The 88,622-nt window shown below is 63.0% G+C and carries 77 protein-coding genes and 5 pseudogenes; 31 read left to right on the top strand and 51 right to left on the bottom strand.

Going from position 1 to position 88,622, the window contains the following annotated elements:
- Window positions 1–168: 168 nt before the first annotated feature.
- Genes fcl through LRA89_RS17590 form a run of 3 tightly spaced genes read right to left on the bottom strand, consistent with a single transcriptional unit; the run spans window position 169 to window position 3,468 of the window.
- Complete coding sequence (fcl, locus tag LRA89_RS17600; protein WP_230772279.1) at window positions 169–1,122, bottom strand: GDP-L-fucose synthase; 954 nt, start codon at window positions 1,120–1,122, stop codon at window positions 169–171.
- Window positions 1,123–1,132: 10 nt separating this feature from the next.
- Window positions 1,133–2,260, bottom strand: a complete 1,128-nt coding sequence (gene gmd, locus LRA89_RS17595; RefSeq protein WP_230772278.1) for a GDP-mannose 4,6-dehydratase — start codon at window positions 2,258–2,260, stop codon at window positions 1,133–1,135.
- A gap of 41 nt (window positions 2,261–2,301) precedes the next feature.
- Window positions 2,302–3,468, bottom strand: a complete 1,167-nt coding sequence (locus LRA89_RS17590) for a nucleotide sugar dehydrogenase (RefSeq protein ID WP_230772277.1) — start codon at window positions 3,466–3,468, stop codon at window positions 2,302–2,304.
- A 657-nt stretch (window positions 3,469–4,125) separates the two neighbouring features.
- Here LRA89_RS17590 and LRA89_RS17585 point away from each other — a divergent pair.
- Window positions 4,126–4,907 (top strand): IS5 family transposase gene (locus LRA89_RS17585; RefSeq protein ID WP_230772276.1). Its coding sequence is split into 2 segments (ribosomal slippage): window positions 4,126–4,465 and window positions 4,465–4,907, totalling 783 coding nucleotides; the frame shifts between segments, so codons are not numbered across the junction.
- A 90-nt stretch (window positions 4,908–4,997) separates the two neighbouring features.
- On the opposite strand, the gene mobF is transcribed toward LRA89_RS17585, so the two are convergent.
- The 3 genes from mobF to LRA89_RS17570 all read right to left on the bottom strand — a co-directional run bounded on the left by mobF (window position 4,998) and on the right by LRA89_RS17570 (window position 10,233).
- The gene (gene mobF / locus LRA89_RS17580; RefSeq protein WP_230772275.1) at window positions 4,998–7,775 is read right to left on the bottom strand and encodes a MobF family relaxase; all 2,778 of its coding nucleotides are present in this window, start codon (window positions 7,773–7,775) and stop codon (window positions 4,998–5,000) included.
- Window positions 7,776–9,596 (bottom strand): type IV secretion system DNA-binding domain-containing protein, encoded by a 1,821-nt coding sequence (locus LRA89_RS17575; protein ID WP_230772274.1) that lies wholly within the window; start codon window positions 9,594–9,596, stop codon window positions 7,776–7,778. It lies immediately after the preceding gene.
- A 265-nt stretch (window positions 9,597–9,861) separates the two neighbouring features.
- Complete coding sequence (locus LRA89_RS17570) at window positions 9,862–10,233, bottom strand: hypothetical protein (RefSeq protein ID WP_230772272.1); 372 nt, start codon at window positions 10,231–10,233, stop codon at window positions 9,862–9,864.
- Between the two features lie 247 nt (window positions 10,234–10,480).
- Between LRA89_RS17570 and LRA89_RS17565 the strand changes: the two genes are divergently transcribed.
- The 3 genes from LRA89_RS17565 to LRA89_RS17555 are packed head-to-tail and all read left to right on the top strand — an operon-like array spanning window position 10,481 to window position 12,281.
- Window positions 10,481–10,822: a hypothetical protein gene (locus LRA89_RS17565; RefSeq protein WP_230772271.1), complete on the top strand. Its 342-nt coding sequence runs from the start codon at window positions 10,481–10,483 to the stop codon at window positions 10,820–10,822.
- The gene (locus tag LRA89_RS17560) at window positions 10,819–11,826 is read left to right on the top strand and encodes a hypothetical protein (protein ID WP_230772270.1); all 1,008 of its coding nucleotides are present in this window, start codon (window positions 10,819–10,821) and stop codon (window positions 11,824–11,826) included. Before LRA89_RS17565 ends, LRA89_RS17560 begins: the two co-directional genes overlap by 4 nt.
- Complete coding sequence (locus LRA89_RS17555; protein ID WP_230772269.1) at window positions 11,823–12,281, top strand: hypothetical protein; 459 nt, start codon at window positions 11,823–11,825, stop codon at window positions 12,279–12,281. Before LRA89_RS17560 ends, LRA89_RS17555 begins: the two co-directional genes overlap by 4 nt.
- Window positions 12,282–12,301: 20 nt before the next feature.
- On the opposite strand, the gene LRA89_RS17550 is transcribed toward LRA89_RS17555, so the two are convergent.
- Both LRA89_RS17550 and LRA89_RS17545 read right to left on the bottom strand, forming a co-directional pair.
- The gene (locus tag LRA89_RS17550; protein ID WP_230772268.1) at window positions 12,302–12,520 is read right to left on the bottom strand and encodes a hypothetical protein; all 219 of its coding nucleotides are present in this window, start codon (window positions 12,518–12,520) and stop codon (window positions 12,302–12,304) included.
- Window positions 12,521–12,535: 15 nt separating this feature from the next.
- The gene (locus LRA89_RS17545; protein ID WP_230772267.1) at window positions 12,536–12,841 is read right to left on the bottom strand and encodes a hypothetical protein; all 306 of its coding nucleotides are present in this window, start codon (window positions 12,839–12,841) and stop codon (window positions 12,536–12,538) included.
- 1,911 nt (window positions 12,842–14,752) lie between these two features.
- On the opposite strand from LRA89_RS17545, the gene LRA89_RS17540 reads away from it, so the two are divergent.
- Together LRA89_RS17540 and LRA89_RS17535 are read left to right on the top strand one after the other, a co-directional pair.
- Complete coding sequence (locus tag LRA89_RS17540) at window positions 14,753–15,322, top strand: hypothetical protein (RefSeq protein ID WP_230772265.1); 570 nt, start codon at window positions 14,753–14,755, stop codon at window positions 15,320–15,322.
- A gap of 187 nt (window positions 15,323–15,509) precedes the next feature.
- Window positions 15,510–15,926, top strand: a complete 417-nt coding sequence (locus tag LRA89_RS17535) for a hypothetical protein (RefSeq protein WP_230772263.1) — start codon at window positions 15,510–15,512, stop codon at window positions 15,924–15,926.
- A gap of 417 nt (window positions 15,927–16,343) precedes the next feature.
- Here the strand turns inward: LRA89_RS17535 and LRA89_RS17530 are convergent, their stop codons facing one another.
- Window positions 16,344–17,039, bottom strand: coding sequence for a recombinase family protein (locus LRA89_RS17530; RefSeq protein WP_443025009.1), 696 nt, complete (start codon window positions 17,037–17,039; stop codon window positions 16,344–16,346).
- A gap of 295 nt (window positions 17,040–17,334) precedes the next feature.
- A complete protein-coding gene (locus LRA89_RS17525; protein ID WP_230772262.1) occupies window positions 17,335–18,732 on the bottom strand; it encodes an NAD-dependent succinate-semialdehyde dehydrogenase in 1,398 nt (465 codons plus the stop codon).
- Between the two features lie 271 nt (window positions 18,733–19,003).
- Here LRA89_RS17525 and LRA89_RS17520 point away from each other — a divergent pair, with 271 nt between their 5' ends.
- Together LRA89_RS17520 and LRA89_RS17515 are read left to right on the top strand one after the other, a co-directional pair.
- On the top strand, window positions 19,004–19,300 hold the full coding sequence (locus LRA89_RS17520) for a hypothetical protein (RefSeq protein WP_230772261.1): 297 nt from the start codon (window positions 19,004–19,006) through the stop codon (window positions 19,298–19,300).
- 105 nt (window positions 19,301–19,405) lie between these two features.
- Window positions 19,406–19,711, top strand: coding sequence for a hypothetical protein (locus tag LRA89_RS17515; RefSeq protein WP_230772260.1), 306 nt, complete (start codon window positions 19,406–19,408; stop codon window positions 19,709–19,711).
- Here LRA89_RS17515 and LRA89_RS17510 read toward each other — a convergent pair.
- The 11 genes from LRA89_RS17510 to LRA89_RS17460 form a co-directional block, all read right to left on the bottom strand.
- Window positions 19,699–19,857, bottom strand: a complete 159-nt coding sequence (locus LRA89_RS17510) for a hypothetical protein (protein ID WP_230772259.1) — start codon at window positions 19,855–19,857, stop codon at window positions 19,699–19,701. The genes LRA89_RS17515 and LRA89_RS17510 overlap by 13 nt on opposite strands.
- A gap of 199 nt (window positions 19,858–20,056) precedes the next feature.
- Window positions 20,057–20,902, bottom strand: a complete 846-nt coding sequence (locus tag LRA89_RS17505) for a hypothetical protein (RefSeq protein ID WP_230772258.1) — start codon at window positions 20,900–20,902, stop codon at window positions 20,057–20,059.
- Window positions 20,899–21,378 carry a hypothetical protein gene (locus tag LRA89_RS17500; protein WP_230772256.1) on the bottom strand — a complete coding sequence of 160 codons (480 nt, stop codon included), beginning with the start codon at window positions 21,376–21,378 and terminating at the stop codon, window positions 20,899–20,901. Before LRA89_RS17500 ends, LRA89_RS17505 begins: the two co-directional genes overlap by 4 nt.
- Window positions 21,375–22,784, bottom strand: coding sequence for a hypothetical protein (locus LRA89_RS17495; RefSeq protein ID WP_230772255.1), 1,410 nt, complete (start codon window positions 22,782–22,784; stop codon window positions 21,375–21,377). Before LRA89_RS17495 ends, LRA89_RS17500 begins: the two co-directional genes overlap by 4 nt.
- Before the next feature lie 25 nt (window positions 22,785–22,809).
- On the bottom strand, window positions 22,810–23,574 hold the full coding sequence (locus LRA89_RS17490) for a penicillin-binding protein activator LpoB (RefSeq protein ID WP_230772254.1): 765 nt from the start codon (window positions 23,572–23,574) through the stop codon (window positions 22,810–22,812).
- Entirely contained in the window at window positions 23,571–24,239 is a 669-nt protein-coding gene (locus LRA89_RS17485; protein ID WP_230772253.1) for a helix-turn-helix transcriptional regulator, read from the bottom strand. Before LRA89_RS17485 ends, LRA89_RS17490 begins: the two co-directional genes overlap by 4 nt.
- 103 nt (window positions 24,240–24,342) lie before the next feature.
- Window positions 24,343–25,704, bottom strand: coding sequence for a hypothetical protein (locus LRA89_RS17480; protein WP_230772252.1), 1,362 nt, complete (start codon window positions 25,702–25,704; stop codon window positions 24,343–24,345).
- A gap of 164 nt (window positions 25,705–25,868) precedes the next feature.
- The gene (locus tag LRA89_RS17475) at window positions 25,869–26,132 is read right to left on the bottom strand and encodes a ribbon-helix-helix domain-containing protein (protein WP_230772251.1); all 264 of its coding nucleotides are present in this window, start codon (window positions 26,130–26,132) and stop codon (window positions 25,869–25,871) included.
- Window positions 26,129–26,782, bottom strand: a complete 654-nt coding sequence (gene parA, locus LRA89_RS17470) for a ParA family partition ATPase (protein ID WP_230772250.1) — start codon at window positions 26,780–26,782, stop codon at window positions 26,129–26,131. The genes LRA89_RS17475 and parA overlap by 4 nt, the downstream gene beginning before the upstream one ends.
- 66 nt (window positions 26,783–26,848) lie before the next feature.
- Entirely contained in the window at window positions 26,849–27,742 is an 894-nt protein-coding gene (locus LRA89_RS17465) for a helix-turn-helix domain-containing protein (RefSeq protein ID WP_230772249.1), read from the bottom strand.
- 409 nt (window positions 27,743–28,151) lie between these two features.
- Complete coding sequence (locus tag LRA89_RS17460; protein WP_230772247.1) at window positions 28,152–29,084, bottom strand: replication initiator protein A; 933 nt, start codon at window positions 29,082–29,084, stop codon at window positions 28,152–28,154.
- A 319-nt stretch (window positions 29,085–29,403) separates the two neighbouring features.
- On the opposite strand from LRA89_RS17460, the gene galU reads away from it, so the two are divergent.
- Window positions 29,404–30,270 carry a UTP--glucose-1-phosphate uridylyltransferase GalU gene (gene galU / locus LRA89_RS17455; RefSeq protein ID WP_230772246.1) on the top strand — a complete coding sequence of 289 codons (867 nt, stop codon included), beginning with the start codon at window positions 29,404–29,406 and terminating at the stop codon, window positions 30,268–30,270.
- Window positions 30,271–30,383: 113 nt separating this feature from the next.
- Here the strand turns inward: galU and LRA89_RS17450 are convergent, their stop codons facing one another.
- Window positions 30,384–31,802 carry a hypothetical protein gene (locus LRA89_RS17450; protein ID WP_230772244.1) on the bottom strand — a complete coding sequence of 473 codons (1,419 nt, stop codon included), beginning with the start codon at window positions 31,800–31,802 and terminating at the stop codon, window positions 30,384–30,386.
- Window positions 31,803–32,243: 441 nt separating this feature from the next.
- Between LRA89_RS17450 and LRA89_RS17445 the strand changes: the two genes are divergently transcribed.
- Together LRA89_RS17445 and LRA89_RS17440 are read left to right on the top strand one after the other, a co-directional pair.
- On the top strand, window positions 32,244–33,317 hold the full coding sequence (locus LRA89_RS17445; RefSeq protein ID WP_329958525.1) for a DegT/DnrJ/EryC1/StrS family aminotransferase: 1,074 nt from the start codon (window positions 32,244–32,246) through the stop codon (window positions 33,315–33,317).
- On the top strand, window positions 33,314–33,931 hold the full coding sequence (locus tag LRA89_RS17440; RefSeq protein WP_230772242.1) for a PglD-related sugar-binding protein: 618 nt from the start codon (window positions 33,314–33,316) through the stop codon (window positions 33,929–33,931). Before LRA89_RS17445 ends, LRA89_RS17440 begins: the two co-directional genes overlap by 4 nt.
- A 9-nt stretch (window positions 33,932–33,940) precedes the next feature.
- Here LRA89_RS17440 and LRA89_RS17435 read toward each other — a convergent pair whose 3' ends face one another.
- Genes LRA89_RS17435 through rfbC form a run of 6 tightly spaced genes read right to left on the bottom strand, consistent with a single transcriptional unit; the run spans window position 33,941 to window position 39,775 of the window.
- On the bottom strand, window positions 33,941–35,395 hold the full coding sequence (locus LRA89_RS17435) for a lipopolysaccharide biosynthesis protein (protein ID WP_230772241.1): 1,455 nt from the start codon (window positions 35,393–35,395) through the stop codon (window positions 33,941–33,943).
- Window positions 35,396–35,401: 6 nt separating this feature from the next.
- The gene (locus tag LRA89_RS17430; protein ID WP_230772240.1) at window positions 35,402–36,307 is read right to left on the bottom strand and encodes a hypothetical protein; all 906 of its coding nucleotides are present in this window, start codon (window positions 36,305–36,307) and stop codon (window positions 35,402–35,404) included.
- A gap of 40 nt (window positions 36,308–36,347) precedes the next feature.
- Entirely contained in the window at window positions 36,348–37,220 is an 873-nt protein-coding gene (rfbA, locus tag LRA89_RS17425) for a glucose-1-phosphate thymidylyltransferase RfbA (protein WP_230772239.1), read from the bottom strand.
- A complete protein-coding gene (gene rfbD / locus LRA89_RS17420; protein WP_230772238.1) occupies window positions 37,217–38,107 on the bottom strand; it encodes a dTDP-4-dehydrorhamnose reductase in 891 nt (296 codons plus the stop codon). Before rfbD ends, rfbA begins: the two co-directional genes overlap by 4 nt.
- Before the next feature lie 33 nt (window positions 38,108–38,140).
- Window positions 38,141–39,193: a dTDP-glucose 4,6-dehydratase gene (gene rfbB, locus LRA89_RS17415; RefSeq protein ID WP_230772237.1), complete on the bottom strand. Its 1,053-nt coding sequence runs from the start codon at window positions 39,191–39,193 to the stop codon at window positions 38,141–38,143.
- Window positions 39,194–39,205: 12 nt separating this feature from the next.
- Entirely contained in the window at window positions 39,206–39,775 is a 570-nt protein-coding gene (rfbC, locus tag LRA89_RS17410; RefSeq protein WP_230772236.1) for a dTDP-4-dehydrorhamnose 3,5-epimerase, read from the bottom strand.
- A 202-nt stretch (window positions 39,776–39,977) separates the two neighbouring features.
- On the opposite strand from rfbC, the gene LRA89_RS17405 reads away from it, so the two are divergent.
- Entirely contained in the window at window positions 39,978–41,261 is a 1,284-nt protein-coding gene (locus LRA89_RS17405) for a right-handed parallel beta-helix repeat-containing protein (protein WP_230772235.1), read from the top strand.
- Between the two features lie 9 nt (window positions 41,262–41,270).
- Here LRA89_RS17405 and LRA89_RS17400 read toward each other — a convergent pair whose 3' ends face one another.
- From LRA89_RS17400 to LRA89_RS17380, 5 genes are read right to left on the bottom strand one after another with little or no spacing between them, the layout of a single operon-like run.
- Window positions 41,271–41,981, bottom strand: a complete 711-nt coding sequence (locus LRA89_RS17400) for an acyltransferase (RefSeq protein WP_230772234.1) — start codon at window positions 41,979–41,981, stop codon at window positions 41,271–41,273.
- On the bottom strand, window positions 41,978–43,186 hold the full coding sequence (locus LRA89_RS17395; RefSeq protein ID WP_230772233.1) for a glycosyltransferase family 4 protein: 1,209 nt from the start codon (window positions 43,184–43,186) through the stop codon (window positions 41,978–41,980). The genes LRA89_RS17400 and LRA89_RS17395 overlap by 4 nt, the downstream gene beginning before the upstream one ends.
- Window positions 43,187–43,209: 23 nt before the next feature.
- Window positions 43,210–44,235 (bottom strand): glycosyltransferase, encoded by a 1,026-nt coding sequence (locus tag LRA89_RS17390; RefSeq protein ID WP_230772232.1) that lies wholly within the window; start codon window positions 44,233–44,235, stop codon window positions 43,210–43,212.
- An 11-nt stretch (window positions 44,236–44,246) separates the two neighbouring features.
- Window positions 44,247–45,488 carry a hypothetical protein gene (locus LRA89_RS17385; protein ID WP_230772231.1) on the bottom strand — a complete coding sequence of 414 codons (1,242 nt, stop codon included), beginning with the start codon at window positions 45,486–45,488 and terminating at the stop codon, window positions 44,247–44,249.
- On the bottom strand, window positions 45,485–46,762 hold the full coding sequence (locus tag LRA89_RS17380) for a glycosyltransferase family 4 protein (protein WP_230772230.1): 1,278 nt from the start codon (window positions 46,760–46,762) through the stop codon (window positions 45,485–45,487). The genes LRA89_RS17385 and LRA89_RS17380 overlap by 4 nt, the downstream gene beginning before the upstream one ends.
- A 42-nt stretch (window positions 46,763–46,804) precedes the next feature.
- Here LRA89_RS17380 and LRA89_RS17375 point away from each other — a divergent pair, with 42 nt between their 5' ends.
- The 4 genes from LRA89_RS17375 (at window position 46,805) to LRA89_RS17360 (ending at window position 52,368) form a co-directional block, all read left to right on the top strand.
- A complete protein-coding gene (locus LRA89_RS17375; RefSeq protein WP_230772229.1) occupies window positions 46,805–48,160 on the top strand; it encodes an O-antigen ligase family protein in 1,356 nt (451 codons plus the stop codon).
- An 18-nt stretch (window positions 48,161–48,178) separates the two neighbouring features.
- The gene (locus LRA89_RS17370; RefSeq protein WP_230772228.1) at window positions 48,179–48,880 is read left to right on the top strand and encodes a polysaccharide biosynthesis/export family protein; all 702 of its coding nucleotides are present in this window, start codon (window positions 48,179–48,181) and stop codon (window positions 48,878–48,880) included.
- 40 nt (window positions 48,881–48,920) lie between these two features.
- Window positions 48,921–51,131, top strand: a complete 2,211-nt coding sequence (locus LRA89_RS17365; protein WP_230772227.1) for a GumC family protein — start codon at window positions 48,921–48,923, stop codon at window positions 51,129–51,131.
- A 91-nt stretch (window positions 51,132–51,222) separates the two neighbouring features.
- A complete protein-coding gene (locus tag LRA89_RS17360; protein WP_230772226.1) occupies window positions 51,223–52,368 on the top strand; it encodes a hypothetical protein in 1,146 nt (381 codons plus the stop codon).
- A gap of 63 nt (window positions 52,369–52,431) precedes the next feature.
- On the opposite strand, the gene LRA89_RS17355 is transcribed toward LRA89_RS17360, so the two are convergent.
- The 4 genes from LRA89_RS17355 to LRA89_RS17340 all read right to left on the bottom strand — a co-directional run bounded on the left by LRA89_RS17355 (window position 52,432) and on the right by LRA89_RS17340 (window position 56,974).
- The gene (locus tag LRA89_RS17355; protein ID WP_230772225.1) at window positions 52,432–53,379 is read right to left on the bottom strand and encodes a glycosyltransferase family 2 protein; all 948 of its coding nucleotides are present in this window, start codon (window positions 53,377–53,379) and stop codon (window positions 52,432–52,434) included.
- Between the two features lie 40 nt (window positions 53,380–53,419).
- A complete protein-coding gene (locus tag LRA89_RS17350) occupies window positions 53,420–54,844 on the bottom strand; it encodes a sugar transferase (protein WP_230772224.1) in 1,425 nt (474 codons plus the stop codon).
- Between the two features lie 171 nt (window positions 54,845–55,015).
- A complete protein-coding gene (locus LRA89_RS17345; RefSeq protein WP_230772222.1) occupies window positions 55,016–55,903 on the bottom strand; it encodes a rhamnan synthesis F family protein in 888 nt (295 codons plus the stop codon).
- Window positions 55,904–55,996: 93 nt separating this feature from the next.
- A complete protein-coding gene (locus LRA89_RS17340) occupies window positions 55,997–56,974 on the bottom strand; it encodes an NAD-dependent epimerase/dehydratase family protein (protein ID WP_230772221.1) in 978 nt (325 codons plus the stop codon).
- Window positions 56,975–57,240: 266 nt separating this feature from the next.
- Here LRA89_RS17340 and LRA89_RS17335 point away from each other — a divergent pair, with 266 nt between their 5' ends.
- Entirely contained in the window at window positions 57,241–58,305 is a 1,065-nt protein-coding gene (locus LRA89_RS17335; protein ID WP_230772219.1) for a hypothetical protein, read from the top strand.
- A gap of 497 nt (window positions 58,306–58,802) precedes the next feature.
- Here LRA89_RS17335 and LRA89_RS17330 read toward each other — a convergent pair whose 3' ends face one another.
- The 5 genes from LRA89_RS17330 to LRA89_RS17310 form a co-directional block, all read right to left on the bottom strand.
- Window positions 58,803–59,006 (bottom strand): hypothetical protein, encoded by a 204-nt coding sequence (locus tag LRA89_RS17330; protein ID WP_230772217.1) that lies wholly within the window; start codon window positions 59,004–59,006, stop codon window positions 58,803–58,805.
- Window positions 59,007–59,079: 73 nt separating this feature from the next.
- Window positions 59,080–60,249: a glycosyltransferase family 4 protein gene (locus LRA89_RS17325; protein ID WP_230772215.1), complete on the bottom strand. Its 1,170-nt coding sequence runs from the start codon at window positions 60,247–60,249 to the stop codon at window positions 59,080–59,082.
- Window positions 60,246–61,610, bottom strand: a complete 1,365-nt coding sequence (locus LRA89_RS17320) for an oligosaccharide flippase family protein (RefSeq protein WP_230772213.1) — start codon at window positions 61,608–61,610, stop codon at window positions 60,246–60,248. The genes LRA89_RS17325 and LRA89_RS17320 overlap by 4 nt, the downstream gene beginning before the upstream one ends.
- Window positions 61,611–61,710: 100 nt before the next feature.
- Complete coding sequence (locus tag LRA89_RS17315; RefSeq protein ID WP_230772211.1) at window positions 61,711–62,949, bottom strand: type II toxin-antitoxin system HipA family toxin; 1,239 nt, start codon at window positions 62,947–62,949, stop codon at window positions 61,711–61,713.
- Window positions 62,946–63,224: a helix-turn-helix domain-containing protein gene (locus LRA89_RS17310; protein ID WP_230772209.1), complete on the bottom strand. Its 279-nt coding sequence runs from the start codon at window positions 63,222–63,224 to the stop codon at window positions 62,946–62,948. Before LRA89_RS17310 ends, LRA89_RS17315 begins: the two co-directional genes overlap by 4 nt.
- 138 nt (window positions 63,225–63,362) lie before the next feature.
- Between LRA89_RS17310 and LRA89_RS17305 the strand changes: the two genes are divergently transcribed.
- Together LRA89_RS17305 and LRA89_RS17300 are read left to right on the top strand one after the other, a co-directional pair.
- The gene (locus LRA89_RS17305) at window positions 63,363–63,986 is read left to right on the top strand and encodes an OB-fold-containig protein (RefSeq protein ID WP_230772208.1); all 624 of its coding nucleotides are present in this window, start codon (window positions 63,363–63,365) and stop codon (window positions 63,984–63,986) included.
- 31 nt (window positions 63,987–64,017) lie between these two features.
- Window positions 64,018–65,748, top strand: coding sequence for a flotillin family protein (locus LRA89_RS17300; protein ID WP_230772207.1), 1,731 nt, complete (start codon window positions 64,018–64,020; stop codon window positions 65,746–65,748).
- Between the two features lie 163 nt (window positions 65,749–65,911).
- Here the strand turns inward: LRA89_RS17300 and LRA89_RS17295 are convergent, their stop codons facing one another.
- Together LRA89_RS17295 and LRA89_RS20655 are read right to left on the bottom strand one after the other, a co-directional pair.
- On the bottom strand, window positions 65,912–66,376 hold the full coding sequence (locus tag LRA89_RS17295) for a recombinase family protein (protein ID WP_443025008.1): 465 nt from the start codon (window positions 66,374–66,376) through the stop codon (window positions 65,912–65,914).
- Window positions 66,377–66,563: 187 nt separating this feature from the next.
- A pseudogene (locus LRA89_RS20655) lies at window positions 66,564–66,839 on the bottom strand (DUF2779 domain-containing protein); the annotation flags it as partial.
- A gap of 3 nt (window positions 66,840–66,842) precedes the next feature.
- Between LRA89_RS20655 and LRA89_RS20650 the strand changes: the two are divergent.
- Window positions 66,843–66,980 (top strand): hypothetical protein, encoded by a 138-nt coding sequence (locus LRA89_RS20650; protein WP_443025007.1) that lies wholly within the window; start codon window positions 66,843–66,845, stop codon window positions 66,978–66,980.
- A gap of 100 nt (window positions 66,981–67,080) precedes the next feature.
- On the opposite strand, the gene LRA89_RS17285 is transcribed toward LRA89_RS20650, so the two are convergent.
- The gene (locus LRA89_RS17285; protein WP_230772204.1) at window positions 67,081–69,912 is read right to left on the bottom strand and encodes a Tn3 family transposase; all 2,832 of its coding nucleotides are present in this window, start codon (window positions 69,910–69,912) and stop codon (window positions 67,081–67,083) included.
- A 129-nt stretch (window positions 69,913–70,041) separates the two neighbouring features.
- On the opposite strand from LRA89_RS17285, the gene LRA89_RS17280 reads away from it, so the two are divergent.
- Together LRA89_RS17280 and LRA89_RS17275 are read left to right on the top strand one after the other, a co-directional pair.
- Window positions 70,042–70,635, top strand: coding sequence for a recombinase family protein (locus LRA89_RS17280; RefSeq protein ID WP_230772203.1), 594 nt, complete (start codon window positions 70,042–70,044; stop codon window positions 70,633–70,635).
- Complete coding sequence (locus LRA89_RS17275; protein ID WP_230772202.1) at window positions 70,632–71,993, top strand: hypothetical protein; 1,362 nt, start codon at window positions 70,632–70,634, stop codon at window positions 71,991–71,993. Before LRA89_RS17280 ends, LRA89_RS17275 begins: the two co-directional genes overlap by 4 nt.
- 231 nt (window positions 71,994–72,224) lie before the next feature.
- Here LRA89_RS17275 and LRA89_RS17270 read toward each other — a convergent pair.
- Window positions 72,225–73,172: pseudogene (locus LRA89_RS17270) on the bottom strand (IS481 family transposase).
- Window positions 73,173–73,427: 255 nt separating this feature from the next.
- Between LRA89_RS17270 and LRA89_RS17265 the strand changes: the two are divergent.
- Genes LRA89_RS17265 through LRA89_RS20575 form a run of 3 tightly spaced genes read left to right on the top strand, consistent with a single transcriptional unit; the run spans window position 73,428 to window position 76,003 of the window.
- Entirely contained in the window at window positions 73,428–74,219 is a 792-nt protein-coding gene (locus tag LRA89_RS17265) for a WecB/TagA/CpsF family glycosyltransferase (RefSeq protein WP_230772283.1), read from the top strand.
- A complete protein-coding gene (locus tag LRA89_RS17260) occupies window positions 74,216–75,376 on the top strand; it encodes a glycosyltransferase family 4 protein (RefSeq protein ID WP_230772201.1) in 1,161 nt (386 codons plus the stop codon). Before LRA89_RS17265 ends, LRA89_RS17260 begins: the two co-directional genes overlap by 4 nt.
- A 24-nt stretch (window positions 75,377–75,400) precedes the next feature.
- Complete coding sequence (locus LRA89_RS20575) at window positions 75,401–76,003, top strand: acyltransferase (protein WP_329958524.1); 603 nt, start codon at window positions 75,401–75,403, stop codon at window positions 76,001–76,003.
- Between the two features lie 14 nt (window positions 76,004–76,017).
- On the opposite strand, the gene LRA89_RS17250 is transcribed toward LRA89_RS20575, so the two are convergent.
- Both LRA89_RS17250 and LRA89_RS17245 read right to left on the bottom strand, forming a co-directional pair.
- Window positions 76,018–77,565: a hypothetical protein gene (locus tag LRA89_RS17250; protein ID WP_230772200.1), complete on the bottom strand. Its 1,548-nt coding sequence runs from the start codon at window positions 77,563–77,565 to the stop codon at window positions 76,018–76,020.
- Complete coding sequence (locus tag LRA89_RS17245; protein ID WP_230772199.1) at window positions 77,565–78,467, bottom strand: glycosyltransferase family 2 protein; 903 nt, start codon at window positions 78,465–78,467, stop codon at window positions 77,565–77,567. Before LRA89_RS17245 ends, LRA89_RS17250 begins: the two co-directional genes overlap by 1 nt.
- Window positions 78,468–78,656: 189 nt before the next feature.
- On the opposite strand from LRA89_RS17245, the gene LRA89_RS17240 reads away from it, so the two are divergent.
- Genes LRA89_RS17240 through LRA89_RS17225 form a run of 4 tightly spaced genes read left to right on the top strand, consistent with a single transcriptional unit; the run spans window position 78,657 to window position 83,890 of the window.
- Entirely contained in the window at window positions 78,657–80,075 is a 1,419-nt protein-coding gene (locus LRA89_RS17240; protein WP_230772198.1) for an O-antigen ligase family protein, read from the top strand.
- Window positions 80,065–81,354 (top strand): glycosyltransferase family 4 protein, encoded by a 1,290-nt coding sequence (locus LRA89_RS17235; protein ID WP_230772197.1) that lies wholly within the window; start codon window positions 80,065–80,067, stop codon window positions 81,352–81,354. The genes LRA89_RS17240 and LRA89_RS17235 overlap by 11 nt, the downstream gene beginning before the upstream one ends.
- Window positions 81,355–81,377: 23 nt before the next feature.
- Entirely contained in the window at window positions 81,378–82,433 is a 1,056-nt protein-coding gene (locus LRA89_RS17230) for a glycosyltransferase family protein (protein WP_230772195.1), read from the top strand.
- Window positions 82,430–83,890 carry an oligosaccharide flippase family protein gene (locus LRA89_RS17225; protein WP_268934938.1) on the top strand — a complete coding sequence of 487 codons (1,461 nt, stop codon included), beginning with the start codon at window positions 82,430–82,432 and terminating at the stop codon, window positions 83,888–83,890. Before LRA89_RS17230 ends, LRA89_RS17225 begins: the two co-directional genes overlap by 4 nt.
- Here the strand turns inward: LRA89_RS17225 and LRA89_RS17220 are convergent.
- A complete protein-coding gene (locus LRA89_RS17220; RefSeq protein ID WP_230772192.1) occupies window positions 83,887–85,050 on the bottom strand; it encodes an acyltransferase family protein in 1,164 nt (387 codons plus the stop codon). The two genes, LRA89_RS17225 and LRA89_RS17220, sit on opposite strands and share 4 nt — an antisense overlap.
- A 350-nt stretch (window positions 85,051–85,400) precedes the next feature.
- A pseudogene (locus LRA89_RS17215) lies at window positions 85,401–85,502 on the bottom strand (integrase core domain-containing protein); the annotation flags it as partial.
- Window positions 85,503–85,569: 67 nt separating this feature from the next.
- Here LRA89_RS17215 and LRA89_RS17210 point away from each other — a divergent pair.
- Window positions 85,570–86,660: pseudogene (locus LRA89_RS17210) on the top strand (transposase).
- A gap of 147 nt (window positions 86,661–86,807) precedes the next feature.
- Here LRA89_RS17210 and LRA89_RS17205 read toward each other — a convergent pair.
- Window positions 86,808–87,056 (bottom strand): annotated as a pseudogene (locus LRA89_RS17205) (transposase); the annotation flags it as partial.
- A gap of 216 nt (window positions 87,057–87,272) precedes the next feature.
- Between LRA89_RS17205 and LRA89_RS17200 the strand changes: the two are divergent.
- A complete protein-coding gene (locus LRA89_RS17200) occupies window positions 87,273–88,358 on the top strand; it encodes an acyltransferase family protein (RefSeq protein WP_230772190.1) in 1,086 nt (361 codons plus the stop codon).
- The last annotated feature ends 264 nt before the right edge of the window (window positions 88,359–88,622 follow it).

Genomic DNA, 88,622 nt, shown 5'->3' with positions numbered 1-88,622 from the left:
CGCGCACCGTCGACGACCTGTCCCGCGCCATCGGCGCCGCCATCGACACCTACACGCCCGCTGAGTGCGCCAACTACTTCGCCGCTGCCGGATACGATGCGTACTGAACGGAATCTGCTCTAGCAGCATGGCGTCGCCTGCTCAAAAGGGCAGGCGACGCCGGAAGGTTCACCGTTCTGCGACGGAGTGTTGGTCGAGGAACCACTGGTAGGTTTCGCGCACGCCGTTGGCCAGCGCGACCAAAGGCTTCCAGCCCATGGCACCGAGCCGGCTCGAATCCATCAGCTTCCGCATCGTCCCGTCGTGCTTGCTCGTGTCGAACACGATCTCGCCGCCAAAGCCGGTCACCTCAGCCACCAGATGCGCCAGCTCGCCGATGGTCACGTCCTCGCCGTATCCCACGTTGATATGGCTCAGCATCGGGTCGGTGTTGGCATCATAAGTCGCCTTGTCGAGGTCGAACACGAACAGCGACGCCTCCGCCATATCATCGACATGGAGGAACTCGCGCTTGGGCGTGCCCGTGCCCCAGATCACCACTTTGTCCGCACCCGACTGGACTGCCTGGTGAAAGCGGCGGATGAGCGCTGGCATCACATGGCTGTTCTCGGGGTGGAAATTGTCCCCTGGACCATAAAGGTTGGTCGGCATGACGCTGCGATAGTCGGTGCCGTGCTGCCGGTTGTAGCTCTCGCACAGCTTGATCCCTGCGATCTTGGCGACCGCATACGGCTCGTTGGTTGGCTCGAGCACGCCCGTCAGCAGCGCATCCTCGCGCATCGGCTGCGCGACCGCCCGCGGATAGATACACGACGACCCCAGGAACAACAGCCTGCGGACCCCGCTCGCGAACGCCTGATGAATGACGTTACATTCGATCATCAGGTTTTCGTAGATGAAGTCAGCCGGATAGGTGTTGTTGGCGTGGATGCCCCCCACCTTGGCCGCCGCCAGCACCACGCCGTCGACCCCTGCCTCGGCGAAGAAGCCGCGCACCGCCTGCTGGTCGGTCAGGTCGAGTTCGGCGCGGGTGCGCGTCACCACCTCGGCACCACGCTCGGTCAGCTTGCGCGCGATCGCGCCGCCTACCATGCCGCGATGCCCTGCCACGAAGATCCGCATCTAGCCGTCCTTACGATTCAAGCGACACGGGCAGCGCATAGCCGTGCTGTTTCAGCAGCGCATGGCGCTTGGCCGACTTCAGGTCCTCGGCGACCATCTCGGCGCACATCTCCTGCACGCTGATCTCGGGCACCCAGCCCAACTTCTCCTTGGCGCGCGTCGGATCGCCCAAGAGCGTGTCGACCTCGGCCGGACGGAAATAGCGCGGATCGATCTGCACGATCACATCGCCCGCCTTCACCGCCGGCGCATCCTCGCCCTCGACCGCCTCGACGATGCCGATCTCGGCCTCACCCTCGCCCTCAAAGCGCAAGCTGATGCCCAGATGCTTCGCCGACCAGGTGATGAACTCGCGCACCGAATACTGTACACCGGTCGCGATGACGAAGTCTTCCGCCGTCTCCTGCTGCAGCATCATCCACTGCATGCGGACATAGTCCTTGGCGTGGCCCCAGTCGCGCAGGGAATCGATGTTGCCCATGTACAGGCAGGGCTCCAGCCCCTGTGCGATATTGGCGAGGCCGCGGGTGATCTTGCGGGTCACGAACGTCTCGCCGCGTCGCGGGCTCTCATGGTTGAAGAGCACGCCGTTGCAGGCATACATGCCGTACGCCTCGCGGTAGTTGACCGTGATCCAGTATGCATAGAGCTTGGCCACCGCATAGGGCGAGCGTGGATAGAAGGGCGTCGTCTCGCGCTGCGGGATCTCCTGCACCAACCCGTAGAGCTCCGAGGTCGACGCCTGGTAGAAGCGCGTCTTCTTCTCTAGCCCCAGGAACCGGATCGCTTCGAGCAGACGCAGCGTGCCGATCCCATCGACGTCGGCGGTATATTCGGGCGCCTCAAAACTCACCGCGACATGGCTCTGCGCGCCGAGGTTGTAGACCTCGTCGGGCTGGATCTCCTGAATGATCCGCGTCAGGTTCGACGTGTCTGACAGATCGCCATAGTGCAGCTTCAGGTCGGGCGAAGGCGCATGCGGGTCCTGATAGATATGGTCGATGCGCTGGGTGTTGAACAGCGACGCACGCCGCTTGATCCCGTGCACCTCGTAGCCCTTCTCCAGCAACAACTCCGCCAGATACGAACCATCCTGGCCCGTAACACCCGTGATGAGGGCGACCTTCTTACCGCTCACTGATTGATCCCCTTAGAATACAAAATATCAAGAAATAATATTCAGTCCGACCCGAACAGGTCGCGTGTGAAAACCCTATCACCGACATCGTCGAGATCGGCCGTCCGGCGATTGGCGACGATGACGTCACTTTCCACCTTGAACGCGGCCAAATCGCGTAGCACCCGCGAACCAAAAAACTCGTCGTCCGCCATCGCTGGCTCGTAAATTACTACCTCGATGCCCTTGGCCTTGAGGCGCTTCATGATCCCTTGGATCGATGATTGGCGGAAATTGTCCGATCCCGCCTTCATCACTAGACGGAATACGCCGACCGTGCGCGGCTTACGCGCGATGATCTGGTCGGCGAGGAAATCCTTGCGGGTGCGGTTCGCGTCGACGATCGCGCGGATCAGGTTCTGGGGCACGTCGGAATAGTTGGCGAGTAACTGCTTCGTATCCTTGGGCAGGCAATAGCCGCCGTAACCGAAGCTTGGATTGTTGTAGTGCCGCCCGATCCTAGGGTCCAATCCAACGCCGTCGATGATCTGCCGCGTGTCCATGCCGCCAGCGATGGCATAGCTGTCGAGTTCGTTGAAGAAGGCGACGCGCATCGCGAGATAGGTGTTGGCGAACAGCTTGATCGCCTCGGCCTCGTTCGCATCAGTAAAAAGGATTTCGACGTCCTTCTCCTCCGCGCCTTGCAGCAGCAGCTCGGCAAAGATGCGCGCACGCTCGGAGCGTTCGCCGACGATGATCCGCGAGGGGTGAAGATTGTCGTAAAGCGCACGGCCTTCGCGCAGGAACTCGGGGCTGAAGATCACCTGCGGCGCGTTCAGGCGGACGCGCACTTCCTCGACGAACCCGACCGGAATGGTCGACTTCACGACGATGGTCGCCGCTGGGTTCGCGGCAGTCGCTGTGCGGATCACCGCTTCGACCGAAGATGTGTCGAATTTGTTGGTGTCCGCGTCGTAGTTGGTCGGCGTCGCGACGATCACATAGTCAGCGCCGGCCAGCGCCTGTTCGGCATTAAGCGTGGCGGTGAGATCGAGCTTGCGCGTAGCAAGGAATGTTTCCAGTTCGGTATCGACGATCGGCGATTGACGGGCGTTCAGCAGGTTGACCCGTTCGGCTGAAATATCGACCGCCGCGACCTCGCTATGCTGCGCTAGCAGCACGGCGTTGGAGAGCCCCACATAGCCGAGCCCGAAAACCGCGATCTTCATTCCCCGGCCACTCACGCAAGTCATTGCAAAAATATTGTCGAGAAAACGGAACCAATTCGATTGCCGATTTCATGCACCTGTTGTGCCTTAGGGATTTCTAACTATGCCGTCCATTCAAACGTGCGGATCACACCATCGGCATATTTATGCTGCGCTGCAACTAAAAAAGTTGGAGGGGCAGTACGTGTGCGATCGAGATAAAGCACCAGCCATAAACTGGCGCGATCCGTGCTCTTTAGCCCTGTCCAACAGAATGCCCTACTGAATTAACAGCTAGGCGGCGTGGACAAATTCCTGCACAATGATGTTTGCCGGTAGGCGTTGAGGTGTATGATCCTCGTATGGTGGGATCGCAGAATCTGATCCGAAGGGCATGGCGCTGGTTCGTGACACCGCCGACAACGGCCACGCTCTGGAAAAGGGCGGCAGTGGCGCTTTGGCTGACGCCTCCCATTATGCTGTTTCCGCTGCTCCTTCCGCTGCTTGAGCCGTCCACGCTGCCAACGATGGTGGCCGAATATTGGTGGGTATATGCGCTGTTCTTCGGCATCCCCGTCGCGTTGGGAGCTTTCTGCTGGGGACGAGCGAACCACGCAGCTCGAAGGTGATTGACCCAGCAGAAGAGGGTTGATTCAACGCTGTCTTTTGGAGGCAGGCTTGAGCCGGGGCGATCTCACCGAGGCGGAATGGCGCATCCTGAAGGACTTGCTGCCGATCGAGTGTAAGAACCGGAGCCGTGGCAGGCCTCCCGAACAGAACCGCTCGATCATCAACGGCATACTCTGGCGGCTGCGGTGCGGTGCGCCATGGCGTGATGTGCCGCCCAAATACGGGAGCTGGAACACCATCTATCGCCGGTTCCGGCGGTGGAGCGAGGCCGGGGTCTGGGAGATCGTGGCAGTAACCTTGGCCGAGATCATGGCCGACACCGGCCACTATAGCATCGACAGCACCACCGTTCGCGCCCACGTCTCGGCAGCGGGCGGAAAAGGGGGGCTCATCGACGCGCTCTTGGCCGCTCGCGGGGCGGGTTCACCAGTAAGCTTCACTGCTTGGCTGACGCACTCGGGCGACCGCTCGCCTTCCACCTGACCGGCGGCGAGGCGGCAGACTGCAAGGCGTATGACGCCCTGATCGTCCTGCCCGAGCGCACACCAGATGCGCTGCTGGCCGATAAGGGGTACGATGCCGACGCCATCCGTGCCGACCTTGCCAAACGGAATATCAAGCCCGTTATTCCCGGTCGATCGAACCGCCGGGTGAAGATCGAGCATGACCGGACGCTCTACAAGCAGCGCAATCGCATCGGGCGCATGTTCGGCCACCTCAAGATCAACCGCGCCATCGCCACCCGCTATGACCAGCTCGCCAGCAGCTTCCTCGGCATGGTCCACCTCGCCACCGCCAGATACTGGCTCAAATTTGTCCACGCCGCCTAGGTCCCAAACCGGCTTTCTCGAAGACCGCTATATTTGAGTCATGCTGCCATGCCGATCATGGTTTCCAGCTTACACAGACAGGGAAAAACGCTACTCCAAGCCCAGCTTCCCGTTTTGTGCGGACCTCCTATGTTCATTCTGCCCAGCCATTCGCGATGACGCGATAGCAGCCTGGCGCTCACCACTGCGCATTTGAATCGCACCTGCCAGCTTGTCCTTGCTGTCGGTGTAGACGGCAGCATGCAGGCGGGCGCGACTAATCGCGACATAAGCGGATCTGGCATCGACGGTATTGGCGCGAAAGCTTTCGAGATGGGTCATCGACCGGTCAGCGGTCGCCCCCTGGCTGCCATGGACGGTGCCAACCCAGCCATGACGGATATGCCGGTCGCCAGCGCGATCAAGCGACAGGACATGCTCACGCCCGCGCACATCGACTGCAGTCAGCGTGCGCTTCTCGGTATCAATCCCGACCACCGCCGCGGTCGCGCCGTTCACCCGCCCCGCCTCACGATCATTGCGGGTGAACTGCACCCGGTCGCCGGTCGAGAACTCGCGGGCAACCTCGACAAAGCTCTCGACCTGCCCCCGTCCCCATTTGTCGAGCCGCCAGTCAATCGACCGCCCCTCACGATCGCGCAGCTCGATGCGGTTGGCATTCCCATCGACACGGGCAACCCGGTACGCCTGCCCCTTCTCAATCCCCTGTCGCGCATAGTCGCGCCGGAACGTCACCACGTCGCCTACCTCGTAGCTCCGCGCATGGCGCGCTTCCTCACGGGTCAGCCCCTTGCTCTCGAGCGTAGCGACGCTGACGCTCTCCCGCCCCAGCGTACCATCGTTGCGCAGCTCAGCCCGGATCGCCTGGGTGAGCAGCTCACGCCCTTCGCGCGTCGTATCCATCACCAGCGTACGCGCGCGCTGATCAGGGATGAGCGCAGCATAGTCACGCGCCATCGCCGCCCGCCGGTCGCCGGCGTCCGCGATCTCGGCCACCCTACCACCGCCGCGCTCCAACGCCTCCAATGCGCGCCGTCCGTCACCGGCAATCGTCGCCTGCACCGCCTCGCGCGTCAGGTCATTCTGCTGGCGCACGATCCTGTCGAGCACAAACGTCGTCATGCCGGCATCCTGAAGCTGTCCAAAGGCACGCCCCGCCTCGACCGAGCCGAGCTGCTTCACGTCACCGACCAGCACCACGCGGGCATTGGCCCGCTCGGCGAGGCCCAGCACCCGCGCCATATCACGCGCACCGACCATCGATGCCTCGTCGATGATCCACGCCTCACGTCCCCGTCGTGCCTCGGTGACGAGCTGCTCGCCGGTCAGCACTGCCCTGGCGACCGTTTCTCCCTTGGCACCAATCGCCTCGCCGAGCACGCCTGCCGCAGCGGCGGTGGGCGCAAAGGCACGGACTTCGTAACCCGCCCCGCGCATGGCATCGGCATAGGTGGCAAGCACGGTGGTCGTCTTGGCGGTCCCGGCATAGCCCTGAACGCCTGCTACCCGGTCGCGCCCGGTTAGCAGTCCGACCGTTGCGGTATGTTGACCCTCGGTCCATTGGTGCCCGCGCGCCTCGCCAAAGAATGCAGCGGTGGTGACCGTGCGCACCGCCTCCTGCCGGTCATGCGGTGCCGGGGCAGCCCCGCGGCCACCCTGTTCGATCGCCAGCATCCGCCGCTCGGTCATCACCGCCTCACGGGTGGTGAACCCTTGTCCCGCCGCACCGCGCTCGCGCGCGATCAGTTCGCCCCCCACCATCGCCCGTTTGACCGCTGCCGCAATCTCAGCCGTACTCACCCGCCCGCTGGCATGCTCACCAGCACGAGCTTCGAGCGCAGCCGCCCCGAATACCGCCTCACGCTCGGACAGATGCCGTGCGGCCGCCGCAACCGCCAGCGTGGCGGCGATCTCTGCCCGCCCGGTATCGGCAAGGCTCCTCGGCCTGATCCCCGCTGCATTGGCCTCCGCCTGCGCAACGGCCGCCGTCCGCTGAACATCGCCGAACCCGACAGCATCGGCCTGCACCCGCCAGCCCGGTACCAGCGCTTCGCGCGGGATCTCCTGCTTTGCTTCACGCGTGGCCAGCGTCAGCACCGCCTTCTCGGCGGCGGTCGCCTCCGCGCGGGTCTTGCCACGCTCGGCCAGCGCTGCCTCGACCTGGTTGCCACGCGCACTGAACTCACGGATCGCGGCCTCGGGCACCGCCGCCAGCTCGAAGGTCGAGCCCTTACCCTCGCGCAGGTCATAGCCAAGCTGGCGAGCGCCCTCCGCCAGTGCCTGGCGGTAGATCGCGCCGGCATCCTTGTAGATGCGGAAGAACGCCAGGCTTTCGACACTGCGCCACGTCCCCGCCTTGTCCTGCGTGGCGTTGAGAATGACGGCATGGGTGTGCAGCTGCGGATCCTGGGCACGACTGGTGTTGTGACGGAAGGTCGCCGCCGCCAGCTTGCCGGTCGCGACGGTATGAATCTCGCCGCCCTCACGTACCCGGGTCGCCGCACCATGGCGCTCGATATAGCCAAGCGCGGTTCGCACCGCCTTGTCATGCGCCGCGATCAACCGCCGGTCGCCGGCGACCTCGGCCATGATCGATACCGACTTCGGCGCGGAGAAGGTCACGTCCCATCCTGGGCGGTGCTCGCGCTCGCCGTTGCGGACGGTGCCGAGCTGGTGACCGTTCGGCAGATCGCCTTCCAGCCCGCGGCGGAAGTCGGCGCGGTTGACCTCACCCTCCAGCCCGAGCGCCTTGGCTCCCTCGCCGAACCACGCGCTCGGTGCCTCGCCGCCTTCCGAATAATAGTCGTCGGACTCGTAGTAGCTCGAGGCCTGTGCCGCGCTTTTGAGCGCGGCGACGCTGGCCACCACCTACAGCGCCCCGCCCGCGGTACGGTCCCTGGCTGGCGGCAAGGCGGTATCCGCTGGGTGCGCAGAACTTGGGCCTACTGGCGCTACCGGCAGCGGTACGGTCGGCTCGGCGATGTCGGGCCGCTCCATGTGTCGGCGGTCGATCGTCACCTGGGCGATCGGCAGCCCCGACAGGCGCAGGAAGCCGGTCAACGGTGCAAGGTTGCCGATCTCGCTGTCGAGCACGACCGGCTTGGTCGACCGGGTCGTCGACAGCGATCCCTTGTCGCTCCACGCATCGCTGTCGAGCGAGGCGGAGGAGCGATGCTCCTCGATCTCGGACCGTCCCAACAGTTCGGTCGCCCACTTGGTGCTCTCGGGATCGCCCAAGCGCATGAGCAGCTGGGTACCGGTCTGGCCGACGATCGTACCCGCCGCATTCTGCCCATAGGTGTCGCGCAGCTGACCGATCGCCTGGAACGCGATCACCACCGCCGCGCCGAACTTGCGCCCCTCGGGCAACAGGGTGAGCAGTCCGGATGCTCGTGGGAGCGCAGGCAGCTCGTCGAGTACCAGCCACGCACGCGGCGCGCCGCGGATCGGCCGGTCGAGGATCGCCGCCACCGCGCAGTCGAGCCAGCAGCCGAGCAGCGGTTTGGCCGCAGCGAAATTGCGTTTGCGCGAGGCGAGGAAGATCCACGGTTTTGCCCCCTCGATGGTGGGCAGCGACTGGTAGAAGTCGTCAAAACTGATCGTCGGCCCATCACCCGCATCGGACTTCAGCGTGCCGACGATCCTCGCGGCCTCGGCGAGGCAGAACAGCACGCTGGCGGTGGCCTTGTCGGCATCCTTCTGGAATACCCTCGCTGCCTCAGTACCCCTGGTCAGCGCCGCCAGTTCGTCGGTGGTCATATCGCGCAGCGCACGGGTCAGCTCGGCAACGCTGCCGCGCCCCTGTTCCCACAAGCGGCGGATCACCGCGCCGACAACAAGCCGCGCCTGATCGTACCAGACATCGTCGCCAGCCCCGCTGCCACCCGGCCTGGTAACGATGAAACCGGCGAGGCGGTCGGCATCGGAAGCCGAGCGGACATCGTCGAACGGGTTCCAGTAGGCACAGCGCGCATCGAACGGGTTGAGGATGATGTCACCGCGCTCAGGGCGGTAGTAGCGCGCGACATAGCCGCCATCGACGTCGTGGATGAAGGCATGCTGACCGCGCCGCTCGACCTGGTCGAGCAGGCTCCAGATCGCGGTGGTCTTGCCGGTACCGGTGGCACCGGCAAACAGGAAGTGCCGCGCCTCCTCGCCTTGCGGCACCGGCACGCCCCCGATCATCACCGGACGCTCGGCGGGAGCAACCCTGACCATGCCGGCAAGCCGGGTGGCACTGACCCGCTCGGTACCGCGGACCGTCCGGTCACGCCCGGCACGCTCACCTTCCTGCAACCATGCGCGGCGGCGCCAGCGATAGAGCGGGACACCAATCGCGATGCCGCACAGCATCGCGAAGAAGCCCATGCGCCACAGCAACCGGTGCAGGCTGCGCGTGGCCGGGCTCCTGGGATCGAGGATCTCGTCGCGGATCGCGACGCGGATGTTGGCCTCGGCGGTGTGCAGGTCGCGGGCGAACGGATCGAGCAGCTCGCGGCCCTGCACCTTCAGGTACAGGACGGCCCCGCGTTGCATGAGGTCGGGCGCAGTTTTCCAGCCCGCGACCGCTCCGACCCCGGCGCACAGCAGGATCAGGATCGCACCGACCTGGGCACGGGCGTTGACCCCGGCCCAGTGACGGTTGCGGCTTGCCTGGCCGCGCGAGAGCATCTCGGCATGGGTCGTCATCGCTCAGGCCGGCACAGGGTCGGCAGCGCCGCAGTCAGCATTCGTGCTATCGACGACGGCAGGCCGGTCCGCTCGAACACGCCGCCCCATCGCCGCCAGCTCGGCGCGCTCGGCATGGGTAGCCAGTTCGTCCCAGCGCGAAGCCGAGCGAAGCGCCCGGTCCCTGACATTGGGCAGTCTCGAGCCTGCCGCTACACTACGTGCCGCTATCGCCCGTCCGCGATAGGTCTGCGCGTCGTCTGCCATGTGTCCCCCACTTCCCCTTCTATCGTTCCTGTGCGCGGGCGAGCTGGCGCTCGAAGATCCGGTCGGCATCGCTCGCGATCTGGGCGAGGCGTTCCTCGCCGTCCCCCGGTCCGGCGAGTGCCGCGGCATAGGCGGCACCGGCAGCGTACAGCGTGCGCTGGGCCAACCGGTCGGCCAGCTCGGCACGCAGCGTCAGCCGTTCGACCGCGTCGCGCAAACCATCGATCTCGCTCCCGGTGGGACCGGCCGACACGACCGGAACCGCTTCCACGCCCCGCCCCCCGACCAGCGCGGCGATGCCCAGCTCGAGCGCCCGAACCGTCGCCTGGTATAGTGGCAGACCAGCCTCGGCCGCATAGCCTTTCAGCACTGCTGCCTGGGTATCGGTCACTCTTGCAGTTAGCATTACGCGTGGCATGTCCAGTCCTCAGCGCATGCTGTATAGACTACGCTTTTTTCGGTACAAATATATCTTTGACGAGAACAATCGCTCTGTGTTTGAGCTTATTGCGAAGTCGAATGCGACCACGCATCGACAACGCTTTGAGGATTGCACGCGTGCGTAGGGTGTGGACTAATACTGATCGAGGCAGAGCCTCGACCCTTCTGTTTTCTACTTCATTTCTGGCGCGATTTCCGTGGCGCTGACCGGCGCTGCTTCAGGCGCGCTGCTGGCGGCTCCGGTAGCGGCGGTGCTGACATGGCTGGCGGTATCGTGGCAGGGGCATGTCGACGTGCGGGTCGAACGCGACACCGCCGTCGCGCGGGCGGACCGGGCAGCGTTCGTAGCCGGCTTCGAGCGCGACTGGGCCGCGGCCAGCGGACAGCCGCGTACCGCCTGCGACGCCGATACCACTGCCGAGCTGGCCCGCCTGCGCAAGCGCGCCGCCGAGCTCGAAACAAGGCTCACCGGGTCCGGCGCCGACCTCGAGCGCGACCGCACCGAACTGCGCAATCTCGTGATGGAGCGTGAACGATGATCCGGTATCGGATGACGGTACCTGCCCTGCTCGGGCTGGCTTTGGCAGGTTGCAACGCAGGTGGCGCTTCGGTGTCGGGGTCGGCTTCGGAAAGTGCCGCGTCGACCTCAAGCCTGTCGAGCCTGTGGGAGCGGGCAAGGAGCCTTGGGTTCGAGACCGGCAAGACCTACGAGATGCCGGCACTCGGGATCATGGCCGATGCCTTCATGGCTGAGAACAACGCTCGCGGAGCAAGCTTAAGCGCAATTCCGCAAATGGCGATGGCGCAGCAGGGCAAGGACATTCCCCGCTTCGACCGGGTGCTCGACCGGACAGCGCAGGCGATTGCCAGGGAAGCTGTCGGGGTATCACCCACCCAGCTCGCCCGGGTCACCCCGTTTGACCTCGCCCATATCGTCTATGCCGGCCCGGTCATCGTCGCGATGCAGCCGCGTAAAGGCTGGGAGGTGAACTCGATGGATACCCGCGATCTCGATGCCCAGTTCGACACGCCGTTCTTCCGCAAACACCGGCCGCCGTCGAACTACGACCGCCAACTCCACATCCGCTACATGGAGATGCTGGCGATCTCGGCGATCTACACCAACACCGTGTTCGGGCTCATCGACGAGAAGCTGGGGACCGGTCGCCTTGCTGATCCGGATGCCGCGCGAAAGCAGGTCCTGACCGCATTCCAGGCGATACCGGTTGCCACGCTCAAAGCGGCGCTTGCCGATGCCGCGAACCAGGTGGCCGGAGGCAACTTCACCACCGACCTGACCGGGTCGGGCAACATCCACTTCACCCACAGCCCCGCCGGCGACTTCGTCGCCGACCCGCGCGGGCTGACCTGGACCAGGGCCGGTGGCACCTGGTTCGGCGACGGGCGGATCAACGGGCAGAGCATCAACCTGCGCCTCGCCTCTACCTCGTCGCTTTCCAAGCGGGAGACGCAGTCCGGAACACAGGGCACCGGCGCCGATGCCAGGGTCGAAGGCTCGGGCAGCATGGGGCCTGGCCGATGAGCTGGCTCCACCCGTGGGTCTCGCGTGCCGGCGCGGTGTCGTCGGTCGAGATAACCCGTCCGGTTCTGCCAGGCGGGGCCTTCACCACCCGGTTCCAGCTGGATAACCAGCCTGTCCGCTACCTCGGCCGACCCCCGCTGATGTGCAATGGCGATCGTGCGATCATCGTGGGATGGCTGCTGGAGGGAGAGATTCTTGCCTGTTTCCTGGCCGTGCCCGAACTGGGCTGGTTCTTCCGGTCATACTCAGGTGTCCGGACACTCGTTAACAGCATGTTGCTGCTGGTTTTCGCTGCCTTCGTGATCGCTCAGGTTGCGGTTTCGCTCGGCGTGGTTCTGGCCGCAGTCGCCACCATGTCGATCTTTCATGCGGTCGCATGGATCGAGGGTGAGCGCCTGACCCGCCGCGTCATCCTGGCGGAGCTGAACCGGTCAGCGCCCCCTGGTTACCGCTAGGGGGCTGCAGCATTGCCAGGTTACTCACCACCCAGCCTGATCGGCTTTGGCTCGCGACTGCCTTCGGCCTGCCCACCCCGCAGCCCGACGGCCGCAATGCACTCCCGGAACACGGCGATCGCGCTGTCCTTGGTGGCCACCGCCTGCGGATCGGTATCGGCGATGTGCTGGAACAGCGCGAAGGCAACGGCGGCATCGCTACCGGCAGCCGCCTGGACGCGCATATCGGGGTCGAGCATTCAGCGTCCTCACTTCTACCACGGTAGCCTGCCACATGAGGCAATGGCGATGCATCCGTCATGGTTCCCGGTGACGACGATCTCGAACTGGCTGCAATGGTCCTGGGGCAGAACGGTGAGCCGATGTCCGACCAGCAGGCGTTCGATAGGGTTGGCGAAGCTGATTGCCCCTCGCGCCCGTCGTTCGCTGGTTCCAAAGACATCACACAGTGCCAGATACGCTCGCCCGAGCGATTGTCCGGCAAGGAAGACCTCACCCCTGGTGGTGTGATGGACAGCGGACATGGCGCTCCTTCCCTGCAAGGTCAGGATGAAACGCACGGGAACCCGTTGTATCCGAAGCAATATACACCGATTGCTATTCCGGCGTACTGGAGGACGCTCAGACATCCTCGGCCGCGTTCCTTGCGCGACCGTGATCAGCATCGTTGCGCCGTAGCCGCAGACTGTCGCGAACACCGCTGATGGGGACCATGGGCTTCCGTAACCGAGCCTGCCTGATGTTCACATTTGCCCGGAACGGTACCGCCAGCAGCCGCCCGAGTGTGCAACCGACTGCTGGCGGGCGACCGATGCGGAGAACGCTGGGCAGCAGCTAACCCGACTACGATCGCATCTCATGGGTTACGTATAATCTGACGCAGCGCAACAGTGCTTTCGGCACAATGTGATCGGTCGAGATCATTGCTTCCGGCGCCCGCCAGTTCGCACGCTTGCCGCCTCGTCGCTGCTTGCCCATCTGGCCGCTGCTTCCGATCTATCGAAGCAAGGACCCACCAAGAACGCGGTCGACACGACCCGTTTTTCCAATAACTCTACCTGCTTGCGATCAGGCCAAACGAAACAGGTTACACAGAGTGACGGGCAGGCTTACGCCCACAAACGTATGTTCAAGGGCCGCCAAGCATTGGCCATTCTTCGGGTTTCCAACCCTCGCTACATCGCGACTGTGGTTTCTTGCACAATGGCGCGGCGTCCATGATCAAGCGAACCTCGCGAACCCTGTGGCATGAAGTCGAGGGCGACACCTGCAATACGATCTGCGGCGCCGGATTCAACGCGCTCGCATCGCTCATGTATGAGCGGAGTTTATCGTTGGAGAGGGCGACCTTATTCCACAAAACCGAGCCGTCCGTGACTAGGAACACCGGCATGATGGGCAGCAGGTGCCCAATCCCGTCCTTCTCTGTCTTCCAATTCGGCAACGGCGTAGCGCAAGCGGCACTGTAGGTAGGTGAAGCTTGATTGCATGCGGAAAGGATAGCCGCCAGCGCGAGCGCGCAAGTTAGAGGTGTGCACGACATGGCAGTGTAATGGCGAAGCGCGAAGCTTGCCGCAACGTTCGCTATCCGCCCACTATCAGACATTGCCGTGGCGAAGAATCACTCCGCCGTGCCCACGCATTTCTGCGGTCCGGCACGCTTTCGATACCTCCAAATGCGCGGTACGATACCCGCGACGTCCGCTTACGCCCAGATAGCGGATAGTGGCCCCAGGAGCGTCCGCTTAAGCTGTGCAATTTAAATGTTTATAACTTTGCACTGCATTGAGGTTTGGCTGTGGCCGGCCTTGCGGGGTGCTGTGTGGACTACGGACCATCGATCTTTGGTGCGGGCAAACAGAGCAACACAGGTCAGCTTATCAGGCGCCGTTTCGCCGAGCACCATTGTCGGGCCTCCGTCCCGGACAAGCTCGAAGGAGCATCGCTGTCCTGGACGGCTCTTCAAACACCTAAGCTCTACGATGTGAAGGTTGGGAACCGTGTCGCTTCCAGCGTTGTACCAAAGGGAGGCAAGCCAGTTACCGTTACCGATCATGCCGTTCAATTGAAGGTCTGTCCAAATTGCGGATTGGAGCTGCCTTTTTAACGGCTCCGTTGGCGGGGCAAGTGAAGCGGCGGCCGTAGCAAGGAGGATAGCCAGCATTCCTGATCGTAACAGCCCGCTGACCCGTTATCTAGATCAACTTGCCGATGCGGAATGTCCGCTCTCACCCGATTGTGTTGAAAAACTCCCTCGGCCCCATTGATGAGTCCTCACCGCAAAACTATCGATTATCAGGTGATTAGGAAGCGTAACCGAACTGCGCTCACGCATAAAATCACGCAACATAATTACGAGCAGCCGGTTAGGTTTGATCCCCGTCGGGGTTTTTCAACCCAATCTCCTAGTTGCAGACATTAACTGGATCAGTTCTATTTGCTCAATGAACCGGTGGCATCTGGATGGAACTATGAGTACGCTATCAGACCGTCTCAAAGCAGCCATAATCGGGTTTGGCGTTACGGCTACGCCCTTGTTTATCATTGCAGTGACGCAATTTTTCTTCATACCGCAGATTGTAGTATCCGTCAGGGGACTGGACAGTAACGAACAGGCTTGGGCCGTTTCATCCTTACAAAAGGACTGGCTCACGTTCCATGCTGTTGCGGTGATTTCAGTTGCCGTTTACTGGCTGCTAACCGCGATATTCGGTAAAGGGCAATTTCTTCGGCTCAGAGCTGCGAACGTACCACTAGCGCTCTTCGTGTTCGCTGTTATGGCGTTAGCGTTAGCGTTAGCCTTACACCTTTCCATTCGTCCCCAAGACGTCGAACTGAGGGGCATTTGTCTGTTCCTCGGTATCTCCGACACAGACGCGCCACCTTTTGGGTTCGATCCGCAATCTTCATGTAGTGCTTTTATTTACGGAGCTCACCAAGTGATATTATTGGGGCTTTTGGTATTACCGATCCCTCTACTCGTTTTTAGCTTCGCAACCCGTATCATCTCATCACGCCGAGCGACACTCGACGACGCATAACATCTCGCCACCGTTTTGTTTGCTGTTTGCCTTCCACCCAAACCCGGACATTTACGCGGCGGAGGTGCCCTCCGCCGCAGAGACGCGCAATCGCGGGTTTCGAAGCTGACCGTACCCAGTTCCCGATGGAGCAGTACCCACATATAGGACTCACCCCGTGGCAAACGAGCGTTCATCGTGACACATAATGCGCTTTGTGCTTCAAGCTGGATCGATGGTTTCCGCATTCGTCTTTGCCCTATTTGCACTAAGCTCGGCCGTTCCGGAACGGCTTCAGGGGCGTTATGCCGATGCACTCGGATCGTGCAGATTTGGCAGTTCGATTAATATTCGTGCAAGCACCGTTGAATGGAACGGCCGCGTTGACCTTGTCGTCTTCGCCGAACAGTTATCACCTTCCTCTGCACATTTGTTCATACAAGGTTCGAATGATACTCAAACGATCCGAGAATTACACTTCGAAGCGCAGGGTGAGAATGGAAATCACCTGATCGTCATCGACCACCTTGTTGACGCCCAAGACATCGTCAGGCGGGGCGGTCCAATCCCGGACAAGTCGGTGGTCGGATTTTATCAACGTTGTGAGAACGAAAGAGGTCGATAGGCTCATAATTCTTCTAGGTCAGTGCCCAACCTTGAGCGGCGGAGAACCCCTCCGCCCTGCCCGTTGCCTTCTGCCGCGGAGTGTAGCCTGGATACCCGCAAACAGCAGCCCGATACCCTCGATGTCCGCTCGCGCCTGATTGTGTTGAAAAACTCCCTCGGCCCCGTTGATGAGTCCTCACCGCAAAACTATCGATTATCAGGTGATTAGCAAGCGCAACCGAACTGCGCTCACGCATAAAATCACGCAACATAATTACGAGCAGCCGGTTAGGTTTGATCCCCGTCGGGGTTTTTCAACACAATCCGCCAAACCCGGCCATTCGCACGGCGGAGGACCGCTCCGCTTCGTCCACGCATTTGTGCGGTTCAGCGCGCTCTCGATACCCTCAGATGCGCGGCATAATACATTTATGGATCACGTCTTGGCTGGAGCTGTCCAACCGATCCGTGCCAGCGTGTCGATCAGTGTCGAGCGCGCCACACCAAAGTTGCGACATACCACAGCCTTGCTGGCACCTCCGTCGAGTGCGGCGGTGATCGCCTCGATCTTCTCCGCATCGATCATCGGCGGCCTGCCGCCCTGCCGTCCCCGGCGTTTCGCCGCAGCGAGCCCCGCCATCACCCGCTCGCGGGTGAGCGCACGCTCATACTGCGCCAGCGCGCCGAACATCGAGAACAATAGTTCACCGTGCGGCGTGGTCGTGTCCATCGCTTCGGTCAGCGAACAAAAGGCAATACCGCGCTCGCGAAGGTCGGTGATGATCGTCAGGAGGTGTGGAAGCGAACGTCCGAGCCGGTCGAGCTTCCACACTACCAGCGTGTCGCCTTTTTTCAGCCAGGCAAGGCAGGCTTTGAGGCCGGGGCGATCGTCACGCGCGCCTGACGCCTTGTCGGCATGGATGTGACGTTCATCAACGCCGGCCGCGATCAGCGCGTCGCGCTGTAGATCAACCGATTGCCGGTCGTCGGCCGACGAAACCCGCATATATCCGACTAGCATGTACGACAAACCCTCCTGACCCAGTTTCCGCACAGTAATCCAATGCGACAGGGTTTGTCGTGTGATTTTGGCGTAATTTTGGATCGGCTTGCACTGGTCCGCTCCGGCCATGCGGAAATCACCTGTTTCACGGCACGACAGACCACACGCAAATTGGAGAATTGCGGGTCGAAAACGTCTATTTCCGAATGGTCAGCACTTGATTTTCGCGCTCCGAAGGTGGACGCGAGTGCTATCGAACTAATCAGCGGCCTCATGCGCTGAGCCATGCTGCGCTTCAGACTTGGCCGGGCGGATCGCTCGCGATGTACCCAGAGAGTCATCGTACCGATGCGCAATATGACCAAGATATAACCGCACATGGGCAACTGCCCCTTTGACAAAGGGGCAGTTGCCACAGAACACCCTACTCGACTTGCGCCTCAGCCGCGTCGGCGCCCTTCACCTGAAACACCGTCTTCAAATTCATGAACTCGTGCAGCCCGAACGGCCCCAGCTCGCGCCCGTGGCCCGAGCGCTTGATCCCGCCGAACGGGGCCTGCGGCGACGATGCCAGCATCTGGTTGACCGCGACCATCCCCACCTCGATGTCGCGCACGAAGCGTTCCTCTTCCTGACGATCGGCAGTCCACACCGACGAGCCCAGACCGAAGGGGATGGCGTTGGCGAGCGTGATCGCCTCGTCGATGTCGGTGGCGCGGAATAGCATCGCGATGGGGCCGAAGATCTCCTCGGCCATTAGCGGGCTGGTCGGTGGCACGTTGGTCAGGATGCCGGGGGTGAGATAGGCCCCGGGCAGGTCGGGCTGCTCGCCGCCGAACAGCAAGGTCGCGCCCTGTCGCTTCGCCTCCTCGATCTGCTCCAGCACCGTATCGCGCTGCTCGAAGCTCGACAGCGGCCCCATCGCCACTTCGGGATCGAGCGGATCGCCGACCTTGACCGCCCGCATCGCCGCCGCGAAGCGATCGAGGAAGTCGTCGTACACGTCCGCGTGGACGATCATCCGCTTGGCGCAGATGCACGATTGCCCGCTGTTCTGGATGCGGCCCTGCACCGCCGCCTTCACCGCCTTATCGAGATCGGCCGAGGGCATGACGATGAACGGGTCGGAGCCACCCAGTTCCAAAACTACCTTCTTCAGATTGCGCCCGGCGGCCTCCGCCACCGCGATCCCTGCGCCTTCGCTGCCGGTCAGCGTCACCGCGACCACGCGGGGGTCGGCGATCAGGTCCGCCACCGCGTCCGAACCGATGGCGAGGTTCTGGAACACCCCTTCGGGCGCACCGGCGGCTGTCGCCATTTCTTCCATCAATCCGGCCACGCCCTGCACGATGCTGGCATGTTTGAGCAGCGCGACGTTGCCGGCGAGGATGGTCGGGGCGAGGAAACGCACCGCCTGCCAATAGGGGAAATTCCACGGCATGATCGCCAGCACCGGGCCTTGGGGGCAGAAGCACACCTCGGCGCTGCCCGCCTCGCCCAAGGGGAAGCGCTGCGGTTCGAGCATCGCCGGGCCGTGGGTGGCGTAATGGCGAAAGGCGGCGGCGCATTTCCCGACCTCGGCCACTGCCGAGGCGAGCGTCTTGCCCATTTCGGCGGTCGCCATCCGCGCGAGACGGTCCTGGTTCGCGTCATACTGGTCGGCGATCCGCCCAAGCAGCGCGACCCGTTCGGACAGCGGGGTCAGTCGCCATGCGGCATAGGCCTGCGCGGCACGCGCAAGCTTCGTCTCAATCTCGTCCGCGCCCAAACGGGGATGGGTCGCGATCTGCCGACCGGTCGCGGGGTTGACGCTCTTGAACATCGGGGAACCTCGAATGGCGTGCCGGCACGGCGGCGGTTGCCCCAAGAAAACGCCGGTCATGGAAGCGGGTTGCCGATCGGCCGATCGGGCGGTTCGGAAATTTTCCCAATGGATGGTGCATCTTGCTGCGGCTTGGCGGCGCATCCTGCTGTCCTGCGTATGGCTATCGATCGAAATGGCGGAAAACTGCGGTTTTTCCCGAACTGGCACGGCGGCTGCAAAGCAGAAAATATAACCGGAACCAACCGGGCAACCACAGGGAAACACGATCATGACCGCCATCCGCGTCGCCGCTTCGACCGTCCTCGCCCTCGTCGCCGCCGCTTCGGCGCATGCCGCCGAGCCGAACGCCGCTCCTGCTCCCGCACCGGTCGCTGCCAGCAGCGCGGCGCTGGTCGTCACCCTCGCCGCCGGCCCGGCCGCGCTCGCCCATCAGGCTTCGCCCAAGGCGCGCTACTGCTTCCAGGTCGAGCGCGTCGGTTCGCGCATCGCCCCCAAGGTCTGCCAGACCCGCGCCCAGTGGGAAGCGAACGGCGTCGATCTCGACGCGGCGCTGGCCGGTCGCTGACGAATCCGGGGCGGGGAAATCCCGCCCCTTGACACCATTGCGTCAACGTCCATCCTGCGCTCAGTAGAGCAAGCGATGGACGGCGTTGTTATCCGGGCCAGGGCGATGATCCGCCTGCTGGCGACGTCCGAAGGCGGCCGCACCTCGCCGATCCGGGGGAGCTATCGCCCCAACCACAACTTCTTCGGACCCGCCGATCGCGCGATGATGGTCGGGTTCATCGATCTGCCCGAGGACAGCAAGCTACGACCGGGCGAGAGTATGGAGGCATCCATCGCCTTCTGGCAGGCACCCGGTCTGGACGACCTGCTTTATCCGGGGCGCCAATGGCGCATTCAGGAAGGTCTAAGGCTCGTCGGGATCGGCACCGTTCTGGCGGTGCTGCCGCCCGGGGACGATCAGTGGCCGTAGCGTTTGATGCCCCACTGGCGCAGCTTGCGGCGCTGGCGGCGGTGCAGCGTCACCGCCACCCACGGCGCGGTCAGCAGCAACACGCCACCGATGATGGTTAGGCCAGCACTTCGCGGGTCAGTTCGATCATGCGGACCCTGTCGCAACTCAGGGGTAGATTGTCACCCCCGAAAACAGTCGGTCCGCCCCGGTCGCTGTCGCCACAATCGATTTCGACGTCGAAAAAGCATGATTCGCGACACGCCCGCTCCCTGTCGATGCAGAACTATATCCATTCCTGCCAGTATGTTGAAGACTGTCGTCATGTATACACGTCGACAATCCAACCCGTCGATTGCTACCACCCTATCGACGGGCAATCGCCCGCATCGCGTCGAGCGCGATCTGGCGACCGACCGCATAAGGCCCCGGTGCCGCCACGCTCGCCCGCACGAAACCGCGTTCGCCCGCGACATAGGGCTGCGACCCCACCGGCGGCCGGCCGGCGCTGACCGCGCGCACGACCACCTGCCCGCTCGCCAGATCGCGCCCGACGATCCGGCGGCGGCCGTCGTTCATCGCCACGACCTCCAGCGTCCATTCGGCACGGCCGAGTAGCGCGCGCGTCTCGATCGACTGGACGTTGGCGGTGTCGTTGCCGAGCGCCGTGGTGCGCAGGATCGCGGTACGATCGATCAGGCGGACGCCGGCATCGGCCAGCGCATCGCTGAAGCCACGTTCGATGTCGAAGTCGCGCGCCTCGTCGTCGGCCGCCGCGCGACGGCCGGGGTCGAGCGTGCGGGTGGTCGTGACCTGCTCGGCATCGATCCGGCTCGAACCGTTCGCCGTCACTTCGGTATCGGTGCCGCGCCGCCAGGCGGTTTCGCTGCGGCTGCCTTCGGCGCGTTGCTCGCCGTCGACATGCAGCCGTGTCACCTCCTCGCGCCCACTGTCGAGGTCGGCGGTCAGTTCACGGTTCCAGAAGACGACGACCCGCGGCCGCCCCGCCGCGGCATAGGCGGCGGCGAAGCGGGCCAGCTCGATCCGCGCCGGATCGGCGGCGGCGGGCGGCGCCGGCAGCGTCAACGGCTGACCGCTGCGCGTCGTGGCATTTCCCGCCATCGGCGGCTGCCCGTCGCGCCACTGGGCGGTGGCGGGAACGATGGTCAGCGCCGTGGCCATGAGCGCGATCGACAGCCGGGCGACGGTCATTGGTCGCTGCGCAGTTCGATCAGATAATGCGCGACCGCCGTCGTCCCGATCGAGCGCTCCTGATAGGTCGCCATCGACAGCGGCGCGATATGCACCACCCGCCACACCGAGGTCGGCTCGGTCGGATACTGGCTGGCGTCGAGGAACGACGAGCGGACCTCGACCGCAAGCGGCGCCTTGGTGCAATTGACGATCCGCGCCATCACCTCCAGCGTGTCGGCGGGGGTCCGCCGCGCGAACAGCCCTTCGACCACCACCTGTTTCCACACCCGGTCGTTCATCTGCACCGCATCGAGCGACACCGGCGTCATCGCGCGCGGGACATTGGCGACCAGCGCCGGGCCGACCGGGGCGGGCGCACGCCGCGCCGCGCCGATACGGCATTTGAGCGGACGGTTCTCGCGCGTCTCGGCGGCGCTGCCGCCCAGCAGTGCGATACCGCCCAGCAGCAAGGTCGCGATCACGACCGGCTTCACAGCACTTGCCCTTCGAGCGCGGTGCGGAACGCCCGGTTCTTGTCGATCACCGGTTTCTTGCGCGCCTGCGACGCGGCGACGCCGTCATCCTCGCCGACGATCGTCTTGCCATAGGCCACCGGGCGCGAGCGCATCCACACGATGCTGCACGCCTTGGGATCGGCCCGCATCGTCTGCCCGGTCAGCTCGACCGGTCCCTTCTCGCCCGCATAGGCGACCGAATAGGTCCAGTCGGGCGCAGTCGCCTTCGCCGTCGCGACCATCAGCCGGTCGGGCAGTCCGTCCCACATGCGGATGTCGGCGCGGGTCTTCATCGCCGAGGAGAACATCGAGAAGGCGAGGCCAGCCAGCGCCATATAGCCGCCCGAGGCATCGGTGCTGGTCAGCCCCTGCGTCATCAGCGCGGTGCCGAGGCTGTCGGTGCCTTCCTTCCAGTTGGCCTTGCCGTTCATCAGCCCGTCGATCGCGCGGCCGCCGCGCGTCGTCGCCTGATAGGTCACGCTGCTGGCCGGCAGCATCGCGAGCGTGGCGGGGGTGCCGCCGGCGCTATGGGTGATGGTGGCGAGCGTCTCGGGATAGTCCGCCCCGCCCTGGAACAGCAGCTTCTGCGCCTGCGCCCCGTCGCGCGCCTTGACCGGGCCATTGCCCAGCTCGGCGATGAACAGCACGTTGTCGCCCGCACCGGGCAGCGTCAGCGCCTTCTCGTTCTTGGTGGCGAGATCAAAGAATTCCCGCGCGGCGGTATCGCGCCCCTGACAGTGCAGGCTCCATCCGCGCAGATAGTTCATCATCGCGAAGTCGGCCTGGAACTCCTCGCCGTCGGACAGCGTGTCCTGCCGCTCGGCTTCCTTGAACGCGGCATGGGCGTTGCCGTAGTCACCGGCCTGGAGATACAGCAGCCCGCGATAATAATAGGCCATCGCCCGCTCGTACGGCTCGCCCTTGTAATCCTTGTTCGCCTCGTTGTGGAACACCGACCGCGCGGTCGCCGCCTGCGGATTGTCGGCATAGACCGCCTCGATCCGTCCCAGCGCCTGATCGAACGCCCATGCGGCATCCTTGTACAGCCCCGCCTCGAACGCCGCCAACCCGAGCCGCTGGAAGTTCAGCACCGCATTGCGCTCACCCCCGGTATAGAGGCTCTGGTAAAGCGGGCGCAGCTTTTCGGGCCGGGCGCCGACATAGGCGGCGATCTGGTCAGGATAGGGTCCGTCGCCATATTTGGCGCGCAGTTCGCGCTGCTTCTTCTCTTCCGCCTTGGCGGCGGCGCGCGCGGCCTTTTCGGCGGCCTTGGCTGCTGCTGGATCGGTGACGGGTGCGGCCGCCGGCGCGGCATCCTGCGCGGTGGCGACGGCGGTCGGTGCCAGCAGCGCAATCAGCGCGGCGGCGGTAACGAAGTAGCGCATGGTATATCCCCCCGGATAGACGTGGTCAGCGGTAAACGATGTCGTCGCCTGCGGCGCGCAGGATCACATAGGGCTGGCTGGTCCATGGCAGATCGCCGGTTTCCAGATCGACCAGCTCGAAGACCACCTGCGTGCGGCGCTGGACGAGGCCCGACTTGGTGTCGCGCGAGTCCAGCGAACTCATCTTGCCGATCAACTGATAATCGACCCCCGACACGCCCTGCGTCATGCCGCGCGTACCACCGTCGGCGACGCCGGTGCGCTTGAGCTCGCGCTCGCGCATCACGATGTCCATCGATTCCCGGCTGACGAAGCGGATCCGCCCCGCCGCCGCGCGGCTGAGGCTGGCGCGCAGCGAGCCGGTCAGCATGTCGCGGTCGATCCGCTGCGAGCTGTCGTTGTAGAATTTCTCGCTGTCGATGACGACGCGCGGCGGGGTGGGCGTGCCGACGATGTCGGGGCGCGACATCAGCTCGCGCATCACCTGATCGGCCATCATGTCGATGTCGCGCGATTCCAGCCCCACGCCGAAGATCGCGCCGCGCCCGGTCGGGTCGAGCTCGGTCGCCTGCGTGCCGCGCCGGTTGCGCTGGGCCGAGGCCGGCATGGCGACCAGCGCCACGGCGGCGATTATGCCCATGATGATCGATCCGCGCATATGGTCCCCCAAACTGCCCTTGCCGCGCTCTCCCCGGAGCGCAGCGGCGTTGCCCCGCGCCGGGTCTGCGCGCACCCGGCCCTGCCGCGCCATACGCCACCTGGCGTATGCCCTGGCGGTGCGGACGGTCACGCCGGCCCCATCCGTGCCAGCAGCGCGATCAGATCGGACTGGCGCGACACCCCGGTCTTGGCGAACATCCGGCGCAGATGGACGCGCAGCGTCGTCGCCCGGCAATCGCGCGCCGCCGCCGCGGATTCGAGCGAATGGCCGCTGGTCAGCAACGCCGCCAGCGCGGCTTCGCTGGGGGTCAGGGCAAATGCCTCGCGCCACAGCGACGGGGCCGGGGCCGGACGGCGCGCGGGATCGATCAGCGTCACGATCGCGGCGGCACGCGCCGTCCGCTCCCGCGGCTCGATGCGGCGGATCACGACGATCAGCGGCACCCTACCGACCGGACGGCAGCAGCGCACCGCCGCCGTATCGGCACCGCCCGTCACCACCCGGGCGATCGCCGCGTCAAGCCATCCCTGATCGCCCGGGGCCACCGTCCGCAACATGGCACGTGGCAGCGCGCCCGACAGCGTCACCCCGTCGCTTGCCCGTGTGATCGCGACGAACGCCCCGGCCGCGACGACCACCTCGCCGGCCTCGCCCAGCAGCGCCGCCGGCTCGACCATCGCCTCGACACGCCCCTGCCATGCCGAGCCACCGCGATCGTCGAGCGCATCACCGCCCGGTACGTCCGTCCGGGCGCGCTCGAATATCGCCACCCCCGCCCATATTCCGTCGGCCACCGCGTTCCCCCCGCCTGCCTGATGGCCACAAGGGGTAGCGGCATCGCTGGCGCGGCGGGGGTCGCAATGCGTCGCAAGCCATCGCAATAGGTCGCGGGAACCCTTATTCGGGTTCGATCCGTTGCTGTCGCAGTCCGCCCAGCACGGCGATCAACGCGGGGTCGCCACGCCAGCGGGCGCGAATGTGGCGGACAAACCCTGCCGCCCCCCAGCGTTCGCCATGGGTGCGGGCGTCAGCGAGGATCGCGCCAAGCTGGCCCCGTTCGCCGGCAAGGCTCGCCACGAACGCCGGCCAGCTATGGTCGGGACGCTCGGCGCTCTGGGTATAGGACAGCGCGCGGCTGAGCATCACCGCATAGGTCGCGGCATATCGGCCATCGCCGGTCGCGGCATCGATCGCCAGCGTCCGGTCGATCGCCGCGCTATAGGCGATCAGCTCGCGTTCGGCGCGGGCCTGCGCCCGGGCACGCAGATGCAGCGCATAACCCGCCAGATCGCCCCCGGCCAAGGCGACGATGCTGAGCGCGTCATGCGCGCTCGACAGCATCGGCTGCCGCCGCGCGACATCGTCGAGCATCGCCCAAGCCTCGGCCACGCGGCCCGCCATCCACAGCCCCCAGCCATAATCGGCCAGCAGATAGGGCGCGCCCGGCGCCAGCATGCGCGCCGCATCGAACTCGCGCGCAGCGGCGGCATCCTCGCCATTGTCGGCAAGGATATTGGCATACCATAGATGCGCCAGCGGATCGCGCGGACCGTTGGCAATCGCCCGGCGGAACACAACTCCGGCGCGTACCGGATCACGGTCGCACCAATAGGCGGCGACCCCTTCGACCCGATCGGCGACGACCGATCGCGGCATGGTCTTGCGCGCCGCATCCGCCGCACGGCGCGCCTCGGCGAAGGCGACGGCATCGGGTGCCGATCCGAACTCGCGCGCCAGCAGCCACGCCTCGGCCAGCGATTCCTGCACCCCGACATGATCGGGGTGGCGTGCCGCGATCGAGCGCAACACCGGGATCGCGCGGGCAAGGCGCGCACCATCGCGCAGCGCCACATCGTCGCGCGCGGTGACGTAGCGGGCCATCGTCGCATCGGACAGCGCCCCTCCCCCGGCACCGCGCCACTGCCATGCCGCCAGCGCCCCGCCGCCCAGCGCGACCAGCCCCAGCGCCGCACCCCGGCGCGACCAGCGCGACGGTGGCGGCAAAGGTATTGCGACGATCGGGGGAGCTGTCGGTGGATCGTTCGGCGGCAATTCGGCGACCATCCCGGCCCCCTGCCCCGCCATCCACGCATCGAGTTCGTGCGCCAGTGCATAGACGCTGCGGCTCTTGCCACCGGGCAGCGCATGGACCGGCAGGCCACGGTCCCCCGCCCAACGGATCGCGGTCGAGCGGTCGCGGCCGAGATAGGCGGCGATCGACTTCCACCCGTCGATGCGATGGTCCCCAGGCTTCTCCACCCCGTCTACGGCCCCGTTTTCCAACGCAGCCCCCGCTGCGACGGCCAAGCCATAGGATGGGCCGCCGGATTGATCCAGCGCGTATTGATTGCCTTTATACTGGGGCACCAACTTGTCGGATTGTCGACACCTCGACAAATCGACAAGTTGGTGAAGGTCGGCGGCTACTCCCCGACCGGACTCTCGCCATATTTGCGCAGCACGTCGTTGAACGCCTCGGCCATCAGCGCCTGCAGGCTGCGGTCCTGTCGCCGGGCCAGCATGTGCATCGACAGCGACATTTCAGGCGTGAAGAAGCCGGCGATCTGCTTGCGCCCCGCCCGGCTCAGGACGGCGGCGGGTTTCGTCTCGGACGGCGGGGCAGGGGCCACGACCGGCTCGGGCAAGGTCCGCGCGCGCAGATTGGCGAAACTCGGCTTGCGGCTCATGCGCGGATCTTTCTGAAACGGGGAACACCCATGTCGATCTGTCGACATGTCCACTTGTAGAGCGCGCGAACCTCGTCCGCAGCTTTGCCCTCGCCATCGCTCTCCAGCACGGTCCGCCCTTCGGCGCTGGCGTGGCGATAGGCCGCGCGATCGGGCAGCAGCATCGGGCAGGGCGGCGTGCCGAAGCTCTGCACCAGTTCGCCCGCTTCCTGATACACCCGCGGTGCATTGGGTGGCCCGGCGGTGAAGACGACGAAAGCGGGCTTGCGCAGCAGTTGCACCAGCTTGGCGCTGGTCTGGATCGCCGACAGGTCGAACGCGCTCGGCCGGCACGGGATCAGCACCAGATCGGCGATCTCGACCGCCGCCCGCGCCGCGCTGTCGGCATGCGGTGGGGTGTCGATCACGATCACCTCGGCGCCCTGATCGCGCGCGGCGGCGACCTTGGCGGCGAGGCGGGGCGGGGGGCTGTCGATTACTTCGGGCGGGGCATCACCGCGCCATGCCGCCCATTGGCTGGCGGTCGCCTGCGGATCGGTATCGATGACGAGCGCCACCTTGCCCGACGCCTGCGCCGCGGCGGCGAGATGGAGCGCGAGCGTGGTCTTGCCCGCACCACCCTTCTGACTGATGATCGCGATGGTCGTCATGTCGGATGCTATAGGTGTCGACAGGTCGACAATGCAACACGCGATGCTGCCGATGAGGATATGCCGTCAGTCCCGCTTGCTCTCGCCGGAGAGCATTGCCCCGGCAACGCCGGGGCTTCCCCGTTTTTCCTCTGGGGTTTGTCCTTTGTAACTGTCGGCACTTTCGTTTCCGTCGTTCAAGATAATTTGGTGACGGGGACGGTCGACGCCCGAATTTCCGTTATCAATAGATCTCGAGAGTGGTTCAGGATGGAAATGAGACTCGCACTCGGCACGATCGACTGCCGCACCTAACCGGGCGAGCATCGCACCCAGCTCACCGCCGACACTCGCTTCGGCCAGTTCCCGACAAGTAAGGGTCGCCAGCATCGCCGCATGCTCGACCCCGCGCTCGGCCTGGTGCTGCGCGACATCGTCGGGAAGCGGTACGGCCTGAAACCGGCGCGGCAGCAGCCGCAACAGTGCCGCCGGCAGAAGCGCGCGGTAGATATTCGAGGTCTGGCGATAGCGCGCCTCGCCATCGACGCCGCGACAGAAGCGCCGTTGCCGCTGGAGGAAACCGGCCGCTTCGAGCAGGTTCAGCGCCCGCGCCACCGTCGCCCGGCCGAGCGCGGTCGCCTTCGCCAGATGGTTGTAGCTCGGGAACACCTTGCCGGCGTTCAGCCGGGCGATCGTGCAGATTTCCTCGAACACCCGCACCGCGCCGGCGGTGAGCGCGGCGATCGCGCGTTCGGGAGCGCTCAGTTCGCGCGGCTCGCTGCGCACCTCGCGCCGCAACCGCCGCCCGGCGTCGAGCGCGGCGCGTGCCATCGCCAGCAGCCGGTCGGTCTCGCCCTTGCCCGGCACCGCGAAAAAGCGCGCCTCGATCGTTCCCGCCTCGACGCTGCCGCGCCGCACCGGACAGCGCGGTCGGGCAGGGGCAAACGCCCGCGCCGCCACGTCACGCAATGACAATGCCATCGTTTCCCCACCCCCTGTGTCGGGCCGGGACCAAAAAATGCAAAAAGGGGCGTGGCGCGAAACGCGCGTCCTTGATCCGGTAGGGAATCGGGGGTATTTGAAAACCACGTTGTGAGTGGATGCGACGTTTGGCGACGTCGTTTCAAAACCCTGGGACGCCCGGCCTTCGTGCCGGGCTTTCCTTTATGTGGTCACGGCCATTCCCTCATCCGCCGACCCCATTGCCGGCTTGTCGGGCTGACTGTCGCAGATGATTTCCAACAACGGAAGCGTTCCCGGTTCGTGCTTTCGCGGATGATGCACGAAAATCGTTCGTGCTATCGCGGATGAACCACGCTGGATTCGTGCTTTCGCGGATGCCAAAGCGTGCCGGATTCGTGCTTTCGCGGATGCGTACGACGTTTGACCGCTATTCGTTGCTCGCCGAGTCGGGGGCCTCCGCCGTCACCTCCGCACCCGATTCGCCGGCGTCGTCCTGCTCGATCTCGGGCAGGCGCGGTTCGATCCGCACTTGGGTGTACCCCGGCGTCCGCGGGCCCTTTGTGCCGCTGGGGGGGGCGTTGGTCGCGCCGATTAGCACCAGGCGATAGTCGGGGATCGCATCGGCCTCGACGATGGCTTTGAGGGCATGGCGGAAGTGCGGCAGCGAATTCTGATAGCCGAGCTGCCGCCGCAGCTCGTCGAGTTCCATTTCGCACGGGCCGTCGCTGCATGATGACCTTGCGATCTCGTACAGCCGCCGCTCGACCGGCCCCAGTTGGAAGTACCCGCTGGCGTAATCGAGGATCTGACCGTCGTGCAGGATCGCGCGGTACAGCCAGTCGCACAGTCGAACGCGGATCGCCTTCAGTCGCCGCGTGTCGCCGCCGGCGTCCTTCGACCGGGTATAGTAGAGCTTGGCTTCGGACAGCCACGAGAAATAGCCTTCCTCGCCCTCGCCACCCGCCTCGATATTGGTCTTGATCTGCGTACCCTGCAGCCGCTCCAGCGCCTGCGACAACCGGCCATAGGAGCGTGCCGAAGGGTTGTTGCCGGTCACGCAGAACAGGTCGTGCGCGGTGAAGTGGAACTCCTGGTTCACCTCTTCCCCGCCCTCGAGGCGGGCGATCATCAGGCTGGCGATATAGAGCACGATCTCCTTGTCGTAGATCGTGGCGGCGCCCTTGGCGGTCGGCACGATCTCGATCGAGACGGTGCCATTGTCGTAGGATAAGGGCCGCGTCCACTTGCCCTTGCTCAGCGCAAAGAACGGAAACGCCATGAGCGAGCGCTCGCCGCGCACATCGGCGAGGAGCGGGCTGTCGAGCACGAACAGGTCGCGCTGTGGGCGGGGCGGGGTCATGCTCGACCCCCGATCATGGCATCATCCGCGAAAGCACGAATTATGGAGCGACCATCATCCGCGAAAGCACGAATCCACAGGGGAGAGGGGCTGGAAAGCGATGATTTGGGCGTCTTGGCTGCCACCAATTCGTGCTTTCGCGGATGATGCCGGACAGGAGGGAATTGCGGGTAAGCCATACCCAATATGGGTAGCAGGTGACGCAATCCGCGCAAACCGCCGATGCCGCGATCCACCGCCGCGTCTACAAAATGCTTCCCGTCCCCCGGATCGGATCATAACAGGCCGCAACGAAGAGATACCAAGCAGGAAAACCCCCATGACTATCCAGCGCGTTCGCAGGGCCGTTTTCCCCGTGGCGGGTCTTGGCACCCGGTTCCTGCCGGCGACCAAGGCGATGCCCAAGGAAATGCTGACTGTCGTCGACAAGCCGCTGATCCAGTATGCGGTCGAGGAAGCGCTGGAGGCGGGGATCGAGCAGATCATCTTCGTCACCGGTCGCGGCAAGGGCGCGCTCGAGGATCACTTCGACGTCTCCTACGAACTCGAAGCGACGATGAAGGCGCGCGGCAAGTCGATGGCGGTGATCGAGGGTATCCGCCAGAAGCCGGGTAGCCCGGTCTATGTCCGCCAGCAGGAGCCGCTGGGCCTTGGCCATGCGGTATGGTGCGCGCGCGAGATCGTCGGCGACGAGCCGTTTGCGGTGCTGCTGCCCGACGAGCTGATGGTCGGCGGTTTCCTCAAGCAGATGATCGAGGCGTACAACCAGGTCGGCGGCAACGTCATCGGCGCGCTGGAAGTGCCCGACAGCGAAACCGACAAATATGGCATCATCTCGCCAGGCAAGGTCGACGGCAAGCTGACCGAAGTGACCGCGCTGGTCGAGAAGCCCAAGGGCAAGGCGCCGTCGAACCTGATGATCCCCGGCCGCTACATCCTCCAGCCCGAGGTCATGGACATCCTCGACCAGCAGGAGCCGGGCGCGGGCGGCGAGATCCAATTGACCGACGCGATGGCCAAGCTGATCGGCCGGCAACCCTTCCACGGCTTCACCTTCGACGGCAAGCGCTACGACTGCGGCGACAAGGCGGGCTGGGTCCAGGCGAACATCGCGCTGGCGCTGGCGCGTGCCGACATCGGCCCGGCGGTGCGGGCGTTTGCCGAGGAAGCGCTCGCCGTCACTTAAGTGCCGCTTGGCCGAAAAAGTCAGTACTGCCGCATTGAGCATCGACGAAAGATAAAAAATGCTGCGCAAGGATAGCGTCCTCGCGCAGCATTGCTATCAAACGTGTGGCAACCTCAGCTTGCGATCACGAAGACCCGCTCGGTCCGGGTTTCGCCATTGCCCGACGTGATCGACAGGTCGACATAGCCGATCCCGGTAAAGCCCCCGACGGGCTGGATCGTGAACGCGGTAGCACTGGTGCTCGAAATCGCCAACTTTCCGGCGAAAGCCGCGGGTACGGCAACACCGGTCAATGCCAGTCTTTCGTCGATGTCGAACTTGAGGGTGGTCGGATTCCAAACATAATCATTGTCACCGAACGACGGATTATGCGCTCCAGTGGCGCTTGGACGGAGTCGAGCGTCACGTTGCGAGACGATTACGGAAGCACCGCCTGAAATCGGGATGAAATCGATCCCCGGGAAGAACAGGCCGGTATTGGCGGCTGCCGGCACGTCCAATGCCGACACTGCGGTCGTCACATTCTGGGTGGTTAACGTCAAGGCGCGCGTCGTCGCTGCCTTGAGTTCCAGATTGCCGGCGCGATCGTTAAAGTTGAATCGCATGACACGCCGAATTTCTTCGGACAGGAAGCCTTGCAACGCGGCGTTGTAACGTTGCGCGGCATCGGGCTGTGTCTCCAGCATCTTCAGCGCACTGGCATATATGTTGATAAGGTGCGCTACAGCGGCATAGGTTTCGTCATAGATCGGGTAGATGCCCGACATCGTGACGTTGCCGCGCAGGAATTGCTCGGTCCCGTTTCCGATAAACAGACGTGCGGAAGGATTGGCCTTCAGCCAATTCCCGATCATGGTTTCCTTGTTGGCTGGAACCTGCGGGATAATAGTCTGGTCGATGGTCGGTAGCGACATCAGGTTTAGCGCCTGCGACAATGCCCTGACACGCAGGTTAGCGGCGATCAGCGCACCACGGGTTTGCGCCGCTTCGTTCGCGGCTTGGGGACGGGTCGCTGAATAGGTCAGCAGATCGAGACTGGCCGGCAGGGCATAGCCATCCCCAGTGTTCAGCAGCATCGCAGAGCGGACCACCGTCTGGCTTCCGGAAACAGCGATCAGCGAAGTGAGCGGCGATATGGTCGTCGCGCCGACCGGTGCGGTCTGGGTCGTCAGATACCCCGTTGCGACTTCCAGACCGGTTCCCGTCAACGTAAAGGTGGCCGCCGAATAGTTCGGCGCGAAGGCTCCCGGCTGTAGGATCGGCGATCCCGGCAGCGGATTGGTTCCCGCAGGCGCAACGCCGTCCCGCCCGGTCGCAACGGTCGCAGTGCCATTGGCATCGGTAAAGGTGATGCTGCCAACCAACGGTGCGCTGACCTCGCCGACAAAGGCAAGCGGCGTCGGCGAGGGGGATGAAGACGGCGTAGGGGTCGGAGTAGGCGAGGGCGCAGGCGTACTGACGTTGCCGGTCCCGCCCCCGCCGCAACCCACGAGAATCACGCAGGACGCCAGCAACCAGAATAGCTTGGGCATATATTCTCCGTGTAAATTTTGGTCAGGTTAGCGACTGCCTATCTCGAATGGCAACTATTCATCGATGCCTTCACGACCGTTTCACGCTCGTATTCCACGAGCCCGTCATCGGTTGATTGTCGTCATTACCAACATCTACGGTTTTCTGCTCCGACACGCTTGCGCATATCGCCGCGAATACCGTGGGGGTGCTAACGGTCCCGGTTGTCCGGGTGGACCGCCGCCAATGGTTGCAGCCAACCTCCTTACGTCGCCTGTTTCTGGCGCAAACAGGAGAAAATATTCGGTGTAATAAACCATCCCACTACCATCGACGGTTTCTTCGGCAGCGGCTATTGCGTTGCCGCATCACGGGTAGCACCAACCATCAAAGCCCCAGCCCGGTGATCCAGGAGTTATACGTTGGATCCGATCTACGTTACGAGGCCTTACCTTCCCCCCTTGAGCGAGTTTCTGCCGCTGCTGGAGCAGATCTGGGAAACGCGCGTCCTCACCAACAACGGGCCGTTCCATCAGCAGCTCGAGGCACGGTTGCAGGATGTCTTCGATTCCGAGCATGTATCGCTCGCCACCAATGGCATGCTGGCGCTGACCTCGGCGATCGATGCCTCAGGGCTATCGGGCGAGGTCATCACCACGCCCTATTCGTTCGTCGCTACCAGCCATGCCCTGGCGCTTGCCGGCTTGACGCCGGTATTCGTCGACATCCGCCCGTCGGACCTCAATATCGATCCCGCCGCGATCGAAGCAGCGATTACCGAGCGGACCAGCGCCATTGTCGCGGTGCATGTCTATGGCAATCCATGCGCGGTTGCCGAGATCGAGGCGATCGCCGAACGCCATGGGCTGCGCGTGATCTATGACGCCGCCCATGCTTTCGGTGTCCGGTATCAGGGGCGTAGCCTGCTGTCGCATGGCGATTTCGCTGCGCTCAGCTTCCACGCGACCAAGGCGTTCAACACCTTCGAAGGCGGGGCGATCGTATCGCGTCATGCCGAGGGCAAGCGTGCGGTCGATAGCGCGCGCAACTTCGGCATTGCCGACGAAGTCAACATTCCCGTTGTCGGTACCAATGCCAAGATGAGCGAGCTGAACGCCGCGTTCGGGTTGGTGCAGCTGAACCATTTCGAGGACGTGCGGCGCAGGCGCGGCGCGGTCGACCGCCTGTACCGCGAACTGCTCGGACATATTCGGGGTATCGACCTGATCGACATTCCAGCGGAGGTGGAGCCCAATTATTCCTACTTCCCCATCCTTGTGCGCGACACCTTCCCCGTCAGCCGCGACGCGCTGTACGATGCGCTGAAGGCACAGGGAATATACTCCCGGCGGTATTTCTATCCGCTGCTGTCCTCGCTGCCGATGTACCGTGATCATCCTTCGGCAGCGCCGGGGCGGATGCCGGTGGCCGAGCAGGCAGCACAGCAGGTGCTGTGCCTGCCGATCTACCCCGACCTGTCGAAAACCGATCAATGGCGGATCGCCGAAGCCGTACTGGCACAGGCTCACGTGTGAAGCTGGCGATCTTCGGCACGGGCGGCATGGGGCGCGAACTGGCGGACATCGTCGTTCGTTCGCCGCGCCTGCGGGCACGCTATGCCGAGATCGTCTTTACGACCGACACGCCGGGCGACCCGGTGCAGGGCATTCGCGTCGTCCATCCCGACACGCTCGGCCCCGAGGACGAACTGAGCCTCGCGCTGGGCAGCTCGCAGACACGCCGGACGCTTGCCGAGCGGTTCGCCGGGCGGCGCTTTGCGACGATAATATCGGATCATGCCATCGTTGCCCCCTCGGCCCAGATCGGGGAGGGGGCCATGGTGTGCGACTTCGCGGTCGTGAACAATGCGGCAGTCGTCGGACGGCATTTCCTCGCCAACGTCTATGCGCAACTGTCGCATGATGCCTTGGTCGGCGACTATGTGACGTTCGCACCCAGAACGACCTGTTGCGGATGGGTCGGGATCGACGATGACGTATCGGTCGGGGCGGCGGCGGTCATCCGCAACGGCACGTCCGGGCGTCGATTGCAGATCGGGCAAGGTGCCACGATCGGGATGGGTTCGGTCGTGCTGCGCGACGTACCCGCCGGCCGGACGACGTTCGGCACCGGCTTGCGCCCCGCCTAATTTCCCGCGTCAGGCGGTGTGACGCGCCGGCAGCAACCGGGCAAGCGGCGTCATGCCGATCAGATCCCCGCTGGCCCCCACACGCAGCAGCAGCGCGACCACGACATAGAATCCCCCGCCTGCCACCGTTAGTATCGCCAGATCAAAGAAGCTGCCGAACGCCAGCAGCGGCCGCAGGATCGCGAGCAGCGCGACCATCGTCAAGGTCAGGACCACCGTCCCGGCAAGATCGCGCAACTGGGCAAGCGGCGGATAGCCGATCAGGCGTCCGGCGACGCCGGCATTGATGAAGAAGGCGATATAGACGAACAGCGTCTGCCCCACCGCCAGTCCCATGATCCCGAACAGGCTGCCGACCCCGACGAAGGCGATGCCGATGCATTTCTTGACCAGCTCGACCTTCAGATACAGGTCGGATCTGCCCTGGGCGAGGATCAGCTGCAGATTGACCGAATGGAGCGGAAACAACACGCCACCGATGGCGAGCACTGACAGGATCGGGGCGGCGAACAGCCATTTGGGGCCGTAGAGCACTTCGATAAGCAGATCGGGCATGACCGCCAGCGCCCCCATCAACGGCAGGTTGATGAGCATGACGACCCCTTGCGCTAGGCGAACCCCGCGGCGTAACGCGACGACATCATCGGACTTGGTCGAAAAGATCGGCAAGGCGACCCGCGTGACGATCGCGGCAAGGATACCCGACGGCAGGTTCTGCAGATTCTGGGCGCGATTGTAGAAGCCGAGATCGCGCGCGCCATGCAGCTTGCCGATGATCAGCAGCGACCCTTGCGCATAGGCCACCTCGAGCAGTCCCGAGAGGGCGACCAGCGATCCGAAGCCTGCCAGTTCGCGGGCGGCGCGCAAATGCGGGCGGCCAAGTGGTCGCCATCCCCCCAATATCCAAACGAGCACTGTGTTGATGAAGGCGTTGACCAGCGCTTGGATCGCGAAGCTCCAGATACCCGCCCCGTTCAGCGCCGCCACGATCGCGACCATGCCGCTAATCAGCGACGCGGTCAGTCCTGCCTTGGCCACCAGATCGAACCGCAAATGCCGTTGCAGCATGGCCGCAGGTACCGATGCCAGCGCGGCGAGCGGAACCACGATGGCGGTGACGTAGAGCAGCGGGCGCAGGACCGGATGCCCGAACCAGTCCGCCATCGATGGCGCCACCAGCGCGATGCCTGCGGCAATCAGCGCCGCCGCCGTCAGGTTATACCAGAATACCGCGGTCTGCTCCTCAGCGCTCACTTCCTTCTTCTGGATGATGGCCGAACTGAAACCACCATCGATCAGCACCGTCGAGAGCGCAATGAAGACCGCGGTCAGCGCATAGATGCCGAAATCGGTCGGGGAAAGCAGTCGCGCGAGGACGATCGACACGACGAACTGGACGAAGAAGCGCATCCCAAGGTCGATGCTGCTCCACAATCCGGCGATCAGGCCCTTGCCAAGACGCATGCGGGTCTACGCACGCCCGAAGAATGCTTGGCATTTCGCGACGAATCGCGCGAGCAGGCGGTCCTCCGCGTGTCGATCGTCCGCCATTCGTTCGAGGAGCAGTCCTTGTGTCTCGCGTGCCCAGGCGACATCGTCCCAGCCATAGGCCAGACCATAGCGATCGGCTTCGTTGGGAAACCATTGTTCGCGTGAGACACCAGGCATCGGTTCGATGACCGGCACACATCCACACATCGCCGCGAACACCGAATACATCGAATAAGTATCGAAGCTGTGGAGATATTCGTGCTGATTGAACGCCGCCGCCATTTCGGCATGGGTCATGTCGTCGACGACGGTCTTCCCTTCCAAATCGTGCGCCGTGACCCGGTCCTTGCCCTTTCGGATTAGACAGCAGATGCCGTCGCGCGGCCCGGGATTACGGTTTGCATAAGCCGGATTGAGATAGGTCAGCGTCAGGCGGCTGTCGGGGTCTAGATTGATGGCGGGATCGTTGAACGCGTCCTGATAAAAGAAATAAAGCTCGCCCGGTCCATAACCGGTTTGCCCGGTATGATGGCCCGGGCGATGCAAGAACCACCGCACCACTGAACGACTGCGCAGTGGATTGCCCGAGATGACTTCGGGATAGACAACGATTGCCCCATCCAGATCGGCGAGGGTAGCGACCGGGTTCGCGAACGGTCCCGTGTCGAACGGTCGGCCATTCCTGCGTTGGCGCTGGTACCGGATGTGCGCTTTCAGTGAGCGTAGATCTCGCGGGAAACGATGCGGTGGTTTCCCGACCGGCCAGATGAGAGCTCTTTCTCCCATCTGGCGCAGTCGTTCGCACAGCAGATGCAACGCGATGGTTCCACCCGACGTCTCGTCATGGGTAAAGCTGTAGATGACGAAGTGGGGCTTGCGATGCATGATCCGGCAGGAACCTTGTCAGCAGGAACGATCGTTCCGTTCAGTTCCGACCGTCGACCGCGTTCAGGATCGCTCGGCCATAAGCGGTCTTCTTGAACCGCTCGCCCGCTGCTCGCGCCTGATCGGCCGAGATGAAGCCCATTTCGTAGGCGATTTCTTCCAGACACGCGACCTGCACGCCCTGGCGGTGCTGGAGCGTGCGGACGAACTCGCCGGCTTCGAGCAGGCTGTCGTGGGTGCCGGTGTCGAGCCACGCATAGCCTCGGCCCATCTGTTCGACGTAAAGGTCGCCCGCCTCCATGTAGAGCCGGTTGAGATCGGTGATCTCCAGCTCGCCGCGCGGGGACGGCTTGAGGTTGCGCGCGAACTCGACGACGCGGTTGTCGTAGAAATACAGCCCCGTGACCGCATGGTTCGACTTAGGCTGCTCGGGTTTTTCCTCGAGGCTGATCGCGCGGCCGCCTTCGCCGAATTCGACCACGCCGTAGCGCTCGGGGTCCTCGACGCGGTAGCTGAACACGGTCGCTCCGGTCGGCCGCGCGACCGCGCTCGCCAGTAGGTCGGTCAGGTGCGCGCCGAAGAAGATGTTGTCGCCCAGCACCAGCGCGACATTATCGTCGCCGATGAAGTCCGCGCCGATGGTGAACGCCTGCGCGAGGCCATCGGGGCTCGGCTGTTCGGCATAGGCCATCGTCACGCCGAACGCCGACCCGTCGCCGAACAGACGGCGATAGTTGTCGATGAACTCAGGGCTGGAGATGATGAGGATGTCGCGAATGCCCGCCAGCATCAGCACCGACAGCGGATAATAGATCATCGGCTTGTCGTAGACCGGCAGCAACTGCTTGTTGACGGCGAGGGTAGCCGGGTGGAGGCGGGTGCCCGAACCGCCGGCGAGGATGATGCCCTTCATGTGCGTGCTCCGATCAGTTCGTCGAGAATGTCGCTGAGTGCTGCCTGCCAGTCGCGCGGCTCGATGCCATAGGCGGCGCGGATCGCGTCGTGGCTCAGCAAGGAATTGGCCGGCCGCTTCGCCGGGGTGGGATAGTCGCTGCTCGGGATCGGTACGACCTCTGCCGTCGCCCCGCCGCGTGCTGCGCTCTGCGCAAAGATTTCGGTGGCGAAGCCTGCCCAGTGCGTTGCGCCGGCGTTGCTGAAGTGGAAGGTGCCGGTCGGGGCTGCCTCGTCCTCGATCAGCCGCAGCGTGATCGTCATCAGCGCCTGCGCCAGATCGGCGGCGCTGGTCGGCGAGCCATGCTGGTCGGCGACGACCGAGAGCTGGTCACGGGTGGCCCCGACGCGCAGCATCGTCTTGACGAAGTTGTTGCCATGCGCCGACACGACCCAGGCGGTGCGCACGATCGCATGGCGCACGCCGCTGGTCCGCACCGCCAGCTCGCCGCCGAGCTTGGAGGCACCATAGACGCCGAGCGGTGCGACCGGATCGTTCACCTCCCACGCGCCCTGCTTGTCGCCGGCGAAGACATAGTCGGTCGACACCTGCACCAGCGGAATGCCCGCCTTCACACAGGCTTCGGCGAAGGCGGCGGGAGCCATGGCGTTGACGCCCCATGCGGTGACGAGGTCGCTCTCGGCCTTGTCGACTGCGGTATAGGCGGCACCGTTGATGACCGCCGCCCATTCCTGTTCGGCAACCTTGGCGGTGATCGCCGCCGTATCGGTCAGGTCGAGCGTGTCGTGATCGATCGCGACGACCTCGTACCCTTCAGGCCATGCGCAGCGTTGCAGTTCGGTCCCGAGCTGGCCGCCCGCTCCGGTGACGAGGATCGTCTTGGTCACATCATTCTCCGACATGTCGACACGTCGACAATCTTACGCTGCGACACCACGACGCTGCGACGCCTTGGCCGCGACCAGCGGCCGCCACCATGCCTCGTTCGCCAGATACCATTCGACGGTCTTGCGGATGCCGGTCTCGAAGGTTTCCGCCGGCGTCCAGCCCAGCTCCGCGCCGATGCGCGCGGCGTCGATCGCATAGCGCTTGTCGTGGCCGGGACGGTCGGCGACCTCGGTCATCTGCTGTGCGTACGGCGTGCCATCGGCGCGCGGGCGCAGTTCGTCGAGGATCGAGCACAGGGTCTGCACGACCTCGATGTTCTGCCGCTCGTTATGGCCACCGACATTGTAGGTGCGGCCGACTTCACCGCACTCGAACACCGCCTGCAATGCGCGGACGTGATCCTCGACATACAGCCAGTCGCGAACCTGATCGCCCTTGCCGTAGATCGGCAGCGGCTCGCCATCCAGTGCCTTGGCGATCATCAGCGGGACCAGCTTCTCGGGGAAGTGATAGGGACCGTAGTTGTTCGAGCAGTTGGTGATGAGCACCGGCAGGCCGAAGGTGTGGCCCCATGCGCTGACGAGGTGGTCCGACCCGGCCTTCGACGCCGAATAGGGCGAACGCGGATCGTACGGCGTTTCCTCGGTGAACAGACCGGTATCGCCCAGCGTCCCGTACACTTCGTCGGTCGAGATATGGTGGAAGCGGAACGCGGCCTTGGCGTCCGCGTCCAGCCCCAGCCAATAGGCACGCGCTTCGGACAGCATCACGAAGGTGCCGACGACGTTGGTCTGGATGAACGCGCCGGGGCCATCGATCGAACGGTCGACATGGCTTTCGGCGGCCAGATGCGTGATGACATCGGGCTTGAACGCCGTGATCGCTTCGCGGACGGCGTCGGCGTCGCAGATGTCGCCCTGCACGAACTGATAGCGATCGCTGTCGGCGACGCGCTCGACCGTGGTCAGCGTGCCGGCATAGGTCAGCTTGTCGAAGTTCAGGACTTCGTGGTCGGTGTTCTCGATCAGGTGGCGCACGAGGGCCGAACCGATGAAGCCGGCACCGCCGGTGACGAAAATGCGCATGGGTAAGTCCTTTTAGGAAAGCGGGGCCAGCGGACGGCCGTCATAGGCGAACGGGCTGTCGAACTCGGCGAGGGCGGGCTGCACCTTGTCCTTGTCGCTCAGCTCGGGGATCGTGCCCTCGGGCATCGGCCAGTCGATCCCGACGCTGTCCCAGCGGATGCCGCCGTCGTTCGCCAGCGCATAGGTGTCCGAACATTTGTAGGTGACTTCGCAATCGGGCTCGAGCGTCACGAAGCCGTGCGCGAAGCCGATCGGAATGAAGAGCTGGTGCCCGTTCTCGGCGCTGAGCTCGGCTCCGACCCACTGACCATAGGTCGGCGAATCCTTGCGCACGTCGACCGCCACGTCGAAGATCCGCCCGCGGATGCAGCGCACCAGCTTGTCCTGGCCCCGGTCCGGCGTCTGGAAATGCAGGCCGCGCAGGGTGAAGGCGGGCACCGAAAGCGAGTGGTTATCCTGCACGAAAGTGCAGGTGATCCCGAGCTTCGCAAAAGCGGGGACAGAATGTACTTCGGTGAACCAGCCACGATCATCGCCGAAGCGTTTGGGGCGGATAAGCTGCACGGGGGAGGCAGAACGCATTTCCGGTACGGAATTGACGCGGTCGGTTTCCAACAAGGGCGTTATCCTGCGTAATGGTTGGGAAAGCTGGTTCAGGCCGCCCCGATGCCCGAAACTGATCGAAATGACCAGACAGATGATTTCGCTTCATCCGGCATCCTATATTGGCTGCCGCCATGGGTACCGGCCGCTGCATGGCAACGACATTTGATAGGAGGCTTGTTTGCCCGACCCCGTTTCCCGCCGCACGTTCGTCAGTGCCAGTCTCTGTACCGCGCTCACTGCGGCTGCCTCGACGGCATGCGCCCAACAAGGCGGTTCGACCCGTATATTTGATGTAGCAGATCATGGCGCGCGCGGTGACGGCACGACCGACGATGCCGCTGCATTCCAACGGGCGATCGATGCCGCCGCCGCCGCTGGCGGTGGCGTGGTCCGCTTCGGCGCGGGTACGTTCCTGCTACGTCTGCGTCCGGCAGAGGACAAGACGGGGGTCGAAGCGATCACCCTGCGCAGTCGTGTTACGTTGCAGGGCACCGACCGCAATCGCTCGATCCTGCGTCTTGCCGATGGGCAGCGGGGGACGGGCACCTATGCGCGCATCGTCTCGAGCACGGGATCACTCGTCGGAGCGGTAGTCCGCGATTGCACGATCGACGCCAATCGAACCGGACAGGGGGCCTTCCGCGACGACGGCAATGGTGGCGCGCTGGTGCTGGGGCTGGGCGGGCGATGCGAGAATGTCGCCGTGGAGCGTGTGACCATCCGTGGTGCCAACGGACAGGCGATCATGCTGCTGGGCGCCATCGACAATCTCGGCCGCAACCTGCGCATCGCCGACTGCCTGGTCGAACGGGCAAGCTACATCGGCATCCAGAGTTCGCAGTTCGACGGCTTGGTAATCGAACGCAACACCGTGACCGATTGCGTCGACAACGGCATCGACATCTACGGCAACAACGACGTCACCCATTCCACCGTGGCGACATCGCGTAACGGGGTGTTGCGCGGCAACACCATCCGCAATTGCAGCATCGGCATCTTCCTCGAAACCGTGGCCGACTGCCGGACGATCGAGAACGATATTACCGATTGTCGCGGTGCCGGCATCCGGGTCAACCGGATCAATGGCGAACCACGGAACCTGTCCATTCTGAACAACCGCATCACCGGCGGCCCGGTGGGTGTGGCGATGGGCGGCGACACCGGCGGGGTAACGATCGGCACGAATATTGTCCGTGGCTTTTCCAAGGCGGGCGTCCTGTTCGGCTACAACGTCAGCTACGTCACGATCACCGGCAACCAGTTCTTTCCCGCCGCGCCGAGTGTGCCGATCGTCCTTGGCGAACCGATCAAGCTTGGCCGCGATCCAGAGGAACAGCTCGCTTTCATCACGATCCGCGGCAACCGCGTTCCACGCGGACACCGTGCCGACCGGATGTTCGTCAACCGGTATCGCAAGGAATGGCAGATCAACGCCGGAGATTTTCGCCCGACGCTTGGCTGAGGAACGGCCTCAGGCGTCCGGCAGGTTGCCGGACGCCGGGTGGTGGCCGGCGGATACCTGCCGATGGACCCGGGCGGGCACGCCGAACGCCACCGATCCGGCGGGGATCGAGCGTGTGACCAGTGAATTGGCCCCGATCACGCAATCCGCGCCGATCTCCACGCCGTCGAGGATCGACACGTTGTTGCCCAGCCAGCATCGATCGCCGATCCGCACGCCGCGGCGCTCGGTCCTGCCCGATACGAAACTGCCGTCTTCGTCGGCGGCGTGCGCTTCGGCGGTGATGGTCATCCCGGCCCCGGCCTGAACGCCGCTACCGATACGGATCGGTCCACCGATCCCGATGACCGCGCGCGGCCCGATGTAGGAATGTGCCCCGATCCAGAGGCCCTCGGCCGGATCGTTCAATCCGCTGCGCCCCTGAATCCAGCCATGCTCGCGGATCGTCACCCGGTCGCCCAGCGTGATACCTTCGCGGGCGGACCCGTCGATATAGCTGAAACCGCCGATCAGCACGCCACGACCACGGCGAACACGGCCCGACATCACCCACTGGATATTGGGACCCAGCATCAGCCCGCGCCAACGACGCAGGTGAAGCATCGACCAGAACAGCCCGCGCACCATCGGAACGGCGCCCTTCGACAGCATGTAGCCGAGATCGCCCGCACCGATCGCATAGTCGCGCCCGGTCGCGATTTTGACGAGTTTCGCGATCATCGTGACGCTCCTTCTGCGATGGCTTCATGGTAAATGGCCGTGAGACGGGCACAGAACTGGTCTTCGGAGAATGCTTCGGCGGCATGGGCACGGCCCGCCGCCCCCATCGCGCGCGCGCGCACCGGATCGGCGAGGATTCGGTCCACCGCCGCCGCAAACCCGTCCTGATCGCCCGATGCCACCAGAAAGCCGTCGATGCCATCGCGCACGATCTCGGCCAGGCCGCCGGTCCGGCTTGCAATGACCGGCGTTCCCGCCGCCAGCGCCTCGATCGCGGTCAGCCCGAACGCCTCGGGCCATAGCGAGGGGACGACAACACACGCCGCCCCGCGCACGACGTCGAGCAAGGCACGGCTGTCGAGTTTGCCCAGCAGCGTCAGGTTGGCGGGTTGCCGCGCCTCGATCGCGCTACGGGCACTGCCGTCCCCGGCCATGACGAAACGGACGTCGGGGCGCATTCGCGCCAGCGCGACGAACAGATCGACGCCCTTGTACGATTCGAGCCGTCCGACGAACAGGACGGGACCGTCCGCACCGGCCGGCGGCATCGGATGGGCATCGGGGATACCGACCGGATTGGGCAGCGTCCGCATCCGCGCATCGGGCATGCCCATCTCGCAGAGCAGTTCGCGCTGAAAATCGCTGACCGGGAGGAAACGACGAACGATTTGTCGGTAGCCGAGCCGGTCGGCAAGCACCATTTCGGCGACCGATATCATCGTCTTGGGCAGCGATCCGTTGCAACGGTGGACCAGTGCCGGCCAACGCCGCCCACCGGCGCACGCGCGACAGATCGTGCCGTCGCGAAACATCGTCGAGCGCGAACATACCGTGCGATATTCGTGTAACGTCTGTACTACGGGCACGCCCGCATCGCGCAGCACGGGCAGGATCGCCGGCGACAGTCGCTTGTACCAGCTATGCAGATGGACGACGTCGAACGCTTCCTTGCGCATCAGGTCGCGCAGCGCGCGGGCGGCGGCGGGGCGATAGAGCGTCGCCGGAACCTCGGCGAGCGGAGTGTGATCGGTACGCGCGGCAGGTGGGAAATGCGCTGCCCATGGACTGGGGTGGTCGGCGGGGTCGGCCGCGGTGAACGGGACGACGACATGACCGCGCTCCTCGAGGATGCGGGCCTGCTCGAACATCATCCGGTCCATGCCCCCGGCGACGTAATGATTCTGGCTGATGCTCAGGATGCGCATGGCGAAGTTCCGAACGTCTGGTTTCAGCGCAACGGGAAGCGGTTGTCGGGTCCCAGACGGCCGCCCAGTCCCTCGTCTGCGCTGGCCCGGATGAAATGATAGCGCTCCATCCGGTTCAGGCGCCTGGCATAGCGATGCAGGATCGCGAAATAGAGCCGGCGATTCAGCGTGAACATCATTCGCCGGCTGCAGCGGAAGCGGCTTTCGAAATAGGCGAGGTTGCGCACCGAATAATAGGTTCGAAAGTCGCTGTCCGACAGCAGCGCGCCGATGAACCGGTTGCGGACATGCGATGTCTGCTGGAAAGATCCTTCGAGATCCTCGACCAGCGCGTCCGCCACCTGCACGATACGCCCGCCCCCGGCAGTGATCCGCCACGTCAGTTCGGTATCGTCGCCGTACATGAAGAAATCGCGTCGCGGCAGGCCGATGCGCTCGATGAGCGCGCGGTGGAGCAGCATACCCCCGAAATGGGTGACGCCAAGCTGTACGCGCCCCTGCAATGCCTGTTTCCGGCCGGGCAGGCGGTGCAGGACTTTCGAGACGAGATCGGCGACGTGGAATCCGCTGAAGCTGTTCCAGCGGGTCATCAACTGCTTGGCCGACACATGCCCCGCGAAATGTTCGGCGCGCATCGCGACCACGGCCAGCAGGTCACGCGGCGTCTGCATCGCCTCTTCGGCATGGGCGGCAAGCAGCGCAGCCAGGCAACCGGCATGGGGACGATTGTCGTCGTCCAGTATCCAGACGAACGACCGGTCGGTGCGCAGCGCCGCTTCGAACGCGGTGACGAACCCTGCCGCGCTGCCCATATTGGCCCCCATCGGCACGACGTCGATCCAGTCGCCGAACTGTGCGGCGAGATCGTCCGCGACCGGCCAGTGCGCGCCATTGTCCACCACGACGACCCGGCCGGCGCGCTCTTCGCGCAGGCGTTCCAGCACCGCCAGCAGCATCGTCCTGCGCGCGCCATAGGTCACGATCCCGACGACGACGTCATCGGCTGTTGGGCGGGCGGCATTGGCCGCACGGGCCGGGGGCGGTGTCATCGTCGAATTCCTCATCGCGCACCCAGCAGCAGCCGCGGTCGTTGCAGCATCGTGCCTGGCTTCATCTTCTGGGGCAGGGCGAAAGGATGACGGGCATCTTCAAACGCCATATAGGCCCACAACAACGGCATGACTTTGGAAGAAGTGAAAATGTCGATGAACATGCCGACCAACGCCATCATGATGAGCGAATAGCGGGCATTGCCCCGCGGTTCGAGCCGGCGGAACGCCACCCATATCCAGAACAGGAAGACGACCAGCCCGGCAAGCCCCGTCTCCCCCAGAATGCGCACGTAATAGCTGTCGAGCGCATTGCCCCATGCGCTGGGTCCCCAGCCAAAGACCGTCGCGACCGGATGGCTGAACGTGGTTTTGATAACGGTCGGCCATCGCACCGCGCGGATGCGGAAGCTCAGATCGCCCTTGGTGTCGACCATGTAGCGCTGGATCGTGTTTCCGGTCAGCAGACGTTCCCGGAAGAAACTCGGATCGTCGAGTACCGGCGCACGCTGCCACGATACGATAAAGGCGTTCGCCATGCGGCCGGGACCTTCCGACTGGCCGATGCGGGTATCCTGCAGCGAATTCATCAAGGGCTGGATCGCCAACGGATACAGCACGAACACCAGCATGCCAGCCACGACGGCGCGCAGCGGCCGCGACGAGAAATAGCTAACGACCATGCCGATCAGCGTGACGCGCGACTGGGTGAAAAACACCAGGATCAGAAGCGGCACCGCCGCAAAATAGCTGGCCACCGAATAGGCCAGCATGGCCAGCATGACCGACGTCTCGAACGGACCCGATGTGTTGATGGTCAGTCGTTCCGTCGCCCCGGTGAACTTGCCGATGACCGGAATCACGCCGGCAAGCTCCAGCGTTCCCCAAACGACGAATATGGCGCTGACTGTCAGGAACGACCGCCTCATCGTCTGCCACGAGATCTTGTAACAGGCTTCCAGAAGGATGAAATACCATGCGAGATATTGCAGCAGACGCGCCGAATACAAGATGCCGTTGAAACCGACGTCCTGAAAATTGACGACGACCGAAAAGAAATTCAGCGCAACGAATATCAGATATATCCGCACCGGATACGTTACCGACAACGGTCGCGCGCGCGGCAATGTGAAGAACACGACGATGGCGAGGGCGCTTACCAGGTCCTCTGGACGTACGGGGACGCTTTCGCCCAGCAGTGATACCTTGGGGGCGATGAGGTACACGAGGAAGAGAACGAAATAGAAGTTCACGGCAGATATGCCCTCATCGCTTCCGTGGTGTTCATAGCGGATCCATGCCCCGGCGATCCGACGCTATCATGGATTTGCGCGAAGACCCCGGCGCCTTGTTCGCTGCAATCCGCATACAGCCGGGCGACGTGCGCCCGGCATGCGGCCCGCCGGGCCTGCCAGTCGGTCGGTACTTCGCGGACGACCCCCTCAACCAAAGCCGCATCGTCCGACCGGTCGAGCGACAGCGTCAGACCGGGATCGCGAATACGATCGGGAATACACCCCGCCGACGTCGCAAAGACATCGACGCCGCGTGAATAGGCCTCGATCACGACCAGCGGCTCCGCCTCGTCGACCAGCGTCGTCGGCAGCACGAACAGGTCGATGTCACGAAAGAACCGTTCCTTTTCGGGCCCGGCGACTTCGCCGCGATATTCGAACGTGGCGGGATGACGCGCCTCGGCCGCGCGCATCGCTGCCAGGACCGCGGCATCGCTCGACGGACCTGCGATCACCAGACGAATGCCGGGTATGCGACGGGACAACTCGTCGAACAGTTCGATCAGGTACAACACGCCCTTTTGGGGCGTCAGTACCGATAAATGACCCAGCGTGGCTGGTCCATCGGCGCGCGGTAGGGGATTTGTCGGCACCGCAGGGGCAAACAGGACCGTGTTCGACATCGCCTGGGCACGCTCCGCATCGTCCTGCAGATACAGCGCGGCAAAACGATCGCGCATGGTGTCGGACAACAGGATGTGGCGCTGTCGGGGACCCGCGCAGGCTACCAGCAGGCGCATTAGCGCCATCGGGCCACAATTGATCGAACGGAACGAATGGTGATGGAACCAGATGGGCAGCCCGCGCATGCGCGCCGCGACAATGGCCGGCAGCAACAGCCATGCGCCCTGCTGCCCCGGGATCGAGACATAGACGGCATCGTCGCGTCGCGTTGACCATAGCAGCGCCTGAAAATTCGTTAGCGCACGTACGACCTTGGCGAACGCCGAACGCCCGAGCGACAGTCTACGCAACCGGATCGTCCCGGACAGCAGCACCCACATCGCCGCATTGCAATTCGCCTGTCCGTTCACCGGCGGTGGCAGCGACGCGACGAACCATAGCCGCCCGCCCCGCGCTGTGGCCGCCTCGGCCATGTCGGCGGGGTTTGACATCCAAAATCGCTCCCCGGCATGGTAATGAAAAACGGTCAGATTGCCAGTGATGACATCTTGTGCGAGAGGCAGCCCAATAACGACGGAACACGTTAAGGAAAAGACGAAATGACGCAAGCGGGCGCCCGTGGCGACGCTGTCGCCGCCAGTGGGTTGCTGTTGATCGCCCTGTTGCTTGGCGGCGGTAATTGGCTTTTCCCCCTGTACCGGCTTGTCGTTGAAATAGCGGCAGTTCTTGTCTTTGCCTGGTTTTGCATGCGGTCATGGCGACTGCCGCAAAATCTGTCGACTTGGGTAGCAGGCGGGCTGTTCGTGCTCGCGATGCTGTTGCTGCTGGTTCAACTGGTGCCGCTATCGCCATCGCTATGGCATAGCCTTCCCGGGCGCGGACTGGCATTGGCGGTCTACACTGCGGTCGGCGCCCCCGATCGCGCGGCACCGATCAGCCTCGATCCCTCGGCCACGCGCGACACGATCGCCTTCTTCCTCGTGCCCATCGCCGCCTTCGTCGTGGCGCTGCGGGTCGGGCGCATGGGACAGCACCGGTTGTTGAAGGTCGCTGCCGCCTTCTGCCTGCTCAACGCCTTGCTGGTAATCGTTCAGTTCCAAGGCTTTGCGTGGCTTACCCCCTATAGCTCCTATGGCCGGCCCGGCACCGGGCTGTTCGCCAACAAGAACCATTGCGCGCTCTTCCTCGTGGCAACGATGCCCACCGTCGTCTGGGCGATCATGGAAACGCAACGACGGATGACGGAAACGAGCCGGCGGTGGGCTGCGGTCGCCGTCACCGGATTTCTGTCGCTGACCGTCTTCGGTTGCCTGTCGCGCGCGGGCCTCGCCCTGTTGCCGATCGGGGTCGCGGTTTCTGCGCTCGTCATCGCGCCGCCTACCCTGCGCGGGCGGCAGGCCGCCCTTGCCCTGGGCGGCTTTGCCGTGATTGCGCTGCTGCTCGTCGTGGTTTTGCCGCGCACGGCAGTCGTGGCGCAGGCGCTGGCTCGTTTCGATGCGCAATCCGACCTGCGCTATCAATTCTGGCCGGTCGTCGTGGAAGGAATAAAGACCTATTTCCCGATCGGATCGGGCTTCGGCACCTTCCGGCCGGTCTTCGCCGCGCTCGAACCATTGTCGATCGTGAAGCCGACCTTCGTCAACAACGCGCACTCGGACTATCTCGAGATCGCACTGGAAGGCGGCGCAGCGGGTATCGCGCTGATCCTTGGGTTCATCGCCTGGTTCATCGCGACCGCGATCGCCCGGCTATGGGCATGCCGTCGTGGCGACACCGGCTTCACGCCGATCGTCATCGCGGTCGCGGGGATCGCCGAACTGCTGCTCCATTCGGTCGTCGACTATCCGCTACGCACCCTGGCGCTGGCAGCGATAGCCGCAATCTACTGTGCAATATTGGCCATGACCCCAACCGCGCTGGATTTACAGAAGCTCAATTGCTATCGCGGCCTAAACCGTCGTCGGACGCGCACCGGTACGGACCGGACGGCGCGGCCGGGTTTCTGAGAGAGTTTCGGTAGCAGTATGACGAAGGCAGTTGCAGGCGTTCTCTTGGGTATGTCGGTCTGTCTGACCGGATGCGTAACCCCTGAGCGGTTCGATCTCCCCCAGGGGCAGCAGGCGTATCAGGTCATTCCTCCCGAGCGGAACGAAGCGACCCAGCCCCCCTATCGGATCAATCCGCTCGACAGCCTGACGATATTGGTGTTCCGCGAACCCGATCTGTCGGTCCAGGCCGCGCCGGTGGAGGCGAGCGGCGGCATGGTGCTGCCGCTGGTCGGCAAGGTGCAAGCGGTCGGTCGCACGCCCGCCGAACTGGCAGCCGTCATCGAAACCCAGTTGCAACAGAACGGCCTGCGACATCCGCGGGTATCGGTCATCGTGGCGGAGACGAAATCGCAGAACGTCGTCGTCGACGGCGCGGTGCAGCAGGCGGGTGTCTACCAGTTGCTTGGAACCACCACCCTGTTGCAGAGCATCGCAATGGCCAAGGGGGCCAGTCGGGTGGCGCAGCTCGATCGCGTGGCCATCTTCCGCACGATCAACGGCCAGCGCAACGGCGCCCTGTTCGATGTCGCCGCAATCCGCGCCGGTCGGGCACCGGACCCCTATATCCAGAGCGGGGACTATGTGATCGTCGGTTCGTCGTCGACCAAATCGCGCTATTACGAAATCCTGAGCGTGCTGCCGGCATTCGCGATCTTCGTCCCGCTGTTGGTGAATTGATCCCCTTGCCCCTGCACCTCGCAACATCACAGAGATCTTCATGAACAGCGCCATCCCGAACGATCCGCGCGAGTCCGGTCAGGGGTTCGTCGACAACGGACTGCCACCTGCCGACACGGTGTCGACGCATGCGCCGGCCCGGCACATCATCAATGTGCGGTCGGTCCTGTCGACGCTGTACCGCAATCGGTATCTGATGATCGGTTCGCTGGTCGTCTGCATCCTGCTGGGGGTGGTTGCCACTTTCCTGAGCACGCCGATCTACAAGGCGACCGCGCAGCTTCAGATCGACATGCAGGAAGCCAAGATCATCGAGGGCGGCGATGTCAATTCGCCGAGCGCGTCGCAGGACAACGAACGCTATTTGCAGACCCAGGTCGATATTCTCCAGAGCCGCTCGCTCGCTCGCACGGTCGCGACCCAGCTCGGCCTGTTCCGCGATCCCAACTTCCTGGCGACGATGCACCTGAAGCCCGCCGAAGCCCCGCAAGGTGCCTTCAACCTCCAGCAGACGCAGCGCGAACAGGTACTGAACGCCCTGGCCAGCAACCTTCAGATCAAGTTGCCGGTCGATTCCAGCGCGGTGAATGTTTCGTTCTCCAGCCCGGATCGGGCACTGTCCGCCAAGGTCGCTAACAGCTTCGCCGACAATTTCATCACCAGCAACCTGCGACGCAAGTTCGACACCAGCGCCTATGCCCGTGAATTCCTCGAAAACCAGTTGCGGCAGACGCGGCAGCGGCTCGAGGAATCCGAACGGGCACTGATCGACTATGCCCGTTCGGCACGGCTGATCGACGCCAGCTCGGGCCAGTCCGGTGCCCAGTCCGGTCCGAGCTCGCTTACGACGGCCAGCCTCGTCCAGCTCAACCAGAATCTGTCGCAGGCAATCGCCGACCGCGTGAAGGCCGAGCAGCGCTGGCGCGAGACTTCCGCTACCCCGCTGATGAACCTCTCGATCGTCCAGCAGAACCCGGCAATCTCGTCGCTGGTCCAGCAGCGCGCCCAGTTGCGTGCCACGTACCAGCAGAATAATCAGCGGTACGACGCGAACTATCCCGGTCAGCAGGAACTGCAGGCCCAGATCAATACGCTCGGCGCGCAGATCACGCGCATCGCGACCGAGCTGCGCGACGCCATCCGTCAGGAATATGTCGTTGCGCAGCGACAGGAAGCGGCACTTCAGGAACAGTTGGCGGGCTATAAGACCACGACACTGGCCGAACAGGATCGTGGCGTGCGCTACAATATCCTGCGGCGCGAGGTCGACACCAACCGTACGCTGTATGACGGCCTGCTCCAGCGCTACAAGGAAATCAGCGCTGCCGCCGGGATCGCCGCCAACAACATCTCGATCATCGATCGTGCCGACCCGCCGATCGGCGCGGTATCGCCCAAGCCGCTGCTCAACCTCGCGCTTGCGATCGTTGCCGGCCTGCTGGTCGGAGCCGGTCTCGTGTTCCTGCGCGAAAACTTCAACGATCTGATCCGTTCGACCCACGACTCCGAACGCATGCTCGGCGTGTCGACGATCGGGGTGATCCCGAAGTTGAAGGAGAACACCGACGCGGTGGTGGAAATGGCGAACCGCAAGTCGTTCATGTCCGAAGCCTATGCCGCGTTGCGCACCAAATTGCTGCTATCGACCCCGACCGGGGCACCGCGCAGCATGGTGTTCACCAGCAGCGGCCCGGGCGAAGGCAAGTCCACCAGCGCGCTGGCGACCGCCAACAGTTTCGCGCAGATCGGTCGAAATGTGCTGTTGATCGATGCCGACATGCGTCGCCCGTCGCAGCACAAGCGTTTCGACATTGAAAACGTGCGGGGCCTTTCGACGCTGCTAACCGGCCAGGACACGCTGGAGAGCATCGTTCGCGGCACCAACCAGCCCGGGCTCGACATCATCACCGCCGGACCGGTCCCGCTCAATCCGGCCGAACTGATCGCCGGTGTGGGAATGAAGGCGCTGATCGAGCGCTGCGAACAGATTTACGACATCATCATCGTCGATTCGCCACCGGTCCTCGGTCTCGCGGATGCTCCGACGCTGGTTTCAAACGTCGACAGCACCATCTTCGTGGTCGAAGCCAACCGCGTCCACGGCCGTCAGGCCAAGGATGCACTCGATCGCCTGGTATCGGGCAACACCCGCGTGCTCGGCGTCCTGCTGACCAAGTTCGATGCCAAGTCGATCGGATATTATTCCAAGGACTATGGCTATCTGTACAATTACGGCGAACGTCCTGCGTAAGCGTTGAATGATGGATCACGAACAGACCGTGGCAGGCAAATCGCCGTCGTCACTTGTGCGCATTGCGATTGTCGTCGTCTCGGCCGGGCTATTGCTCTGGTTCGTTGGGGTGCAGGGACTGGCCGCCGTCGCAGCGCGGGGCGGTAACCCCGCGCTGGCGGCAATGTTCGATCCGGACCGTCACCCCGGTGCGGCCTATCAATTGGCGATGGTCCTGCTGGCGGCCAAGCAGCCCGACCAGTCGGCGGGACTGAGCCGGCCGGCGGTACTGGCCGCCCCCATGAATGTACGCAGCGTGCGACTGCTCGGCCAGGCACTCGAAACGCGGGACGAGGCAGCGGCTGCCCGCGTGATGCGCGCCGCCGAAAAGTTGAGCTGGCGCGACACGCCGACCAGCATGTGGGTGCTGCGTGATGCGGCACTGGCCAACGACCTCCCTCGCGCGATCAACCAGATCGATGCGCTGGCACGGCGTCAGATTCAGCCCGATCTGATCCAGCAACTGTTTCAGGCCAGCCTTGACGACGACCGCTCCCGCCGCGCCTTTGCCGCCACCCTCGGCGGCAATCCGCCATGGCGGAGCCGCTTCTTCGCCAGCATGCGGACCAGCCTGCCGCCGCAGGCACATGGCCGGATGGCGGCGATGCTCGACTTGCTCGGCAAAACGAAATCGCCCCCGTCACCGCTAGAACGGATGACGTTCATCGACCGCATGGTCGATGTCGGCGATGGAACCGGCGCACGCGCCTATTGGATGCGGACGTTCGGTATCGCGCCGGCGGACGGCACGCGGACACCCTATGATCCGGCATTCCGTGCCGTTGCGACCCGCTCGAAGAACGCACCGGTCAGCCCGTTCGAATGGAAGGTCGGAATCGACGCTGACCCGTTCGTCGCCTTTCAGCGCGGGGCCGGAGGACCACTTCTGGCGATCGATCCCGTCGCGGATGGCAGCATCACGTTGCTGACGCAGACATTGCTCCTAACGCCCGGCACCCATCGTATCGAGACGGATATGGTTCGCAATCCGGTGCAAAAGGCTCCCGCCGGTTGGCAGGTATCCTGCGTTCCTTCAGGAGGATTGCTGGTGCGTGGTTTCGCGAAGCCGGGCGACGAACTGTCCGGCGTATCGGTCACTATCCCGGCAACCGGATGCAGCGTCCAGACGCTCTCGCTGGTATCGACCGACCGGATCGGCACCCAACCCATCCTTATCCGGTCGGTATCGATCCGCTAAGGTGGCCCGTCAGGCTGGGCGATCCTCGACCAGCCTGACGTCTTGCAGGACTGTTCCGGCCCGTCAGCGGCCGGGCTGGCGCCGCCAATAGAAAGGCTGCATCGACAGGCGCTGTTTCCAGCGATTGGACAGCCTGGCTTCGTTGCTGCCCATCTTGTACCCGCCATATTTGGCGAAGGTCCGCACGATCGCCGAGGGCAATTGCGCCGGATCATGCCGTAGCAGATAAGTCAGTTCGGACCGGATGAAGCGCAGGCCCTCTCCTTCCGCCGTACCGAAGGTATCGATCAGCCAGCGGTTGCGGCCATGGAATACCCCGACGTCGAAATAGCGGCGGAATTCCTCCGCGATCGTATAGCCATGGCTGTGCGACACCTCGGCATCGCCCCGATACGCGATACGCCAGCCCTCGATCAGCATCCGCCCAGCGACCAACTGGTCCTCGGCGAAAAAGGCATCGAGCGGAAATCCGCCGACCGCCGCCAGGGCAGAGGTGCGATACGCCGCGAACGAATCCGAACAGAACACCGTCTTGACCCCGGAGTGGGCACGGTCTTCCAATCCCCGCGTTTCCGATTGCGGCGGATAGTTGACCAGACGCGCATGGCGCTCGATCCCGCGCGCGACCGTTCGCGGCAACTGCCGGCCATAGGCCATGCCGACCGCCGGATCGGTAAAGGCATCGACCAGACGCGCGATCGTGTCCGACCCTTGTGGAATGGCATCCTGGGTCAGCATCACGACGATGTCCGCCTCCGGTCGCAGTTCGACTGCCATCTGGCGCGTGCCACCATGGTTGAAAACGCGACGCTCGATCCCGACCACCGTTGCCCCGAACTCCCGAAACGCATCGCAAGTGCCGTCGGTGGATTCGGAATCGATGATGAGAAACTGCTCGTGCCTCAGCCCCTGTCGCGCCAGCGCAGGCAACAGGTCCGCCAGATGCGGCGCCGCATTCAGTACCGGGATAACGACCGATATCCGTGCGGGATCGATCGTCCAGCGGGGCATGAGTCCGTCTTCGGAGGGTGTCACGGTCGGGACGAGTAGTTCAGAAGGCATTGTCATGCCGGATAACGTAGATCGTCCGAAACAAAATCCACAAATCCTTGCTCATCGACCAATCGCGTAGATATTCCAGATCCGACGCCAATCGATTGGTCAGATCCTCGGTGAGGACCGTGGCGCCGCGAAACCCCCGAACCTGCGCCAGCCCGGTCACACCGGGCTTGACGGCATGACGATGGCGATACCGCGCATCGATTTCCCAATAAAGCTGTTCGGCAGCGCGTGCGGACAAAGCGTGCGGACGCGGCCCCACCATGCTCATGTCACCAAGGAATACGTTGATTAGCTGAGGCAGTTCATCGATGCTGTTGCGACGGATGAACTGGCCCATTCGGGTGACCCTGCTATCCGATCGCGTCGTCAGGACACTGGCGGTCGCATCGCTCTGGTCATGATACATACTGCGGAACTTCAGCATCATGAACAAGGTGTTGTCACGCCCGATCCGCTGCTGACGGAACAGGATCGGTCCAGGTGACTCCAAGCGTATGGCGATCGCGATGCCGATCAGCAACGGCAACAGGATGAACAGCACGATCGCCGAGACGATGATGTCGAACATCCGCTTCATGATGCGGTCGCGCAGATGCAGCGGTCCCGCCGATACAACCATCGTCCGATTGTTCTGGTAGCGGCTGACCCCGATGATACCGATACGATCCACGTCAGGCGTCAGGATTTCACCATCCACCGCCATGCATTTGAGGACATGGGCCCAAGCGATCACCTGTTCGTCGGGACAGGCGATCACGACCCGGTCGGCGTGCGCGACCATCTTGGCCAGACGATGAAACTCCAGCGGATCTTCGGTCCGTGGATCGAAAGCAATTCTGGCAGCGTCGATGACCAGGTCCTGCGGATCCGTTTGCCATTCGATGTCGTCGACGACGACGACGGTACTGAACGGCGCGCCGCCCAGACTTTGCAGAATGATATGCCCCAGAACCAACCTGAAGGTTACCAGCAATCCGATCGCCGCGAGCAGTCCGGTCCAGAAAATCCAGCGGGAAAAGGCCGCGCCCACTTTGAAGGAATAGGCGATGATGAGCATTACCGCAGCGGCGCCGATGATCGCACGAATGGCCTTGAATGCACCGATCCGCGGATCGCGTAGCACGACGGCATTGTAGGAGCCGTTGATCGCCGCTGCCCAGAAATATATCATCAGCAAGACACTGAACATCGTCGTGCCGTGCATGGACGACCATGTGCCGATATAGAACAGATTCGCGAATAGAAAGCCCAGGCCGATCGCGATCATGTCCGTCAGGGCAAGGACAATATAACAGCGAAACCGCCGCGTCTCCATATTGCTGATCGAAACGGTCGAACCGGTATCGGAACCAGATATCCCGTTGGACATAGAACCGGTCTTTCGGTCATCATAGTGATTGTCGGGAGTATTCATCTAATTCGTTCCACAGGTCCGATAGTACGACACGGCTGATTACCGCTTATGGCATATGCCCAGGGCAGCCTGGATATACCGAAGGTTCCTAGAGCGTGTCGGTTACACTGACGCAACAATCTCTCATATGAACAAAACCTGTTTTCGCCGATGCAAATATATCACCAGTGCTCATGGCCGGGGATGCCCCATGGTTTCGAGAAGGCCAAGGATGTCATCGCGCGCGTAAATATCCGGCCGTCGATGCAGGAGTGATTTCTTTAAAAACGGAAACCCGGTTTCCAGCAACGAGATCGCGCAGAAGAACGATGGGTCCACTCCTGTCGAGGCATCCGCGAACCATTTCACCCCAACGGACATATGCTGACTGGCGATGCGCGCCAGTCTGGTTTCCTGTTGAAAAACAACGTCTTTATATCGATCATACGTATATTTTTCGGGCAGGACCGGACGCAATGCCCGCTCCAATGCCGCATCGACGCTTTTGATGATGAAGGCATAGGACTGAATATGATTTTCGATCAGTGCCTGTCCCGTGTAGCCGGTGAAATCCCAGCGCGCGGTCGCGAACTCGTCGTCGATGTCGGTGAACGGTCCGAGGACGGAGTCATTCAGAACGAACAGGTCGCACCCCGGGCTATGTTCGACGATCTCTCGAAGTCCAAGCGCATAGGCGGAAAAATCGAACCCGCTCAATCCTTTGGATGCGACGGCATCAGCATAGTCGTAAATCGCTGCCGGAATTTTTTCTCCGGACGGCAAGGCACAGACCACGAACAGCCCGGCATCGGACTGGGCCAGTCTTTCCAGCGTATAGCGATGTGCCGTCGTCAGCGCGGCATCGGGCAGATAGACGAAGTAGACGATCCATCGGGCGCGTTGCGACGGGGATTTGAGGACCTGGTGCTGGGGCGGAGGCCGCCGACCGGCCAATGTTGCCTTGAGCCGGTGGGCGAACGCTCCGTACCAAGGAGTCGAGGGCACGAACGTCCAGTCGCGCATCAGCACGGTATGCGGCTGAATTTTTTCCGTGACACTGACGTTCAGGATCGAAAGCATTAGTGACAGACATCCTGTCGTGGAGGGGCGGGAGGATTGGCCCGCCATAGCCCAACCCGCAACATGATGATATCCACGTACCCCCCCCTCCGATCAAGCTTCCGAGGCGGCCTTCTCGAACAGGCCAAGGCCTAGCGCTACGTCACGTATCCCTTCCTCGATCGACACTTGCGGCTGCCAGCCAAACGCTGTGCGCGCGGCGGTGATGTCCAGTATGATTTCGGGCGGGTCGAAGCCTCGGGCGGGTTCGTGGCGCAACGGCAGCCGCCGGCCGGTAACCATCTCGATCGTATCGACCAGCGCATTCAGCGAACAGCCGCTGCCCGATCCGCAATTGTAGACGCCGGGCACATCCTGTTCGACCGCCGCGAGTATCAGACGGGACATGTCGTCGACATGGACGAAATCGCGCACGATCGATCCGTCCCCCCAGATGGTCGCCGTTTCGCCTGTCGCCAGCAGGTTGAGGAAGGTTGTCACCGCCCCCAGCAGGCCGACCTTGCCCTGATCCACGCCATATGGGTTGGCCGGACGAAGGACGACAGGGCGCAAACCCCGGTTTTCGGCATACATGCCAAGGTATTTCTCGGATGCGACCTTGGTCACACCATAGGCGCTGATGGGATCGAGCGAATGATCTTCCGGGATCGGCATCATCCGTGGTCGTCCATACACCGCACCGCCCGAGGACAGGTAGACGATCCGCTGCAACCCGGCGGCATCCATCGCTTCGAGCAAGGCCACCAATGGCACCAGATTGTCGGTAATATCCCGTGCTGGATCTGCGTTGGCGGTAGCCGGTACGGTGGAGTAGGCACAATGGACGATCGCGTCGGCCGACCGCAGCAGATCAGTCGCGTTGGCAAGGTCGGCGGTGCCGCCCGACCAGAAATCGAACGCCATGCCGTGACGATGGCGCGGTGTTGGCATCAGATCGACCACGGTCACCCGGTGCCCGGCTCCGACCGCATGCTTGACGAAATGGCTGCCGATGAACCCGTTGCCGCCTAGAACAATGATATGCATCGCTATGCCGTTGGCCCCGCGCAGAATGTTTATCCTTCTCGCCACCCCGTACGGATACCGGCCATGACGGTGTCTGCGTTCCGCTTGGCAGAAGTATCATGGCCCACGTCGTAATCGCTTCGGCCCGTTACCCTGCGTCTGCTCTCGAACGACGGGTGTCGGCATTGTCCTGCGCACCTACGAGTTCGTTGCTCCTTGTCAATGGCATGGGCCACCGGCTTCATCCGGGATTGCCTCGTACGGTCGGATATCTTGCTCTAATTCGATGATAGCGCCAATGCAGTTGGCGTTAAGGGACGGGGACGACGACGTTGGTAGCATTTTTCGACATCGATACGCTTGCCGGCTATCGTCATTGCTATTTCGTGCTGCGCAGCGACCATGCCACCAAGCCGGGCGGAGATGTCGATCTCGCCCGGCAGATCGCCCGCAAGGCCGAGGCTGCGGGAGCGAATGTGTCCATCACCGGAGTGGCACAATTGCCCGCCAGGCTGGATGCACGCGATTTGATGTTCCTGTTCAATATCGATCGTCCCTATGACGCGGCCCTTGCGCTTGAACACGCACATCCCGACAGCCGCGTACTACTATATCCCCTCCACCATCCCGGGGCAGGAATCACCAAGTACCTTGCCAAAGTTAGCGGCCTTAAAGGTATGTTGGGGATGATTGCCGGCAGGCGGCCCGACCGGTACGAAGCCATGGTAGATGCGGCAAAAGCCGTTCGAACGCGCGATTTTCGTCGCCTCCGCGTAGCATTGCGACGTAGACAAACCATCGCCGATCTCATGATACGCTGCGAACTACTGATAACATCTACAGTCGAACTATCAGAGATCGCTACACAATTCGGCTCTCCGTCCCGCATGACATGGCTATTACCGCACCCAGTGGCGGACTATGTCGCTCCCAATGCGGTTGCGTTACCCCGCTATATTTTAGTCGCCGGGCGGATTGAGCCCCGCAAAAACCAACTTGCTGCTCTTCAAACGCTAGCCAAGATGAATTTACGCGACCGTGGTTATGAAATCGTGCTGGCCGGAGGCACCGGATCCGATATTTCCTACTTCCGGGAAACTATCGATTTTGCTTTGGAGAATGGCATTATCTATGTCAGCCAACTTCCTAAAAATCTGTTTTTTCCAGCAGTTTCTGGAGCATCACTACTTGTTAACGCAAGTTTTTTTGAAGTAACTTCATTGATTGACTTATATGCAATCGATAATGAAATTCCTCTTATCACCACTACTCATGGTTATTATACTAGCGTTCCCACACTGCGTCAGATTGATCCAGCGGCATGGGGCCAATTTCCTACGCAAGAATTATGTAAATCTGTCAATGCAATGCTAACATTGAACATTGATGCTAATTAATGCATAAATTCGCAAATTATAATAATATTTATTGAAATAATTACGATTTAATTTTTCAGATGATTTAAAACTTCATAGCCTGAATTTACCAAATCTTTTCAATAAATTCATTGTTCAATGAATATAAAATTCGAATACAAAGAGAGTATACGTTTTTAGCAAATGTGCCTTGACCGCCAGCAGTCTGGAGCTGTGAAGGGAAACAGACTGCTGGCGGACGATCAATGCGAGAAGCAGCTACTTAAGCCGCCGAACTCGTCACCGACCGCGGGTCAAAACCCTTCCCGGTTTGGGCTTCCTATGCAAGGCAATTCCAACCAGTTTCATTCACAGTCCATTCTATACAGATGCGGACTGGGGCTTGGCCCTCAACCGATTTTTGCAAGCCTTCCAAAAGAGCGCCCATTCCCGCTCCAATGCGGCTTTGCCCTCTGCCAAGGCCGGTAGGTCGACGCGCTGCATCTCAGTCGGGACGGAACGACGCGGCGCTTGGGGGGTCAGGCTCTGGCGGGCGCGGTCCAACTGATCCACGTCAACGTGCTAGTCAGCGTCGAACAAGCGACGCTGAAGTTGTGACACACTGCCGCCTTGCTGGCATCTGCGTCGAGCGCTGTGGTGAGCGCCTCGATCTTCTCTACGTCGATCATCGGCGGCTTGCCACCCTGCTGCCTTCGGCGTTTCGCCACGGCAAGTCCGGCCATCACCCGCTCGCGGGTCAGAGCGCGCTGGTACTGCGCCAGCTCACGGAAACCGCTTTAATGTGTCGTGCGCTGGTCAGAGCACCGCCGTTGGTGGAGCCAGGCTATGCCCCGCCAGCCACACGCGATCCTCAGCCATATCGCGCAGCCAATGGTCGAGCATGTCGCCCCATTTGACCGGGTTCTGCATCCGCGCCCATGCCGCCGCCGACCCGAGCGACAGCCGGGCATAAAGGTCGGGATCGCCGGCAAGGCGCAGGACGGCATCGGCGAGCGCGCCGACCTTCCCCGCCGGGAAGATCAGCGCGCTTTCGCCGTCGACCAGATGCCCGGCGAACATCGGATGGTCTGACGCGATCACCGGGGTGCGCGAGGCCAGCCCTTCGAACAGGGTCAGCGGCAGCCCTTCGGGAAAGCTGTGGCGACTGGGGACCACCACCGCATCGGCGGCGTGCATCATCGCCGGGACTTGGTGGTTGGGCACCAGTCCGACGAACCGCACCCGGTCCGCCACCCCCAGACGCCGGGCCAGCGCCTCGAAACGCGGTCGCGCGCCCGCCCCGACCAGTTCGAGGCGGACGTCGATCCGGTCGCGCAAGGCCGCGACCGCACGGATCAGATCGCCGACCCCCTTCCTGGTCGACAGTCCACCGACATAGAGCAAGCGGAACGTCTCGCCCGCCGGCCGATTTTTGGGGAGTTGGTCGGCGGGCGTGCGATGGTGCGGAAAGTCCCACGCCAGCACCTTGGCCGGGTGGACACCGAAATCGACGAGCGCCCGCGCGGCATTGCGGCCATGGTTCGCGACCAGCGTGACACCGGGATCGTTGAGCAGCGCCGGCAGGCGACGGAACCGCCACCAGCGGTCGTACAGTCCGGCGAAACTGTCGGCGAGCAGCACACCGAGATGGATACGCCGGGCAAGCCCCCAGCGGATCAGCGCCATCATCGGCCCGCACACGATCAGGTGCGTCGGATCGAACGCCTCGACCGCGCGCAGGACCGGTCCCGGATCGCGGTAGAAATCGGTCCCCGCGCCGATCACCGTCACCCCGCTCGGCAGAGTCTCGTGATAGGGCGGCGCCAGCCCGCACAGGAAGCCGACCGCCTCGGCCTGATCCCGGAACCGCTCGAGCTGGTCGAGGATATAGCCGTGGCCGTAATAGGTTTCCTCGCCCGTCAGTCGGCGCAGCCGGTCGGATTCACGGAAATCCCCGGCGAACTGCACGATCAGCAACCGCTTCATCGCATTCCCCCCAGCGGACTGCCCAGCGCCAGTTCCCAGCGCAGCGCCAGCAACACCGCGAACACCCCCGCCGCCATGCCGGCTGCCAGCAGGTCCTGTCGCCAGAAGTGCAGCCGGACGCGGTGGAGCCCGATCGCGACATAGCCATATTGGCACAACTCGGTAAGCGCGATCGCCGCTACCGCGCCGGGAAAGCCCCCCACCCGGTAACCGAGCGGCAGCAGCACCGCGAGCGTGCCGAGGCGCAACAGATTGGCGATGCTGGCGAAGAACGGGCGTCCGGCGCTCAGCAGCAGCGCGCCGTTGAGGTTGGAGAGGACCGCGAACACCGCGCCACCGAGCAAAACGCTCAGGATCCATCCCGCTTCGGCATAGCGCGGATCATAGATGGCGCGGATCACCAGATCGGCTCCCGCCGCGACTGCGGCCAGCCCGGCGCAGACCGACCAGACGAACAGTGCCCGGATATGCCCGATCCGCGCCAGTGCCTGGGGCCGATCGAGCGGCGCCACACCGGCCAGCGCGGGGAAGACGATCTGATAGCCCATGCGTCCGGCAAGGGTGGTCGGCACCTCGGCGATCGCGCGGGCGACGCCGTAAATGCCGAGCAGCGCCAGCGGCACGACCTGTCCCAGATACAGCCGGTCGAGGTTGCTCGCGGCATAGGTCGCCAGCGAAGTGATCGCGATCCATTTGCCGAAATGGACGATCCGCAGCACCGTGGTCCGCTCCAGTCGCCAGCGCTGTCCGGCATCGGGCAGCGTATAGCTCAGCGCCGAGCGGATCGCGACCGCGAGGACGAGGCCGATCGCCGGTGCCCAGACCGAGCGTAGCCACAGCGCCAGCCCCACCTGCACCGCGAACGCCGCCGCTTCGCAGGTCAGCTCGAACAGGTTGCGCCGCCGCACTTCCAGTTGCTTGACCAGCACGAAGATCGCGGTCGAATGTGCGCCGCCGATCGCAGGCGAAAGTGCCGCGAGCAGGAAGATGCGGGTGTCGATCCCATAGGCCGGCCCCAGCAGCGGCGCGGCGGCCAGAAAGATGCCGGTCAGCATCACCCCGCGCAGCAACTGCAGCGTCCAGGCGATGTCGCGGAATCGCCGGTCGAGCCCGTCGGGATGATGGACGATATTCTGCTCGATGCCGACGTCGCTCAGCAGCTCGATCCCGAGGCGGATGGCGTTGACCACCACCATCACCCCCAGCACCGACGGCGCCAGCAACCACGCGAGCACGATGTTGAGGCCGAACTTCAACCCCGCCGAGGCGACGAACGTCCCCATGGTCCACGCGAACTTGCCAAGATAGCCCTCGGCGGGGGAGGCCGCACCGGTCCTGTCGCTGTCGTCCCCCCTGTCCATGACGCGAGCCTTAGGGAGCAAATCGACCCCGGACAACGGCCGCCCCGAACGCCGGGGTTCGCCGATCGGCAAAGGTCGCCCGCTCCGACCGGACAGCGCTTCAGAACCCGTCGGCGATCACCGATAACCGGGCCGCGACCAGCGCGGTCGTGTCGCGCGTGACGCCGGCGTCGCGGGCGGCGGCGGTCCAGCCTGCCACTGCCGCCGTGACCCGGTCGACGATCGCGGCGACCTGTCGCGGCGGCACGCCATGCACCCTGGCGAGCCGGTCGACATGGCTGCGCGTCACGCTACGTCCTTCGCCTGAAACCGCCAGATAATGTTCGCCGCCCGGCCCGTCGGAAAAGGTCAGGTCATAGGCCGGGGCAAGCCGCCATTCGCCGCGATCGTCCATCAGATAGGCGTGCTGGCGCGTATGATCGTCGCGGTTGCCGGCCAGCACATTGAAGATCATCCGGCGAAACGCCTCGACCACATCGGCGTCGTTGCGGGTGATCGCCCGCGTCGCGCGCAGGAACAGGTCATAGTCGACCGCGCCCGCGATGTGCGGCGGTGCTTCGATCACACCGGCGAGCGACGCCATATGTATCCGCCGCCCCCCACCCGGTCGGTCGAAGCGCCGCGTCGCGAACCAGCCCGGGCCGCTTGCCGCCAGGATAAGGCGCGTCTCCGCCATCGTTACCCCGGCGGCGGTCGCCATCGTGGCATAGGCGAGTTCCAGCGGACCGATGTCGGCCGGATCGGCGGCGGCAGGAAATTTGACGATCCATGCGGCGTGATCGGCGGGCAGTTCGCCATCGCCCGCACTAATCGTACCATCGCTGCCGAAGCCGACATGGACTTTGGGTCGGGCACCGCCCGACGCCCCGCCCAGATCGGCGAGCAGGTCGCTCAACCCCTCGCCCCGCCCTTGCAGGATCGCGCGCGATTCGGCGGCAAGCATGTCAAGATCGATGGCGTGATCGTCGGGTGGCGGAGTAGTCGCCGGCGCGAAGGTCAACGCGCCACGGCCATGATCGCCGACCAGCGCCAGTCGGTCGAGCGGCGACAGGCTTCCGAGATCGATCCCCATCCGATACAGGCGGCGTCGCATCAGCAGCGCACCCCAGCCTTCGGGCAGGCTATCGGCCAGGAAGCCGTGCAACCCGTCGAACCCGGCGGCGCGCGCACCATGCAGTCCCGGCTCGGGCGGATAATAGAGCGGCGAGACGCGCAGCCCCGCCGCCACGACCGTCGCATCCCATTCGAGCTGCGCGCGGCGGTCAGCGAAGGCGACGCGCGCGACCGGTCCTTGCCCATGGAGCGACAATGCGAGCGGGTGTCCCGGTGTCAGCTTCATCTTGCGGTGCCCGTTTGCTGACGGAGCAGGGCGTCGATGCTGGTCGCCGCTGGCAGCGGGAACAGCGCGGCAAGCGTATCCTCGCAGCGCAGCGCCAGCGCCGCACGGACCAGATCGTCGATCGACGCCCGGCCCTCCGTCTCCATCCGCCGCCACGTCCGGTGCGCGACCCCGGCCCGCCTGGCGCTTTCGACCTGGGTCCAGCCCATCGCCTTGCGCCGCGCGCGGATCGCCGCACCAATCGTCATCGCCAGTTCGGTGGGGGTGTGCAGCATGGGCCTTATATGGCCGATATTGGCATAAATAGAAATATATTGGCCATATACGGCCGATATTTCGATTTGTGGTCCGCGCCACCACGTCCCCGCGGGCAACGCCTGACACGCCCGACATGAACTGATACACCCTCGCCCATGTTCGCGCAGTTCCTGACGCCGGCCTATCTGCCCTTCGCCGTGACGTTCGCCGTCATGATCGGCATCGGCCTGATCGAAGCGGTCGGGCTGGGGCTGGGCCAGCTCGATCTCGATACCGGGGTCGGAGCCGATGCCGACGGGGCGGGCGGGGTGCTCGACTGGCTGGGGCTGGGCGGGGAGCTGCCGATCCTGATCTGGCTGACGTCGCTGCTCGGCTGCGTCACCATCGCCGGCATCGCGCTCCAGCAGGGGGCGACAGCGCTGACCGGTGCGCCGCTCGCGTGGGGCTGGGCGCTGGCAGGGGCGCTGGTCGCGGGCGCGCTACTCAACACGCTGGCGGCGAATGGCCTCGCGCGGGTCATGCCCGGGTATGAGACGACAGTGATCCATATCGACGAACTGCTGCGCGGGCACGGCACCATCCTTGAAGGGACGGCGCGGCGCGGCATGCCGGCCCGCGCCAAGGTGATCGATCGCCACGGGCAGGCGCATGTCGTCATGGTCGAGCCGCACGACGACGGCGATGCGATCGCGGCGGGCGAAACCGCGCTGCTGGTCCGGCGCGAGGGCAAAATCTTCTTCGCGCTGCCCGACAGGGGATCGATCTTCACGCCGCTCTAGGTCAGGATAAGGCACGCCAGGGGGGATCGACGTGCCGGAATCGCTTGTAACCATTTTGATCTATGCGGGAATCGTCCTTCTCGCCTTCATCGTGATTGGCATCGTGCTGACCCGGCTGTATCGCCGCGCGACGAAGGACGTGGCGCTGATCCGCACTGGGTTCGGCGGCGAAAAGGTCGTGCTGAATGGCGGCATCATGGTGTTTCCGGTGCTGCACGAACTGATGCAGGTCCGGCTGACGACGGTGAAGCTGGAGGTGTCGCGGCTCAACAAGGACGCGCTCATCACCCTCGACAAGCTCAGGGTCGATGTCGTCGGGCTGTTCCATATCAAGGTGAAACCCGACGCGGAATCGATTGCCGCCGCCGCGCAGACGCTGGGCGATTCGGTCAACAGCGGCGATGCGGTCAAATCGCTGCTCGACGGCAAGCTTGTCTCGGCGTTGCGGTCGGTCGCGGCGACAATGACGATGGAGCATCTCCACGCCAACCGCGCCGACTTCATCCAGAAGGTGCAGGAAGCGCTGATGACCGACCTCGACATGAACGGGTTTCATCTGGAATCGGTCAGCATCACCCATTTCGATCAAACCGCGTTCGAACATTTTAACGAAAACAATGCGTTCGATGCCGAAGGCCTGACCGTGCTGACCCGCACGATCGAGGAGCGCAAGAAGATCCGCAACGACATCGTCGCGACCAACCGCGTCGCGATCGAGCAGCGCAACCTCGAGGCGAACAACCAGTCGCTGGAAATCGCGCAGGCGGCCGAACAGGCAAGGCTGGTGCAGGAGCAGACGCTGGCGGCACGGCGCGCCGAACAGACGACAGCGATCGCCACCGCCGAGGCCGAGCAGACCCGCCTCGCCGAAATCGCGCGGATCACCGCGACCCAGGCGCAGACCGTCGCCCAGACCGAAGCCGACAAGATCATCAAGACCGCGACGATCGCGCGCGACGGCGCGATCCAGACCGCGACGATCGAACGCGACCGCACGATCGAGATCGCGCGGATCACCACGGCGGTGCAGACCGCACAGAAGTCCGAGGAGGAATCAACCGCGACCGCCGCCGCCAACGAGGCGCGTGCGCTGGCGGTGCGCGCCGAGGAGAGCGTCGCCACCGCCAAGGCGACCGAAATCGCGAACCGCAACAAGAGCGTCGCGGTCATCGCCGCGACCCAGCGCGCGCAGGAAGAGGCGGTGCAGATCACCGTCGCCGCAACCGCCGAAAAGGAAGCCGCCGAAGCCCGCGCCAGCGCGCTGCGCACCGAGGCGATCGCCGAGGCCGAGGCCGAAAAGGCCCGCGCCGAGGGCCGCGAGGCGGCGTTCAAGGTCGACGCCGCAGGACAGGCGGCGCTCAACGAGGCAACCAACATCCTCAACGAAGCGCAGACCGCGCTACTGGTGCGCCGGGCGATGCTCGACGCGCTGCCCGCGATCCTCGCGGCGGCGGGCAAGCCGATCGAGAACATAGACCGGATCAGCATCGTCGACGCGCGCGGCCTGCATGGCGACGGTGGTGGGAGCGATGGCGCCGCCGAGGGGGCTCCGGGCAATCTCGCCGACGCGGCGGTTGCCGCCGCGATGCGCTACCGCGTCGGCGGGCCGCTGATCGACGGGCTGATGGCCGAACTCGGTATGGTTGGCGGATCGCTGAACGGCATGCTGGCAGGCAGCGGTGCCGCATCGACCAGCGCATCGCGCGATGCGCGGTCCGGCATGAGGGAGACCGGTTCGCCGACGGGTGACGGGGCGGGTTGATAGGCCGGAATTGCGGACCGACACCCGATCGCCGCCGGCATCCCGAACCACGTTGAGGCGTTTGGTGCTCTCGACTTGGATTCAGCCCATCGCCTTACCCTGCGCGCGGATAGCGGCGCCGATCTTTGGCGTCGGTTCGCGGGGCTTGCAAAGTATTGGCCGTCTACTCGGCAGGCACCTTTGACGATTGGGCAAGCTTGGCCCGGTGCAGCGCGGTCACGCGCTTGACCTGCGCGATGCTGCACGCCGCCAGTTCGGCAGTTCGGGCGATGCTCATGCCAGCCTCGCGCAAGGCGATGATACGGCGGTGGTGGGCGAGGTCGGGCTTGCGCCCCGTGTAGCGGCCGGCACGCTTGCCCCGGATCGTGGCGACAAGCAGCTCGGCCTCGGGCAGCGGCAAGCGGCTGATCCGGTCGATCTTCTCGGCGATCACCACCTCTCCCGGTTGCAGGTCGTCGACCATCCGCAACAGCTCAGGCCGGTCGGCGCGCGCACCCGACGCCTTTTCGCGATATACCGCCGCGACATAGAACCCCGCCGCCCGCGCGCCTGCGACAATCGCTTCCTGCCGTGCCAGATCCTGCTGGTCGGTACTGACACGCAGATAGACGCGCGCTGCCCGGATCATTTCGCTTTGCTGCTCGCCCATCGTTACTTGGCTTTCTTGGGTATGCCTTGACCGCATCACTGCAGGCATTCACCTCGGGCATGGCATAATCGAACTCGAGGGCGATCGCCGGCAGCACCGCCTTGATCGACCAGTGGCCGCGCTGGTCATGGTGATACCAATGGTCGCTCGCGACAGGCAGCAGGTCGACAATCCGGTCGGCAAGGCGATAGAGCACCCCGGCAAGATCGGGAAAGCGGCGGGCGAGCTGTTCGATCACGCCGCGCTCGAACATTGCATGCCACGCTATCACCGCACTTGGCGCGGGCAGTGCTGCCAATGCCTCAGCGCAGGCAGGGCACGGATTCTCACCGTCCAGCGAGAGGAACTTGCTGCGCTCGACATGGCCGTCGGCCGCCTCGACATCGGCGACGAACTGGAACAGCACCTGTTCATAGGGACGCGCGCGCGCCCAGACCGGCAAGGCATGCGCGACCGTCTCGAAATTAAGCCAGATGCGCGGCTGACTTCAGTCGCGCGTCGCGCCGGCGATGCCTACGAGATCGTGTTCGGCGACCCCGGTGATGCTCGCGCGCTGTATGCGGCGATCGGTGTCGCAGCGTAGTTCGGCCGGCGGAACGAAGGTCAGATCGTCCAGCCCCTGCTCGGCAAAGCGCTTGCCGGCACCGCGCGGCAGGGCCCCTGTACATTATTGGGCCACGGATTCACGGTAGTGGCTTGGTGAGCAGCGGCATGAAGCCATCGGCGTCGAGTTCGGGATTTTCGGCCCAGACGTAATCGCCGGTGAGATTGATACGGTCCCAGCCCAAGGGCGAAAGGCTTGCCAGCATGGCCTGATCGACCGGAACACCGCGATGCCGCATATCCTCGACCACGCGGCCGAGATAGCGACAATTGAACAGGATGATGGCGGCGGTGACGAGGTTGAGGGCTGCGGCGCGGGTCTGCTGGTTCTCGAGGCCGCGGTCGCGGAATCGGCCGAGGCGGTGGAAGGCGACGGCACGGGCAAGGCTGTTGCGCGCTTCGCCCTTGTTCAGTTCGGCGGTGACGGTACGCCGCAGGTCGGCGTCCTCAAACCAGCGCAGGGTGAACAGGGTACGTTCGATCCGCCCGATCTCGCGCAGGGCCGCGGCAAGCCCGCCTTGCTGACGCTGGGCGGAGAGTTTGCCGAGGATCAGCGACGGTGTGACCGTGCGGTTCCGGATCGCGCCAATGACCTCGGCGATCTCCGGCCAGTGGGGAACGATGCGATCGCGGTCGAGCCGGCGGCCGAACAGCGGCGCCAGCCTGCCATAGTGGCGTGCCGGCTCGAAGGCGTAGAGGCGGCGATCCGACAGGCGCGGGATACGCGGCTCGAAATCCAGCCCGAGCAGACGGCTGACCGCGAACACGATGTCGGACACGCCGCCTCCATCGACATGGAGCGTGGCGGGATCGACTCCTGCCGCATGACCATGGATGCCGTCGAGCGCGTGGATCGCCTCGCCGGGACCGCCCAGGGGAAATGCCTGCCCGTCGGCGGACGCGCGACGTCCCTGTCCGAACCAGACGGCAAGCGGCTCGGCATGGATGGCGTCGGTCAGGCAGGCGAGTGCGGCGCGGAACGTCTCCTCGCGCATATGCCATGTCTGCATCCGCAAAAGGGTCCGACGTGACCCAGCGCCGCAGACCTCGGCCATGCGCGACAGGCCGAGATTGGTCGCCTCGGCGATCAACGTGGCGAGAAAGGCGCGGTCATCACCGGGCGGTAGTCCGGTCGAGACATGGCTGAAATGATGGGTGAAGCCGGTCCAGCGATCGACCTGCGACAGAAGGTCGGTGATACGGGTGGCGGGCAGCCTGGCGTAACAGGCAAGCGCGAAGCGGCGCCCGCCATCGCGGTCGGTATCGTCCGATAGCTCCTTGGGGAAGCGCAGCCGGTCGCCTTCGAAAAATACGGCGTCGCGCTGGCCAAGGTTGCGCTCGACCGCGAGGAGGGCCGTGTCGAGCCGGTTCGCGCGTTCATCGAGCCAGGCATGCGCATCACCGGGCAGGATCGCCGGCCTGGGCAGGACGCCCGGTGCCGGTGCGAGCAATACGCCCAGCGCGCGATGTACTTTTGCGGTCGGAACCCAGATATCGCTCGACGCCAACGCGCCCGCGAGCGCCTCGTAGGTCGCCATTTCCCAGGATGTCCGGTCGATCGCACCGGCATGTCCGACATGACGCCGCCAGCGCCGTTCGACATGACCGAGCGGCATGTCGTCCGGCAGCGACCTGCGCCAGTCGCCGTCGAGGTCGACGAGGATCGTCATCGCCGCTCGCAGGCTCTGCGTATGCACCCGTCCGTGAAAGTCGAACGCACGCAGGAACGCCGGACCACTCCGCTTGAAGGCGCGGTATTCCGGCGCGATCTCGCCCAATACGTCGTCGCGGTGCGACGATGCGGTGCGCCGGATGATCGCGGCATCGGCATCGAGCGTGTCGAGCGTGGCGATCCGGCTGACGGCCGCGCCCACATCCTCGCCAGCGCGTGCCGCCCTCGCCACCGTCTCGAGCAAGACCGCGACGCGGAGCAGGCGTTCACGCCCTTCCCGGTTCGACACGGCGACCCGTTGCTCGAGCCGCTTGCGCGCCCGCAGGCGGGCCCGACCGACCAGTGCGCCGAAAATGGTGATCGCCGCGTCGGTGAGCGTCGCCTCCATCTCGCGCAAGGTGGCGAGCAGCACGGTCCTGCGACGGGCGGGTCGCATCTGCTGGAAGGCCTGCGCGGTGTAGCGGACGCCCTCGCGCGCGAATTGCGCAAGGCGCGGTTCATGGGCCGGATCAACCGGATGCACCGATACGCCCGTCCAGCGGATCAGTGTCACCTTCTCGACGATCGCGTCGAGCGATGCCGGGGCGACCCGCGGTTGGGGTTCGCGCAGCCAGGACAGGCGGCTCTGCCGGTCATGCACTTTGCCGTCGACCAGCGTGTCGAGCCGACGACGCATTTCGGCATCGAGGCTGCGATCGACTGCGGTGATGAGATCGGTTTCGGCGCGGTGCATCGCCTCGGCCGCCATCCGCTCGACGACGCTGATGCCGGGAATGACGATGCGCTCCGAGCGCATCTTCTCCAGCAGCCGGTCGAGGAGATAGCATCCGTCGGTGAGTGGCATTGCGGTTTGTCCGAGCCAGGTCATCAGATCGGCTCGGACCGGGCGGCTGAGGTCGCGGAATCCGAAGCGTGCCTTGATCGTGGCGAGCTGGTCGTAGCGGGTGGGCGTGCGCCTCGCGAAGTCAGCGATGACGTCCGCCTCCACGCCGATCTGTTCGGCGATATGGTCGAGCATGATCGCCGGCAGCAGTTCGCCTGCGCGCAGGTGGCGCCCCGGATAGCGCAGGCAGCACAGTTGCAGCGCATAGCCGAGCCGGGTGGCCGGTGTCCGCGCGGTGCCGATCGCGTCCAGATCGCTGGCGTCGAGGCTATGATATCGCACTACCATTGCCTCGGTGTCGGGCAGCGCCAGCAGTGCGGTGCGCTGACGCCCGGTCATCGGAATGCGTGCGGGCATGTTCCATCCTCCAGAAACCGCTTGCCTTTCGGATGCTTGGTGAAAGAGGATTGTGAAAGGCGGAAGGCAGCGGAAATCCGTGGCGGCCGATCGGGCCTCCGGATACGGCCGTTTGGGAAAGGCGCGCGCTTGGACACCATACCCTATCTGATCGGCTATGCTCGCGTGTCGAAGGGCGAAGAACAGTCCAACGTCGCGCAGGCTCGCGCGTTGGATGCAGCCGGTTGCCGGCGCGTGTTCGAGGAAACTGCCAGCGGCGGGCGGTGGGATCGGCCGAAGCTTCACGAGATGATCGCGCAGTTGCGCGCGGGTGACGTGATCGTCGTCTGGAAGCTCGACCGGCTATCGCGCAGCCTGAAGGATCTGCTTCATATCATGGACCGGATCGAGGCGGCGGGCGCGGGTTTCCGCTCGCTCACCGAGGCGATCGACACCACCACGGCCGCAGGCCGCATGATGATGCAAATGGTCGGCAGCTTCGCCGAATTCGAACGCGCGATGATCCGCGAGCGCACCAGCGCGGGTCTGGCGCAAGCGCGCGCCGAGGGCCGGATCGGTGGACGCCGGCGCAAGCTGGCCGACAAACAGCGCCGCGAGATCGCCGAATCCGTCACCTCGGGCCGCAAGTCCGGTGCCGAGATGGCCCGGCTTTACGGCGTCAGCGAACCCACCGTCTCGCGCATCGTCGCGGCCTGGCGCCAGCAGCAGGGAGAAGCGGCATGAAGCGGGGCCACGACCTGTCCGGTCTGATGAAGTTCGCCACCTCGCCGGCCTGGGCCGACCATCTGGGCGAGGCACTCGGCGATCATCTCGAACTTGCAATGGACGAGTTCGACTTCGGTTACGAAGACCTCGCCGATATCGTCGGCGACCATTGGGCGGGCGTGCTGTGGGGCTGCGCGTTCGAGGATTTGCTGACGCGTGACCTCGAACCTGATGGCCGCAACATCGTCGACGACTATATCAAACGCCGGGGCTGGAACGAGAGCGGCCCCGCCAAGGCCTATATGCGTGCGCTCCGATCGTCGGTGATGAGCCTGTACGAAGTCAGCGAGGTAGAGACCGGCAGCGGGTTCCTCGTGCGCGACCTGATCCGGGGCGGCGAGCCGGTGCGCGTGTCCGAGCGCAGCGCTTCACAGACGCTGAAGCAATGGGACAGGATCGGTGCCCGCGTCGTCGAGATCGGCGGCAGGCATCTCCTGTCGGGCGGGCTGCTGTCGTTCCCGATGGAGGCGGCCGACGATCTGGTGCGCGGGCTTCGCCGGGCAGAAGGAAAGCGCAGTCCGCACACCCCGCTTGTGCTCGACGATGACAAGCTGCGCGCGCTGCCCGTCTTGATCACCACCGCCTGGCTGTTCGACATCGTTCCCAGAACCATGGAGCCGGCGGGTATCCCGGTGCTGCACAACAGTGACGGCGAGGAAGTGGTGTTCCACCGCGTCCGCTTTCCCTTCGCCCGGGGCGCCACCCACGCCCTGATCGGCGAGCGGCTCGATACGGTGGCCGCGCTCCAGCGCGAAACCAGCCACGTCTGGAACTGGCTGGGCGACCAGCCCGGCAAGGCCGCGAGAGGTACGGGCAAGATGCGTTGGGGCGTGACGATGGCCGATGGCACACCCGTGCTCGGCAACATCGAGCTGAAGGGCCGCGCGCTGATCCTCGCCGTCACCTCAGGCGAACGCGCGGCGCGCGGCACCGCCCTGATCGCCGATGCGCTCACCGGCCTGGTCGGCACCCCGCTCACCACGATCGAGACGGTCGAACAGGCCATGGCGGCGCGGGCGGAAGGGCTGACCGCATCCGAACCCGCCCCGAGTGTTCCGCCGGAGGTCGCGATCCCACTCGTCCACGCCATGCTCGACCGCCAGTACCGCGCCACCCTCGACGAACCGGTCGGCATGCTCGGCGACGTCACCCCACGCGCGGCCGCCAAAACCGCGGCCGGCTGCGACCGACTGACGACATGGCTCAAGCACCTCGAAAACCGCAGCGGCGCAAAGCCCGACCCGAACGACCCGATGGCAACCTACGACTTCACCTGGATCTGGCGCGAACTCGGTATCGAAAACCTGCGGAAATAGCTCCGTCGTAACCCACCGTGCTGCCTACCGTGAATCCACGTCCCAATAATGTACGCTGGCCGGCAGGATCGTGACCGGTCAGTCGGGGCCCGGCGGCAGCGCCGCATGGCAATGTGCGCTAAAAGCGTAGGAATGCGGCGAGCGGTAATGATCGCCAGTCGTAGGGTGCGGTTCGCTGCCTGCGAGCATCGCCTGCGCGGCGTTCAGTAGCCGAAAAGCGCCATCACAGCCTTATGTGTTTAGTCCCGGCATCTGGTGGATCGGGTCGAGAACGAACCGATCTGGCTCCAACGTCCAGATCTTGGCAATGTATTTGTAGGGCATGAGACCGCTGAGCGTCTTGAGCCTGCTAGCAAAGTTGTAAGCGGCCATGAAGTCGGCAAGGTGCGTCCGCAACTGGTCGTGGCCCTCGTAGTGGAAGCGTTTGGCGGTCGCTTCCTTGATGGTCCGGTTCATCCGCTCGAGCTGGCCGCTCGTCCAGGGATGGTTCGGTTTGGCGAGCCGGTGCTCAATGTCGTTTGCCTCGCAGATCATGTCGAAGCGCATCTGTTGTGACCAGGCGGTGTTCCGGTTGCGGGACTGCTCAGCGAACTGGGTACCGTTATCGGTCAGGATCGTGTGTATCCGGTACGGCACGGCCTTCAGCAAGTTTTCTAGGAATTCCCATGCTGTCCGTCGATCAGCCTTGTCGACCAGTTGGGTGACCGCAAACTTGCTGGTGCAATCAATGCCAACGAATAAGTAGAGCTTGCCTTCGGCAGTCTGCACCTCGGCGATATCGATGTGAAAAAATCGATCGGATAGCGTTTGAAGCGTTGCCGCTTTGGTTTATCGCCCTCGATGTCCGGCAAGCGGGATATGCCATGCCGCTGCAGACAACGACGCAATGCTGATCGTGTCAGATGGTTGCAGGGCATAAAGGCAGTCGTCCAACGACAGTAGCGTATGCCGACGGAACGCTACCACCATCGCCTCTTCGGCCTCGGACAAAGTCGTTGAATGAGGGGCCTTCGGCCCGGTGTTCAAATCCTCGACCGTCGCCCGCTTTCGCCACTTCGCGACCGTCTTCGGGTTGATCCCCAGCTCACGGCTTAGCGTCGCGAGCGAAGCTTGCGATCACTGTATTGCTGCTCGGACGGCGTGCGTGGTCGTGGCGCCCCCGTGACGTACCTGTCCCATACGGCTTCCTTCCATTCCAGCGAAAGGATCGCACTATCAAACCGTGGGATCAAACATCTAGCAGCACTTACTGTAAACCTGTACAAGCAAAGTGGCGGATGATAACATCGTAAACAACAAAAATTGCCGCCTCTAGGCAACATTGGACTCTCCTAAAGACGGTCCCGTACCGGCTCGCCCAGGACATGGTCCGAGGTTTGGGGCGATTGGTCGGGAATGTGTGGGGGGGAGCGCGATTGTAGGGAAACGAATTTGGTGGTCGTTCAACGGGACCCGTTACTGTCTCATTCTTCGGCAGGTCTGTCCTCCACATGGGTGCTGGACGTACCGGTCAGTCTGGTGACGATGCCGCGCGCCGTCGCGACTATCGTCAACTGGGTGCAGCGGGGACAGGCCGAATATGTCTGCATCCGCGACGTTCATGGCGTAATGCGTGCGCAGAACGATCCGGAACTTATGTCTATTCATAATCATGCTGGCATGGTTACGCCGGACGGCATGCCGCTAGTTTGGATCGCTAGACATCGCGGTCATGATGTGTCGCGGGTCTGTGGGGCTGATTTGGTTGCCGCGCTGTGTGCGGTATCGGTCGACAACGGCATCCGCCATTATTTCTACGGCGGAAAGCCCGGCGTGGCCGCACGTATGGCGGCGGCCCTGCAGACGCGATTTCCCAAGCTGAATGTCGCAGGTGCCAGCACGCCGCCTTTTCACTCACTGTCCACCGAAGAAGATGCTGCCGCGACGGCGGAGATTTCTGCGGCGCGCCCGCATGTTGTTTGGGTCGGCCTGTCAACTCCTAAGCAGGAATATTGGATGCGCGATCATGTCGGCCGCATCCCCGGTGCGACACTGATCGGGGTCGGTGCAGCGTTCGATTTTTATGCTGGCGATGTGAAGCGTGCGCCGGAATGGATGCACCATAACGGTCTGGAATGGCTCCACCGCTTGGCTAGCGAACCCGGACGACTGTGGCGTCGCTACTTGGTGATGGCACCGCATTTTGTTGGTAAAGTAATACTAGCCGGTTGGCGAGATCGCAAGTGAACGGATCGGCTAGCCGCAAGGTAGTATTTTTGACGCATACTGTATTCCATTATCGTCAGGCTTTCCATGAACTAGTGCGCGAGAACCTACAGCGCGATCGGGTCGACTATGTTGTCGTCTACGGCCAGCCGGACCGAATTGAGGAGCGTAAGAACGATGCAGTTAACTTATCTTTTGGCCGAAAAATCCGGAATCGCTATATCTACCGTTTGGGGCAGCCACTGATCTATCAGCCCGCACTGCGTGCGTTGCTGTCAGCCGACCTTGCGATTATTATCCAAGAAAATAGGCTGCTGCTGAACTATCCGGTTCAACTGTTCCGTCGACTTCTGAAGCCAAAGATTGCATTGTTTGGGCATGGTCGAAATTTCCAGTCACGCAATCCTGATGGGCGTGCCGAACGATTCAAGCAATTCTGGGCGGATAAATCTGATTGGTGGTTCGGCTATACTGAGGAAACCCGCAGCCACATCGCAGCGCTGGGTTTCCCTGACGATCGCATTACCGTGTTCAACAACGCCGTCGATTCAGGTACTGTGCGCCGTGCCGCCAATGCGGTGACGGCGGAACGTATGCAGGCGCGTCGTGTCGAACTCGGGCTAACCGGCAACAATGTCGCTGTGTTCGTAGGCGGCCTCTACCCTGACAAGCGGCTTGATTATCTAGTGGCGGCGGCTGATTTGATCCGAGCGTCTGTGCCAGATTTTGAACTTATCGTGGCAGGCGGCGGCGTGGATTTGCCGCTGATCAAGCAGCTAGCGACATCGCGGCCTTGGATAAAAGTAATGGGGCCGCGCTTCGGCACCGACAAGGTTGAACTGATGCGGCTAGGGAAAATTTTTCTGATGCCGGGGCTGCTTGGGCTGGCGATTCTTGATGCGGCCGCAGCAGGGCTACCAACAATCACGACTGATTTTCCGTGGCACAGCCCAGAGATTGCCTATCTGGAAAACGGCGTAAACGGGCTACGGGTGCAGGGATGGGACGATCCGGCCGCCTATGCCGTGGCAGTGGTCGGACTGCTGGGCGATACCGAACGGTTGCAGAACATGACGGCTGCCGCACGCCTGCTATCGGATAATTATACGATTGAGGCAATGGCAGAACGTTTTGCCGATGGCGTGCGTGCCGCACTAGCAGCCGGACGGCGTGGCTGAATGGCCTCGGGAAGGACCAAGAGCATGTTGCGGATCGCCGATAAATATCGCGGTGTCCGCGATCGGATTTGGACTGGGATCGGGCGGATCCAAGCTAAGATACACCACGTCCAGATTGGACACGGCAGTTGGATCGTGGGCCTCCCAATCCTATCAGGCGGAGATATTGGTACGATTCGGATTGGGGCGCGGTGCGTACTGAACAGCCGGGCGGATGGCACTGCGCTTGGCACGTCGCACCCGGTCGTGCTCCGCTGTCTGACACTTGGCGCGGAGATCATAGTCGGGGCAGATTGTGGCCTTAGCGGTACGACGATTTGCGCGGCCGTCAGCGTTCGCATCGGCGAGCGGTGTCTGTTCGGGGCCGACGTCCTGATCTTCGATACAGATTTTCATCCTCATGCCCCGGTTGGGCGCCGTTATGCCCGTCCGGACTGGTTAACGATAAGCCGGGCAGTGAGGATCGGCGACGATGTATTTATCGGCGCGCGTTCGATCATTCAGAAGGGCGTGACGATCGGTGATGGGGCGATTGTGGCCGCTGGTAGCGTTGTTATCAAACCGGTCCCGGCGATGGCGGTAGTGGGTGGCAATCCGGCGCGGGTGATCCGAATGCTCGACGTCTGACAGTTCTGTACAGGTCAGCGTCCAAGACGTGCCTTCCCAATAACACCGCCGCTCCACTGGTTCGCTACAGGTTCCTGCAAGCCGGGCATATTGGAATAATCCGCACGGACTGGCCCCTTGGACCGGGTCCCGCTTACCCGCACGCCGGTTGGCCGCATGCCGTTAGTCGACAATGCGATTACGCCGGTACCAGGCACAGCGCGGCCATCGACCGTAAAGCTGTTACCATCAAAAATGCTACCATCGCCACCGGCGAAAATGCCATAATCGTGTGTCAGCGCTAGCGCGTTGGCCCGGTAGGTGATCCGGTTGCGGCGCATGTCGGTCCGGCCAGGGACGAAGAACAGGATGCGATCGGCGACATCGGGAGGGCGCGAACTGTCGACCGTGACGATATTGTCGTAGATCATCGCGGTCCCTGCCGGCCGGTCATAATCCACTATCGACCGGATCGGATCTGTGACGACATTGTCAGAGAATAGCACGGCTTGGCCGCGCGACTGCAACGCCTTGAAGGGCCGGACGAACCGGTTTGCGGTAACGTGGACTAGCTGGCGCCCACTATATTCCGGTTCCTGTACCTGCACAGCCACCACCCGGTTCGGATTGCCGTCCGTCCATAAACACTGGTTACGGCGAATAAGCGCACCCCGTCCACCGCCAACCTCAATGCAGAACGCGGTGGGCCAGTTCTCGATGCAATTGCCTTCGATAACGCTGTCTAGTCCGACCGCTGAAATCGCAAAATATTCGGGCATCGGCCTGCCGGTGGCCTCGGAGACAATCCGGTTGTTGACGATATGCGAACCACGAATAACCTTCGCTGGTACGTCTTGAATCCGGCTAAAGTCCTCGATTCCCATCCGACCCGGATAAAGGATCGTGTTGCCATCAATCACATGACCTTCGGCCGCTAGCGAAGTCACCGTACAAAGACCGGTCAATGCGTTCTGCGGCGCACGCAGGAACACGCATCGTCGGACGATGGTGCGCTGCGCCGAACCGAAACTGTAATAGAGGCCGCACCCTGTAAAGTGGCAGTCTTGGATAACATTGTCCACGACGCCAACTCCCCAGACGGTGATCGCCACTGGGGAGTACGTGGCGGTCCTGCCTGGCCGGACCGTGACTTTGGTGCGTTCGATTCGGCTACCGGATCCTTCCATCCGGATTACGGACGACGTACGGTTCGCGACGAACGATGCGTCGCCGGCCTCCACGACGATATGAACATCACGCAGCACGCAGAAATCCGTCATCGCAACATGGGTACCGATGTCGCGTAGTTGTCCGGTCGGGCTCTGTGCTGCGCTGATCGTTGCTCCCTTCGCCGCTAAAGTCTGACCCGCGCGCACAACTATGGTTGTCGAAATGCGGTATGCTGTTGAGGTTAACAGGACGGTCGTGGCTCCCCGGTCCAGCGCGCGTTGGATGGCGACGTCGTCGAAATCACCCCCGCTGGCTGGGATTTTGACCATGCGCTCCCCGGCCGCGTCGGTAGGCATGGCGAGCGCCGTGACGGCAAGCCCCCCGAACCGCCGACGGGACAGCAGCTTGCTCATCAGCTGCGACCGCGACGTGGCAACACTAACCAGCGATATGGCAGCAAAAAATGGAACGGCAACCAAGCACCCGAAAATCGCCTAGTGATCCGCCACCAGTCCCTGAAAGGCACACCGCGATGCGTGTTCACCAGCTTCCATTGTTCGGACAGCGGCAGGCCAGGAGCACCGTAATTTCCGTTGCGCTTGCGGTTATTGGCTTCACAAATTCCAAGTGTTCCTGGCATCAGCAGAACGTCGATGCCACGGCGCGAGGCGCGCAGGCCATAATCGTAATCGCCAAGATTGTGGAGGAAGGCGGAATCGTTAATCCCGATCACATCGACGACCGCTTGTGGCACGAGTACAATGTTGCCGTTGAAGGTATCGATCGCCCGCACGTCGGCTGCATCGGGTTCGACAATATCAAGTCGAAACGACCAAGGTGACGCATGCCAGCGCTTGCCGCTGTAGGTTAGCCGGCCAGCAGCATCGCGCGTTGCTCCGGCAAGGATGAAGCGGTCATGGCCGAGCGAAGCGCGCAGCCGGCCATGCTGGACGACCAGCCGGTTCAGCCCGTCCGCGTCGAGCAAGACATCGTCGTTTAGCCAAAGAAAAGCATCTACGTTCAGCGTTAGCGCATGTTTCCATGCCTTGTGGAGGCCGCCATTCCAGAAATTATCGCCGGATCCCCGTAGGATTGTGGTCTGCGGGCTAATCGCTGCCACCGCGTCAGCGGTGCCATCGGTCGAACCGTCGTCGAGCAGTATAATCAGTAAATCAGCGACGTGCCGAGCCTGTTCGAGTGCGCGGATCGCGCGGACGGTGATGTCCCGGCGATTATGGCTAGTCACCAGCACAGCAATTTGCAGCGGCGGCAAGGAACCCACCGGGATGACGTCCGCGGATTTTTCAATGTTCATCGCGGTTTCCTAATTTCTGGCATGAGGTCCGCCTGCCAGCCTTACCCAGTCCGTCAGAAACTAGGAAGATTCGGTTTCGAGATTTTTTCGTATCCTCTATTGCGACGTTGCCGCACGGTGTTTGCTGTCCCTGCGGCACGGATCCATCCGTGCCGCAGGGACGATCGGGTCTGCAAGGATGAGCACGCGATGGAACTGGGTACAAGCGCGCGTGATGCCAGTTCGGATTCGGAATTTCCCGAACGGAAAGACGACACAGCCAATGGTAATATGACATCTGGCCTAATGGCGTTCCGGGTTCGCGAAAACGTAACGCGCTCCCAGCGCATGTTCATGCTGGCTGTCTGGATGGGGATTGCCGCGATCGTGTATCGCGAAGCCGTCGGCAACGACACGCTAGTCTTCATCGGTAGCTATAACCTGACTACTGCCGAGATCGTGCTCGTGTCTGCCCTTGGAGCGTTGGCATTTAACTTCGGCGCAGTCCTGCGAGGGTTGCGGGTGCGGAACATTCCCGAGATCATCTTGGTAGTTATTCTAACCGCTAACTTGCTGCGCGGGCTAACGCTCAATCCTATGGCGGCAATTGTGTCTGTGCGTGGGACAGGGCCACTAGCGGTGTACCTACTGCTAACGATCGCTATCACCCGTGCCCCCCGTATTGCGGAAAGGACCCAGGCCGCGATCCTAATTGGGGCAACGTTAGTGGCGCTGCTGTGCTTGGTCCGCCACTTCACAGGTTTGCTTATGACTGATTTCGTGCGGACTGATGGGCGGATGATTGGAATGTGGGGTGCGCTGCTGGTCGCGATTGGTTGCACCCTGCTACTGTCCGGGCTGATGCGCGGCACGTTGCGGCGGTACGGCCTGTTTATGCTGCTACTGTTGCTAGTTAGCTTAATATTAACTGCGCAGGGCACCGGCATCGTCTGCGGCATGGTTGGCATGGCGATCGTCTTCGCCTTTGAAAAAGGGCTGACCCGTAGTATACGCATGACGCTGTTTTTTGCCCTGCTGTTGCTGCTAGGCATCGTCATTGTGGCCTTCCCGAACATCAGCTCGCTGCAGGGGCTGGCGACCGTGCTGCCGGACGGAATCTCTCAATTCGTCTTAGACCGTGATCACACTAGCAACACGCGTAAGCTCATCTGGCAAGGTGTAATGCAAAGCTACGAAAACTGGCCGCTGGAGAACAAGTTGTTTGGATTTCCTTCTGGCTCGATACCGTTCATCGTTACTCAGGAATGGGGCGGCGTGGTCTGGGAAAATTCGGTCCACAGTATGTACTTTCAGACGCTCATCATCCAAGGCGTCATCGGCGTTGTCGCCTATGTCGCCGTCCTGCTACTCGCGTTGGGCGCGGCACTGCTCAAGGCACTAGCCCTGAAACGCCGCACCGATGCGCAGCCAGTCATCAGCTTTCCCGCAGCCTTAGCGCTAGTCATTAACATCGTACTGTTTGGCTATTCCTATGATTTCCGCGGCGAACTATCGCCGCTGCTAATGCTTGGTTTGGGGGCGGCATGGACATCGACGCGCGAACAGCGTTCGCTACCTCAGCCTGTAATATCCCATTCGACCCAAACGGATACCCTGCATGCCCGCTAACGACGCCGCCGGGCCGGGCACCCCGCACATTCTGATCTCTGCTTTCGCCTGCTTGCCCGATCGCGGGTCAGAACCGGGGGTGGCGTGGAATTGGATTTTGACGCTCGCACGCCATGGCCAGCATACGTCGGTGCTGACTCAGATCCGCAACCGCGCCGCGATTACAGCATGGGCCGCCGGGCCGGACGGGGCTGCGATCCGCGGCATTACCTTCCACTATGTCCCATTCTTTGGATCACGTCCTATCCCGTTCGGCACCCCCGGCCATTATCTCTATTATTATCTTTGGCAGATTGCAGCGCTGCTGTACCTTCTGCGGACGGGGGCGTGGCGCGGCGCAACGTTGATCCATCACCTTACGTATGGCGGCATTAACACCGGATCCCTGCTGTTCCTGCTGCCGCGGACCTTCATGTTCGGCCCGATGGGTGGCGGCGAGACCGCACCGCTGCGGCTAGTACGTCAATTCGGGCGCAAGTCGCTGCTGATTGAGATGGTGCGCACCACATTGATCGGGATCGCCCGGATCAACCCAGTCCTGCTGCTGATGCAGCTGCGGGCGCGTCGCATCCTGATGAAAACGCCGGAAAGCGCGAGCTGCATGATCTTGGGCGGGAATCGCGTCGTTACCACGGTGGAGATTGGCGCACCTGTTGCCAACTCCGTGCTTGCGACCGCAGCCGATTCAGAAACACGTCCGTGTCGCATTCTGTTCGCCGGGCGGCTGCTTTATTGGAAGGGCGCGGAGCTGCTGGCTGACGCGCTGGCACAACTGGACCGGCCAGGCGTGCAAGTAGAAGTGGTCGTCATCGGCAGGGGCGTGCGCGAGCGAGCGGTTCGAGAACGGTTCGGACGGCTCACCCATATTCGTGCTGACGTGCGTGGCGCGGTGCCGCAGCCAGAACTGTTCGCCGCCTATCGCGACGCGGACCTGTTCGTCTTTCCCAGCCTGCACGATTCCAGTGGAAATGTCGTACTGGAGGCGATGACGTTTGGGCTGCCGGTAATCTGCCTCAATCTGGGTGGACCGCCCTTATTAGTCGGCGATACGGGCGTCGTGGTATCAGCACGGGATGCTGGCTATGCTTTAGTAGTCGACAGGCTAGCGACAGCAATTGCTGCGTTGATAGCAGATCCAGACGCGCTGCGTGCTCGTGCCAGCCAAGCGCAATCGCGTGCCGCCAGTTTCAGCTGGGACGCGGCTGTGCGCAACGGATATGGACCGCTGCTAAGTTGGCGGCAGGATGGTGAGCCAGAGAAACGGCCGGGTGCCTGGTAGACACGGTATGAAGGGGGAAATCGATGCGGGTGATGTACTGGCCGAACGAGCCAATGCGCGTGGCGCTGCCTTGGCAGGTCGGAGGACGCCACGGCTTCGAACAGCTGCTAGCCGATGGCGATATCAACGCGCTTGAAATTTTTTCCTACCGGCGTGAACCTCCCGGTGGAGAGGACGTTACGGCGTTTCACGATCGCTGTTCGGACGCGGTCTTGCGGTTTCAACCCGACATCCTGTTCGTACAGCATGTTCAGGACACGCAGGTGGGCGAAGCACTGTGGATGAGGCTACGCCGCGAAAATCCGCGCATGACGATAGCCTACCATGAAGGCGATCCTTTCGACCGCCGGATTAAGCGGATCGACGCGGCGACCATTTCAGCGGTGCGCCATGCCGATATTACTTTCGCCTGCGGACTGGGAACGTTGGCAGACATTTTGAGTGAACATAGCCGCACGCCGATCCAGTTCCTACCGCACTGCTTCGACATCGCCCGCTTTGCGCAGCGCGACGTAAGGTTGGCGACCAAAGAGCATGACATTGTCATGATCGGTAACAAGGGGCATCGGCGGCTAGCAAAATTTTTGTTTGTGCCCGGCGGGCGGAAGCGCGCGCAGCTTGCGCGCCAACTGAGCGACACGTTCGGTACCCGTTTCGCGCTGTTCGGCAACGGCTGGGTCGGACTAGCCGGGGCCCGTGGGCGGTTACCGTTCGCCGATCAGGAAAAGGCGATTCAGAGCGCGCGGATCACCGCGAACTGGGATCACTTCGACGAGATCGCCTATTATTTTTCGGATAGGCTGCCGATCGCACTGGCTGCCGGCGTGCCGCATGTCACGAGCTACCATGCCGGGTACGAGTTCTTGTTTCGTGACTGCCCTGGTCTTTACAGCGTCCGCACGGTACGTGAGGCGGTGGAATGCTGTCGCTGGCTGACTAGTAGGCCCGACGCTGAACTGCTGGATGAAGGTCTGGCCGGACGCGCATGGATTTTTAGACACCTAGAGGCGACAGTGCTATTCCGACGTGCGTTTGAGGCTATACTGCCGGTACACCAAGCTCGGATTTTGGCTCTTTGACCGAGGGGGTTGGCAACAAAGTCCGGAGCGGCGTTAAGCTGACCTTCTTAACTACGGTAGCTTCTGGGCTGCTACAGGTAGTATTGCTTGTTGTCTTATCGCGGCTGCTAATGCCGCGCGACTATGGCTACTATATCGCGGCACTTGCGCTTGCGAACACCTCGACTGGGCTGTCGAGCAGCATCCTCGAACGTACGCTAGTCGTCCAGCAGGGGGAGGTGGCACCGTCCGGCCGTACCGCGACAATCATCTTTGTTGTGGTTGCATCAGTGGCTCTTGTCACCTTTGCTGTCGCTTGGATTGCCACATCGCTCACGTCTTGGACGATGCCACCCGGCGTGCTCGGCACATTGCTGGTCGCGCAGATCATTGCTAGCATCGGCGTGGTACCACGCGTCAATTGGCGGCGGCGATTGCTGTTCAGGCGGATCGTGTTCGGTGAGATGGCCAGCCAGATCGTCGCTGGTGCACTGCTGTCGATCGCACTGTCTGCGGCGGGATGGGGTGCGCAGGGGTTGGCGTTCGCGCAGGTATTTGGCAGCATAGTGATCGTTGTGGCTGTCACTTGGGGGTCGGGCCTGCGGCTGTCTGGCTTTCGGCCAGAAGAGCTGTTCGTGCTGGTCCGTTCCGCTGGCCAGCTTGGCCGCATCGCCGCGCTGGAGATTGCCAATGCGCAGATTCCATCGCTGTTGCTAACGCTGCTGGCCGGGCCAACCGCTCTAGGTCTGTTTAACCGCGCATATACCGTCGTCCAACTGCCGGTGCAGCTGCTGACTACGTCGATGACTCGCGTCATGATTTCTGCACTTGTACTAATGGTTGACGATCGCAACCGTTTGCAGTCCGGCATGCGCCGGCTCGTCCAGTTCGCGGCTACCATCGTCAGTCCGGTAGCCTTCGGCATCGCTGGTAGCCATAAAGCGTTCACCGCCGTCCTCTTAGGTGGAAAATGGCTCGAGGCTGCACCGCTGATGCCGTTCTTGGCGATCGGCACTTGGACAGTAATGATGGGCTATCTTTTTAGTATTTTGTCTGAAGCAACGCGACATTTCGCCCAAAAGGTTCGGATTCAGGTTGCTAGTACGCTGGTGCTAGTGTTTGGCATCGTTGCTGGTAGCCGGTTCGGGTTGATCGGTGCCAGCGGCGCGATGGCGGTCGCTGGAACGGTGTTCCTGATGTTCTACATGTGGTTAGGTGCGCAGATACTTGGTTTGTCGGTAACACAGGTCGCGCGCTGGATGGTGCCAGGCTTCGGTGCAGGTCTGCTTTGCGGTATCAGCAGCTGGCTGCTGGGGCAGGTTTTTGCCGACCTCTCACCGTTCGTACAACTGGTGATTCAGGTCGGCGATTGCGGACTAGTCACCGTACTTTTCTATCTAGTCTTTTACCGCCCGCTGCTGGCCGAGATTGTGCGCATGGCGATACCTCACCGTTTCGTGCCGCGCTTTCTGGATTAATGCCTTCTGCGGGCGGTCAGTCGTGTTAACAGGCGGCCGCCAAGTCGAATTCCGGGCTGCTCAACCCAGTCATGAACGAACGCGGCAAGTGGAAGCGTGAGTAAGACGGTAGTCAAGCCTAGCAGTACTGCGCCGCCCTCCCCTCGGATAAGGTCGGTGGTGCCAAGAAAACGTATGATCGCATAGGCGATTGGTAGGTGCAGAAGATAAAGACTGTACGACCAATCACCAACTCGAACAAGCGCTTGGTGTAGCAACCAGCGTGACTGTCCCAACGTGATGCCGCGTACGACTATGCTCGCCGCTATTCCTTCAAACAACCCCGGCACGGCAGCATGATAAGACCAATTGCCAATCAGCCGCCCGAACAGCAGCACAATCAATGCAATTACCGTCACAGCACCAGACGGGTGAATTCTACGCATCACTGGCCAGCAGGCTAGTGATGCCCCGAGCGCGAAATCGATTAGGTAAAGAGGAATTTGCCGTGCCGACACCCCTGCAACGAGGCTGAGCATCGCTAGACCGGCAAGAAGCGCAGGTGTCCGACTAGGCCACCGGACGATCATCCAGACCATGGGCGGCAGTACAAGCGATGCCGCCAGTTCGACGGTGATCGTCCAAAGTGGCGGCAGCAAATAGGTACTAAAACCGAGATAGCTGCCAACTACGTTCGCCAGTGAAAAGTTGTTTGTCCCATAATGGATCAGAGTCCAGTCAGGCATGGCAGGTGCCGGTAGTGGGCGAAACAGCATGAAATAGACTAGCCCGAGCGTCACGCCGACCCATAGCGCTGGAAAAATCCGGAAACCTCGCCGCCAGTAGAAACGCCACATCCCTTCCACGTTGAACCCCCGACGAGCCAACGACAATCCAAGCACATAGCCGCTTAGTACGAAGAAGATCACTACGGCAGCATGCGCGTTTAGGATGTTCTCGCCGATGAACTGCGCAATCGGGGCATCGGTGACTAGCCGCAGCACATGATGAAGTAACACCATCATAGCTGCTATTCCACGCAATGACTGGAGTTCCAGATTCTGACTATCCTCCGCACTGCGAACATTGGCAACGCTATCTGTCAATAAGATGTTGTTGGAATGTATCCATGCCTTCGAACCTACCATATGCGGTACTTTATCTTCCTGCCGTAGCGGCATAGTGTGATATCCCTCTTCATATTCTACGGATCGTTGCAGCGGTAGTCGATCGTTCCAAGCAGCATTTTCGTATCCATCCGGTCAGGCTTTCGATTGCCCACAAGTTGTCGCAGACCTGATTATTCGCATCGCACGACGATATCTATTGCAGCTGTGACGTTGAGGCGATGCGCGTGATCCACCGTCAGCTAGAGTCAGGACCCATTGATGTGAGTGTCGCAATCTGATTCAGGCTCCGCAAGGAGACCGGAATGAGCGACCTGTTTTAGCTGACGGACGAGCAGATGGCGCGGCTGCGGTCGTTCTTTTCCAAGAACCACGGCAAGCCTCGGGTAGATGTTGTTGCCCCCTACCTCGCGAGTTTGCATGATGTACTCGCGGGGCGAGCGGTAGCCCAGCGTCTTGTGCGGGTGAACCTCGTTGTAGTGGGTCAGCCAGGCGGGTAGCTGGGCACCCCCAAGAACCCTGGCGTGAACCGGCCGAAGATGATTCACTGCGCCTGAGGATGGAGGGCGGCGGATGCGTCAGGCTGGATTGCTCGGGCTATCGGAGCAGTTGAAGCCGCTGTCGGACTGTGGCGATCCGATGGGGACGATGGCGCGGGTGGTGGACTTCGAGATGTTTCGGCCGGCGTTGGAGAAGGCGCTGGCGTACGGCGACGGGGCAAAGGGTGGTCGCCCGCCGTACGATCCGATGGCGATGTTCAAGGCCTTGATCCTGGCAGCACAGAACACGGTGAGCAACGCGCGCATGGAATTCCTGATCCGCGACCGCTTAAGCTGGCTGCGGTTCCTGGGGTTCGATCTTGGCGCGGCCACACCCGACGAGAACACCATCCGGCTGTTCCGCGAGAAACTGACGCGCGCCGGGGCGATCGATACGCTGTTCACCGCCTTCGACCGGTCCCTGCGCGAGCGCGGGTATCTGCCGATGGGCGGACAGATCGTCGACGCCACGCTGGTGGCGGCGCCCAAGCAGCGCAATACCGCGCTCGAGCGGGTAAGCGATCAAGGCCGGGAGGCCTGCGGCGGAGATCTGGCCGGACGAACCGGCCAGGGCGGCGCAGAAGGATACGGATGCGCGCTGGACGCTGAAGTTCGCCAAGGCACGAGCGCTGCCCGATGGCCGGCCGGGGGTCGACATCGCCAGCTTCGGCTTTGGCTTTGGCTACAAGAGTTCGATCGCGATCTGCCGGCGCTACAGCTTTATCCGACGCGGGAAGGTCACCGATGGCGCGCGCTTCGACGGGCAGATGCTGCGCGACGTGGTGGCCCGCGACAACACCGCCTCCGACATCCGACGTCTGGGCGGACACAGCCTATCGCAGCCGCACCAACGAAGGCTGGCTGAAGGCGATGGGACGAGTCGGTCGCATTCACCGCAAGAAACCCAGGGGCAAGCCGATGTCGCCCCGCGCCGCCGGGGCCAATGCGAAACGCTCCGCCGTCCGTGCCCGCATCGAACACGTGTTCGCCCGGCAGAAGGACCAGATGGGGCTGTTCATCCGCACCATCGGCTTGCGCCGCGCCGAGGTGAAGGTGGGCCTTGCCAACCTCGCCTACAATATCGACCGCCTGATCTTCCACGAACGACGTGCCGCCATGGGATAGCCGCGCCCGGCGCGGAGCTTCCCTGGCAAGGAACAACCGAGAACGGCTCGCTCAGACCGCCGGCAACGTATCCCGTGCTGCCGTTAACCCGCCCTCACCGCCGACCGACATGTTGATGGGGGTGCCCAACTGATCCGGTGGTCCGCCCTCGGCCGCCAGTCCGGCAAAGATGCGGTTGAAGACGCCCATCCGGCTCCAGCGGATGAACCGGTTGTAGATCGTCTTGGGCGGACCGTAAGCCGCTGGTGCATCCCGCCAGCGTAGACCATTGCGGATCACAAAGATGATGCCGCTGACGATCCGCCGGTCATCCACGCGCGGAACACCATGCGAAAGTGAAAAATACGGCTCGATCCGCTGCATCTGCTTCTCTGTCAGCCACAACAGGTCACCCATCCGCGGCTCCTCCACCGCCAATGAATCAACCCGCCAACGCTCGCGCAAGATATTTAATAGGTCCTGAGCCTAAACACTTATACCATTTGTAAAAATTAAAGGCTATTGATCAAGAAAATAGCCATTCTCATTGGCAGGTATACCAACAGATCGACTCTCAATACGACGTCAATCTCTCGGGCAGGATGGCATGCGAACATGGAGTGATGGATTATTATGACTGTAGAGGCAATGAGTCCGCGTGCGCGCCGTTTTGAATATCTCGATCTACTACGGCTGCTATGCGCGATGGCAGTGGTTATATTCCATTACGGCGTCGTCGGCCCCTACACTAAAATATTACCGAATTCTTTCTTCCTTACGCCAAACATTCTCGTCTACGGTCAATTCGGCGTCGAAGTATTCTTCATAATTAGTGGATTTGTTATTTCGCTTAGCGCGCGTAATCGCGGCGCGATTGCGTTCCTATGGGCACGCATTCTCCGGCTCTATCCCGCCTACTGGATCTGCTGCACGCTGACCGCGTTGAGCCTCATAGTTGCAACCACGGGGCATGAAACGCTTTGGAAGCCGGACTGGGTCGAATATCTGGCGAACATGACAATGTTGCAATCCTTCGTTGGCTTACCTTATGTCGATCCAGTTTACTGGTCGCTGGCCGCCGAACTGCGCTTTTATGCGCTGGTCACGCTATTGCTTGCGTTGCGTCAACGTGTTGATTCGCTACCGATCATTGTTGGCTGGACGATTGCGTGTATAGTTGCGCCCTACCTCCCCCCTGTTTTTGGTAAGCTCCTAATGGTGAAGTTGGCACCTTATTTTCTAGCCGGTATGCTAATCCAGCGGTTGACCGATCTAGAACGGGTACTTCCCAAGCTAGCATTGCTAACAGTCACTATGTTCCTGATGCGGGCGCATCTGATCGATATTCATGCCGAGCAGACACTCCGTAAGTTCTTTCCGTTCGATCCTACGATCGCTTTTGCAATCGTTATTACTGGCGCAGGGCTGGTAACCGCCTGCGCATTCTCACCGTCGCCGCGTCGGTTCGTGCCAGTTATGATTGCGATAGGTGGGGCTACCTATCCGCTCTATCTCCTACATTCGTCGACCGGTCAGATCATCTTGGCACGGATCGCAGCATTCTTGAATCCATTTTGGGCCGCCCTCTTCGTAACGACTGGTGTGATAACCGTCTCGTTGATCATTTCGCAAAAGCTGGAACCTCAACTGCGCTCTTGGTTGAGAGCGATCGGCAGCAAAGTAACATCTCGTTATCTGTCGCCCAAGGCGAGTTCATAAGTAGCGGGCTGACCAAGGTAGCGCACAGTGATCAAGGTCATCGTAGTTGTCTGTTCGTAGTCCCCGAGCTAGGCCAAGCACTACTCAAAAACTGTGGCGATGCTGACGTGTTCCCCATTTTCAGGCCGCTGATAAGTTAGAGCATAATCCGAACGGCGTGAATCGTTGAGGGATTCCCAAGGGGACTGAAGTCTGATTCAAGCCTGTCACCGGCGACAGGAGGCCGGTCAGATGGGCAAGCCGTTATCGATGGACCTGCGGGAG

Source organism: Sphingomonas sp. Leaf4 (assembly GCF_920939515.1).
Classification (GTDB): domain Bacteria; phylum Pseudomonadota; class Alphaproteobacteria; order Sphingomonadales; family Sphingomonadaceae; genus Sphingomonas.
This window is presented reverse-complemented; position numbering and strand designations above follow the sequence as displayed.

Bases quoted from the DNA above. Each gene is read 5' to 3' on its own strand.
- fcl (WP_230772279.1), bottom strand. From the start codon at position 1,122: ATGCGGATCTTCGTGGCAGGGCATCGCGGCATGGTAGGCGGCGCGATC.
- LRA89_RS17590 (WP_230772277.1), bottom strand. From the start codon at position 3,468: ATGAAGATCGCGGTTTTCGGGCTCGGCTATGTGGGGCTCTCCAACGCC.
- LRA89_RS17575 (WP_230772274.1), bottom strand. From the start codon at position 9,596: ATGACGACCCATGCCGAGATGCTCTCGCGCGGCCAGGCAAGCCGCAAC.
- LRA89_RS17560 (WP_230772270.1), top strand. From the start codon at position 10,819: ATGATCCGGTATCGGATGACGGTACCTGCCCTGCTCGGGCTGGCTTTG.
- LRA89_RS17555 (WP_230772269.1), top strand. From the start codon at position 11,823: ATGAGCTGGCTCCACCCGTGGGTCTCGCGTGCCGGCGCGGTGTCGTCG.
- LRA89_RS17550 (WP_230772268.1), bottom strand. From the start codon at position 12,520: ATGCTCGACCCCGATATGCGCGTCCAGGCGGCTGCCGGTAGCGATGCC.
- LRA89_RS17540 (WP_230772265.1), top strand. From the start codon at position 14,753: ATGAGTACGCTATCAGACCGTCTCAAAGCAGCCATAATCGGGTTTGGC.
- LRA89_RS17535 (WP_230772263.1), top strand. From the start codon at position 15,510: ATGCGCTTTGTGCTTCAAGCTGGATCGATGGTTTCCGCATTCGTCTTT.
- LRA89_RS17530 (WP_443025009.1), bottom strand. From the start codon at position 17,039: ATGGCCGGAGCGGACCAGTGCAAGCCGATCCAAAATTACGCCAAAATC.
- LRA89_RS17525 (WP_230772262.1), bottom strand. From the start codon at position 18,732: ATGTTCAAGAGCGTCAACCCCGCGACCGGTCGGCAGATCGCGACCCAT.
- LRA89_RS17520 (WP_230772261.1), top strand. From the start codon at position 19,004: ATGACCGCCATCCGCGTCGCCGCTTCGACCGTCCTCGCCCTCGTCGCC.
- LRA89_RS17515 (WP_230772260.1), top strand. From the start codon at position 19,406: ATGATCCGCCTGCTGGCGACGTCCGAAGGCGGCCGCACCTCGCCGATC.
- LRA89_RS17505 (WP_230772258.1), bottom strand. From the start codon at position 20,902: ATGACCGTCGCCCGGCTGTCGATCGCGCTCATGGCCACGGCGCTGACC.
- LRA89_RS17495 (WP_230772255.1), bottom strand. From the start codon at position 22,784: ATGCGCTACTTCGTTACCGCCGCCGCGCTGATTGCGCTGCTGGCACCG.
- LRA89_RS17475 (WP_230772251.1), bottom strand. From the start codon at position 26,132: ATGAGCCGCAAGCCGAGTTTCGCCAATCTGCGCGCGCGGACCTTGCCC.
- parA (WP_230772250.1), bottom strand. From the start codon at position 26,782: ATGACGACCATCGCGATCATCAGTCAGAAGGGTGGTGCGGGCAAGACC.
- LRA89_RS17465 (WP_230772249.1), bottom strand. From the start codon at position 27,742: ATGGCATTGTCATTGCGTGACGTGGCGGCGCGGGCGTTTGCCCCTGCC.
- LRA89_RS17460 (WP_230772247.1), bottom strand. From the start codon at position 29,084: ATGACCCCGCCCCGCCCACAGCGCGACCTGTTCGTGCTCGACAGCCCG.
- galU (WP_230772246.1), top strand. From the start codon at position 29,404: ATGACTATCCAGCGCGTTCGCAGGGCCGTTTTCCCCGTGGCGGGTCTT.
- LRA89_RS17450 (WP_230772244.1), bottom strand. From the start codon at position 31,802: ATGCCCAAGCTATTCTGGTTGCTGGCGTCCTGCGTGATTCTCGTGGGT.
- LRA89_RS17435 (WP_230772241.1), bottom strand. From the start codon at position 35,395: ATGCGTCTTGGCAAGGGCCTGATCGCCGGATTGTGGAGCAGCATCGAC.
- LRA89_RS17430 (WP_230772240.1), bottom strand. From the start codon at position 36,307: ATGCATCGCAAGCCCCACTTCGTCATCTACAGCTTTACCCATGACGAG.
- rfbA (WP_230772239.1), bottom strand. From the start codon at position 37,220: ATGAAGGGCATCATCCTCGCCGGCGGTTCGGGCACCCGCCTCCACCCG.
- rfbB (WP_230772237.1), bottom strand. From the start codon at position 39,193: ATGCGCATTTTCGTCACCGGCGGTGCCGGCTTCATCGGTTCGGCCCTC.
- rfbC (WP_230772236.1), bottom strand. From the start codon at position 39,775: ATGCGTTCTGCCTCCCCCGTGCAGCTTATCCGCCCCAAACGCTTCGGC.
- LRA89_RS17400 (WP_230772234.1), bottom strand. From the start codon at position 41,981: ATGATCGCGAAACTCGTCAAAATCGCGACCGGGCGCGACTATGCGATC.
- LRA89_RS17395 (WP_230772233.1), bottom strand. From the start codon at position 43,186: ATGCGCATCCTGAGCATCAGCCAGAATCATTACGTCGCCGGGGGCATG.
- LRA89_RS17390 (WP_230772232.1), bottom strand. From the start codon at position 44,235: ATGACACCGCCCCCGGCCCGTGCGGCCAATGCCGCCCGCCCAACAGCC.
- LRA89_RS17370 (WP_230772228.1), top strand. From the start codon at position 48,179: ATGACGAAGGCAGTTGCAGGCGTTCTCTTGGGTATGTCGGTCTGTCTG.
- LRA89_RS17365 (WP_230772227.1), top strand. From the start codon at position 48,921: ATGAACAGCGCCATCCCGAACGATCCGCGCGAGTCCGGTCAGGGGTTC.
- LRA89_RS17355 (WP_230772225.1), bottom strand. From the start codon at position 53,379: ATGCCCCGCTGGACGATCGATCCCGCACGGATATCGGTCGTTATCCCG.
- LRA89_RS17350 (WP_230772224.1), bottom strand. From the start codon at position 54,844: ATGAATACTCCCGACAATCACTATGATGACCGAAAGACCGGTTCTATG.
- LRA89_RS17345 (WP_230772222.1), bottom strand. From the start codon at position 55,903: ATGCTTTCGATCCTGAACGTCAGTGTCACGGAAAAAATTCAGCCGCAT.
- LRA89_RS17330 (WP_230772217.1), bottom strand. From the start codon at position 59,006: ATGGCCGGACTTGCCGTGGCGAAACGCCGAAGGCAGCAGGGTGGCAAG.
- LRA89_RS17325 (WP_230772215.1), bottom strand. From the start codon at position 60,249: ATGAAGCGGTTGCTGATCGTGCAGTTCGCCGGGGATTTCCGTGAATCC.
- LRA89_RS17320 (WP_230772213.1), bottom strand. From the start codon at position 61,610: ATGGACAGGGGGGACGACAGCGACAGGACCGGTGCGGCCTCCCCCGCC.
- LRA89_RS17315 (WP_230772211.1), bottom strand. From the start codon at position 62,949: ATGAAGCTGACACCGGGACACCCGCTCGCATTGTCGCTCCATGGGCAA.
- LRA89_RS17310 (WP_230772209.1), bottom strand. From the start codon at position 63,224: ATGCTGCACACCCCCACCGAACTGGCGATGACGATTGGTGCGGCGATC.
- LRA89_RS17305 (WP_230772208.1), top strand. From the start codon at position 63,363: ATGTTCGCGCAGTTCCTGACGCCGGCCTATCTGCCCTTCGCCGTGACG.
- LRA89_RS17295 (WP_443025008.1), bottom strand. From the start codon at position 66,376: ATGATCCGGGCAGCGCGCGTCTATCTGCGTGTCAGTACCGACCAGCAG.
- LRA89_RS20650 (WP_443025007.1), top strand. From the start codon at position 66,843: ATGCGCGACCGTCTCGAAATTAAGCCAGATGCGCGGCTGACTTCAGTC.
- LRA89_RS17285 (WP_230772204.1), bottom strand. From the start codon at position 69,912: ATGCCCGCACGCATTCCGATGACCGGGCGTCAGCGCACCGCACTGCTG.
- LRA89_RS17275 (WP_230772202.1), top strand. From the start codon at position 70,632: ATGAAGCGGGGCCACGACCTGTCCGGTCTGATGAAGTTCGCCACCTCG.
- LRA89_RS20575 (WP_329958524.1), top strand. From the start codon at position 75,401: ATGTTGCGGATCGCCGATAAATATCGCGGTGTCCGCGATCGGATTTGG.
- LRA89_RS17250 (WP_230772200.1), bottom strand. From the start codon at position 77,565: ATGAGCAAGCTGCTGTCCCGTCGGCGGTTCGGGGGGCTTGCCGTCACG.
- LRA89_RS17245 (WP_230772199.1), bottom strand. From the start codon at position 78,467: ATGAACATTGAAAAATCCGCGGACGTCATCCCGGTGGGTTCCTTGCCG.
- LRA89_RS17240 (WP_230772198.1), top strand. From the start codon at position 78,657: ATGGAACTGGGTACAAGCGCGCGTGATGCCAGTTCGGATTCGGAATTT.
- LRA89_RS17235 (WP_230772197.1), top strand. From the start codon at position 80,065: ATGCCCGCTAACGACGCCGCCGGGCCGGGCACCCCGCACATTCTGATC.
- LRA89_RS17230 (WP_230772195.1), top strand. From the start codon at position 81,378: ATGCGGGTGATGTACTGGCCGAACGAGCCAATGCGCGTGGCGCTGCCT.
- LRA89_RS17220 (WP_230772192.1), bottom strand. From the start codon at position 85,050: ATGCCGCTACGGCAGGAAGATAAAGTACCGCATATGGTAGGTTCGAAG.
- LRA89_RS17200 (WP_230772190.1), top strand. From the start codon at position 87,273: ATGACTGTAGAGGCAATGAGTCCGCGTGCGCGCCGTTTTGAATATCTC.